Raw genomic sequence first — 113,684 nt, forward strand, 5'->3', positions numbered from 1 at the left:
CGACGAGGAGGTGGCGATCCCAGAACTCAACGCGGCATAATCAACAACAGCTGATCCGCACGGTGTCGAGAAACTCCACCACTCAGCGGGACGTCACCCGGCGGCCTTACCCCGACGCACTGCGCCCGACCCCGACGCCCAGCGACCCGATCCGGCGCACTAGGTGTGATGTCCAGGGACGTTGTTGCGTGAATCGCGGTTGATCTGCTGATTGGCGAAGGCCTCCGGTTGCGAAAGTGGAGCTGTTCAAGGAACCACTTCACGCACACAGGAGGCCTTCGTGTCCCACGCTAACGCTGCTCTGACTCCGCGCGCTCGGTTACGGCTGGCGCGCCTGATCGTCGATGACCGGTGGCCGGTGACCGTCGCGGCGAAGATGTTCATGATCTCGCCGCCCACGGCCCGTAAGTGGGCTGCCCGGTACCGTGCCGAGGGCGAGGCCGGGATGGCGGATAGATCCAGTCGGCCGCAGTCGATGCCGACGAAGACGCCGCCTGCGATGGTGAGACGGATCGTGACAGCCCGGTGGCGGCGCAGACTGGGACCGGTGCAGATCGGCGGCGAGCTCGGCGTGCCCGCATCGACCGTTCACGCAGTCCTCGTGCGCTGTCGTATCAACAGGCTCAGCCATATCGACAGAGTCACCGGGGAGCCTATCCGTCGTTACGAACACGACCATCCCGGGTCGATGATCCATGTCGATGTGACCAAGTTCGGCAATATCCCTGACGGCGGCGGCTGGCGTTACGTCGGCAGACAGCAAGGCGACCGGAACCGGGAGAGCACAGCGAAGCGGACCGGGCAACGCCACCAGGGCTACGAACCGCGCATCGGCACCGCGTTCGTGCACACAGTCATCGACGACCACTCCCGTGTCGCCTACGCCGAGATCTGCGGTGATGAGAAAGCCGTCACCGCCATCGGCGTCCTCGAACGTGCTGTCGCCTGGTTCGCGGACCGCGGTGTCACCATCGAACGCGTGCTCTCCGACAACGGCTCCGCCTACAAGTCCTATGCCTGGCGGGATGCCTGCACGGCGTTGGGCATCCGACACAAGCGGACCCGTCCCTACCGGCCGCAGACGAACGGCAAGATCGAACGCTTCCACCGCACACTCGCCGACGGCTGGGCCTACGCCCGCTTCTACGGATCCGAGACCGAACGCCGCGCCGCGCTACCCGGCTGGCTGCACTTCTACAATCATCACAGGCACCACTCCGCGATCGGAGCCCCGCCCATCAGCAGACTCAACAACCTGCCTGGACATCACAACTAGGGCCCTACCCGACGCCCCGCGGCCGAACCGACGCCCCGCGACCCGATCCGGCGCACAGTGGGCTGCCGCCGACGCACGGACGCACGGCTGAGCGCACGCGCGCCACGCGGCAGCACGATGGTGCACCGCTCACGCCCGCACCATCATGGGCCGGCCGGCGTCAGTGCAAGCGGGCGTTGGTCAGCGCGCGAAGTTGCCGCGGTAGTACTCGTACACCCAGCCGACGATCGCGACGACGAAGATCGCGACGCTGATCGGGATCAGCCACGTGCCCACTGCCATGCCGACGGCGAAGAACGCCGCCGCCAGGGCGAGGGTGATCGGCCACCACGACCACGGCGAGAACTCGCCGGTCTCGGGGTCGCCGTCATCGATGTCGGCGGTGACGATGTCTTCCGGCATTTCGCCGCCCTGCGCAACGTGCACCCGACCCAGGTAGAACGCGATCAGCGCCGACATCAGGGCCACGAAAAGTAGCGCGATGCTACCGACCCATTCGATCGCGTGATACCACGCGAACTGCGGATGGTCGATGATGTTCCACACCGTGTAGAGGGCTGCCATGGCACCGAAGAACCCGCAGATCACCCACCACATCCCGACATTGGCGCGCATCTACTTCACCTCTCCGACCGCACCGGCCGGCACCGGCATCACATAGTCCGGTGCCCCCTCGGGATGGTTCAGATCGAACGCCGGCCGCTCGCTGCGGATGCGCGGGATCGACGTGAAGTTGTGCCGCGGCGGCGGGCAGGAGGTCGCCCACTCCAGCGACGCCCCATAGCCCCACGGGTCGTTCAGCGTCACCTTGGGTGCGTTGCGCGCCGTGATCCACACGTTCAGCAGGAACGGGATCATCGACGAGCCCAGCAGCATCGCGCCGATCGTGGAGACCTGGTTCATCCAGGTCCAGCCGTCGGACGGGGCGTAGTCGGCGTACCGACGCGGCATGCCGTCCACACCAGCCCAGTGCTGCACCAGGAACGTCATGTGGAAGCCGATGAACAGCATCCAGAAGTGCACCATGCCGAGCCGCTCGTTGAGCATCTTGCCGGTCCACTTCGGCCACCAGAAGTAGAAGCCCGCGAACATCGCGAACACCACGGTGCCGAACACCACGTAGTGGAAGTGCGCGACCAGGAAGTACGAGTCGGACAGGAAGAAGTCCAGCGGCGGCGACGCCAGGATGACGCCGGTCAGGCCACCGAAGACGAACGAGGTCAGGAAGCCGATCGCGAACACCAGCGGCGTTTCGAACGTGATCGACCCTCGCCACATCGTGCCTATCCAGTTGAAGATCTTCAACCCGGTCGGCACCGCGATCAGCATCGACAGCAGCGAGAAGAACGGCAGCAGAACCGCGCCCGTGACGTACATGTGGTGCGCCCAGACCGACGTCGACAGCGCCGCGATCGCGATGGTCGCGTAGACCAGCGTCTTGTAGCCGAACACCGGCTTGCGGCTGAACACCGGGAAGATCTCGGTGACGATCCCGAAGAACGGGATCGCGATGATATAGACCTCGGGATGCCCGAAGAACCAGAACAAGTGTTGCCAGAGCAGCACACCGCCGTTGACCGAGTCGTACAGATGCGCACCCAGGATGCGATCGGCGGCGCCGGCGAGGATGGCCGCGGCCAGCACCGGGAAGACCATCAGCACCATGATGCTGGTCACCAGGACGTTCCAGGAGAAGATCGGCATGCGCCACATCGTCATGCCGGGGGCGCGCATCGTGATCACCGTGGTGATGAAGTTGACCGCACCGAGGATCGTGCCGAAGCCGCTGATGCCCAGGCCCATGAACCACAGGTTGCCGCCGGCGCCCGGCGAGAAGGTCGCATTGGCGAGCGGCTGGTAGGCGAACCAGCCGAAGGCGGCCGCGCCCTGCGGGGTGAGGAACCCGGCCGTGGCGATCGTGGAGCCGAACAGGAACAGCCAGAACGCGAATGCGTTCAGCCGCGGGAAGGCGACATCCGGCGCGCCCAGCTGCAGCGGCAGGATCGCGTTGGCGAATCCGGCGAACAGCGGCGTCGCGAACATCAGCAGCATGATCGTGCCGTGCATCGTGAACAGCTGGTTGAACTGGTCCTTAGTCGCCAGGATCTGCATGCCCGGCTCGAACAGCTCAGCGCGGATCAGCAGGGCCATCACGCCGCCGAGCATGAAGAACATCACCGAGGAGATCAGATACATGTAGCCGATCACCTTGTGGTCGGTGGAGGTGATCCACCGCACCACGATGTTGCCCTTCTGCTCCACCCGACTCGCGCTCATCAGCGCGGCCTGTCGTGGCGGAAGAGTGGTGTGGGTGCGCTCTTGTGGCGGGAGTGTTGTCGCCATTTCAGTTATCTCCCTCGTTGCCAGCTGTGTTGGGCACACCAGTGCCCGGCTCATTGCCGAGGCGGCTGTATGCACCGGTGATGTCTCCGGTGTCGCCCTTGTCGCGCAGCTGCGTCAGATACTGCTGATATTCGCCCGCGCTGACCACCTTGACGCGGAACAGCATCGACGAGTGATATTCGCCGCACAGCTCTGCGCACTTGCCCTGATACGTGCCTTCACGCGTCGGGGTGAACGACCACGAGTTGTCGTGGCCGATGTAGAGGTCCTTCTTGTACAGGAAGTCGATGATCCAGAACGAGTGCACCACGTCGCGCGACTCGAGGTCGATGCGGACGGACTCGTTCACCGGCAGGACCAGGGTGGGCAGCGCCTCCTGGTCGACGTTGCCATTCTTGTCGGGCTCGGCCTGCACGCCCATCGTCCAGACCGCGTCCGAGTTGTCGGCGGCCTTGCCGTTGTACTGGAAGTCCCACGACCACTGCTTGCCGATGGCGACCACGGAGACATCCGGGTTGTGGTCGACGGTCTCGATGATCGCCATGTCGCGTGCCGTGAACGAGAACATCCCTGCCACCAGCATGAGCGGGATGACCGTGTAGAAGATCTCGATCGGCATGTTGTAGCGCAGCTGCACCGGCAGGCCGGTCTGGCCCTTGCGCCGGCGATAGGTGACCATCGCCCACAGCATCAGACCCCACGTGACCAGACCGACGATCAGGAGCACGATCCACGAGTTGGTCCACATGCCCGCGACCATGTCGGTGCGGTTGGTGGCCGGCGGTGCGCTCGGGTCCGCGAAGCCTGGCAGGAAGCCATGCAGCTGTGTCGGCGTGCACCCGGCCAGCAGGATGGCGGCGGCACTCCCGATCGGGAGGGCGACCCAGCGGAGGCGTCGTTTCGAGGGCACGGTGCACCTTTCCGGGGTAAGGGAACTCACGGGGCCAGTCTAGAGCAATCTCCCACCGGATTCTGGCCATTCATCCAGGCGGGGCCTACGTTTTCCCCCGTTCCAGCGGCCGCTCGGGGACGCCGATCACCGGCCTCTGTCGGGGGAATCCAGGGCGTGATCAGTGAAAGCTGTCACCGCACGCGCAACCGCCGGCGGCGTTCGGATTGTCGATCGTGAAACCCTGCTCGGAGATCGTGTCTTTGAAGTCGATCGTCGCGCCGTCCAGATACGGGATGCTCATGTCGTCGACGATGACCTCGACGCCGTCGAAGTCGACGGCCTTGTCGCCCTCGAGGTAGCGCTCGTCGAAGTACAGCTGGTAGATCAGCCCGGAACATCCGCCGGGCTGAACGGCCACCCGCAGGCGCAGATCGTCGCGGCCTTCCTGCGCGAGCAGGGATTTGACCTTGTCGGATGCGGCATCGGTCAGCAGCACTCCGTGCTCACGGACGGGCACATCTGCGGTCAGTGCGGTGTCGGTCATGTCATTCCTCCGGGATGTCGGCCTGCGGCAAGGTTTCGGATGGGTCGAGTCTACGCCCGGCGCGCGACACCGGGCCCGGGCCACGCGGGGTGTCCGGGCGGTCAGATCGTGCGCGCGTCCAGCGCCTGCAGCAGCAGCGCCTCGGCGGTCAGGGCGTGGCGGAACGTGTCCAGATGCAACGACTCGTTCGGGCTGTGCGCGCGCGCGTGCGGGTCCTCCACGCCGGTGACCAGGATCTGCGCCTCGGGGAACACGCGCACCAGGTCGGCGATGAACGGGATCGACCCGCCCACGCCCATCTGCACCGGCGCCACCCCGTAGCCGGCCGTCATCGCCTCGCTCGCGGCGCCCACCGCCCACCCGGTGGTGTCGACCAGGAAGCCGTCCCCGAAGTCGGCGCCGGTGAACTCGAGCTGGGCGCCGAACGGTGCGTGCGCGCGCAGGTGCGCGACGATGGCGGCGTAGGCGTCCGCCGCGGCCTGCCCGGGGGCGATCCGCGCGCTGATGACCACGCTGACGGCGGGGGTCAGCGTGTTGGATGCATTGTGCACGGTGGGCGCGTCGATGCCGGTGATCGTGATCGACGGCTTGTTCCAGATCCGGCTGAGGATGCTGCCGCGCCCGATCGGCTGCACTCCGGCGGGCAGCCCCGCCTCGTCACGCAGCGTCGCTTCGGAGTAGTCGGGAGTCGCGGCATCCCGCTCGGCCAGCCCCGGCACGGCGACCGCGCCGTCCTCGTCCCAGAGGGTCGCCAGCAGCGTGACGGCGGCCATCATGGCGTCGGGCACCGCTCCCCCGAACATGCCGGAGTGGGATGCGTGCTCGAGGGTGCGGATGTGCAGCGTGAAGCGCGCGTTGCCGCGCAGCGAGACCGTCACGGCCGGGGTGGCGCCGTCCCAGTTGCCCGAGTCGGCGACCACGATCACGTCGGCGCGCAGCACATCGGCGTGGTCGGCGAGGAACTGGGCGAACGAGCGCGAGCCGGCCTCCTCCTCGCCCTCGATGAACAGTGCGATGCCGAGGTCGAGGTCGTCGCCGAGCACGGCGCGCACGGCGCGCAGCGCGCCGATGTGCACCATGATGCCGGCCTTGTCATCGGCCGCGCCGCGGCCGTACAGCCGGCCGTCGCGCACCGTGGGCTCGAACGGCGGCGACTCCCACAGGCTCTCGTCGCCGACCGGCTGCACGTCGTGGTGGGCGTAGAGCAGGATGGTCGGCCGGCCGTTCCGCGCGGCGCGGGTGGCCAGCACCGCGGGCATGCCGCGCGGCGCCGTGCCGCCCGGCGTGGCGGGGCCGATCGCGGCGTCGGCGATCTGCACCGTGTCGAACAGTCCGGTGCCCTCGGCCAGGGCGCGCACGGCCTCGGCGCTGCGTGCCACCTCGGCGTGATCGAAGCCCTCGAAGGCGACCGACGGAATGCGCACCAGAGCGCCCAGATCGGCCAGGGCTGCGGGGATCGCGTCGGCTGCGGCGGCCGTGACGGCGTCTGCGCGGGACTGTTCGGAAGTCATGCGGGTAATCTTAGAGGCACCCCTGTAGACGAGAACGAGGCCCATCCGTGTCCAAGAAGACCGCCCCTGACGTCGCCGCCGACGCCACCGACGACGCCCAGACGTCCGGCAAGGGCCGCGCCACTCCGACGCGCGCCGAGAAGGAGGCCGCCCGCAGGCGCCCCCTGGTCCCGGACACGAAGGAGGCGCGCGCCCGGCAGAAGGCCGACCTCGCCGCCCAGCGCGAGAAGGCCCGGGTCGGCATGGCCGCCGGCGACGACAAGTATCTGCCCCCGCGCGACAAGGGACCCCAGCGCCGGTTCGTGCGCGACTTCATCGACAGCGGCTACCACATCGGCGAACTGGTGATGCCGCTGATGATCGTGGTGATCCTGGTGACCTTCGTGCAGTCGCTGCCCGTGCTGCAGTTCTATGCGTTCGTGATCCTGTGGGCGTACGTGCTGGCGGTCATCGTCGACATGGTCATCACGTCGACGCGGATCAAGCGCGCCGCGACGCGCAAGTTCGGCAGCCGCCGCGAGAAGGGCCTGGGCTGGTACGGCGCGATGCGCACCATCCAGATGCGGTGGATGCGGCTGCCCAAGCCGCAGGTCAGGCGCGGCCAGCGCCCCGCCTGAGTCCACCGAGCCCGGCGCGGCGGAAGTGGGCTCTGCCGCGTGCGGAGTGGATCCACGCGACCGCGTCCGGTCTGAGCCCGCTCAGCCGCGTGCGGCCAGTCCCCGGTTGATCTGCCGCGCCCACAGTGGGCCGCGGTAGAGGAACGCCGTGTATCCCTGCACCAGGTCGGCACCGGCATCCAGTCGGTCGGCCACGTCGGCGGCCGTCTCGACCCCGCCGACGGCGATCACGGCGAACTCCCGCGGCACGACCTGACGCACCTGGCGCAGCACCGCCAGCGCGCGCTCGCGCAGCGGCGCGCCGGACAGCCCGCCGTCGCCCGCGGCGGCCACGACGGCCGGGTCGGTGACGAGTCCTTCGCGCGAGACCGTGGTGTTGGTCGCGATCAGGCCCGCCAGTCCCAGCTCGACGGCCATCGTGGCGATGGCGACGACCTGGTCATCGGGCAGGTCGGGGGCGATCTTGACCAGCAGCGGCGTCGCACCGGCGGCATCCTGCACCGCCTGCAGCAGCGGGCGCAGCGTTGCCACGGCCTGCAGCCCGCGCAGCCCCGGCGTGTTCGGCGACGAGACGTTGACCGCGAGGTAGTCGGCCAGCGGCGCCAGCAGCGTCGCGCTGCGCACGTAGTCGGCGGTGGCGTCGGCGACGTCCACGACCCGGCTCTTGCCGATGTTCACGCCGATCACGGCCCGGTTGCCGCGGCGGGCGCGGATGGCGCGCAGCCGGGCGGCCGCCGCTTCGGCGCCGTCGTTGTTGAAGCCCATCCGGTTGATCAGGGCACGGTCGGGGATGAGCCGGAACAGTCGCGGCTTGGGGTTGCCGGGCTGCGGGAGGGCCGTGACGGTGCCGACCTCGACGTGCCCGAAGCCGAGTGCGGACAGGCCTGCGAAGCCGACGACGTTCTTGTCGAACCCGGCGGCGACCCCGAACGGCGACGAGAAGATGCGCCCCAGCGCCTGGGTGCGCAGTGTCGGCGCGGGACGGGTCAGCGCCGCGGCCGCCCACGAGAACGGCCGTACGCCCAGGACGCGGATCACGAGCATGCCCGCGTGGTGGGCCAGCTCCGAATCCAGATGCGAGAGGACGGCACGGAACAGGAGCGGATACATCGGTGCCAGCGTACCGGTCAGACGATCCGGTGATCCGCGCGCAGCGCCGCGATGGCGGTCTCGAAGTCCTCGAGCGAATCGAACCCCTGGTAGACGCTGGCGAAGCGGAGATAGGCGACCTCGTCGAGGGCGCGCAGCGGACCGAGGATCGCCAGCCCGATGTCGCCGGCGTCGATCTGCGCGGCGCCGGTGCCGCGCAGCACCTCTTCGACCTGCTGCGCGAGCAGCGCGAGGTCGTCGTCGGTGACCGGCCGGCCCTGGCAGGCCTTGCGCACGCCGGCGGCGACTTTCTCGCGGCTGAACGGCTCGGCCACGCCGGAGCGCTTGAGCACCGACAGGCTCGCGGTCTCGATCGTCGAGAACCGGCCGCCGCATTCCGGGCATTGGCGACGACGACGGATGCTGAGGCCATCCTCGCTGGTGCGCGAATCGATGACCCGGGAATCGGGGTGACGGCAGAAAGGACAGTGCATCAGCGCACAGACTACCCCGTGAACCTGGCCTGGACCGCCTCGCCGTGTGCGGGCAGCGACTCGGCGTCGGCCAGCGTCACGATCTGCGCGGCGACGGTCGACAGCGCGTCGCGGCTGTAGCCGATCACCTGCTGCGGGCGCAGGAAGGTCGCCGCCGACAGGCCGGCAGCGTAGCGGGCCTGCCCTCCCGTGGGCAGCACATGGTTGCTGCCGGCGAGATAGTCACCCAGGCTCACCGGCGAATGCGGGCCGACGAAGATCGCCCCCGCGTTGACGAATTCGCCGGGCCGCGGGTCGGTCAGGTGCAGCTCGAGGTGCTCGGGCGCATAGGCGTTGCTGAACGCGGTGGCGGCGTCCAGATCGTCGACCAGCACGATGGCCGACTGCACGCCGTCCAGCGCCGCGCGCGCCCGGGCGCCGTTGCGGGTGCGACCGACCCGCTCGGCCACCTGCGCGCGCACCGCCCCGGCCAGCCCGGCGTCGGCGGTCACCAGCACGGCGGAGGCCTGCTCGTCGTGCTCGGCCTGGCTGATCAGGTCGACGGCCACGAGCACGGGGTCGGCGCTGTCGTCGGCGACGATGAGGATCTCGGTGGCGCCGGCTTCGGCATCCACCCCGACGATGCCGGCGACGGCGCGCTTGGCGGCGGCCACGAAGTTGTTGCCCGGCCCGGTGACCACATCCACCGGGTCCAGGCCCAGCGTCGGCACCCCGTGGGCGAAGGCGGCGACCGCGCCGGCGCCGCCCATGGCGTAGACCTCGTCGATGCCCAGCAGTGCGGCGGCGGCGAGGATGTCGGGGTGCACGCGCCCGTCGAACGCGGCCTGCGGCGGGGAGGCCAAGGCGACCTGTGCGACGCCGGCGACCTGGGCGGGAACCACGTTCATGATCACGCTGGACGGGTAGACGGCCTTGCCGCCCGGCACGTAGACGCCGGCGCGGCGCACGGGCTGCCAGCGCTGCTCGACCCGGGCGCCGTCACCGAGCTCGGTGACCGCGCCGGCGGGCACCTGGGCGGCCGATGCCTGCCGCACCCGCGCGATCGCCTCTTCCAGCGCCGCGCGCACCCGCCGGTCGCACCCGTTCAGCGCCTCGGCCAGGTGCTCGGCCGGCACGCGGATGGCATGCCCGGACACGTGGTCGAACCGGGTGGCCTGCTCGCGCAGCGCCCGCTCGCCGCGCTCGGCGACGTCCTGCACGATCTCGGCGGCGGCGACCAGCGCATCGGCGCGCGCGGTCTGCGCGCGCGGCACGGCGTTCAGCAGCTCGGGCAGGGTGAGCGTGCGACCGCGAAGGTCGATGGTGCGCAGCATCCCTCCAGAATATCGGGTGGGATGCTGCGCACCGCCTTCGAGTCAGCCCCGGGTGACCTCGGAGGTGTCGTTGAGCACGCCCACGCGGCCGTCCTCGTGGCGGACCACGAACGACGTGCCGCGGTCTTCGATGACCAGCGCCCAAGCGCTCGGGCCGATCCGGAACAGCGGCACGCCGTTCTCGTCGACCACGTCGCGCTCTTCGGGCACCAGCGCCCAGAACGCCTGCTGCGCGGGCGCGGCGGGCTCGGCCTCGGGTACAGCGGCCGGCGGAGCCGCGTCGATGAGCGACGCGAGCCCGCCGTCGCCGTGTCCGCCCTGGTCGGCCGGCGCGGCGTACACCGTGTCGGCCGCTGCCTGCGCGTGCGGTGCGCGGGCCGTGACCGGGCGCGGCGGCCGGGCCGTGACCGGGCGCGCCGCGCGCGCGACGCGGTGGGCGACCGATTCGGGGCGCTGCGCGAAATCCTCCGCCAGGCCCGGGATCAGTCCGGCGAACACCGTGAGCACGACACCGGCCAGCATCAGCACGAATTCGACCCACGGCACCCAGCTGAGCACCCACGGGCCGTTCGAGATGGCGCCGCTGACCTGTGCCCACAGCTGGGTCAGCCACACCACCGCGGCCACCGAGAAGGCGACCGACGCGAACTGGTCCACGCCCAGCGACCCGACCCGGCGGATGCCGCTGGGCGAGAGGCGACGCAGAATGACGAGGAAGACCGCCACGATCGGCACGCCGATCGTGAGGATCCAGGAGATCCCGTTGGTCCACACCGAAGTGAAGGCGAAGGTCGCCGTCGAGAAGAAGGACACCACGAATGCGGCGATCAGCACGCCGCCCATGATCACTTCGCGCAGTGAGAAGGGTCCGACGCCATACTGCGACGCGGCCGCGACCCGGTTCTCGTCGACCGGATCGACCGGCGCGGAGGCGTCCGCAGCACTGTCCTCGGTCGGTCCGCTCAGCTGGTCGTCTGTCACGTGATCTCCTTCCGCTGCGCGCGATCCTGCGCGCGTCGTCCGATCCTACCCGAGCACTATGTCAGACAGTTCGGCCCGAGCAGCCCCTTCAATTCGCCGTACAGATCCGCGCTGACGCGCACCGGCATCGGCACGTCGAACACCTTCGCCGCCCCACCGCGGTGCAGCCGCAGCGTCACTTCGGTCTCGCCCCGGTGGCGCCGGAGCATCTCTGCGAGGTCGGCGACCACCCGCTGGGTGGCGCGGTGCTCGGGGATCGTCAGCGTGAGCGGTCCGGCGGCGTCGACCACGCCGGGGTCGGGGACGTATGCCGACTGGGCGTGCAGGTTCATGCCGTCATCGCGGCGCGAGACCCGGCCGCGCACGACCAGGATCGAGTCGGCCTGCAGCAGCGACTGGAACTCGGTGTAGGTCTTGCCCATGAACATCACCGTGATCTCGCCGTCGAAGTCCTCGACGGTGATCATGCCGTACGGGTTGCCGCTGGATTTGGCGACCCGGTGCTGCACACCGGTGACCAGTCCCGCCACCGTGACCTGGTCGCCGTCGCGGGCGTCCTCACCTGCGAGCAGGTCGTGGATGCTGGTGGATGCCAGTCGTGCCAGCGGGATCTCCAGCCCCGCCAGCGGGTGGTCGGACACGTACAGGCCGAGCATCTCGCGCTCGAAGGCCAGCTTGTCCTTCTTGGTCCACTCCGGCCGCTCGGGCACCTTCGCGGCCTGGGCCGGCTCGTCCTCGCCCCACAGCGCGTCGAAGTCGAAGCCGACCTCGCCGTTGGCCTCGCGGCGCTTGTCGAGCACCGCCGCCTCCGCGGCGTCCTCGTGGATCTCCAGCAGCGCCCGTCGGGTGTCGCCCAACGAGTCGAACGCACCGGCCTTGATCAGCGACTCGACCGTGCGCTTGTTCGCCACGTGCACCGGCACCCGGCGCAGGAAGTCGTGGAACGACGTGTACGGTCCGTCCGCGCGGGCCGCCACGATGCCGTCGACCACGTTCGAGCCGACGTTGCGCACGGCGCCCAGGCCGAACCGGATGTCCTCCCCGACGGCGGCGAAGTACTTGATCGACTCGGACACGTCCGGCGGCAGCACCCGGATGCCCATCCGGCGGCACTCGTTCAGGTAGAGCGCCATCTTGTCCTTGGAGTCGCCGACGCTGGTCAGCAGCGCCGCCATGTACTCGGCCGGGTAGTGCGCCTTCAGATACGCCGTCCAGTACGAGATGACCCCGTATGCCGCCGAGTGCGCCTTGTTGAAGGCGTAGTCCGAGAACGGCAGCAGGATGTCCCAGAGCGTCTTGACGGCGGCATCCGAATAGCCGTTCGCCTTCATGCCGGCCTCGAACCCGGCATACTGCTTGTCGAGCTCGGACTTCTTCTTCTTGCCCATCGCCCGGCGCAGGATGTCGGCCTGACCGAGTGAGAAGCCGGCCACCGCCTGCGCGATCGCCATCACCTGCTCCTGATAGATGATCAGGCCGTAGCTGGTGGACAGGATCTCGGCCAGCGGCTCGGCCAGCTCGGGGTGGATCGGGGTGATCTCCTGCTGACCGTTCTTGCGCAGCGCGTAGTTCGTGTGCGAGTTCGCGCCCATCGGCCCCGGGCGGTACAGCGCGATCAGCGCCGAGATGTCCTCGAACGTATCGGGCTTCATCAGGCGCAGCAAGGCCCGCATCGGGCCGCCGTCGAGCTGGAACACGCCCAGCGTGTCGCCGCGGGAGAGCAGATCGTAGGCCCCGCGGTCATCCAGTGCGAGATCTTCGAGCACCAGGTCGAGGCCGCGGTTGACCTTGATGTTCTCGAGGGCGTCGCCGACGATGGTGAGGTTGCGCAGCCCCAGGAAGTCCATCTTGATCAGGCCGAGCGTCTCGCACGAGGGGTAGTCGAACTGCGTGACCACCTGACCGTCCTGCTCGCGCCGCATGATCGGGATGATGTCGATCAGCGGGTGGCTGGACATGATGACGCCGGCGGCGTGCACGCCCCACTGGCGCTTGAGGTTCTCGAGCCCCAGCGCCGTGTCGAAGACCGTCTTGGCCTCGGGGTCGGTCTGGATCAGGGTGCGGAACTCCCCCGCCTCCTTGTAGCGCGGGTGCGCGGCGTCGAACATGCCGCTCAGCGGCATGTCCTTGCCCATCACCGGCGGCGGCATCGCCTTGGTCAGGCGGTCGCCCATGCTGAACGGGAAGCCGAGCACGCGGCCGGCGTCCTTCAGCGCCTGCTTGGCCTTGATCGTGCCGTACGTGACGATCTGGGCGACCCGGTCGTCGCCGTACTTCTCGGTGACGTAGCCGATCACCTCGGCACGGCGGCGGTCGTCGAAGTCGACGTCGAAGTCGGGCATCGAGACGCGGTCCGGGTTCAGGAACCGCTCGAAGATCAGGCCGTGCTCCAGCGGGTCCAGGTCGGTGATTCGCATCGCGTAGGCGGCCATCGACCCGGCGCCGGAGCCGCGGCCGGGACCGACCCGGATGCCGTTGTCCTTGGCCCAGTTGATGAAGTCGGCGACCACCAGGAAGTAGCCCGGGAAGCCCATCTGCGCGATCACGCCGCACTCGTAGTCGGCGCGCGCGCGGACGGCGTCGGGGATGCCGGCCGGGTAGCGCACGTGCAGGCCGGCCTCGACCTCCTTGATGAACCAGCTCTCCTCGGTCTCACCGGCCGGCACCGGGTAGCGCGGCATGTAGTTGGCGGTGGTGTTGAACTCGACGTTGCAGCGCTCGGCGATCATCAGCGTCGTGTCGCAGGCCTCGGGATGGTCGCGGAAGACCTGGCGCATCTCGGCGGCCGACTTCACGTAGTAGCCATCGCCGTCGAAGCGGAACCGCTTCGGGTCGTCCAGCGTCGAGCCGGACTGCACGCACAGCAGCGCCGAATGGCTGGTGGCATCGTGCTGGTGCGTGTAGTGCAGGTCGTTGGTGGCCACCAGCGGGATCTTCAGATCCTTCGCGATCTTCAGCAGGTCGCCGGTGACCCGCCGCTCGATCTCGAGGCCGTGGTCCATGATCTCGGCGAAATAGTTGTCGCGCCCGAAGATGTCCTGGAACTCGGCCGCCGCCGCCCGCGCGGCGTCGTACTGGCCCAGGCGCAGGCGGGTCTGGATCTCCCCGGACGGGCAGCCGGTGGTGGCGATCAGGCCCTTGCCGTAGCGCTGCAGCACCTCGCGGTCCATCCGCGGCTTGAAGTAGAAGCCCTCCAGGCTCGCCACCGACGACAGCCGGAACAGGTTGTGCATGCCCTCGGTGGTCTCGCTCAGCAGCGTCATGTGCGTGTAGGCGCCCGAGCCCGACACGTCGTCGCTGTTCTGCTCGGGGCCGCCCCAGCGCACCCGCGCCTTGTCGGAGCGGTGCGTGCCCGGCGTCACATACGCTTCGATGCCGATGATCGGCTTGATGCCGGCGGCCTTCGCGGTCTTGTAGAACTCGAACGCGGCGAACGTGTTGCCGTGGTCGGTGACGGCGATCGCCGGCATCTGCAGGCGCACCGCCTCGTCGACCATCGCGCCGATGCGCGCGGCGCCGTCGAGCATCGAGTATTCGCTGTGCACGTGCAGATGAGCGAAGGAGTCGGATGCCACCCCTCGAGTCTACGGTCGGCCGCGGACACGGCAGGTCAGTCCGCGCGCAGCACCTCAAGGGCGTGTGCGAGATCGGCCGGGTAGTCCGCTGTGAAGGCGACCCGGTCGCCGGTGCGCGGATGCGCGAAGGCCAGTCGGTGCGCGTGCAGCCACTGCCGGTGCAGCCCCAGTCGCGCCGCCAGCGTCGGGTCGGCGCCGTAGAGCGGGTCGCCCGCGCAGGGATGCCGGTGCGCGGCCATGTGCACCCGGATCTGGTGGGTGCGGCCGGTCTCCAGGTGGATCTGCAGCAGGGATGCCCCTCGGAACGCCTCGATCGTCTCGTAGTGCGTGACCGAGTCCTTGCCGTCGGGGGTGACGGCGAACTTCCACGGGTGCGAGCGATGCCGGCCGATCGGCGCATCGATCGTGCCTGCCAGCGGGTCGGGGTGGCCCTGCACGACGGCGTGGTAGATCTTCTCCACGGTGCGGTCCTTGAAGGCGCGCTTGAGGGCGACGTAGGCCGGCTCGCTCTTGGCCACGACCATCAGACCGCTGGTGCCGGCATCCAGCCGGTGCACGACTCCGGCGCGCTCGGCCGGGCCCGAGGTCGCGATCCGGAAGCCGGCGGCGGCCAGGGCGCCGACCACGGTGGGGCCGGTCCAGCCGACCGAGGGATGCGCGGCGACGTCGGCAGGCTTGTCTACGACCACGATGTCGTCGTCGTCGAACACGATGCCGAGGTCGGGCACCGCGATCGGCTCGATCCTCGGCTCCGCCCGGGGCGTCCAGGTCACCTCGAGCCACGCACCGGCGCGCAGCCGGTCGGACTTGCCGACGGTGCGGCCGTCCATCTGCACGCCGCCGGCGTCGGCCGCCTCGGCCGCGAAGGTGCGCGAGAAGCCGAGCATCTTGGCCAGCGCGGCATCGACCCGGGTCCCGTCCAGTCCGTCCGGGACCGGCAGCGCGCGCGACTGCATCTCAGTGCTCGGCCGGTGCGTCGTCGGACGCGCGCTTCGCGCGCATGCCGTCCAGGCGCACGCCGAGCACCACCAGGATCGCGACGCCGACCATCATGGTCGTGATGAACATGTCGGCCACGTTGTAGGTGGCCGGCATCATCCACGGCGTGTTGATGAAGTCGACGACGTGCCCGACGCCGAAACCGGGCTCGCGGAACAGCCGGTCACTGAGGTTTCCGAGCACCCCGCCCAGCAGCAGCCCCAGGATGATCGACCACGACCGGGCGCGCACCCGCGTGCCCACCAGGTAGATGATCACCAGCGCGACCACGGCCAGTGCGACGGTGAACACCCCGGTGATGTTGCTGCCGAGCGAGAACGCCGCACCGGAGTTCTTGATCAGGAAGAAGATCAGGAAGTTGCCGACCACGTGCACCGGCTGCTGCATGGGCAGATGCGTCAGCGCCAGATATTTCGCGACCTGGTCGACGATCAGCACCACCGAGGCGAGGAGCACGACGGTGATGCCGACCGTCAGCGTGCGGACCGGTCTGCGCTGGCACAACGGCGTTACAGTCCGACGGCTGCGACCGGGGTCGAGCCCGTGGAGGTCGCCGCCGAATCCAGGTCCTTCAGCTGGCCCTCGATGTAGCTGCGCAGCTGCGCGCGGTAGTCCTTCTCGAAGGCGCGCAGCTCGCCGATCCGGCCCTCCAGAGTGGTGCGCTCGGCCTCGAGCCGCGCCATCTCCTCACGGCCACGGGTCTCGGCCTCGGAGACGATCGAGGTCGCCTGGGCCTGTGCGTCGGCGATCAGCTTGTCGCGCTGCGCCTTGCCCTCGGCGACGTGCTCATCGTGCAGGCGCTGGGCCAGCTCGATGATGCCGGCGCTCTGGCCGGCCCCGTCGATGGGCTCCGGAGCGGGGGTCTCGACCGCTGCCGGTGCGGCCGCGGGAGCCTCAGCCTCGGCGACGGGCGCGGATGCCGCGGCCGGCGTGGCGCCGGACTCATAGGCGGCGAGCTTGGTCTTCAGCTCATCGTTCTCGGCGATGACCTTGCGCCACTCGACGACGATCTCGTCCAGGTAGTCGTCCACCTCATCGGGGTCGAAGCCCTCCTTGAACCGAACGTGCTGGAACTGCTTGGTGACGACGTCATCCGGAGTCAAAGGCATTTCTCTCCTCTTTCGGGCTCGTGCTGCCAGGTGATGCTGGCCGGTATCAGACTATCCGGCAGCGCCGATCGGTTATCTCACACAGCATAGTCGGCGGACTTTGTCGGTGCGAGGGCGCGCTAGGCCGACGCGAACGCGCCGGCGATCGAGATCAGGATGAAGCACGCGATCAGTACGACAGTGAATGCGAAATCGATCGCCACCGGCCCGATCCGCACCGGGCGCAGGAACCGTCGCAGGAATCGCAGCGGCGGATCGGTGACCACGTAGACGGCTTCCGCGGCGACCAGACCGGCGCCGGTGGGCCGCCAGCCGCGGTTGAGCAGCGGCATGAAGTCCAGGATCATCCGGGCGAACAGCACCAGGACGTACAGCCAAAGGAGGATGTTGACGATGTTCGCGACAACGTGGACCGCTCCCACGGTGTCAGGGCTGCGTGAACGGCGTCACTTCGGGGTCGGCCTGCGCCACGGTGCCGTCGCCGGACAGCGCGACGTTCTCCGGCGACAGCAGGAAGACCTTGCTGGTGACCCGCTCGATGCGCCCGTACAGGCCGAGCGAGAGCCCGCTGGCGAAGTCGACCAGCCGACGCGCGTCGGCGTCGCTCATCTGCGACAGGTTGATGATGACCGGGATGCCCTCCCGGAAGTTCTCGGCGATCAGCTGCGCGTCCCGGTACTGCTTCGGGTGCACCGTCAGGATCTCGCTGACCGCGGTGGGCGCGGGCTGGCGCACCACGGCGGGACGGCGGATCGGCGTGACCGGGGCCGCCTTCTCGACGCTCTTCGCGGCGCTGCGGGCGGGCTGGGTTGCCGGCTCCTCCTCGAAGATCTCCTCTTCATCGGCCAGACCCAGGTACACCATGGTCTTCTTCAGCGGGTTCGACATCGCATCCTCCGTTTGCTCGTCTGTAGAAAGGCTAATCGGGCACCGGCCGCGCACCCGTGATTGCCGAGCCGATCCGCAGGTGTGTCGCACCTGCCGCGATCGCCTCGGCGAAATCGGCGGTCATGCCCGCCGAGATCCAGTCGGCATCCGGCACGACCCGGCGCAGCCGCGCCGCGTAACCGGCGAGCCGTGCGAACGCGGCGGCCGGCGGCTCGTCCAGCGGAGCGACGGCCATCACTCCGCGCAGCTGCAGGGTGCGGCATCCGGCGACGTGCTCCGCCAGCGCCTCGATCCCCGCCGGCGCGACGCCGCCCCGATCGGGGTCGGCGGTGAGGTTCACCTGCACCAGCACGTCCAGGACGTCGTCGCCGTCGGCGGCGCGGTCGAGCGCATCGGCCAGCTTGTCGCGGTCGACGGAGTGCACGACGGATGCCGCGGCCCGGATCGCGCGCGCCTTCTTGGTCTGCGCCTGGCCGATGAAGTGCCAGCGCAGGTCCGTCAGCGCTGCGAGCTCCGCCCGCTTGGCCGACAGCTCCTGCTGCCGATTCTCGCCGAGATCGCGCACGCCCAGCCGGTGCAGCCGGGCGACCAGCTGCGCCGGGTGGAACTTCGTCACCACGATGCGGGTGATCGCGGCGGGGTCACGGCCCGCCACCCGCGCCGCGGCGGCGATGCGGGCGTCGACGTCGGCGAGCCGTGCGACCAGGTCGTCCACGTGCTACTTCAGGAAGTCCGGGATGTCGAGGTCGTCGTCGCCGAAGGCCGAGTCGTAGCCGGTCTCGGCGATCACCGAGACCGGAACGGCCGTCTCGTCGTCGGCGGACTCGGAGCCGCGTGCGGCCTCGTCGGCGGGCGTGGAGGGCACCGCCGGGGCGGTGACCGGACGGCTGGCCAGCATCGGCTCGATGCGCTGCTGCGGCTCGCCGCCGTCGAAGCCGGCGGCGATCACCGTCACCCGCACCTCGTCGCCGAGCGTGTCGTCGATGACCGTGCCGAAGATGATGTTGGCCTCGGGGTGCGCCGCCTCCTTGACCAGCTGCGCGGCGTCGTTGATCTCGAAGATGCCCAGATTCGATCCGCCCTGCACCGACAGCAGCACGCCGTGCGCGCCTTCGATGGACGCCTCCAGCAAGGGCGACTCGACGGCCAGCTCGGCGGCCTTGATGGCCCGGTCGGCGCCGCGGGCCGAGCCGATGCCCATCAGTGCGGACCCGGCGCCCTGCATGACCGACTTGACGTCGGCGAAGTCGAGGTTGATCAGACCCGGCGTGGTGATCAGGTCGGTGATGCCCTGAACACCTGCCAGCAGCACCTGGTCGGCGGTGGCGAAGGCCTCGATCATCGAGATGCCGCGGTCGCTGATCTCCAGCAGCCGGTCATTGGGCACCACGATGAGGGTGTCGACCTCCTCCTTCAGCCGGGCGACGCCGGTCTCGGCCTGCGACTGCCGGCGACGGCCCTCGAACGAGAACGGCTTGGTGACCACGCCGATCGTCAGGGCGCCGATCGACTTCGCGATCTTGGCGACCACGGGTGCGCCCCCGGTGCCGGTGCCGCCGCCCTCACCGGCGGTGACGAAGACCATGTCGGCGCCGGCGAGGGCCTCTTCGATCTCTTCGGAGTGGTCCTCCGCCGCACGTCGGCCGACCTCGGGGTCGGCGCCGGCGCCCAGGCCCCGGGTGAGCTCGCGGCCGACGTCGAGCTTGACGTCGGCGTCGCTCATCAGCAGCGCCTGCGCATCCGTGTTGATCGCGATGAATTCGACCCCGCGCAGGCCGAGTTCGATCATGCGGTTGACGGCGTTGACTCCGCCGCCGCCTACGCCGACCACCTTGATCACCGCAAGGTAGTTCTGGTTCTGGCTCATGCCGGCCTCCGTGTCGTCCAAAGCGTGTAAACCTTCAACCTCATCTGGAGGTTTAAAGAATTGCCGAGTATGCAATTCCTTGTGATTGAAGGTAAGCGGCGAACGCGCCGCAATCGGTGACGCGGTGGGCGTGTCGCGCAGATCGCACCCGGATCGACGCGTCAGCGCATCACGATGGCGCCCGGCGACGACACGTCGTACTCGGTGACCTTCGCCGGCGGGCGTGCGGCCATCGCCTTCTGCAGCACCAGTGCCTTCATCGCCGAGTCGTCGGCACTGCCCCAGATGACCTTCGTGCGGGTCTTGCCGAGGGTCAGCGAGACGTCGTCGGGGGTCGAAGCGGACACCGCCGTGACCTGGGATCGGATGCTCGCCGGAAGCGACCGGACCACCTGCCCGGCCGCGGCGAACGCCTCGGAGCCGACGCCGCCGTCGACGCTCAGCACCGGCTGCCCCTTCGGCACGGACGGCGTCGTCGACAGCGCGACTCCGGCGGCGTCGACCAGCGTGTAGCCGGCCGCGCCCTTGACCACGCCCACGGGGGTGCGCTCCACGATCCGCACGACCAGGTCGTGCGGCGGACGCGCCTGCAGCGAGTACGACTGCACCAGTGGGAACCGCACCAGCGCGGCCTTGACCGCCGCCTCGTCCACCAGCGGCAGCGGGGTGCCCAACTGGCCGGCCAGCGCATGCTCGAGGGCGCCGACATCCAACGTCTTCGTGCCCACCACGTCGATCTTCTGCACGGCGAACAGCGGGCTGTAGGCGGCGCCGAGGGTGCCTGCCACCAGCACCGCCAGCGAGATCCCCACGCCGATCCAGACCGCGCGCCGGCGGCGCTGCCGCGCCGTGAACCGGCGCACTTCGGCGCGCAGCGCGCGCCGCCGCGCGCGAGCGGCCCGCCACACATCCCGCACCCGGATCCGCTCGCCCGGCGCGCCGGCGTCATCGCCCGCACCGGCGTCGTCGCGGGCGGCCGGATCGGCCGAGGTGGTCGACAGCGGGATGACCTCGCCGTCCGGCTGCGGCGCCGCATCGGCGCGCGCCGCCGCGCGCGCGGGTGCGTGTGCGGGCGGGGCGGGCAGGGGCGAGGGGCGGCGCATCCGCTATCCCTCCGAGGTGGTCCCGGCCGCCAGGGCCGCCAGCAGCTGCGGGATGATCAGGTTCACGTTGCCGCAGCCGAGCGTGATGATGAAGTCGCCGGCCCGGGCGATGGATGCCGTGTAGTCGGCGGCCTGCTGCCAGTCGGCGACGAAGTGCACCTGCGCGGCATCCGCGAAGTCGTCACTGACCAGTGCCCCGGTCACGCCGGGGATCGGGTCCTCCCGCGCGCCGTACACGTCCAGCACGACGGTCTGGTCGGCGCCGGTCTCGAGCACGTGCGCGAACTCGCGGTGCATCTGCTGCGTGCGCGAATAGGTGTGCGGCTGGTGCAGCGCGATCAGCCGCCCGGAGCCTACGACGGTGCGCGCGGCGGCCAGGGCCGCGGCGACCTCGGTGGGGTGGTGCGCGTAGTCGTCGTAGACGCTGACGCCGCGCACGTCGCCGTGCAGCTGGAACCGGCGCGCCGTGCCGGCGAAGCCCTCCAGCGCCCGCACCGCGGCGGCCAGGCCGTAGCCGAGCGTGAGCAGCACGGCTGCGGCGCCGGCGGCGTTTATCGCGTTGTGCGCGCCGGGTTCGTGCAGCTGCGCGCGCACGTGCGTGCCGCCGTGCGTGAGCGTGAACGCGACCGGTCCGTCGGTGCGGATGTCGGTGACCCGCACGTCGGCGCCGGCGGCCCGGCCGAAGGTGATCACCTGCGCGTGCGTGATGCGTTCGGCCACGCGCAGCGCGCCCGGGTCGTCGGCGCTGATCACGACCGCCTCGCGCGCCTTGTTCGCGAACCGCGCGAACGCGTCGTCGAAGGCTTCGGCGGTGCCGTAGTGGTCGAGGTGGTCCGGGTCGACGTTGGTGATCAGCGCGATCGACGTGTCGTACAGCAGGAAGGTGCCGTCGGACTCGTCCGCCTCGATCACGAACAGATCGTCCGACCCGGTGGCGCTGGAGGTGCCGAGCTGGGTGATCACTCCCCCGCTGACGAAGGTCGGATCGGCATCCAGCGCCTGCAGCGCCGTGACGATCATGCCGGTCGAGGTGGTCTTGCCGTGCGCTCCGGCCACGGAGACCAGGCGGCGCCCGCCGATGAGCCAGTGCAGCGCCTGGGAGCGGTGGATCACGGCCAGTCCGCGCTGCTTCGCCGTGACGAACTCGGGGTTGTCTGGCCAGATCGCGCCGGTGTGGACCACGGTGTCGGCATCGCCCAGATGGGCGGCGTCATGCCCGACGTGCACGTCGGCGCCGAGGGCGGCCAGCGCGCGCAGATTCGCGCTGTCGGCGCGGTCCGATCCCGAGACCCGGATGCCGCGGTCCAGGAACATCCGCGCCAGTCCCGACATCCCCGAGCCGCCGATGCCGATGAAGTGCGCGGCGGTGATGTGCTCGGGGATCGGGAGGGTCAAGTCGGGTCTGATCATGTCGGCTTCCATCCTAAGTTGGCCCCGCCGGGGCGCCGCCGTCCGGCGCGCTGGGAGCTTCCTGCACGCACGTCGGCGATTTGTATTGACACGTCGACACAATGGGTGATACATATGACACATGGATGTCGCCCGCGTCATCATCGACCCGGCTGGCGCCCCGCCCCCGTTCGAGCAGCTGCGCACGCAGCTGCTCGAGGCCGTCGCCTCGGGAGAGCTGGCCGCCGGCGAGCGCCTCCCCACGGTGCGCCGGCTGGCGGAGGACCTCGAGCTGGCACCGGGCACGGTGGCCCGCGCGTACCGCGAGCTCGAGGCATCCGGCGTCATCGAGACGCGCGGCCGGCACGGCAGCTTCGTGAGCCTGGACCGCGACCCGGTGCGCCAGCAGGCGCAGCGCGCCGCGGCCGCGTTCGCCGAGCAGATCCGCACGCTCGGGCTGGGCGCCGACGACGCGCTGTCGATCGCCGCGGCCGCGCTGCGCGCGCAGGCCTAGCCCCGCCCAGGCCTAGCCCCGCCCCCGCCCAGCCCCGCCCGGCCACTGCCGGAGTCGCCCGCGACATCCTGCGGCGGCGTGCAGAACTCCTTCGATCCCGACCCCACACAGATGCGGACCTCCGCGATTCCGCGGCCTTCGGCCGGGCACCCCGGCGGGGCTGCACGGATCGGAGGAGTTCTGCACCGGCGGCGCGCGGTCAGGCCCCGCCAGGCTGCGCCGATCGGAGGAGTTCTGCACCGGCGGCGCGCGGTCAGCGCCCCAGCACCCGGTCGATCTGCGCGATGACGTTGGCGGTTCCGGTGCGCAGGCTGACGGATGCTGCGGACCGGCGCATCGCCTGCAGTGCCGCGTCATCGCCCAGCAGCGGCACCACCTCGGCGCGCACCCGGTCGGCGGTGAAGTCGCCGTCCGGGATGATCCGGGCGGCGCCCGCCGCGACTGCGGAGGCCGCGTTCAGGCTCTGCTCGCCGTTGCCGACGGCGTACGGCACATACACGGCGGGGATGCCGAGGGCGCCGATCTCGCTGACCGTGGCGGCGCCCGAGCGCGCCACGATAAGGTCGGCCAGCGCGAAGGCCAGGTCCATCCGGTCGACGTACCGGCGCAGCGCATACCCGGGCGCGCCGGGGTCGGCCAGGTCGCTGTGCTCCCCCGTCACGTGCAGCAGCTGCCATCCGGCACCGAGCACATCCGACCACGAGCCGCCCAGCGCCTGGTTCAGCCGCAGCGCGCCCTGCGACCCGCCGAACACCAGCAGCGTCGGCAGCGCCGCGTCCAGTCCGAAGTGTGCCGCGGCCTCGGCGCGGGTGGCGTCGCGGTCCAGGTCGACGATCTCGCGGCGCAGCGGCATCCCGACCAGCTCGCCGCCGCGCAGCTTCGTGTTCGCGAACGTGATCCCCACCGCGGCCGCGCGGCGCGCGCCGAGGATGTTGGCCATGCCCGGCTTCGTGTTGGCCTCGTGCACCACGAACGGCACCCGCTCGCGGCGTGCGGCGACGTAGGCGGGCGCCGACGCGTAGCCGCCGAAGCCCACCACGACGCCCACGCCGCGAGTGCGCAGGTGCGCGCGCACCTGCGCGATGGCGCGGCGGAACCGGACCGGGAAGGCCAGCGCAGCGCCGTTCGGGCGGCGCGGGAAGGGCACCTTGTCGACGAACAGCAGCTCGTAGCCGCGGTCGGGCACGAGCCGCGCCTCCAGCCCCTCGCGGGTGCCGAGCACCAGCACCGCGGCGTCGGGCTCGCGCTCGCGCAGTCCGTCGGCCACCGCCAGCAGCGGATTCACGTGGCCCGCGGTGCCCCCGCCGGCCAGCAGATACGTCGTCACCGGACGAGCCTAACCGGCGTGCCGGCGCCGCTGCGGTGCATGCCGCGCCGGCGTCGCCACGGGCGCCGGGGCCGCCGGCAGCGTGCGCGCGAACGACAGCAGCACTCCGCACGCCAGCAGAGTGGACAGCAGCGACGTGCCGCCCTGCGACATGAACGGCAGCGGCACGCCCAGCACCGGGAACAGCCGCAGCACGACGCCGATGTTCAGCAGCGCCTCACCGACGATCCAGATCGTGATGGCACCCGAGACGATGCGCACGAACGAGTCGTTCGTCTTGCGGATCACGTGGAAGGCCCCCACCGCGAACAGGGCGAACAGCACCAGCACGACGCAGCAGCCGATCAGGCCCAGCTCTTCGCCGACGATCGCGAAGATGTAGTCGTTGGCCGCCGCCGGCAGCCAGTCGTACTTCTGCTTGGAGTTGCCCAGGCCCAACCCGAACACGCCGCCGCTGGCCAGCCCCCAGATGCCGTGCAGCGGCTGGTAGCAGGTGTTGTAGTAGTCGGTGCACACCGGGTCGAGGAAGCTCATGATGCGGCGCATCCGGTTCGCACTGGTCAGGGCGAAGGCGGCGAGGCCGAGGATGCCCAGCAGCAGCGGGATGATGAAGATGCGCAGCTTGACGCCGGAGAAGAACAGCGCGGCGATCACGATCAGCACCAGGATCATCACGGTGCCCAGGTCGCCGCCGGCCATCACGGTGGCCATCACCGCCAGCGCGACCGGCACCACCGGGATGAACACGTGCCGCCACAGCCCCAGCAGGGTGCGCTTGCGAAACAGCACGTACCCCAGCCACAGCGCCAGGGTCAGCTTGAGGAACTCGGACGGCTGCGCCTGGAGCCCGGCGATCTGGATCCAGTTGCGGTTGCCGTCGTTCTGGACGCCCAGCGGGGTGAACACCAGCATCTGGAAGACGACCGCGGCGATCAGGCCGGGCCAGGCGATCTTCTTCCAGAACCCCAACGAGAAGCGGCTGACGATGAACATCAGCGGGATGCCGAGGGCGGCGAAGATGCCCTGTTTGAGCACCGCCTCATAGGGCGGCTGCCCGTTGGCCGTGGCCACCGCCGAGGTGGCCGAGAGCACCATCACCAGGCCGAAGCCGGTCAGCATCAGGGTCGTCGAGGCGATCAGCAGGAACTCGCTGGGCACCGGCGCGAACACCCGGCCGAGCATCACCCGGGCGGCGAGTCCCCGTCCGGGCGGGTCTGCGTCAGCGGCCCCCCGCGGGGCTCGGGCCGTCGTGCTCGTCACCGCTCCCCCTCGCGATCAGCCGGTGCACGGCCTCGGCGAAGCGCCGGCCGCGGTCGGCGTAGGACTCGAACTGGTCGAACGAGGCGGCAGCTGGGGCCAGCAGCACCACGTCCCCGGCACGCGCCACTTCGGCCGCGATCTGCGCGACCTGCGCCATGACCTCCCCAGTCTCACCGGGATCGACCTCGAACACCGGCACCGCCGGCGCGTGTCGCGCGAACGCCGCGGTGATCGGGGTGCGGTCGGCGCCGATCACGATGGCCGACTTCACCGAGCCGCCGTGGGTGCGCACGAGTTCGCCGATGTCGACGCCCTTGAGCAGTCCCCCGACGATCCAGATCGCGCCCGGGTAGGTGGTCAGCGAGGAGGCCACGGCGTGCGGGTTGGTCGCCTTCGAGTCGTCCACCCAGGTGATGCCGCCCGCGACGGCGACGACCTCGATGCGGTGCGCGTCCAGGTGGAAGTCGACCAGCGCGGCGCGCACGGCCGCCGGGGGCACGTCCAGGGATCGTGCCAGCGCCGCGGCGGCCAGCGCGTTGGCGACGTTGTGCGGGGCGCCCAGGCCTGCCGCGGCGAGGTCGTCGACCGTGCACAGCTCCTGTGCGCTGTGGTGCCGGTCTGCGACGAACGCGCGGTCGACGAGGATGCCGTCCACGACGCCGACGTCGCTGGGGCCGGGCACGCCCAGGCCGAATCCGATCGCCCGGGCGCCCTCGACGACGTCGGCCTCTTCGACCATCTGCCGGGTGGCGGCATCCCCGCGGTTGTACACGCAGGCGACCCGGGTGTTCGCGTACACGACGGCCTTCGCGTCCCGGTAGGCCTGGAACGAGCCGTGCCACTTCAGGTGGTCGGCGGCGAGGTTCAGGCACACGCTCGCGTGCGGCGAGACGGGGTCCGCGTCGCCGGTCTGGTGCGACAGGTACCAGAGCTGGTGGCTGGAGACCTCTACGACCAGCACGTCGAACCCGGCCGGGTCGCGCACGGCGTCGAGGACCGGGATGCCGATGTTGCCGCAGGGTGCGGCCCGCAGGTTGCCCGCGGCCAGCATCGCGGCGGTCATCTGCGTCGTCGTGGTCTTGCCGTTCGTGCCTGTGATGAGCACCCAGTCGGCGGGGCTGCCGTCGGGGCGGACGACCTTGTCGCGCACCCGCCACGCGAGCTCGAGATCCCCCCACAGCGCGATGCCCGCCTCCTGCGCCCAGCGCACGACCGGGTGCGCCGGTGCGAAGCCGGGCGAGGCGATCACCACGTCGGGGTCGAAGTCGACCAGGACGCCGGGCACGGCATCCAGTCCGCCGGTGTGCAGCCGCGCGCCGATGACCGGCAGCAGCCGCGCGTACTGCGGGTCGGCGTGCTCGGTGACCACCAGCACGTCGGCGCCGAGCTCGGCGAGCGTGTCGGCGACCGAGAAGCCGGTCACCGACAGCCCGAGCACGGCGACGCGCAGCCCGGACCAGTCGGCGCGCCAGCTGGTGAGCGCATCCAGCCGCGGGCTCATGTGCGCGAGAGCCATTCGACGTAGAACAGGCCCACGCCGCTGACGGCGAGCATCCCGGCGATGATCCACATCCGCACCACGATCGTGATCTCGGGCCAGCCGCGCATCTCGAGATGATGATGGACGGGGCTCATCAGGAACAGCCGCTTGCCGCGGGTCAGCTTGAAGTACACGCGCTGCAGGATGACCGAACCGGTGCCGATGATGAAGGCGCCGGCGATCAGCGCGGCCAGCACCTCGGTGTGCGAGAGGATCGAGATCGCCGCGACCACGCCGCCGATGGCCATCGAGCCGACATCGCCCATGAACACCTTCGCCTTGGGCGCGTTCCACCACAGAAACCCGACCAGCGCACTCACGAACGACGCGGCGAAGATCGTCAGATCGAGGGGGTCGCGGGTGGCGTAGCAGGCGGGCTGGTACATATCGACCAGTCCCTGACCCGTGCACGCCTGGTTGAACTGCCAGAACGTGGTCAGGCTCAGCGCGGCGATCGTGAAGATGCCGATCCCGGTGGCCAGCCCGTCCAGTCCGTCGGTGACGTTCGTGCTGTTGGACCAGGCCACGCCGATGAAGCTGACCCACAGCAGGTACACGATCCACCCGATGATCGGGCCGAGCGCGAAGAAGTACAGCACCGGCACGTCGCGGAACACCGAGACGTACCCGGATGCCGGGGTCTGCCGGTACGCGTCCGGGAAGTTCAGCGCGATGATGCCGAACGGCACCGTGACGACGATCTGCCCGACGATCTTGCGCCAGCCGGAAAGACCCAGGCTGCGCTTGCTGCGCACCTTCATCAGGTCGTCGATGAAGCCGACGACGCCGAACCCGACCATCATCCAGACCGCCAGCAGCCCGGACGCCGTGGGCGGATTGTTGCCGACGAAGGCGCCGACCAGGTAGCCGACGATCGCCCCGACGATGAAGATCGTGCCGCCCATCGTGGCGGTGCCGCGCTTGGCGGCGTGGCTCGGGTTGCGGATGTCCTCCGGCGTGCGGATGACCTGCCCCCATCCCCAGGCGCGGAACAGGCGCAGGAAGACCGGCGTGAGGAACAGCGTGAATGCCAGCGAGACCGCCGCGGCCGTCAGGAGTGATCTCACGAGAACGATTCTCCCAGACGATCGCCGAGAAACCGCAGGCCTGCCGCGTTGGACGACTTCACCAGCACCCGGTCGCCGTCGCGCAGCTCGGTCAGCAGATAGTCGTAGGCCTCGTCGGCGGTCGCGAAGTACACCGCCTCGTTGTCCCAGGACCCTTCGGCGACCGCCGAGAGGAACAGCCGGCGCGCTTCGGGGCCGATCACCACGATGCGCTGGATGCGCAGCCGCACCGCCAGCTCGCCGATGCGGTCGTGCGCTTCGCCGGCGTACTCGCCCAGCTCGCTCATCGCCCCGAGCACCGCGACGGTGCGCTCGCCCGGCCCGGTGATCTGCGCGAGAGTGCGCAGCGCGGCGACCATCGAATCGGGGCTCGCGTTGTAGGCGTCGTTGATGATGCGCACCCGTTGTCCGCCCATCGGCTGCATGCGCCACCGTTCGGCCAGTTCGACCGTCTCCAGCCGGGCCACGGCATCGGCCGGCGACACGCCGAGGGCGACGGCGGCGGTCAGTGCGGCCATCGCGTTCATGACGTGGTGGGCGCCCAGCACCTGCAGCCGGAGCGGGAGCTGCTCGTCGTCCACCGTCAGCACGCAGCGGGTGCCGGCGGCGTCGGTCTCGATGTCGCCGGCGCGCACGTCGGCTGCCGCGGTGGTGCCGAACCAGCGCACGGCGATGCCCCGTTCGGCGGCGCCGGCGGCCATCGCGGCGACCCGCGGGTCGTCGGCGTTGAGCACCGCCAGTCCCCCGGGGCGGACGGCTGCGACCAGCTCGGCCTTCGCGCGCGCGGTCTCTTCGATGCCGCCGAATCCGCCGGCGTGGGCCATCCCGACCATCAGCACGACACCGATGTCGGGGGTCACGAGGCCGGCCAGCTTCGCGATCGCGCCGGGGCCGGAAGCACCGAACTCGCAGACCAGGAAGCGCGTGGATGCCTGCACCCGCAGCATGGTCAGGGGCGCGCCGACCTCGTTGTTGTACGACGCGCGCGGCGCCACGGTCTCGCCCTCGTCGGAGAGGATGCGGGCGAGCAGGTTCTTGGTCGTGGTCTTGCCGTTGGAGCCGGTGATCCCGACGATGCGCAGGGTGCCCTCGGCGCGCACGCGGGCCACGACCATGCGGGCCAGGTCCGCCAGCGCCTGCACCGCGTCGGCGACGACGATCTGCGAGATCGGCGCATCGACGACGTGCTCGACGATCGCCAGGGCGGCGCCGGCGCCGGCCGCGGCATCCACGAACAGGTGGCCGTCGGTGACCTCGCCGGGCTTGGCGACGAAGATGTCGCCGGCACCGAGGTTGCGCGAGTCGGTGTCGACGGTGCCGGAGACGACGGTGTCGGCGGTGGCGGTGCCGGCCGGCTGCAGCCGGCCGCTGGTGGCATGGGCGATCTGGGCAAGGGTGAGTGCGATCATGAGTGCGGTGCGGCCTCAGCCGAACTTCGGCAGCATGGTCGGCTTGGTCGTGGACGGCATGACCCGGTAGTTCTTCAGCACCTGGGTCATCGCCTTCTGGAATGTGGGCGCATTGGCCGAGGACGACTTTACCGCAGTCGGCTGATTCAGCGTCACGGCGACCAGGTACTGGGGGTCGTTCGCCGGGGCGAAGCCGATCATGGTGGTGTAGTAGACGCCGTTCAGGTAGCGGCCGTTCTCGGCGATCTGGCCGGTGCCGGTCTTCACGCCGATCCGATAGCCGGGGATCTTGATCATGTTGGCGTAGGTGGCCTGCATTGCGACGTTCTCGAGGATCTCGCGCATGTCGGCCGAGGTCTTCTTGCTGATCACGCGCGTCGGCTTGGGCTCTTTCGGGGTGATCACGGTGCCGTCGGGCTTGGTGCACGACTCGACCAGCTGCAGCGGCATCTTCACGCCGTCGTTGATGATGCCGTCGTACGCGCCGAGCAGTTCGGGCACCGTCGTGGTCAGACCCTGCCCGTACGCGGTGTCATAGCGCATCTGGTTGCTCCAGTCGGCCACCGGGTGCACGACGCCCTTGGTCTCGCCGAGGAAGTGCACGGCGCTGCCGGAGCCGATGCCGAACTTCTTCAGGTAGTCGTAGCGCACCGTGTTGCCGACCCGCTGGCTGAACACCGAGGCGCCGGCGTTGGACGAGTCGATCAGCACGCCCGCCAGCGTGTAGTCGTAGGTCGGGTGCGTGAACGCGTCGCGCACCACGGCGCCGTTGGGGAAGTGCACGACTCCGGGCACTTCGGCGGTGGACAGCGGGGTCTGGCCGCCGGCGTCGATCAGGGTCGAGGCGGTGATGCCCTTGAACGTCGAACCGGGCTCGAACTGCCAGCCGAAGATGTGGCTGTTCAGATACGACCCGGGCGCGGTGATGTCGTTCGGGTCCACGGCCGGGTATTCCGCCGCGGCGCGGATCTTGCCGGTCTTGACCTCGACGACGGTGACCGTGGCGAACTTGGCGTGCATCTGCTGGGTGGCCTGCTTGGCCAGCTGGGTCATGTACCACTGCAGGTCGAGGTCGATCGTCAGCCGCACGGTGCCGCCGTTGACGGCGGGCTTCTCGGTGTCGGTGCCGGGGATGATCACCCCGTCCTTGCCCTTCTGAAAGCTCAGCGAGCCGTCCTTGGGCGCCAGGCAGGAGTTCTCCATGTTCTCGACCCCGGCGAACTTGCCGTCGCCGTACGAGTAGCCGATCAGGTTGCCGCCGACGGCGCCGTTCGGGTAGCTGCGCGAGGGCTGCGGCGTGCAGCTGACGAAGTCGGCGCCCAGGGCCGCGATCTCGCGGTACTGCTCGGTGGTCAGGCCGCTCTTCAGCGGCGCATACTGCGCCGTGGGGTCGGCGGTCAGCGCGTCGGAGACGATCCGGCGCACCACGTCCACGCTCTGCCCGGTGATGTGCGCGACCTCGCTGGACAGCTCCGGCCAGGTGACCTTGACCGTGCCGCCGCCCGCGGTGTGCCGTGAGATGGTGCGCACGTTCACCGGTGAGAACTGGCAGGTGTAGTCGAGCGCGCTGACCGCCAGCGGCTGGCCCTGGTCGTCGACGATCGATCCGCGGGTGCCGGCCAGCACCTTGCTCGCGCCGAGCCCGTAGGCCATCGCGCTGGAGATGTTCTCCTTCGCGTTGACGACCTGGATGTCGACCAGTCGCACGACGAACGCGCACAGCACGATCAGCACGACAGCCAGTGCGATGACGGTGCGTCGCCGGGGGCTGCGAGAGGTGTGCGTCGTCATGTACTCAGTGTGTGCGCACCGTGGGCAGTCCGTCGGTCACCGGCACGGGTGTCACGTTTTTCAGTGCCGAAGTGGTCTTCGCGGCGGACCCCTCGATGGTCGCGGCCGGGTCGGTGACCAGCGGTGTCGTCGCGATGAGCTTGTTGGCCACGGCGCCGCGGTGCAGCGGGTCGACGCTGGAGTAGTAGCCGGAGGCCTTCGACGCCCCCAGGATCTTGCCGTCGCTCAGGCGCAGGTAGCTGGGTGACTGGTTGATCACCATGCCGAGGGCCGATGCGTTGGCGGCCAGGTACTGCGGCGAGCCGAGCCCGGCGACCTCGTCGTGCAGAATCTGCTTCTGCCAGGTGAGCTGGCGCTGCTGGGTGGTCAGCGCGGCCAGCTCGTACGAGCTCTGGGTGGACATCACCGAGATCGCCATCTGGGCCCCGACGATCGACAGCGCGCCGAGCACGGCCACCACACCATAGGCCAGCCGCGGCTTGCGGCGCCGGGCCGGGGCATCCAGCGCCCGCAACCGGCGCGCACGGCGCTGGTCGGGCCGCCCTGCGGGGACCGGCAGTGATCGGGCGGTTGCGACGCTGCTCATGCGGTCTCCTTGCCGGGCTCCGGCCGGACGCGTTCGATGGCGCGCAGGCGGACGGGGGTGGCGCGCGGATTGCGCGCGCGCTCCTGGTCGGATGCCAGTTCGGCGCCCTTGACCAGCGGACGGAAGCGGGGGGCGTGCTCCGGCAGCTCGACGGGCAGGCCGGCCGGAGCGGTGGATGCCGATGCCCGGGCGAACGCCCGTTTGACGAGGCGGTCCTCCAGCGACTGGTAGGCGAGCACCACGATGCGGCCGCCCACCTTCAGGCTCGACAGGGCGGCGGGGATCGCCCGCTCGAGCACGGACAGCTCGGCGTTGACCTCGATGCGCAGCGCCTGGAACACCCGCTTGGCCGGGTGACCGGTGCGGCGGGCGGCGGCGGGCGTGGCGTCGATCAGGATCTGCACCAGCTGGCCGGAGCGTTCGATCGGGGTCAGCGCACGGGCGGCGATGATGGCGCGGGCGTAGCGGCCGGCGAGCTTCTCTTCGCCGTAGCGCTCGAAGATGCGGCGCAGGTCGCCTTCGCCGTAGCCGGCGACGACCTCGGCCGCCGTCATCCCGGTGGTCTGGTCCATCCGCATGTCCAGCGGCGCGTCGTGCGAATACGCGAAGCCGCGGTCTGCTTCATCCAGCTGCAGCGACGAGACGCCGAGGTCGAACAGGATGCCGTCCACGCCGTCGGTGCCGGTGCCGGCGATGGCCGCGGCGATCCCGTCATAGACGGTGTGCACGAGGGTGAGCCGGTCGGCGAAGCGCTCCAGCCGGCGCCCGGCGATGGCCAGGGCATCCCGGTCGCGGTCCAGCCCGATCAGGTGCAGGCCACCGAAGCGCTGCAGCAGGGCTTCGGCGTGCCCGCCCATGCCGAGCGTGGCATCGACCAGCACAGCGCCCTCGTGCGAGACGGCGGGGGCCAGCAGCTCGATGCAGCGTTCCAGGAAGACCGGGGTGTGGATGTCGCGGATGTCCATCGGCGGTGTCGGGGCCCGTTCCCGAATCGTGATCCCCATCCGCTCTGACCTGCCACCGGGGAAGTGCGTCAGGGCGTGAGCGGCTGGGCATCACGATCAGGGATCAGAACAGTCCCGGAATCACCTCCTGCTCCATCTCGGCGTAGCCTTCCTCGTTGCTTTCGGCATAGGCGTTCCAGCTCGCGGCATCCCAGATCTCGGCGTGCGCGCCGACGCCCGTGACGACGAGCTCCCGCTCGAGCCCGGCGTAGGTGCGCAGGGTCGGCGGGATCGTGATCCGGTTCTGGCCGTCGGGCTTCTCGGCGCTCGCGCCGGAGAGGAACATGCGCAGGAAGTCGCGGGCCTGCTTGTTGCTCAGCGGCGCCTCGCGGATGCGCTCGTGCACGCGCTCGAACTCTTCAGTCGAGAACACGTACAGGCAGCGTTCCTGGCCGCGGGTGACGACGATGCCCGCGCCGAGGTCGTCGCGGAACTTCGACGGCAGGATGACCCGGCCCTTGTCGTCGAGCTTCGGAGTATGCGTTCCGAGCAACATCGCCAGTCACCCCCTTCGTCACGGCCCCCCGTGAGGTTGCGCCCCACTTTACTCCACTATCCCCCACTTCACCACCATTTTGACGTCGATCGCCCCACTTCACTTGCGAGGCGTGGCGTTTGGGCGGTGTTCCGGCCCGGGCGCGGGGGGCGGCGCGGGCGCAGCGCGCCGTGGCCCGGCCCGCGCCCGGGCACAAAAAAACACCGACCCGGAGGTCGGTGTGGGTGGTGCCGGGACGAGCCCGGTCGAATCAGTGGTTGTCTTGGCGGCGATCCCAGCGGTTGTTCATCCGGTCCATGAAGGACGCCGCCGGCTTGGCGGCATCCGCCGTGTGCGGTTGCGGAATCGACTTGGCCGCTGATCGCGTCGGCGTCACTGCCAGGACCACGCCACCGAGCATGATGACGAATCCGATGACACCGATCACGGCCAGCGGAACGGCGACTCCGGCGATCAGACCGCCGAGGCCGACAAGCACCAGTACGGTGCCGTACACGATGTTGCGATAGCTGAACGTGCGGCCATCGCGCGGCGCGTGAACGACATCGGCGTCACTGTGCATGAGATGACGTTCCATCTCATCGAGCAGACGCTGCTCTTGTTCGGAGAGTGGCATGCATCCCCCTCGGGTGACTTAGTTCTCTCAAGTCTACTCGTGGCTTGGATCACTAGGCTAGGCCCGTGCCAGCCTTCCCCGACCCTATCGCGGCCGTTTCTCAGCAACTGGATGACTTCTTCACGGCTCAGCGGCAGGCCACGTCCGATTTCGGCTCCGAATCGGACATGTTGATGGATGCCGCGGCGGCCGCCGCCGGCGGCGGCAAGCGCGTGCGCGCCCGCTTCTGCATCGCCGGATTCCAGGCCGTCGCCGATGTCGGCCGCGCCGAGCCCGGCGACATCCCGCGCCAGGTGATCACCGCCGCCGCAGCGCTCGAGCTGTTCCATGCCGCCGCCCTGGTGCACGACGACATCATCGACAACTCCGACATCCGGCGCGGCCGCCCCGCCGCACACCGTCGCCTCGAGGCCGAGCACCGCGACGCCGGCTGGCAGGGCGACGCCGACGCATTCGGGCGCGCGGGCGCGATCCTGCTCGGCGACCTGCTGGTGGCCTTCAGCGACGACCTGCTCGAGCGCGGGCTGCAGGACCTGCCGCCGGGCATCGCGCACAGTGCGCGTCGGCAGTATGCCACGATGCGCCGGGATGTCACGATCGGCCAGTTCCTCGACGTCGCCGAGGAGTCCGCCCACGCCACCGCGCCCGACGGCGACCAGGCCGAGCGCGCGCTGCGGGTGGCCTCGCTGAAGTCCGCGCGGTACAGCGTCGAGCAGCCGCTGCTGATCGGCGCACGCCTGGCCGGCGCCGACGCCGCCGCCCTGGACGCGCTGTCGGCGTACGGGCATCCGATAGGCATGGCGTTCCAGCTGCGCGACGACGTGCTCGGGGTGTTCGGCGATGAGACGGTGACCGGCAAGCCCGCCGGCGGCGACCTGCGCGAGGGCAAGCGCACCGTGCTCATCGCGTACGCGCGCGAGGCGCTCGGCACGGGCGCGCGGCGCCTGCTGGACGAGCTGGTCGGCGATCCCGAACTGGATGCCGGGCAGATCGCCGCACTGCAGTCGACGATCGTCGACACCGGCGCGCTGGAGCGCGTCGAGCAGCTCATCGAGCGCTACGTGCACACCGCCGACCGGGCACTGTCCGGCGCCCGGCTGGGCAACGCCGCCGTCAGCCGGCTGCGCGACCTCGCGCGCGCCGCGGCCGTCCGAGCTGCATGAGCAGGACCAGACTGCCGCAAGGGTCGCCGGGCTGGGTGGCGGGTCAGGCGAGCGTGCGCGCCACGCGGCGCACTTCGCTCTTGCGTCCGGCGCGCAGCGCCTCCAGCGGTGCGATGCCGATGGAGTCCTCGGGCGCGAACAGCCAGTCGATCGCCTCGTCGTCCGTGAACCCGATGTCGTGCAGCACGAACAGCGTCCCGCGCAGCGACCCCAGCGGCGCGCCGTCGACGAGGAACGCCGCCGGAACGCGGAATCCGCCCGCCCGTGTCGAGCCGACCAGCTGTCGGTCATCGAGCATCCGCCGCACGCGACCGGGCGTCTCACCCGTCGCATCGGCCACCTCGGCGAGGGTCAGCCATTCGATCTGCGCGGGCGCTTCGTTCTCACCGGTCATCCCGCCACTATCTCACGCGAGCGGTGCCTCGGCATCCTTCATCCACTCCAGTCACACGGGCCACATCAATATCACGCGTTGACACGAAACAACATCCGTGACACGGTGTGTTAGTCACCGAGGGGGAAACTCGTGCCACATTCGCACATCTTCAATCGACGCGCCGCAGCGGTCGCGCTGCCGGCGGCGATCGCCGGTTCACTCGCGCTGTCGCTGGCCGGCGCACCCGCCCACGCCGCCGAAGCGGCGCAGCCGCGGCACCCGATGGCACCGCATTCGCCGGCCACGGCGGCGGCCGCAACAGGGCTGGCTCAGATGTCGCCGGACGCGCTGGCGGCGGCCGGCGCACTGGCCGCAGCGGCCATCGTGCCGATCTCGGTGACGCCGTTCGCGCGCACCGTCCCGGCGACCTACAAGATCGTCCGCGGCGACACGGTCAGCGCGATCGCGGCGCGGTTCGGGCTGCGCACCACCGATGTGCTCGCGTGGAACAAGCTCGGCTGGTCGTCGGTGATCTATCCCGGCCAGACACTGCGCCTGAAGCCCACCAGCAGCGTCGCGAAGGCGCCGGCGCACAAACCGACCACCAAGCCGGCGGCGCACCGGCCCGCGGCCAAGCCGACCGGCACGGCCGGCTACACCGTGCGCTCGGGCGACACCGTCAGCGCGATCGCGCGCCGGTTCGGGCAGTCCACGCAGGCGGTGCTGACGGCGAACAAGCTGCGGTGGTCATCGATCATCTATCCCGGGCAGAAGCTCGTGATCCCGGGCCAGGCCGCACGGCCTGCCGCCGCCCCACCGGCGCCGAAGCCGGCACCCAGGCCCACGCCGGCTGCCGCCAATCCGGCCCCGGCGAACCAGCCTGCCCCGGCATCGGTCGGCGCCGACTCCTACGTCGTGCGCGCGGGCGACACGATGTCGGCGATCGCGGCGCGCAACGGCGTCAGTGTGACTGCGCTGCTGAGCGCGAACGGGATGGACTGGGCATCCATCATCTATCCCGGCCAGCAGATCCGCATCCCCTCCAGCGGCATCCCGGGCCTGTCCACCGACCAGGCCGCCAACGCGCGCCTGATCGCACGGATCGGCCGGCAGCTGGGCGTCTCGGACCGCGGCATCGCCATCGCCCTGGGCACCTCGATGCAGGAATCCGGGCTGCGCAACCTCGACTACGGCGACCGCGACTCGCTGGGCCTGTTCCAGCAGCGGCCCAGCACCGGCTGGGGCACCGCGGCGCAGGTGCGCGACCCCGACCGCTCGATCCGGGCGTTCTTCGGCGGCGCCGGCAACCCGAACCGCGGCAAGACCCGCGGCCTGCTCGACATTTCGGGCTGGCAGCAGATGGACTTCGCCGACGCGGCCCAGGCCGTGCAGATCTCGGCATATCCGAGCCTGTACGCGCAGTGGGAGAAGCCGGCCTATGCGTGGCTGGCCGCGATCGGCTGAGCGCCGCATCGTCGTGCGGCAGGTGTCAGGGGTGAGCCGCTCCCCGGCTGGGCGGCCTGCTCTTCGTAGACTCGCAGGGTGAGCACGAGTCAGCAGGCCGACCCGCTGATCGGACGTCTGGTCGACGGCCGATACCGGGTGCGCGCGCGCATCGCGCGTGGCGGCATGGCGACCGTGTACGTCGCCACCGACCTGCGCCTGGAGCGCCGGGTCGCACTGAAGGTCATGCACAGCCACCTCAGCGACGACGTCGTCTTCCAGGGCCGGTTCATCCAGGAGGCGCGCGCGGCGGCCCGGCTGGCCGACCCGCACGTGGTGAACGTGTTCGACCAGGGCCAGGACGCCGAGATGGCCTATCTGGTCATGGAGTACCTGCCCGGCATCACACTGCGCGAGCTGCTGCGCGATCAGCGTCGACTCACGGTGGAGCAGACGGTGACGATCATGGATGCCGTCCTGTCCGGCCTCGCTGCCGCCCACCGCGCCGGCATCGTGCACCGCGACGTCAAGCCCGAGAACGTGCTGCTGGCCGAGGACGGCCGCATCAAGATCGGCGACTTCGGCCTGGCCCGGGCCACCACCGCCAACACGGCCAGCGGCCAGATGCTGATGGGCACGATCGCCTACCTTGCCCCCGAACTGGTCACCCGCGGCACCGCCGATGCCCGCAGCGACATCTATTCGCTGGGCATCATGCTCTACGAGATGCTCACCGGCGAGCAGCCCTACCGGGGTGAGCAGCCCATGCAGATCGCCTTCCAGCATGCCACCGATTCGGTGCCGCGGCCGAGCGTGCGAAACCCGGGCGTGCCCGAGCCGCTGGACGAGCTGGTGCTGTGGGCGACCGAGAAGGTGCCCGACGAGCGGCCGGCGGATGCGAGCGAGATGCTCAGCCGGCTGCGCGAGATCGAGCGGCAGCTGGGCATCGCGCCGCAGGTGCAGCGCACCCTCGCGACGTCGGGCCTGGTGCACACCGACCGACTCGACACCGGTGAGATGACCAAGGTGATGCCGGCCGCGGTCCCGCTGGCTCCCGTCGCAGACGGCGATGACAACGCCACCCGGCTGCGCCGGCGCACCCGGGCGCGCCGGGCCAGGGGCGCCTGGCTGTTCACGCTGGTGATCCTGCTGGCGGCTCTGGCGGCCGGCATCGGCTGGTGGTTCGGGTCGGGGCCGGGCTCGCTGATCGCCGTGCCTGCCGTGGCCGGACACACGCTGGCGCAGGCCGAAGACGCGCTGGCCGCGCAGAACCTGGTCGCCACGCACAGCGACGCCTACAGCACGACGGTGCGCGCCGGGACCGTCATCCGCTCCGATCCTGAGGCCGGCACCCGGGTCGACAAGAAGTCGACCGTGCAGCTGATCGTCTCGGATGGCCCGGCGCCGCACCAGCTGCCCGCGCTGGTGGGGATGACCGAGCAGCAGGCGCGCGCCGAGCTGACCCGCGCGAAGGTGACCGTCGGCGACGCGACGTCGTTCTTCACCAAAGCCACCAGCGGCGACGTGATCGCGGCATCCTTCACCGCCACGGGCAGCGACAAGTCCATCGACTGCGCGAAGGGCTGCACCGTGTACGAAGGCGGCAGCGCGAAGCTGTCGGTCTCGCTGGGTCCGATTCCGGATGTCACCGGTCAGCCGATCGCGGCCGCCACCGCGACGCTGGCCGACGTGGACCTGAAGGCGAAGACATCCGAGGCCTTCAGCTCCAGCGTCGCCAGCGGCAGCGTGATCAGCATGGGCGACCGTGCCGGCGGCGGCAACTGGCGGCCCGGCGACACGGTGCCGCTGGTCGTGTCGAAGGGGCCGGCGCTGTTCCCGGTGCCCGATGTCGTGGGCAAGACGCGCGACGGCGCCAAGGCGGCTCTGCAGCAGGCCGGATTCGAGGTCGGCTACAACGCACTGTGGGACTCGGTCGCCGACTCGGCCACCAAGGTCACCGCGCAGGCGCCGGTGGCGAGCAACTCGACCTGCTCGAACGGGTCGCCGACCGCGTGCACGAAGGGTTCCGAGATCTATCTGACGCTGACTCTGACCGTGCCGTTCTAGCGGGGTCTCCGGCCGGGTTCAGGCGGCGTCTGAGCCGGCGCTCTCGCGGTTCACGTCGGAGGGGGCGGGGGCCGCTGACCGGCCCGCATCCCAGCGCCGAGCGTCGCTAAAGCCTCGCCGAGAACGCGCGAACTGCGCGTCCGGCCGGCGTTCTGCGCAGTTTGCGCATTCTCGACCCCGCCTCGGCGACATAGCCCGGCAGCGGCATCCGACCAGCCACCCACGCGCCCTCGACGCCAGACCCCGCCGAAAACGCGCAAACTGCGCACTGAGATCCGCCTTCCGCGCAGTTTGCGCATTCTCGGGGGCACCCGACGCCGTCGTCGCGCGGCGCTCGGCCCGCCCACACGTCCCGACACCGCAGCTGGGGTGCGGCCCTGGCTGCACCCCACCCGCCTTTCACCTCGTCCTGTGCAGCGCCCGGCGCACGCGCTGCGCGAGCGCGGGCATCCCCTCCGGTGCGACATCGTCGGCACCGACGAGCATCACGTGGTACCCGGCATCCTGAAACAGCTGCACGCGCGTCAGATCCCTGCGCCACACCGACTTGTCGACGCGGTGCACGTCGCCGAGGTATTCCAGCAGCACCCGCTCGTCGAGGTAGCCGAGGTCGGGGTGCCGCACACCGGCGGCGGTCAGGATCGCGGGCTGCACGACCGGCTCGGGCAGCCGCGCGGCGACCAGGCCCACCCGCAGCAGCGTCTCGCGCGGAGAGTCGACCGGACTGCGCAGCCGCGGCAGCGCCCAGCGCAGTTTCACGGCACCGCGACGCGACCCGTACCGCTGCGCTGCCGCCTCGAGCTCGGCGAGCGTGGCCAGAGGCTTGTCCCGGCCATGCTTGGTGCGCAGTCCGGAGATCAGGAAGTCCCCGATCGCGACGAGCCACTCGCGGCTGACCTCTCCCCCGCGTTCCGCGGTCATGGCGGCGAGCATCACCCAGGTGTCCGCCGGCGACGTCACCGGCAGGCCGTGTTCGATGCGCCCGAATGCGGCGGGCACGGCGCGCGTCCAGCCGACCACGCCCGGACGCCGCACCGCGGTCGCACCGCTGACGAGCACATGCACGTCGTCGGTCAGCTCCGTCGGCAGCGGGATGCCCCACAATCGCGCCGCGGTCGCGCCGCAGAACTCTGCCGCGCGCGGCAGCACCACGCGCAGATCGGTGCAGCGGTCGATGATGCCGCCGTCGATCCGGCCATCCGTGCCGATCACCCGCAGGCCGTGGAACGGCCGCAACGCCTCAGGCCGCCGCATCCGCGCGTCGGTGAGGCCGGCCGCGCGCCCTTCTGCCACGGTGAAGGCGACCCCGTCCATCCAGTAGGGCAGTGATTCCATCCCTCGATGATGGATGCTGCCGCGCGCTGAAATCCGATATCCACAGGCATTCGCCCAGCCGCCCCTGGTCCAGGCGCCTGTGGAGGAGCCGATGCGGCGGTGCCGGAGCCGCCGAGAACGCGCAAACGGCGCACCATGAGCGGGACCCGCGCAGTTCGCGCATTCTCGACCACGGTCGGGGTGGGACGGCCGGCCCCGGCGCAGAACCACAGCCCCCCTAGCCCCGCCCACGAGCACGCCGACCCAAATCCCGCCGACCCAAACCCCGCCGAGAACGCGCAAACGGCGCACCATGAGCGGGATCCGCGCAGTTCGCGCATTCTGGACGTGATTATGGATGACTTAAGCGGTTCAGACCGCCCACCGATCCACCCGGCTGGTCCAACCCGGCCGGCCCACCCGTCGACCCCCGCCGCCGCCCGACCCAGCCGCCAGGCCGCACCCCAGCCCGCCGCGCCCCGCCCCGCCGGGCCGCGCCCCGCCGGGGCCCTACAGCTTCTCGAGCTCCTGGGCGACCAGGAACGCCAGTTCCAGGCTCTGCATGTGGTTCAGGCGCGGGTCGCACAGCGACTCGTAGCGGGTGGCGAGGGTGTCCTCGTCGATGTGCTCCGACCCGCCCAGGCACTCGGTGACGTCGTCGCCGGTGAGCTCCACGTGGATGCCGCCCGGGTACGTGCCGACCTCGCGATGCGCGTCGAAGAACCCGCGCACCTCGTCGATCACGTCATCGAACCGGCGCGTCTTGTAGCCGGTGGGCGTGGTGATCCCGTTGCCGTGCATGGGGTCGGTGACCCACAGCGGCGTGGCACCGGCATCCTTCACCGCGGCCAGCAGCGGCGGCAGTGCGTCGCGGATGCGGCCCGCACCCATCCGGGTGATGAAGGTCAGCCGGCCGGGCTCGCGGTCCGGATCGAGCTTGTCGATCAGCGCCAGCGCGGCATCGGGCGACGTGGTCGGGCCGAGCTTGACGCCGATGGGATTGCGGATGCGCGAGAAGTAGTCCACGTGCGCGCCGTCCAGATCGCGGGTGCGCTCCCCGATCCACAGGAAGTGCGCCGACGTGTTGTACGGCGTGTCGGTGCGCGAGTCGATGCGCGTCATCGGTCGCTCGTAGTCCATCAGCAGACCCTCGTGCCCGGTGTAGAACTCGACCCGGCGCAGCTCCTCGAAGTCGGCGCCGGCGGCCTGCATGAACTTGATCGCCCGATCGATCTCGGCGGCCAGGTGCTCGTACCGCTGGTTGGCGGGGTTCTTCGCGAAGCCCTGGTTCCAGCTGTGCACCTCGCGCAGGTCGGCGAAGCCACCCTGCGTGAACGCGCGAATCAGGTTCAGGGTCGCGGATGCCGTGTGGTAGCCGCGCAGCAGCCGCTGCGGGTCGGGGCTGCGGGATCCCTCGGTGAAGTCGTAGCCGTTGACGATGTCGCCGCGGTAGGCCGGCAGCGTCACGTCGCCGCGGGTCTCGGTGTCGGACGAGCGCGGCTTGGCGAACTGCCCGGCCATCCGGCCCATCTTGATCACCGGCACGGAGGCGCCGTAGGTGAGCACGACCGCCATCTGCAGCACGGTCTTGATGCGGTTGCGGATCTTGTCGGCCGTGGCGCCCGCGAACGTCTCGGCGCAGTCACCGCCCTGCAGCAGGAAGGCCTTGCCGGCCGCGGCCCGGCCGAGCTTCTCGCGCAGCTGGTCCACCTCGCCGGCGAACACCAGCGGCGGCATCGCGGCGATCTCGGCCGATGCGGCCGTCGCCTCGTCTGCGTCACGCCACTGCGGCTGCTGTTTGATGGGAAGAGTGCGCCAATGATCCAGGGCGTCGAGCTGCTGCAGCATCGACTCAGTCTATCGGGGTCACGGGATGCCCCGACCCGGATGACGGCTTCCCCGACCCGGACGCCCGTCCTTCCGACCCGGATGGCGACCCAGGCGCCGCCCGATCCGCGCGCGCCGCACCGGACGCCGGCCGCGCCGTTGCGGACGCCGGCCGCGCCGAACCGGATGCCGCGCGCGCCGTTGCAGATGCCGCGCGCGCCGCCGAGGACGCCGCGTGCCCCGCCCCCGCATGCTCCGATCCAGACCGCCCGGCACCGCCCGGCATCCGATCCTTCACCGTCGAGGCGTAGACATCCTCGTACTCCTGCTCCCCCAGCCGCTGCAGCGCGATCATGATCTCGTCGACCACCGAGCGCAGGATGTACCGGTCGTTCTCCATACCGGCATACCGTGAGAAGTCCAGCGGCTCGCCGATCACGATGCCCGGGCGCACCAGGCGCGGCAGCCGGCGGCCGATCGGCATCATCGCATCGGTGTCGACCATCACGACCGGCACGACCGGCACGCGCGCCTCCAGCGCCATCCGGGCGATGCCGGTGCGCCCGCGGTAGAGCTTGCCGTCGGGGCTGCGCGTGCCCTCCGGGTAGATGCCCAGCAGCTCGCCGCGGCCGAGCACCTGCAGTCCGGTGTTCAGAGACGCCTCGGATGCCTTGCCCCCGGAGCGGTCGATCGGCAGCTGGCCGGTGGCCTTCATGAACATCCGGGTGGCCCAGCCCTTCAGACCGCGACCGGTAAAGTAGTCGCTCTTTGCCAGGAACGCCATCGGCCGATCGATCAGCAGCGGCAGGAAGATCGAGTCGGCGAACGACAGGTGGTTGCTGGCGAGGATGGCGGCTCCGGTGGCCGGCACGTTGCTGCGGCCCACCACCCACGGGCGGAAGATCCCCTTGAGCACGGGCCCGATCACGACGTACTTCATCAGCCAGTAGAACATCGACGCTTCTCCCTCCCGCGCACCGCTGAAGTCTACCCAGGTGCGCCCGGCGCCCGCGCTGGCGCCACACGGCCCCGACTAGACTCGGAGGCACAGCAACCCGAATCGGTACCGAAGGAGATGCCGGACATGGTCCCCGTCGATAGTGAAGTCCCCGCAATCGTTCCCGCCGACCCCCAGGCCAACATCACCGACCTGCTCGAGAAGCGGGTGCAGGCCACTCCGCAGCTCGCGCTGTTCGCGGTGCCCGACGGCGACGGCTGGCGCGACATCACCGCCGCCGAGTTCCACCGCCAGGTCGTCGAACTGGCCAAGGGGTTCGTCGCCGCCGGCATCGAGCCCGGCGAGAAGGTCGGGTTCATCGCCAGCACCACCTATGAGTGGACGCTCGTCGACTTCGCGCTGTTCTACGCCGGCGCCGTCATGGTGCCGATCTATGAGACCAGCTCGGCCGCGCAGATCCAGTGGAATCTGTCGGATGCCGGTGCCATCGCCTGCATGACCGAGTCGGCCGAGCACTCCGCGCGTCTGGCCGAGGCACAGACCGACCTGCCGCTGATTCGCACCGTCTGGCACATGCACGAAGGCGCGCTGGACGCGCTGCGCACGCAGGGTGCGGACGTGGCCGACGAAGAGATCGAGCGTCGCCGCAACCTCGCCGTCGGCGCCGACATCGCGACCCTGATCTACACGGCCGGCACCACTGGCCGGCCCAAGGGCTGCGTGCTCACGCACAGCAACTTCGTCGAGCTGGCCCGCAACTCCGCGCGTTCGCTGCACGAAGTGGTCGAGATGCCCGGGGCATCCACTCTGCTGTTCATCACCACCGCGCACGTGTTCGCGAGGTTCATCACGATTCTCGACATACACGCGGGCGTGAAAACCGGCCACCAGCCCGACACGAAGCATCTGCTGCCGGCGCTCGGCTCGTTCAAGCCGACGTTCCTGCTGGCCGTGCCGCGCGTGTTCGAGAAGGTCTACAACTCCGCCGAGCAGAAGGCGGAGTCCGGCGGCAAGGGCAGGATCTTCCGCGCGGCTGCGGCGACGGCGGTCGAACGCTCCCGGCTGCGGCAGCAGCGCACGAAGGTGCCGTTCCTGCTCGGGCTGAAGTTCCGACTGTTCGACAAGCTCGTCTACGGCAAGCTGCGCGAGGCGATGGGCGGCCACGTCGTCTATGCGATCTCGGGATCGGCGCCGCTGGGCGACCGGCTCGGGCACTTCTTCGCAAGCCTGGGCATCACGGTGCTGGAGGGCTACGGCCTGACCGAGACCACCGCGCCGGCGACGGTGAATCAGCCGCGCAAAGTCAAGATCGGCACGGTCGGGCCGGTGCTGCCCGGTGTCGGCGTGCGCGTGGCCGATGACGGCGAGGTGCAGGTGCGCGGCATCAACGTCTTCAAGGAGTACTGGCGCAACCCCGAGGCGACCGCGGCCGCGTTCGAGGACGGCTGGTTCCGCACCGGCGACATCGGCGCGTTCGACGATGACGGGTTCCTGACGATCACCGGCCGCAAGAAGGAGATCATCGTCACCGCGGGCGGTAAGAACGTCGCCCCGGCCGCGCTGGAGGATCCGATCCGCGCCAACCCGGTGATCGGCCAGGTCGTCGCGGTCGGCGACCAGCGCCCGTTCATCGCCGCGCTGGTCACGCTCGACTCCGAGATGCTGCCGACGTGGCTGGGCAACAACGGCCTGCCCCAGGACATGTCGCTGGCGGATGCTGCAGCCAACCCGCAGGTGCGCGCCGAGGTGCAGCGCGCCATCGATGCGGCCAACAAGGCGGTCTCGCGGGCCGAGTCGATCCGCAAGTTCACGATCCTGCCGACCGAGTGGACCGAGGCCAGCGGCCACCTGACGCCGAAGATGAGCATCAAGCGCAACGTGATCCTGAAGGACTTCGCCGCCGACATCGACGAGATCTACAACGTGCCGGCCGAGACCACCGGGCTGTCGCTGAAGTAGTCCGCCCCGCCGGCATCCGCCCCGCCGGCATCCGCCCCGCCGGCATCCGCCCCGCCGGCATCCGCCCCGCCGGACACTCCGTCTGCGTGCGGGCGCGGCATCCCGCCCGCGCGCCGCACCCCGCCACGACCTGGCATCCGGCACAGACCGGGTCCGGCGTCGGGCGACGGCCGATATCAGGTCGAGAATGCGCAAACTGCGCGGGGCCGGCCTGTGGCGCGCAGTATGCGCGTTCTCGGCGGCACCCCGGCCATGGCCACGGCAGCCGATCCGCGGGTGGTCGGGTCCCGAACGGGTCCGCCCGGCCCGCGTCCCGACCGGGTCTGCCCGGCCCGGGTCCCGAACGGGTCGCCTGCCGAGCTCAGCCCGACGCGGTCAGAACCACGAGGACTCGCGGATCTCGCGCATCGCGATCCGCCGGGCCGCGGGGTCCAGCCGGTGGATGTACAGCATCCCGTCCAGGTGGTCGGTCTCGTGCTGCAGCGCCTGGGCGATCAGGCCGTCACCCGAGACGACGATCTCGTTGCCGTCGACGTCGATGCCGGTGACGGTGGCGTGCGGGTAGCGCATGACCTCGTGCCACAGACCGGGCACCGACAGGCATCCCTCGCTCACCGGCTCCGGCTCGCCGGAGGTCTCGGTCAGCTCCGGGTTGAGCACGTAGCCGATGTCGCCGTCGATGTTATAGCTGAACGCGCGCAGCGCCACGCCGATCTGCGGGGCGGCGACACCGGCGCGGCCGGGCAGCTCGACAGTGTCGACCAGGTCACGCACGAGCGCGCGCACGCCGTCATCGATCTCAGTGATGGGTGCGCTGACGGCACGGAGTACGGGGTCGCCGAACAGGCGGATCTGCCGAACCGACATCGGGCTAGGCGGCGGCGGCCGTGTCGGGGTGCAGCCCCTCCACCATCGTGACGGCCAGCTCGCGGGCGGCCTGACGGGTGGCCGGCCGCAGGTCGTGGAACGTGATGGCGCTGCCGGTGGCGATCATCGGGTCGTACGGCATCCGCACCACGGCGCGCACGCGCGTCGCAAAGTGCGCGGCGAGCTCGCTCTCGCGCACCAGCGGGGTGCCCGGGCGGGCGCTGTTGAGCACGACGACGGCGCTGCGCACCTGGTCGGCGTAGCCGTTGGTCTCCAGCCACGTCAGCGTCTCGGACGCCAGCCGTGCCTCGTCGATGCTCAGGCCCGAGACGATCACGAGCTGGTCGGCGCGGCCTAGCGTGGCCTCCATCACGGAATGCACGATGCCGGTGCCGGTGTCGGTGAGCACGATCGAGTAGTAGTGCGCGGCGATCTCGGCGACCTGGTCGTAGTCCCGGTCGCTGAAGGCCTCCGACACCCGCGGATCGGAATCGGATGCCAGGACGTCCAGCCGGGTCTCGTCCCGGGCCACGATCGTCGACACGTCGTTGTAGCCGAGCACTTCGTCCTTCATCCGCACCAGGTCGCGCACGGTCTTGCCGCTGGGCCGGGCGATCCGCTCGGCCAGGGTGCCGCGGTCGGGGTTGGCATCGATCGCGATGATGCGGTCGTCGCGGGCATCGGCCAGGGCCATGCCCAGCAGCGCCGTGATCGTGGTCTTGCCCACGCCGCCCTTGCGCGAGAGCACCGGCACGAACCGCGCTCCCCCGGCCAGCGGCGCGCCGATCCGGCGGGTGAGCCGCTTGCGCTCGCGAGCGCGCTTGCCGTCGCCGAGGTTTATGCGCCCGCCCGAGATCGAATAGACGAAGTGCTGCCAGCCGCCCTCGGGCTCGGCCCCGCCGACGCGACCCGGCTCGAGCAGCCGGTCCGCGGTGAGCAGGTCGGAGCTCTCTTCGCCGCCGGTGACCTCCTCCAGACGCTTCGCCGTCAGCGACAGCTCCGGATGCAGAGTGCGCACGTGCTCCAACTGGTGTGCACGGGCGCGGCGCGACGCTTGCTCGCGGTTGTTGTCCATGGCTGCCTCCATCACGGCGGACTCGACGGGTGCGGAACCGACCAGATGCGGCCGGAGGATCGCCGGTGCATGCGGCGCGGAGGCGTCAACGGACGACGCGGTGGCTGCGGAGAACGCCTCGACGTCATCGGCGAACGGGTCGTCGGCGAATGCCTCTTCGGCGAACGCGTCCTCGGCCAGGGCGCTGTCGGTGAACGGGTCGTCGCTGCGCGGCTCGGCGCCGTCGCCGCCGGAGGCGGGGCTGTCGACGGCGGGGCCGTCGATGGATGCCTCCGGCGCGGCACGCTCGGCGTCGAATGGCTCGTCCGCGATCGGCTCGACGTCGAACGTCTCGGGCTCGATGGCAAATGGTTCGGGTACATCCGTCTCGGGCTCGATGAGCTCTGCCTCGAACTCCGGCTCCGCGTCGAAGTCGGGCTCGGCGCCGGCCGCGCCGCCGAACGCGGTCTCCGCCTCGAACCCGGGCTCGACCTCCGCCTCGAACGCGGGCTCGGCGCCGGCATCGGACTCGGACTCGGCCCCCACCTCGATGCCGGAGTCAGGCTCGCCGTCGAACGCGGCCGCCGCCTCGAACGCGGGCTCGGCCTCGGCCTCGAGCTCCGGTGCGGCGTCGGACTCAGGCGCCACGTCCGACGCGGGCGCCGCCCCGAACTCGGGCGCCACGCCCGACTCGGGCGCCGCCCCGAACGCGGGTCCCGCCTCGCCCCGAGCCTCGGCGTCGAACTCCGCCTCGGCGTCGAACTCGCGCTCGGCCTCGAACTCCGGCCCAGCATCCAACTCCGCCCCAGCATCCACCCCAGCGGTCTCGTCCGGCGCGTTCACAGCCCCGAAGTCGACCTCGTCGCCGACGATGTCGTCGTCGGGCAGGTCGTCCTCGTCGGACGCGGGCATCGTCACGCTCAGCTGCGCGGTCACGCCACCGAGAAATCCGAGCGCTGCGGTGTCGGTGCTGGTCGTCGCCGACAGCACGCCGGTTTGTGTGTCCGGCTCCCCGGCATCGTGCGGGCTCAGGTCGGGGTGATCAGACGTCAAGGCGGGACTCTCCAGGGCAGGGCGGACTCGGGTGAGCCCACCGACCCAGGTTACTGCCCCGGGTGGATGACGACCAAAAGGTCTCCCGCTTCGACCTGGGCTGTTTCGGGCAGCACGACCCGTTCGATGACTCCGCCGACGGGGGCGGCGATGCCCGCCTCCATCTTCATCGCCTCGATCGATGCGACCGGCTGGCCGGCCTCGACGACATCGCCCTCGGCGACCTTGACGGTCACTGCGCCCGAGAACGGAGCGGCCACCTGGCCCGGCTTGGACGTGTCGGCCTTCTCGGCCTGCCGCGCCTCGACCGCGATCCTGCGATCGCGCACGAACACCGGTCGCAGCTGGCCGTTCAGGGTCGTCATCACCGACCGCATGCCCTTGTCGTCGGCCTCGCCGATGGCCTCGAGTCCGACGTACAGCTGCACGCCGCGCTCGAGCTGCACGACGTGCTCGACGCCCGGGGTGAGGCCGTACAGGTAGTCGGCGGTGTCGAGCATGCTCAGGTCGCCGAACTGCTCGCGCTGCTCGCGATAGGTGCGGGTCGGAGCCGGGAAGAGCAGCTCGTTGAGCATGTGGCGTCGGTCTCCGGATGTCCCGGCCAGCGCCTGCTGCTGCTCGGCGGTGATCGGCGTGACGCCGCCGCGCACCTCGCGGCCGGCCAGCACCTTCGTGCGGAACGGCTCGGGCCACCCGCCGGGCAGATCGCCCAGCTCGCCGGCCATGAACGCCACGACCGACTCCGGCACGTCGTAGCGCTCGGGGTGCTCTTGGAAGTCGGCCGGATCGGCCTTGACGGCAGCCAGATGCAGCGCCAGATCGCCGACGACCTTCGAGGACGGCGTGACCTTCGGCACCCGGCCGAGGATCGCGTCGGCCGCGGCATACATGTCCTCGATGAGCTCGAAGTCATCGCGCAGGCCCAGTGCGATCGCCTGCTGGCGCAGGTTCGACAGCTGCCCACCGGGGATCTCGTGGTGGTACACGCGGCCGGTGGGACCGGGCAGGCCCGACTCGAACGGGTGGTACAGGCGGCGCACCGCCTCCCAGTACGGCTCCAGATCCGAGACCGCCTCCAGGCTCAGCCCGGTGTCGCGCTCGGTGTGCGCGAGCGCTGCCACGAGCGCCGACAGCGACGGCTGGCTGGTCGTGCCCGACATGGGTGCGGCGGCCGCGTCGACGGCATCCGCCCCCGCCGTGCTGGCGGCGACCAGCGTCGCGAGCTGCCCGCCGGCGGTGTCGTGCGTGTGCACGTGCACCGGCAGGTCGAACCGCTCCCGCAGGGCCGTGACGAGCCGCGCCGCCGCAGCCGGACGCAGCAGCCCGGCCATGTCCTTGATCGCGAGGATGTGCGCGCCGCTGGCGACGATCTGCTCGGCCACGCGCAGGTAGTAGTCCAGCGTGTACAGGTCTTCGGCCGGGTTCATCAGGTCGCCGGTGTAGCACAGCGCGACCTCGGCGATCGTGCTGCCGGTGGCCAGCACCGCGTCGATGGCCGGGCGCATCTGGTCGACGTCGTTGAGGGCGTCGAAGATGCGGAAGATGTCGATGCCGCTCGCGGCGGCCTCGTGCACGAACGCGTCCGTGACCTCGGTCGGGTACGGCGTGTAGCCGACCGTGTTGCGCCCGCGCAGCAGCATCTGGATGGCGATGTTCGGCATCGCCTGGCGCAGCGTGTCCAGCCGCTGCCACGGGTCCTCGCCGAGGAAGCGCAGCGCGACGTCATAGGTCGCCCCGCCCCACGCCTCGACGCTGAGCAGCTGCGGCTCCAGCCGTGCGACATACGGCGCGACCCGCGCCAGGTCGCGGGTGCGCACCCGGGTGGCCAGCAGCGACTGGTGCGCGTCGCGGAAGGTGGTCTCGGTCACCGCCAGGGCGGTGCGCGCCCGCAGGTCGGCGGCGAAGCCGGCCGGACCGAGCTTGAGCAGCCGCTGCCGCGAGCCGTCGGGCGCCGGCACGGTCAGATCGATCGTCGGCAGCTTGGCGGCGGGGGCGACGGTGGCCGGGTTCACACCGTGCGGCTTGTTGACGGTGGTGTCCACGAGCCAGTTCAGGATCTTCGTGCCGCGGTCCTTCGAGACCCGCCCGGTCAGCAGCTGCGGCCGCTCGTCGATGAACGACGTCGACAGGTCGCCGGCGAGGAAGTCGGGGTCGTCGAGCACCGCCTTCAGGAACGGGATGTTGGTGGCCACACCCCGGATGCGGAACTCGGCCAGTGCCCGGCGGGCGCGGATGACGGCGGCCGGGAAGTCGCGGCCGCGGCAGATGAGCTTGGCCAGCATCGAGTCGAAGTGCGGGCTGATCTGGGATCCTGCCGCGGTGGTACCGCCGTCCAGGCGGATGCCGGCGCCGCCGGGCGAGCGGTAGGTCGTGATCTTGCCGGTGTCGGGGCGGAAGTTCTGCGCCGGGTCCTCGGTCGTGATGCGGCACTGCAGCGCCGCGCCGCGCAGCCGGATGTCGTCCTGGTGCAGGCCCAGGTCGTCCAGGGTCGCGCCGGCGGCGATGCGCATCTGCGACTGCACCAGGTCGACGTCGGTGACCTCTTCGGTGACGGTGTGCTCGACCTGGATGCGCGGGTTCATCTCGATGAACACGACCTCGCCGGTGCGCGGTCCGGATGTCTCGAGCAAAAACTCCACGGTGCCGGCGTTCTGGTACTGGATCGACTTCGCGAACGCGACGGCATAGCCGTGCAGCGCATGCCGGATGTCGTCGTCCAGGTTCGGCGCCGGAGCGATCTCGACGACCTTCTGGTGGCGGCGCTGCACCGAGCAGTCGCGCTCGAACAGGTGCACGACCTCGCCGGCGCCGTCGGCGAGCACCTGCACCTCGATGTGGCGCGGGCGCAGCACGGCCTGCTCGAGGAACATCCGCGGGTCACCGAACGCGCTGTCGGCCTCGCGCATCGCCTCGGCGATGGCCGGGGCCAGGTCGCCCTTGGTGTCGACCCGCCGCATGCCGCGGCCGCCGCCGCCGGCGACGGCCTTGGCGAACAGCGGGAAGCCGATGTCGTCGGCCTGCGCCAGCAGCTCGTCCACGTCATCGGATGCCTCGGTGGAGCGCAGCACCGGAACACCGGCCTCGACGGCGTGATGCTTGGCCTCGACCTTGTTGCCGGCCATTTCGAGCGCATGCGCCGACGGGCCGATGAACGCGATGCCGTTGGCGGCCGCCCGCTCGGCCAGCTCGGGGTTCTCGGACAGGAAGCCGTAGCCCGGGTAGATGGCATCCGCCCCCGAGGCCAGGGCGACTCGGATGATCTCGGCGACATCGAGGTAGGCCCGCACCGGGTGGCCCGGTTCGCCGATCTGGTACGCCTCGTCGGCCTTCAGCCGGTGCAGTGAGTGCCGGTCTTCATAGGGGTAGACCGCGACCGTGCGCGCTCCCAGCTCATATGCTGCGCGAAAGGCACGGATGGCAATCTCGCCGCGGTTGGCGACCAGGATCTTTCCGAACATGCAGACCCCCGAATGAGCGACGTCGACCCGTCTTGCGACCGGCGTCTGAGTGGCTGAGTGTGCTATCAGCCTAGGGGACGGTAACGTGGTGCCTTGTGCACGTCCTTTCCGTCAGCTCACTCAAGGGCGGCGTCGGCAAGACGACCGTGACCCTGGGCCTCGCATCCGCTGCGTTCGCCCGAGGCGTCAAAACGCTCGTCGTCGACCTCGACCCGCAGTCCGACGTGTCGACCGGGATGGATATCCAGGTCGCGGGGCGGCTGAACATCGCCGACGTCCTGGCCACCCCGAAGGAGAAGGTCGTCCGTCAGGCGATCACCTCCAGCGGCTGGGCGAAGGTGCACCCGGGCACGATCGACGTGCTGATCGGCAGCCCGTCGGCGATCAATTTCGACGGCCCGCACCCGAGCGTGCGCGACGTGTGGAAGCTCGAAGAGGCCCTCGCCGCCGTCGAGTCCGACTACGACCTGGTGCTGGTGGACTGCGCGCCGTCGCTGAACGCGCTGACCCGCACCGCCTGGGCCGCCAGCGACCGGGTGATCGTGGTCACCGAGCCGGGACTGTTCTCGGTCGCGGCCGCCGACCGCGCGCTGCGCGCGATCGAAGAGATCCGCCGCGGGCTCTCACCGCGCCTGCAGCCGCTGGGCATCGTCGTGAACCGGGTGCGCCCGCAGTCGATCGAGCACCAGTTCCGCATCAAGGAGCTGCGCGACATGTTCGGCCCGCTGGTGCTGTCGCCGCAGCTGCCCGAGCGCACGTCGCTGCAGCAGGCGCAGGGCGCCGCCAAGCCGCTGCACATCTGGCCCGGCGACTCCGCGCAGGAGCTCGCCGCCGACTTCGACGCGCTGCTGGACCGCGTCATGCGCGCCGGCCGCATCCCCACCCCGGGTTCCGTCACCGTCTGAACGGTGGATGCCGGCGTGCGGCCGGTGTGCAGCCGAGGCGCCGCTCCCGTTGTGGTCCGCCGGGACGCCGCATCCATTCGCGCTGCGGGTCCGCCGGGGCGCGGCATCCCCGCGCGACGGCCCGCCGGGCCGCCGCATCCACTCGCGCTATCGAACGTCGCACCCGCGCACGTCTTTTCCATGCGCGCGCGCAAGAAAGATGCGCGCGATCGCGCCGGCGCGCGGCGAAGCAGCCCGCGCTACGCCGTGCGGCGCTCGGAAGCAGCCCGCGCTACGCCGTCCGGCGGGAGCGGCGTGCGGCCAGCTCGTCCACCGGGTCGGGGTGCTGCGCGTCGAAGTCGAGCAGCGTCGACTCGACCTCGGTGAGCACCTTGCCCACGGCGATGCCGAACACGCCCTGGCCGCGGCTGACCAGGTCGATGACCTCGTCGTTCGAGGTGCACAGATACACCGACGCGCCGTCGCTCATGAGCGTCGTGCCGGCGAGGTCCTGGATGCCGGCGGCGCGAAGCTGCTCGACCGCGGTGCGGATCTGCTGCAGCGAGATGCCGGTGTCCAGCAGCCGCTTGACGAGCTTCAGCACCAGGATGTCGCGGAAGCCGTACAGCCGCTGCGAACCGGAGCCGCTGGCCCCGCGCACGGTGGGCTCGACCAGCTCGGTGCGCGCCCAGTAGTCCAGCTGGCGGTAGGTGATGCCGGCGGCACGGGCGGCGACGGCGCCGCGATAGCCGACTTCGTGGTCGAGGTCGGGCAGTCCGTCGGTGAACAGGAGGTCGGCGCCGAACCGCTGATCGCCGGTCGTACCCTCAGCGGTCATCGTGTTCCCCCTTCGTCCCGCCCCGCGGGGCTTCTCCCCACGCTAGAGGAGCATTGCGTCCGCGGCAACGACATCCGTTCGCGCGGTCGGCGTGTCGCGCTACCGCAGCAGCTTTTCCAACGCGCTGCGCACGAAGATCGCGCGCACCTCGCCGATGCGCGCCGCCAATTCCGGTGCCAGCTCGCCTGCCCGCCCCCGCGACGAGGCATCCGTGCGCTGCAGCAGCGGAGCGAGCGCCAGCTCGATCAGCGCGACCTCGCGCTCGGCGGACTGGCGCAGCGTGCGCATGTGCCGCGGCTCGATGCCGTGCCGGTCCAGCGCGACCAGGGCGCGCAGCACCGCCAGGCTGTGCTCGCTGTAGGTCTCGGCGCCCGGGATCACCCCGGTGCTGACGGCGTCGTTGAGCAGCTGCGTGCCGGCGCCGGCGGCGGCCAGCAGCTCGGCGCGGCGATAGCGGCGCGGCGCGGGCGTGATCGAGGGCGGCACCACGACGGGCACGGCGGGCTTGCGGCCGGCATCGACATCCGCCATGAACTCGCGGATGCGCGCGAGCGGCAGATAGTGATCGCGCTGCAGAGTCAGCGCCAGGCGCAGCCGCTCGACGTCGCCGCCGGTGAACTTGCGGTAGCCGGACTCGGTGCGCCGCGGCGTGACGATGCCCTGCACCTCGAGGAAGCGCAGCTTGCTGGCGGTCAGCTGTGGGAACTCCGGCGTCAGCCGGGCCAGCACCTGCCCGATGCTCAGTACAGCCCCGGTCGCAGCGGCGCGGCGGGGTGAGGATGCCGCGGCCATCACTGACCCGTGGGCTGCGCGAGGTCCCCAGGCGAAACGAAGAAGTTCAGGCGGAACTTGCCGATCCGCACTTCGGCGCCGTTGACCAGCGTCGCTCGGTCGACACGTTCCCCATTGACGTAGGTGCCGTTCAGCGACCGTTGGTCGACGATCTCGAACCGGTGCGCCTCGCGGGTGATCTCGGCGTGCCGGCGTGAGACGGTGACGTCGTCGAAGAAGATATCGGCCTCGGGATGCCGGCCCACCGTCATGACGTCGGTGTCGAGCAGATAGCGCGCCCCGGCGGTCGGACCCGACCGCACGATCAGCAGTGCCGACCCGGCCGGCAGCGCGTCGATCGCGCCGAGTTCAGCCTCGCTCAGGTCACTGCCGAACGGCACGAACGACAGGTCGGAATCGTGTCCGAATGTCTGGGTCGTGTCGTGGGACGCGTGCGATGCCGCACCGTCGGCAGAGCCTCGGCGGATGCCCCCCGGCTCCTGTCGGCGATTCTCGTCCACTGTCGTCCTCCCGTTCCCCCCCAGACTAACCGATCCGGCACGCCCCGCGGGAACGAAAGAACCGGTCCTCCGACCCTATTCAGAGTGCCCCCTCCGTGTCCACTTTCAGGGCGCGGCGACACCCGCCGAGTAACGGTGCGCCGCATCCCACCCCGGGCCGCGCATAGAGCCCACCCGGGTAAGCTGGCACCCCGTGAGAGTCAAAGCCGCCGCCGCCGTCCTCGCGCTGGCCGCGATCGCCGTTCTCGGCGTCGCCGGCCCCGCTTCCGCCCACGACCAGCTGCTGTCGACCGATCCCGCCGACGGCGCCACCGTCACCGCCCTGCCCGCCGATGTGTCGCTGACCTTCAGCGACGTCGTGCTGGCGGCGGGCAATGAGGCGAACCAGGTGCAGGTGATGGATGCCTCGTGCAAGGTGCTGAACTCGGGCGCCGTGCAGGTGCAGGACAACGTCGTCAGCCAGGCGATCGCAGGAGACGCGACCGGCACGATCACGGTGCTGTGGCGCGTGGTGTCCCGGGACGGGCATCCGGTCTCGGGCGAGTTCACCTTCACAGTGGGCAATGCGAATGCGGCCGCCACGCCGTCGGCCTGTGACACGGCGGCCGCCGCGGCGCCCGAAGCGCCGAGCCAGCCGGCATCCAGCCCCCTGCCGTGGATCATCGGTGCCGTCGTGGTGGCGATCGTCATCGCGGGCGCGGTGTATCTGCTGGTGTCACGATCGCGGCGAACCGACGACCGGTAGGCTAGGAACCATGCCTCATTACGACGTCGTCATCCTCGGCGCGGGCCCCGGCGGGTACGTCGCGGCCGTGCGCAGCGCCCAACTCGGCCTTTCCGTGGCCATCATCGAAGAGAAGTACTGGGGCGGTGTCTGCCTCAACGTGGGCTGCATCCCCTCCAAGGCGCTGCTGAAGAACGCCGACCTCGCCCACCAGGTGCTGCACAAGGCCGACCTGTTCGGCATCTCGGGCGACGTGCACTTCGACTTCGGCGTCGCGTGGGATCGCAGCCGCACGGTGGCCGAGACGCACGTCAAGGGCATCCACTTCCTGATGAAGAAGAACAAGGTCACCGAGTACGAGGGCCGCGGCGCCTTCACCGGCCCGAACGCGATCACGGTCGCCAAGGCCGATGGGTCCAGCGAAGAGGTCACCTTCGACAACGCGATCATCGCGACCGGGTCGAAAGTGCGGAGCCTGCCGGGCGTGAGCATCGGCGGCAACATCGTCACGTTCGAGGAGCAGATCCTCACCCGCGACCTGCCCGCGTCGATCGCGATCGTGGGCGCCGGTGCGATCGGCATGGAGTTCGGCTTCATCCTGCGCAACTTCGGCGTCGAGGTCACGATCATCGAGTACCTCGACCGCGCGCTGCCCAACGAGGACGCCGAGGTCTCGAAGGAGATCACCAAGCAGTACAAGGGCTACGGCATCCCGATCCTCACCTCGACCAAGGTCGAGAAGGTCGAAGACCACGGCGACAAGGTCACCGTCAGCTACACCGGCAAAGACGGTGCCAGCGGCTCGGTCGAGGCCGAGAAGGTGCTCATGTCGGTCGGCTTCGCGCCGAATGTCGAGGGCTTCGGGCTCGAGAACACCGGCGTCAAGCTCACCGAGCGCGGCGCGATCGACATCGACGACTACATGCGCACGAACGTGCCGCACATCTACGCGATCGGCGACGTCACGATGAAGCTGCAGCTGGCCCATGTGGCCGAGGCGCAGGCGGTCGTGGCGGCCGAGACCATCGGCGGCGCCGAGACGATGACCCTGGGTGATTACCGCATGATGCCGCGCGCCACGTTCTGCACGCCGCAGGTCGCGTCGTTCGGGCTGACCGAGCAGCAGGCGCGGGATGCCGGGTACGACGTCAAGGTCGCGAAGTTCCCGTTCTCGGCCAACGGCAAGGCCAACGGCCTGGGCGAGCCGATCGGGTTCGTGAAGCTGATCGCCGACGGCGAGCACCTGGAGCTGCTGGGCGGCCACCTGATCGGGCCGGACGTCTCTGAGCTGCTGCCCGAGCTGACCCTCGCACAGAAGTGGGACCTGACCGCGTTGGAGGCCGCACGCAACGTGCACACGCACCCGACGCTGTCGGAGGGCCTGCAGGAGGCCTTCCACGGCCTGGCCGGACACATGATCAACCTCTAGACTCGCAGACAGTCCCCCGGACTCCGGGAACTCGTGACGCCGCCCTGGAACGAAGCCGAGGGCGGCGTCGCTGATTTCCGGCGGCACCCGCGGTCGTTCTCGCGGCACCCTCGGGCGCCTCGCGGGTGCAGCCAGTCGACACGCTGCGCCCGCACAGAGGCGGTCAGCGCACCAGCATGAACCCCGTGTCGCTGACCGGGATCTCGGCGCCCGTCGTCGTCGCGTCGAACAGGCAGAACTGCACCCACGCGGACCCCGACGCCAGCTCGCCGAAGCCCTGCTCGGTCTGATCGACGGTGAAGGTGGCGACGTGGTTCATCCCGTCGCAGTCCAGCACGCCGGCGTGCGTCTGGCTCCATGCAGCTGACACCCCGGACGAGCCCGCGGTCGCCAGGATCGGGTCGGCGGTGCGATCCGCGGTCTGCTTGACCGAGATCCACAGGCGGATCTGGTCGGCCGCGCCGGTGCAGGTGTACCGGGCCGTGACCGTCGCGGTGGTGGCGCCGGTCTGATGGACGATGCCGACCAGCTGTGCCGAGGTCGACCGCGCAGGCGGTGCGGCCAGGGCGGGCCCGGCGGTGCCGAGCACAGCGAAACCGGCCAGAGCGAACAGCGTGAAGAACTTTCGAGACGTGCGCATGGAGATCCCCTTCGATCCATAAATGGGGCTCGACCAGCGGAATACCGGCCGAACTCCCCCCAGAATGAGGTTCAGACTAGACCTCAGAGCCGCACCGGCGATAGCCCCAATATCGGAGCCCCCGCATCCCGCCCTCGCACGGCGCCGCAGGGCGAAATAGTGCGGTCCCGCCCGCACTGTCGGCGAGGGGGCCGACAGGCGGGCCGGTCAGGCCGAAAGGGCGCGGGCGAGCTTCGAGGTGGATGCCGCGGGCCGGCCGCCGACGGACGCCACCAGCTCGTCCACGCCCGCGAAGAACGCCGTCACGTCGCCGGGTGGCACGGGGCCCAGTTCGACCTCCCACTCCCGCCAGGCCGACTCGCCGCCGGAGCGCTCGTTGCGCGCGGACACATGGTCGTCGACCACCTCGGCGACCTGCGCGCCCGATGCGTCGAACAGCGCATAGGCGACCCGCGCGTTGCGGATCCGCGCGAGCGGCACGAACGGACCGGTCGCCCACGGCGAGACGGCGGCGGCGATGTCGGCGGGAACGCCTTCATCGGCATCCCGCCCGAGCGGCCAGTGGTACTCGTGCCGGCCGTCGACGCCGGGCGTCTTCACATGCCAGCCGGCATCGGGCCCGCCGGCGCGCCGGCGCAGGGCGATGCCGGCGTGCGCGAGCGCCGCCGCGGGGGTGTCGAGGTAACGGGCATCCAGATCACGCGGCTCGGGCTCGCCGACGCGGGTGATGCCGGGCAGCCGGGTCCAGTCCGGCAGTGCCGTGGCCTCGTCGACGTCGTATTTGCGCTCGATCTCGACCGAATGCGCCACCGCGCTCATTCGTCGCGCTGGTCGGGGTCCGGGTCGATCGACTCGGTCGCCTCGACGTAGGCGAACACGGCCTCGGTGGGTCCGTCATGCGCGCCCGTGTTGGCGTCGGAGGTCGCGCGCCGATAGACCAGCTGACCCTCGCCGAACGGCATGATGAGCGAGTCGGAGACCCCCGGTTCGAGGGGGATGATCTGCCCGTCGAGCGGGCCGCCGGCGAGGCGTGCGATTGCCATGGTCACATGGTAGTGCGCCGGTGCCGCTCAGACCGGGAATGCGCGCGCACGAGGCTGCGCGGGATGCCGCCGCCCCGCCCCCGGGTGACGCGGGCGCGGTCTCACGCCACGATCACGTCGACTCCGAGAGCGCGGAGGCGATCGAGTTCCTCGGGGTCGGCGGATTCATCGGTGATCAGGATGTCGATCTGGGCGCTGTCGACCATGAGCGCGAGAGCTGCACGGCCGATCTTCGAGCCGTCGGCGACCACGATGGTCCGCTGCGCCTTCGAGACCATCGCATGGTTCGTCCGCGCCTCGGTTTCATCGTGCGTCGTCACGCCGGCCACCGCCGACACGCCGTCCGCGCCGAGGATGGCGGTGCCGACGTTGACGGCGGTGAAGGTGCCTTCGGCCAGGACACCCACGAGCTCAAGGGATTGCGGGCGCAGGATCCCACCGGTCATGACGACCTTCAGCCGGGGGTTGGCCGCCACTTGCGTCGCGATGGACAGCGAGTTGGTGACGATCGTGAGATCGGGATGGTGGGCGAGCTCACGTGCCACACCCGCCGTCGTGGTCCCGCCGCTCAAGGCGACCGCGTGGCGCTCTCGCGGGATGAGTGCTGCCGCCGCCCGGGCGATGCGCTGCTTGGCGTCGTGGAACCGGGTATCGCGCAGTGCGACGGGCATCTCCGCCATGGACCCGTTGACCTTCGCTCCCCCGTGCGTGCGGACGATCAGACCGCGATCAGCCAGAACGGAGAGGTCTCGTCGCATCGTCGCAGCGGAGGCGCTGAACAGCTCCGACAGCACCGCCACGGAGGCATCGCCTCGCTCGGCGATGGCATCGAGGATGTCCGCCATCCGACGCGACCGTTTCGCCGATCCAGCGAAATCCGGTAACGGCTTGGTGATTGCACTCGCCACAGAGCGAGCATGCCAGATGATCATTTGCGCGTCAATATGCTCATTCTATTGCACGTAGTGCGCATACTCTTCAAGAATCGAGACATGCCCACCATCGTCTTCCTCGGGGCCGGCAGCGTCGTGTTCACGCGCCAGCTCCTCACGGATCTGCTCCGCTTCGGCGACCTGCCCACCCTCGACATCGCTCTGCACGACATCGACGCGCAGCGCCTGGACATCGCACGTCGCACCGCGTCGAGCGTGGCGCACCAGTTGGGCCGCGAGGTGCGCATCCGCGCGTCGCAGGATCGTCGCGAGTGCCTGGCCGGCGCCGACTTCGTGGTGAACATGATCCAGGTCGGCGGAATCGCCGCGACTCGCGTCGACCTCGAAGTCCCCGCACGATACGGGCTGCGGCAGACCATCGGCGACACGACGGGAGTCGGCGGAGTGTTCCGCGCACTGCGCACCTTCCCCGTGCTGTCGGGCATCGCGCAGGACATCCAGGAGCTCTGCCCCGACGCGTGGTTCCTCAACTACACGAATCCCATGGCGATGAACGTGTGGTGGATGTCGCAGGTCGCTCCGCAGCTGAAGACCGTGGGGCTGTGCCACAGCGTCTATTGGACGGTGCACAACCTGTGCGCCCTCGTCGACGTGCCGTTCGAGGGGACCCACTACCGCGCCGGCGGAGTCAACCACCAGGCCTGGCTCGTCCAGTGGAGTCGGAACGGGGAAGACCTCTACCCCCTGTTGCGCGAGCGGATCGCCGCGGACCCGGAGCTGGAACGCCGCACACGGGTCGAGATCTTCCGCCGCATCGGGTACTACCCCACCGAGACCAGCGAGCACTCATCCGAGTACGTCGGATGGTTCCTGCGATCGGATGACCAGATCGCGCGGTACCGGCTGCGGCCGCTGGAGTACCTCGACATCTCCGAGCGCAACGTGCGCGAATTCGAACACACCCGAAGCCTGCTCGACGCCGGCGAGGACCTCCCGCTGCACGCAGAGGGAGACGGTGCGGAGTACGCGCCCCAGATCATCCACTCGATCTCGACCGGAACGCCGCGAGAGCTCCACGTGAACGTCCCCAACGACGGGCTCATCGACAATCTGCCCCAGGCGGCGGTGGTCGAGGTGCCGGCCACCGTCGACGGCAGCGGCGTGCACCCGCAGCACTTCGGCGCCGTGCCCTCGGCGGGGGCTGCCCTCAATCGCACGTATCTCTCGGTCGCCGAACTCGCCATCGAGGCCGCGCGCACCGGCAACCCGCTGCGGGTCCGGCAGGCGGTGCTGGCCGACGCCAACGCCAGTTCCACCCTGACTCCGCAGCAGATCTGGGACCTCTGCGACGAGCTCACCGCCGCGCACGCGCAATACCTGCCGGTGGCCCTGGGCGGCACCGCACAGGACGCCCGATGACACTGGCCGGGGCGCAGCAGCTCGTCGCAGCAGCGACGGCACGCAGTCGCGCCGTGCCCGCCTTCAACGTGATCATGCTGGAGCAGGCCGAGGCTGTCGTCGCGGCCGCCGAACAGACCGGCATCCCGCTGCTGCTCCAGGTGAGCGAGAATGCGATCGCGTTCCGTCGGGGGTTCGCCGCGCTCCTGGCGGCATGTCGGGAACTCGCCGAAGCGGCCACGGTGCCGATCGGTGTGCACATCGACCATCTCCAGGACGAGGCCCTCGCCGAGGACATCATCGCGCGGGCCTCCGACCTCGGTGTCGGCTCGCTGATGTTCGACGCGGCCACCCTCGACTACGCCGACAACGCCGCGCTGACCGCGCGGGTCGCTGCCGACGGACACGCCCGCGGTCTGTGGGTCGAAGGAGAACTCGGCGCCATCGGCGGGAAGGGCGGCGCGCATGCCCCGGGTGTGCGGACGCATCCGGACGAGGCCGTCGCCTTCGTGCGCGAGACCGGCGTGGATGCGCTCGCGGTCGCGGTGGGCAGCACGCATGCGATGCGCGACCGGAGCGCGCGGCTGGACGTCGACCTGGTCGCACGGCTGGCCGCGGCGGTGTCTGTGCCGCTGGTGCTGCACGGCAGCTCGGGCGTTGCCGACGCAGCGCTGTCGGATGCCGTCGACGCGGGGATCCGGAAGGTGAACGTCGGCACCGCGCTCGGTATCGCCGGCACGGCGGCACTGCGGGGCGAGCTGGCCGCCCATCCGGACGCCGTCGACCCACGGGTGTACCTCCGCGGCATGAGAGATGCCACGCGCGACGCGGTCATCCATCTCGCCGGCGTCGTCGGCTGAGGCACCGCAGCGCGCGGAGCCCGCGATGCCGCCTCAGAGCTTCAGGAGTCGCGCGGCGTTGTCGTGATACAGACCCGTCAGCAGCTCGGAGTCGAGGCCGATCGCGGACACCGCCCAGCGGCCCTGCGGCGGCACCGGCAGCCCGGGCGCATAGTCGAACCCCTCGTCAGTCGACTCCAGGAACCGGAAGTAGAGGCGATACTGCTCGTCGCTGGCGGGATAGACGTCCGTGCCGAACAGGACCCGATCGGGCCACGCGGCGACCAGCCGCGCGAAACGACGTGGTTGCCGCCCGAGCTCCGCCATTCTGCCGGCGATGTCGACGTGGTAATTCGGAGCTGCGGCGAGCAGACGCTCCACGCGGTCGAGATCTTCGGCGACGCACCCCACATGTGCGCCGATGAACGACGTGCCGGGGCACGCGAGCACCAGGCGGGCGTGTGCGTCCAGCAGGGCGTCGAAGGTGGGGTAGCGCGTGTGGTCGCCGAACCACCAGCTGCGTTGGGTCCGCAACTCGTCGAGCCGCTCGTTGTGCGGATCGAGCGGCTCGAAGAACGCGACCGGATCGGCCGTGTGGATCAGCACCGGCACTCCGAGCTCGCCTGCGCGCGTCAGCACGGCGACCACCTGCTCGGCATCGGGCATGACCAGCGCGCCGGTCTGATCGCGGTACTCGAGACCGAGCGATTTCCAGACCTTGACACCGCGTGCACCGCGGCGCACGGCATCCTCCAGCTGCTCCGTCAGCACCTGCGCGCCGTCAGGCTCGGCCAGCCGCGCCCAATCCAGCTGACAGAATGTGTGGAATCGCCCGGGGTGCGCCCGGTCGTATCGATCGAGGTTCGCTTCGAGCTCATCGCCCCACATGCCGTCGAGGTTCACGATGGCCTCGACGTGACGTTCGTCCATCATCCGGATCAGGGTCGTGACGTCCTCGATCATCCAGCCGCCGCCCTCGGTCAGCCAGCGGCCCAGGTGGTTGTGCACGTCGATGCACGGCAGCACCGGGGCCGGCACCTCGGACGCATGCGCGTGCAGCTGACGCCGGGGTGTCCAGTCTCGGAGGCGGATGTCGTCGATGCTCATGTGAGGCCCTCTCCACGCGGGCTGCGGCGAGCCGATACCCACCTCACACTCTCCGCCAGCCCGCTCGATCGCGCAATCATTCCCTCACTTCAAGTGATCGATTGGAGCAAATTTCTCTTCGAATCGCTCATTTCGAGGCAAAATAGCGGACAGAACGACGTCCGGACCGCAGACCGCATCCGCAGGAGTATCGCATATGAACATCACGTCCACCGAGATCGACAGCCAGCCCCAGGTGTGGCGTCACTCACTTGCGCTTCTCGATCGGGCGCGCGACCTGCTGACCCGCCCCGGCGAACGGGTGCTGGTCTTCGGCTGCGGCACGTCGGCGTTCGTCGCGGAGGCGTTCGCGTGGCTGCGCGAGCGGGCCGGGCTCGGTGAGACCGATGCCGCGTACGCCTCAGAGCCGCACCCGTGGCGACCCTACGACGCCGTCATCGGCATCAGCCGCTCCGGCACGACCACCGAGGTGATCGACGCGCTCGCGGCGGTCCCGCGCGGCGTGCGCCGCATCGTGGTCACCGGTGTCGGGGATTCACCCGCCGCCCGGGCGGCGGACGACGTGCTGCTGCTCGACTTCGCCGACGAGCGGTCCGTCATGCAGACCCGCTTTCCCACGACGTTCCTGTTCCTGGCACGTGCCGCGTTCGGCGAAGACGTCTCTGCGCTGCCCGAACAGGCCGAAGCCGCGCTGTCGGCTCCCGGCCCGCAGCCGCCCGACGGGTTCGACCATGTCGTCTACCTCGGCCGCGGGTGGACCTACGGGCTGGCCCAGGAGGCCGCGCTGAAGATCCGTGAAGCGGCGCAGGCGTGGGCCGAGTCGTACCCGCTGCTGGACTATCGGCACGGGCCCCTCGCGGTCGCGCACGCCGGCTCACTGGTGTGGCTGCTCGGCACCCAGGACGCCGATCTCGAACGCGAGATCGCCGGAACCGGGGCGACGGTGGTCTCCCGTGCGGCAGCCGATCCGCTGGTGGAGCTCGCGCTCGCGCAGCGGCTCGCGGTGGACACCGCGGTCGCACACGGACTCGACCCGGACACGCCGCGGGGCCTGACCCGTTCGATCGTGCTCTCGTGACGCTTGCGCTCACGCCGTCCATGCCGGACGATTCTCGAGAGGCCCGCAATGGCGGCCGCGGATGCTCGGGGTGACGAAGGGGTGACCGGATGAAGCGACCGTGCGTGCTCGTCGTCGGCGACGCCAACCTCGACCTCGTCCTGCGCGGCGACGTCGTGCCGCGGTTCGGCCAGGCCGAGCAGATGCTCGACGCCGCTGATCTCGTGCTCGGCTCCAGCGGTGGCATCGTCGCGTCGGGGCTTGCCCGGCTCGGTGTCGCGACAGCTCTGGTCGCGCGCGTCGGCGACGACCTGTTCGGTGCGCGCACGCGGGAGCTCGTGGCCGCGGCCGGCGTCGACGTCTCGTCGGTGCTCTCCTCGCCGGAGCCCACCGGCCTGTCGGTGATCCTTTCGGCGCCGGCCGATCGGGCGATCCTCACGCTCGACGGTGCGATGGCACAGCTGACCGACGACGACGTCCAGGCGGCGATATCCGTTCGACGTCCCACCCACGTGCACGTGTCGGCGTTCTTCCTCATCCCGAAAGCGGCGGCGGCTCTGCCGGAGCGCCTGGCAGCCCTTCATGCCGCCGGGGTGACGACGAGCCTGGACACCAACTGGGACCCGGCCGGCCGATGGAAGGGTGTGCGGGAGTGCCTGCCGCAGCTGGATCTGCTGCTGCCCAACGCCGCCGAGGCGATGGCACTGGCGCGGGCCGCCGGCGCAGACCCGCGTGATCCCGAGGACGCCGCGCTCCGACTGTCGGAGGCGGGCCCGGTCGTCGTCGTCAAGGACGGCTCCCGCGGCGGGTTCGCAGTGGCGCAGGGTTCCGTCGTGCGGGCACCGGCTCGCGCCGTGCAGGTCGTGGACACCACGGGGGCAGGCGACAGCTTCACCGCCGGCCTCCTCGCCGCGTGGGTGGACGGGCTGCCGTTGGCGACCGCAGTGCGCTGGGCGACCGTGGCGGGTTCGCTCTCGACCCGTGGGGTCGGCGGAACTGCGGGCCAGCCGACCCGCGCCGAATTGGTCGCGGCACTCGCCGAAGGCGACCGTCCGTGATCACCTGCCTCGGGCTCGGGCCCGCTCTCGACGTGACATACGGCGTGACGCGACTTCATGTCGGACAGATCCACCGTCCCACCTGGGCCATGTCGCTTCCGGGCGGCAAATCGATCAACGTCGCGCGAGCGCTGCACACCCTCGGCGTTGCCAGCCGTGTGATCGCGCCGCTGGGCGGCGCCATCGGCGATTCCGTGCGCGTGGGGCTCGAAGCGTCGGGCATCGCGTCGATCGTCGTCCCCATCGCCGCCGAGACACGTCTGTGCGTGAGCATCGTCGACGATCACAGCGGCGCATCGACCGAGGTGTACGACCATCCGACGGTCATCGACGACTCCGCGTGGAAGGGCATTCTGACCGCCGTAGAAGGCGTCGCGGGCGGATGGCTGGCGGTGTCGGGCTCGGTCCCCGCCGCCCGGCGACGTGACCTCGGCGATGCGCTCGCCGGCGCAGTCGACCGGGGGGTGCATCTGGCTCTCGACGTGACCGGAGACGTCCTCACAGACGCGCTCGTGCGCGCACACCCTGCGGTCGTCAAGGTCAACCGCGACGAGGCCGCGGAACTGCTCGGCGACGCCGATGCACGAAGCCTCGCGCGCGACCTGCACGCGGCCGGCGCCGCGACCGCCGTGGTCACCGACGGTGCGGCGGGGGCGATCGGCGTCGACCCGACCGGACAGTGGCGCGCACGTCCCCCCGTTCGCGGCCGGTTCGCCATCGGCTCGGGCGATTCGTTCCTGGCCGGACTGCTGAGTTCGCTCTGTGCCGGACCGGGCCTTGCCGACGCCCTGCGCGCCGCCACCGCGGCGGGTGCCGCCAACACGCTCACGCCGGGAGCCGGCTGCTTCTCCGCCGCCGACGCGAGTCGATTCGCGTCGGACGTGACGGTCACCGACGCCTGATCTCTCCGTGCGCGGTGATCGGTGCGCGCAACGAGCCGCCCCGCCTCCACCCCTAGATTGATCGATAACGATCAATAATGGTGATTGATACGTGCACTCTTATTGTCGATCGATCACTTTCTCCGGAAAATAGAGCCAACGTCCGACGCACGCGAGTCGGGCCACTCACGACGGGAGCGCAACGTGGCACCCACCGGTGCTGGCATCCTGGCACCACCCTCGTCAGGTGACGCACCCTTCGTGTCCGATTGAGCACGCCGGTCGAGGTCAGACGCAGAACATGAGAGAAAGAGTCGACGATGATATCTCCATCCACCAAGAAGGTGTTCCGTCTCGCGAGCGTCGCGGCCGCCGCCACTGTCGTAGCGACCGTCCTCGCCGGGTGCAGCAGCGGGTCATCCGGCACGACCAAGCTCGACACCTCGGCGAAGGTCACGATCAAGGTCTGGACGGGACAGGCCGACACCGCCGAGCAGATCATCGAGACGCTGGCCGGGGAGTTCCAGAAGCTCCATCCGAACGTGACGGTCGACGTCTCGCCGGGTGCCTCTTCCACCGACCAGCTCCTGCAGAAGATCTCGGCAGGATTCGCCGGTGATCAGTACCCCGACGTGTCCTACGCATTCGGCTCGTGGGCCGGCGAGCTGGAGGCCTCGGGCCGGACCCTCGACATCTCGAACGAGATAAAGAAGTCCGATGTCAATTGGAACGATTTCACCGCTGCCGCGCGCGGCACCGCCCAGCCGAACGGCAAGAAGGTGATCGGGTTCCCCGCCGTCGTCGACAACGTGGGCCTGCTCTACAACAAGACCCTCTTCGACAAGGCGGGCGTCGCCTATCCGACGGCGAACTGGACGTGGGACGACTTCCGCGCCGCTGCCAAGAAGCTGACCGATCCCGCGAACCACATCTACGGCTACGGCTACTCGGTCTCGGGCAGCGAAGCCACGACGTGGCAGTTCTGGCCGCACCTCTGGCAGCACGGCGGTGCAATCCTCAACGACGACGCGACGAAGTCCATGTTCGCGTCGCAGGCCGGCACCGACGCATTGACCTTCCTGCGCTCGATGGCCGTCGATGACAAGAGCGTCTACCTGGACCAGACCGACACGAAGATCGGCCCGCTGTTCGACAGCAACCGCATCGCGATGATCACGTCCGGCCCCTGGGAGCTGTCGAGCCTGAAGACCGCCGGCACCCAGTACGGTGTCGCCCCGCTGCCGGGTGTCGACGGCGATCATCAAACGGTCTCCGGTCCCGACATCTGGGCGCTGTTCGACCACAAGGACCCGAACCGCGCATACTGGGCGACGCAGTTCGCCGAGTGGTTCACGTCCGCCGAGCAGGACGAGCGGTTCAACGTCACGCTCGGCAACCTGCCGCTGCGAGCATCCGAGGCCGGATCGGAGGCGGTCAAGAAGGAGGCCGCCCAGTTCCCCGGTTACGAGGTCTTCGTCGCCAACTCCGACAACGTGAAGAACACCCGGCCGACCGTGGCGGGCTACGCCGGCCTGTCGACGGCGATCGGCAAGGCGATCTCCCAGGTCCTTCAGGGCGATGGCGAACCGCAGGCGGCCCTCGCGACGGCCGCGCAGGCCGCCGATCAGGCGCTGGCCAAGAAGTAAGGACCCAGCGGCGATGACCGTGAACACCGCACCGATGCTCGCCGGGGTGGGCACGTCTTCGGACGCGCCCCGCCCCGGGCGGGCGCGGTGGCGGAAGGTGCTCGTGTCCTCGCTGACCGGGTGGGGGTTCGTGGCACCCGCGACGGTCATCATCCTCGGCCTGTCGATCTTTCCGGCAGGCTGGGCATTCGTGCTGTCGTTCCAGAACTGGAACGGTTTCAGCGACCCGACCTGGGTCGGCGGCGAGAACTACGCGACCCTGATCACCGACGCCGACTTCGGCAGCGCCGTCGTGAACACCATCGGCTTCACCGTCCTGTTCGTTCCCGCCTCGGTCCTGCTCGGCCTGTTCCTGGCGGTGTCGCTGAACCGGCGCATCCGGTGGATCGGCTTCTACCGCACGGCGATCTTCGTCCCGTTCGTCGCATCGGCGGCATCCACCGGCATCCTGTCCACCTACCTGTTCAGTCCGCAGTTCGGCCTCGTCAACAACGTGCTGCGCGTGCTGCATCTGCCCCAGCAGGGCTGGCTGGACGACCCGCACCAGGCGATGCTCGTGATTGCGATCATGTCGCTGTGGGGGTCGGCGGCATTCACCACGGTGATCTACCTCGCGGCCCTCCAGGATGTCCCCTCCGACCTGATCGAGGCTGCCCGCATCGACGGGGCGAACCGCTGGCAGACCTTCTGGCGGGTGGTGTGGCCGCAGCTGGCGCCGGTGACCGTGTTCATCGGCATCTGGCAGACGATCCAGGCGATCCAGCTGTTCGACCTCGTGTACACGACGACCCGAGGCGGGCCGCTGGGCGCGACCACCACGATCGTCTTCTTCCTCTATACCAAGGCGTTCCACGCCCTGGAGTTCGGGTACGGCTCAGCCGCCGCGTATGCGCTGTTCGCGGTCACCCTGCTCATCACGATCGGCGTCGTCATCCTCCAGCGTCGCCGCGGTTCGGAGGCGCTCTGATGGCCACTGTGCTCACCGACATCTCGCAGGCCGGCTTCGAGGTCGCCCACGAACCGATGCGGCGTGGCCGCAGGCGCCGGCTCAGCGGGTGGCACTTCGTGCTCCTGCCCATCGCGATCCTGTTCCTCGTGCCGTTCCTGCAGATGGCGCTCGCGTCATTCTCTCCGGCGAAGGAGCTGCTTGCCTTCCCGCCGCCGTTCATCCCCTCCCACTTCACGCTCGACGGGTATGTCAAGCTGTTCTCCGAGACAGACATCCTGCGCTGGCTGGTCAACACGGTCATCGTCGCCACGTGCGCGATCGTCTCGAACATCGTGCTCTGCTCGCTGGCCGGGTACGGTTTCGCGCGGCTGCGATTCGCCGGCCGCAGTGTCGGCTTCATCATGATCCTGGCCACGATCATGATCCCCACGCAGCTGCTGATGATCCCGACCTACATCCTGTTCGCCAAGCTCGGACTGCTGAACGGCCTGGGCGCGGCGATCGTGCCGTGGCTCGCGACGGCGTTCGGGATCTTCTTGATGCGGCAGTTCTTCCTGTCGCTGCCGGTCGACCTGGAAGAGGCGGGTGCGATCGACGGCTGCAACCGATGGCAGATCTTCTTCCGGATCGTGCTGCCCCTCGCCCGTCCTGCGCTCGCGACGCTGGCGATCTTCACTCTGTTGGGCGCCTGGAACGACCTGGTGTGGCCGCTGATCGCGATCAACAACCCGGCGGCGTTCACGATGCAGCTCGGCATCGCCAACTTCCAGGGCGCGCATCAGACGGACTGGAGCCTCATCATGGCGGGGAACGTGGTCGCGACCCTGCCGCTGATCCTGTTCTTCCTGTTCGCGCAGCGCCAGTTCATCGCGACGATGACCTTCTCGGGGCTGAAGGGCTGAAGCGACGGCTTCCAGAGCCTCCGGGTGACCGGGCACGGGCAGTTCACCGCGTCGTCGTCGCGGCGCGCTCGCGGGCCGGGCGCGAGCAGACCAGACTAGAGGCATGACGCTTCAGCACGACATCGCCCAGGCGCTCGGGGTGCGGTCCGGGATCGATCCGGCCGCCGAGATCGACCGCCGGGTGCAGTTCCTCGCCGACTATCTGACGACAACCGGCGCGAAGGGGTTCGTGCTCGGCATCTCGGGCGGGCAGGATTCGACGCTCGCCGGGCGCCTGGCACAGCTCGCGGTCGAGCGCGCCCGTTCCGGCGGCGGCACGGCCGGCTTCATCGCCGTGCGCCTGCCCTACAAGGTGCAGCACGACGCGGACGACGCAGCCGCGGCGCTCGAGTTCATCGCCGCCGACCGGGTGGTCGAAGTCAACATCCAGCACGGTGTGGACGGCGTCGAGGAAGACATCGAGCAGGCCGCGGGGGCATCCATCTCGGACTTCAACCGCGGCAACATCAAGGCGCGCGTGCGGATGGTCACGCAGTACGCGCTCGCCGGCGCCGACCGCCACGTCGTCGTCGGCACCGATCACGCCGCCGAGGCGGTGACCGGCTTCTACACGAAGTTCGGCGACGGGGCGGCCGACGTCGTGCCGCTGGCCGGGCTCACCAAGCGCCAGGGCAAGAGCCTGCTGCGCCAGCTGGGGGCACCGGATCGCCTGTGGATGAAGGTGCCCACCGCCGACCTGCTCGACGACCAGCCCGGCCGCGCCGACGAGGACGAGCTCGGCCTCACCTATGAGCAGATCGACGACTACCTCGAGGGCAAGCCGGTGGATGCCGATGCCGCCGCGCGCATCGAGCAGAAGTACCTCGCCACCGCGCACAAGCGTCACCTGCCGGTGGCCCCTGACGACACCTGGTGGCGCTGCGCCGGTTAGCCCGCAGCTCCGTCTCGACTCGGTGCGCTCGCGGGGCGACCGGGTCGAAACGCCCCCGGCGCACGCCTCAGTGCGTCGGGAACCCCAGGCTGATCTGGCTCTCGCTGGGCTCGGGCCAGCGGCTGGTGACGACCTTGCGGCGGGTGTAGAAGTTGAACGCCTCCGACCCGTACATGTGCGTGTCGCCGAACAGCGAGTTCTTCCAGCCGCCGAACGAGAACGACCCGACCGGCACCGGAATCGGCACGTTGATGCCGACCATGCCCACCTCGATGTCGTACTCGAACTGGCGGGCGGTCTTGCCGTCGCGGGTGAACACGGCGGTGCCGTTGCCGTACGGGTTGTCGTTGATCAGCTGCACGGCCTCGTCGTAGCTGGCCACCCGGGTCACCGACAGCACCGGCCCGAACACCTCTTCGTCATAGACCGGCATGCCCGGCTTGGCGCCGTCGACGAGGGATGCCCCGAGGAAGAAGCCGTCCGAGTCGAACTGCTGCTCACGCCCGTCCACGACCAGCGTGGCCCCCGAGGCCGCGACGCCGTCGACGAAGCCGCGCACCCGGTCGCGCGCGGCGGCGGTGATCAGCGGGCCGATCTCGGCGTCGGGGTCGAACCCGTCGCCGATGCGCAGGCCGCCCATCCGCTCGGCGATCTTGGCGACCAGCGCGTCGCCCACGTCGCCGACGGCCACGACCGCCGAGATGGCCATGCAGCGCTCCCCCGCCGAGCCGAAGCCCGCCGAGACGGCGGCGTCGGCCGCGGCATCCAGATCGGCGTCCGGCATCACGACCATGTGATTCTTCGCCCCGCCCAGCGCCTGCACGCGCTTGCCGTGCGCGGCGGCCTCGGTGTAGATGTACTTCGCGATCGGGGTGGATCCGACGAACGAGACGGCCTTGATGATGGGCTCGGCCAGGATCGCGTCGACGGTCTGCTTGTCGCCGTGCACGACGTTGAGCACGCCGTCGGGCAGGCCCGCCTCACGGAACGCGTCGGCCAGCCACACGGCGGCCGAGGGGTCGCGCTCGCTGGGCTTGAGGATCACGGCGTTGCCGGCGGCAATGGCGGTGGGCACCATCCACAGCGGCAGCATCGCGGGGAAGTTGAACGGCGTGATGCAGGCGACCACACCCAGCGGCTGACGCACCTGGTGCACGTCCAGGCCGGTGGCGATCTGCTCGGAGTACTCGCCCTTCAGGTGATGCATCAGCCCGGTGCAGAACTCGACGTTCTCCAGCCCCCGGGTGACCTCGCCGAGCGCGTCGGCGACGGTCTTGCCATGCTGGGCGGTGATGATGCGGGCCAGCTCCTCGCCGCGGGTGGTGATGATCTCGCGCAGTCGGAACATCAGCTGCGTGCGCTTGACCAGGCCGACGCTGCGCCATTCGCGCTGCGCGGCGGCGGCGGTGCGGGCGGCTTCGGCGACCAGTTCGGCCGAGGCGAGCCCGACCTCGCCGGTCTGGGTGCCCAGCGACGGGTTGTACACCGCGCCGCGGCGCTCGCCCGGCTCGACGTGCTTGCCGCCGATGACGTGCGGAATCTGGGTGAGGGTGGTCGTGTCGACGATCGTCATGATGGCTCCTTGTGGGATGGATGGATGCGGGTGTCGGTTCGGCTCGCTTCGGGCGGGCGGGTCAGCCCGCGCTCGGGTCGAACCCGCGCAGGGTGCCGTCGGGCGAGGCGAGCTTGGTGATCAGGGTGCAGTCCTTCTCACCGAATCCCTCGGCGATGAGCTGCTCGAACTGCGACAGGGCGAGGGATGCCGCCGGCAGATGCACCCCGGTGCTCTCGCCGGCCTGCACGGCCAGCGCGCAGTCCTTGCGCGAGAGGGCGACCGAGAAGGTCGCGTCGAAGTTGTGGTTGGCGGCGGCCGTGTCCACCACGCCCGGCACCGGATACCAGGTGCGCTGCGGCCAGGACTGGCCCGACGAGGCGTTCGCGACGGCGTAGAACACGTGGGCGTCCAGGCCCAGCTGCTCGGCCAGCTGCGAGCCCTCGGCCACGCCCAGCGTCGAGACGAACAGCATCAGGTTGTTCACGAGCTTGGCGGCGATGCCGGCGGTCGCGGCGCCGCACGGGATGACGGTGCCGGCCATGCCGCCGACATACTCCTTGGCACGCTCGACGTCGTCGGCGGCTCCCCCGAGCATGAAGGTCAGCGAGTGCGCCTCGGCGCCGGCGGTGCCGCCGGAGACAGGGGTGTCGACGAACGCGAAGCCGCGTGCGGCCGACTCGTCGTGGCACCATCGCGAGGTCTCGACATCCACCGTCGAGGTGTCCATCAGCACCGTGCCGGGGGCGGCGTGGGCCCAGATGCCGTCCGGGCCGTCATAGACGCTGCGCACGTGCGCGGGCATCGGCAGCGACGTGAAGCACGCCTCGGCGCCCTCCAGCGCCTCGGCGACCGAGCCGACCGTGGTCACGCCGCGTGCGGCGGCGGCCTCGATGCACGCCGGCGCGATGTCGAAGCCGCGCACGGTGTGACCCGCGGCGACCAGGTTTGCGCTCATCGGGGTGCCCATGTGCCCCAGGCCGATCCAGGCGATCGTCGACATCCTGCCTCCTCGAAGGTGTCTGTGCGCGGCCGTGCGTCAGCGGATGCCGCGTCATGGCCAGGATAGGCACGAGTGACACTGCATATCAATGCACACACGTGCGGCACTCTTGCACGAGCCGCGTGCACGGATGCACACTGGGCGGGTGCCCTCCGATCCCCAGCCCGATGCCCTGCTGACCCTGCTCGCGGTCGCGCGCCTGGGCCGCTACACGGCGGCCGCCGAGGTGCTCGGCGTGAACCACTCGACCGTCTCGCGCCGCCTCGCCGCGCTCGAGGCCGACATGGGCGGGCGGATGCTGGTGCGCACGAATGCCGGCTGGCAGATCACCGCGCTGGGCCGGCGCGCACTGGCCGCCGCCGAGACGATCGAGGGCACGCTGCGCGAGCTCGGCGCCGACACCGGACGCGACTCGCTGCAGGGCATGGTGCGCATCGCCGCCCCCGAAGGGTTCACGTCGTCGTTCCTGGTGCCGGCGATGGTCGAGCTGCAGTGCCGGCACCCGGAACTGGCGGTGGAACTGCTCGCGGCGACGCAGCGGGTGCGGCAGAATCGATCAGGTGTGGATGTCGAAGTCGTCGTAGGCAGGCCGGCCGTGCATCGCGCGTTCGCGACGCCGGTCTGCGACTACTCGCTGCGCCTCTACGCATCGCCCGCGTACCTCGCCCGCACCGGCATCCCGTCGTCACTGGCCGCGCTCGCGATGCACCCGGTGATCTACTACATCGAGTCCTCGCTGCAGGTCGACGAGCTCGACCGCGCCGTGCAGCCGCTGCCGGCCTCTCCCCCGTCGATCCGCTCGACGAGCGTGTTCGCGCACGTCGAGGCGACCGCGGCCGGCGCCGGGATCGGGGTGCTGCCCGACTTCATGGCCGACCACGATGCGCGTCTGGTGCCCGTGCTGCGCGACGCGTACGCGCATCCACTCTCCTATTGGGCCGTGGTGCGCGACGAAGGACCGCGCAACCCGGCCGTCGCCGCCGCCGTCACCGCCATTCGAGAACACGTGAGACATGCCCATGAATCCCCCGCTGACACGTAGAGTGCCGAGACGGGATGCCATCGGTCCGGAGGCGAGACGGGATGCCGTCAGACCGGACGTGAGACGGGATGCCGTCAGGCCGCCCCATCCGGGTGGCGCGCGCGCAGCGCTGCGGAGGACACGACGGCCGACGCGACGGTCACCAGGGCGAGCGCACCGAGCCCGGTCGCCACGCCCGCCGCGGCGCCGATGGCGCCGACCAGGAGCGGCCCGCCCGCGTCGCCGATCTCACGGCCGAGCTCGGCGGTGCCCATCGTGCGGCCGAGCCGTTCCTCGGGTGTGGTCGCGGCCAGGTGCGCATAGGCCAGCGGCGTCACGGCGCCGACTGCGGCGCCGACGAGCAGGGCCGCGCCATACAGGCCGACCGGGTTCGTCCACACCATCAGCAGCAGCGCGATGGCACCGGCGGCCAGGCCCGCCGTGACGCCGGCGCGCACCGACACACGGTCGTCGTCGCGCATTCGGCCGATGACCGGCTGGGCGACGGCCGAGACGATCGCGATGATCGCGACCGCGGCGACGCTCGCGATCGGGGCGAGGCCGAGGTGGGTCAGCAGCAGCGGCAGATAGCCGACGGCGACCCCGAGCAGCCCGGTGGTGGTCGCCAGGGCCAGCGTCGGGATGAGGAATGCGCGGTCCGTGGTCTGGCGCACGAGATCGGCGAGCGTATAGCGCGGGCGCGGCAGCACCGGCAGCCGGGGCACGGCGACCAGCACCCAGATCGCGGTGAGCATCGCGAGCATGGCCAGGCCGATGTAGAGGGCGCTCAGGCCGGCGAGGGCGACCAGCCCCGCGCCGAGCAGCGGGCCGGCGGCATAGCCGACGCTCTTCCACGCGCCGTACCGGCCGAAGTAGCGGCCGAGCCTGCCCTTGCCGGCCAGCCGGGCGGCGGCGCTGGATGACGCCGGTGAGAACGCGGCAGCGGCGGCGCCCTGGCCGAATCGGGCGGCGGCGACCACGAGCGAGGTCGGGTGCAGGGCTGCCAGGGCGGACGCGATCGCGAAGACGATCAGCCCGCCGACGATGACGGGCCTCACGCCGATCCGGTCGCTGAGCGCGCCGAAGACGGGCTTGAGGATGACCTCGGCGACGTCGTAGAGCGCCAGGATGACGCCGAAGCTCCACAGCGACAGGCCGAGGTCGCCGGCTTCCACTCCGATGACGGCCGCGACGCCGTGCGCACCGAACGCCGTGGTGAACCCGGCGAGATACAACGGCGGCAGCGCGCGGGATCCGGTTGCAGTCAGAGGCACGGGGTGATTCTATCCGGTGAATGTAACGGACGTTACATCGTCGATGACCCCTCGGCCGGTCCTGCCGCGCGCCGCTGCCGGTGGAAGCGGTATTCGCGGATCGTCAGCACGACTATGAAGATGTCGAAGGCCGTCAGCAGCAGCAGCGCCCAGCCGAAGTTGATCACGAGTTCATAGCCCTGAAAGCCGATGAACACGATGAGGAATCCGATCAGCCACGGGTAGGCCCACAGCTTGTCGCGCAGCACCGCGATGACCAGGAACACCTTGACGATGCCGTGCACGAGCAGATAGATCGCGCCGAACACCGTGGTCGCGACGCCGAGGGTGTCCGTGTAGTTGATCAGCAGGTTCGCCACCAGGTCGTGCGGGTCTTCACTGAGTTCGTGCCGGGTGAGGGCGCGCACGACGGCGGCGATCTGCGCCGGCGTGATCAGCAGCAGCGTGATGCCGCCGATGAGTTCGAGCAGGCCGTCGAGACCTTTGAGGATCAGGCTGATCTGAAAGGTGCGATCCAACAGGGTGTGGTCACGGCCCCGGTGCATGTGACGGAGATTACACTCATTGCTGTGACGGATGATGTGAGCTGGGTGCTCGTCTTCGTGCAGCTGCCGTCCGAGCCGTCCCGGCACCGGGTCGCGGTCTGGCGAGAACTGCGCAGGGGCGGCGCCGTGCCGGTCTCGCAGGGCGCCTGGGCGATGCCCGACGCCGCCGCCTTCCAGGCGTCGTTGGCGCGTGCCGAAGAACTCACCCACGCCGGCGGCGGCGTGTTCGCCGTCATCGACGCCGCACCGCGCACCGAGGCCGCACGGGCACTGATCCGCGATGCGTTCGTCTCGGCGCGCCTGGACGAGTGGCGCGAGTTCCAGGCCGACTGCGGCAAGTACGAAGACGAGATCGCCCGCGAGATCGCCAAGCAGAAGTTCACCTTCGGCGAGCTCGAAGAAGAAGAGCAGAGCCTCGATCGCCTGCGCCGCTGGTACCGCGACCTGAAGAAGCGCGACATCCTCGCGCTGCCCGAAGCGGCCGCCGCCGAGACCCGGGTACGGCACTGCGAAGACGTCCTCGCCGGCTACGCCGAGATGGTCTACCAGGCCATGCGCGGCCACGCCCCCGCCAGCACGCTGCACACCGACATCCGCGAATGACGGCCCCCGCGGCGCGGCGCACCCATGTCGGCGAGCGTGCCCGATTCCGCACCGACGGCGACCCTCGACGGGAACACCCTCGGCGCGCGCCAGCGGTGTCGCGAATGAGCGGCTGGCCGAACCCGACCCGCGCTCAGGTGCGCTCCAGCTCGGCGCGCGCCTGACGCAGTTCGTCGGCGGCCAGCTGCACCGCCTCCTCGGCGCGACGCACCCGGCGCTGCGCCATCGTCGGTGCACCGAATCGCGCCCGCACTCGGTCGGCGCGCTCCTGCACCCCGACCACGATGTAGGAGCAGGCGATCAGGATCACCTGTGCCGACAGGTTCATCCACAGCAGCAGGGCGATCAGCGCCGCGAACGACGCCAGCAGCGGATTTGCCGATGCGCCGCGCACGAACAGCGACGACAGCTGCTGCAGCACGGTCAGGCCCACGCCGCCGATGATCGCACCCGGGATGATCGCGCCCGCCGTCGCCGGCAGCCCCGCCAGGGCGACATACAGCAGCGCGACCAGAGCGGCATCCAGCGCGAACATCACCACGATCGCGAGCACCCGGCTTGCGACCTCGGCGAACGAGGCGAACGAGGTCCCCACCGCCGCCCCTAGCGCATCGATCGCCTGGGTGCCGAGGAAGGTGACGGCCGCCGATGCCGCAATGCCCGCGGCGAAGGCTACGGCCAGACCCAGATTGCGCAGGATCGCCCAGAGCCAGAACACGTCGTCGGGGTGGCGGTCGGCGAGCACCCGCAGCGCGGAGCGCGCCGACGAGATCGCCCCGAGCGCGGCACCCACCAGTCCGATCGCCGAGGCGACGCCGGCCAGCGTCAGCCCGGTCGGGGCGGTCAGCGCGGCCGGGTCGATGAGACCGCCGGTGCCGATCAGCCCCGGCACCGCGGCATCCACCGCACGCACCAAGCCGTCGCGCGCCGCAACATCGCCGGAGAGCACGACGGCCACCAGCGTGAAGCCCAGCAGCACGGCCGCGAACACGCTGAACAGGGCCCGATAGGTGATGCTGTCGGCCAGCTGAGGGCCGCGATGCTCGGAATAGTGCAGGAACGCACGCACCGATTTGAGCGTCAGCGCCCATGCCGTGATCTTCTTGACGGTCTCGCGCACCACTTCACGCTACCGGCGCGTCGGTGCCCGCCGCTAGAATGGCGTGGGGATCGGGGAGAAACGTGAAAGACCTTGCAGAGACGCTGGTTGTCACCGGGGCGGTGGATGCCGCGCGGATGTCGGCCCTCGTACGGGATGTCGGCGAGGGGCCGCAGCTGCGCGAGCTGCTTCTGGAGGAGCGGCTGGTCACCGAGCGGCAGATCGCCGAGGCGATCGCGATGCACTCGAACCACCGGTTCGTCGATCTGACCGGCGCGGTGCTCGACCCGGACACCATCGCGATCGTGCCCAGTGCGCTGTGCCGCAAGTATCAGGTCATCCCGCTGCAGCGGCTGCGCAATCGGCTCATCGTGGGCATGGCCGACCCGACCGACCTGATCGCCATCGACGACATCACCAGCGTCGCCGATGCGCAGATCGAACCGGTCGTGGTCGCCGGCGACGCGCTGCAGCAGGCCTTCGAGCGGTATCTGCGCTCGGACGAGGAACTCAGCGACCTGTCGGTGCAGATCGGCGAATCGGCCGCGCCCTCATCCTCGGCCCAGTTCACCGAGTCGCTGGACGCCGACGACGACACTCCGATCATTCGATTCGTGAACCTGCTGATCGCCCAGGCCATCAACGACCGGGCCAGTGACATCCACGTCGAACCCGGCGAGCATCAGCTCACCGTGCGGTACCGGATCGACGGCGTGCTGCACGAGGTGCAGCGGGCCGATCGCGCGATCCAGGACGGCATCATCTCGCGCCTGAAGATCATGTCCTCCATCGACATCGCCGAGCGGCGCAAGCCGCAGGACGGCCGGCTGTCGGTGCGGCACGACAATCGGCAGATCGACCTGCGCGTGGCGACGCTGCCGACGGTGTGGGGCGAGAAGATCGTGCTGCGCATCCTCGACGGCACCGGTCAGGCGATGTCGATGAGCGACCTGCACTTCTCGTCGATCAACGAGCGCCGCTTCATGGCGGCGATCACCCGCCCGCACGGCATGGTGCTGGTGACCGGGCCGACCGGCTCGGGCAAGTCGACGACTCTCTATACGGCGCTGCGCACCGTCGCCAAGCCCGAGGTGAACGTCATCACGGTCGAGGACCCCGTCGAGTTCCGGATGGCCGGCATCAACCAGGTGCAGGTGAACCAGCGCGCCGGCATGACCTTCCAGGCCGCGCTGCGCTCCATCTTGCGCGCCGACCCCGACGTGGTGCTGGTCGGCGAGATCCGTGACAACGAGACCGCCACCATCGCGATCGAGGCGGCGCTGACCGGTCACCTGCTGCTGTCGACGCTGCACACCAACGACGCGCCCAGCGCGATCACCCGGATGACCGAGATCGGCTGTGAGCCGTTCCTCGTGGCCACGGCGCTGCAGGCGGTCGTGGCCCAGCGGTTGGCCCGCCGACTGTGCACGCAGTGCAAGGTGCCCTATCAAGAGAACCCGGAGGTGCTGGCGCAGCTGCACTTCCCGCACGAGAGCGACGACCCGCCGCAGCTGTTCAAGCCGGGTGGATGCCCGTCGTGCTCGGGCACCGGCTACCGGGGGCGCATCTCGCTGCACGAGGTCATGACGATGACCGACGAGCTGCAGCAGCTGATCGTCACACGTGCGACCGGCAGCGAAATCCGCCAGCAGGCGATCGCGCAGGGCATGGTGGCGCTGCGCGACGACGGCTGGAGCAAGGTGACCCAGGGGCTGACCACCATCGAAGAGGTGCTGCGGGTCAGCGTCTGACCCACCGCGCCGTGGGCCGCGATAAAAGCCCCCGGCGACCGCGCGCACATGGGAGGGGGGCGCGCAGTCGCCGGGGAGTCTGGTCAGCCGGTCTGGCTGAGGTCTCCGTACAGCGTGAAGATCGGCAGGTACAGCGAGATCACCATGCCGCCGATGATGACGCCGATGCCCACGATCAGCACCGGTTCGATCGTCGAGGTGAGCTGGGCCGCGGCGGTCTCGACCTCGTTCTCATAGAAGTCGGCGATGCTGGCGAGCATCTCGGACAACGTGCCCGATTCTTCGCCCACCGCCACCATCTGGGACACCATCGGCGGGAAGACCCCGGCGTTGGCCAGCGGCCCGGCGAAGGACTTGCCCTGCCGCACCGAGTCCTGAATGGCCAGCACCGCCTGCTCGATCTTCCAGTTGTCGGCAGCTTGCCCGACGATCGACAGCGCGCTCAGCAGCGGCACGCCCGAGCCGAGCATCATCGACAGGCTGCGGGTGAAGCGCGCGACCGCGATCTTGGTGGTCAACGGGCCGAACACGGGCATCTTCAGTTTGATCGGGTCGACGCGCCGGCGCACCGCCTCGGTGTCCTTCTTGGCCTGCCACCAGATCGATCCGCCGATGAAGAGCACGATCAGCACCGGCAGGATCCACACCATGTTGTGCGAGGTCACGACCAGGATCTGGGTGGGCAGCGGCAGCGACTTGCCGATGCCCGCGAACATGCCCTCGAACACCGGCACGACGAAGGTGACCATCGCGAGCACGCCGAGGATCGCGATGATCAGCACCACCATCGGGTAGGTGGTGGCGGCCTTGATCTTGTTGCGCAGCTCGGCCTCTTTCGCGTACGTCTCGGCGACCGAGGTGAGCGCATCGCCGAGAAAGCCGCCGGTCTCGCCGACCCGCACCAGGCTCACCATGAGCGGCGGGAAGACATCCGGCTGCCGCTCCAGCGCCGCCGAGAACGAGGCGCCGGACTCGACGTCCACCTGCACCGCGATCAGTGCGGACTGCAGCTTCTTGTCTTCGGCCTGCTCGACCAGGATCTCGATCGTGCGCATCAGCGGCAGCCCCGCGTTGATCAGGCCCGCCATCTGCTTGGTGAACACCGCCAGAGTCTCGGCCTTGACCCTCTTGCGAAAACCGGGAATGGAGATCTCGCGGTTCATGCCGGTCTTGGACAGCTCGGTGACGGCCAGCGGTGTCAGCCCCTGCGCACGCAGCTTGCTGGCGACGGCGCTCTCGCTGGCCGCTTCGAGGGTGCCTTTGACGACGCCGCCGCCGCCAGCGTCGACCGCCCGGTAGGCGTACTCCTGGATGAGGGCCATGTCTGCTCCTAATTCCCGTGGCTCAGCTGCCAGGTGTCGGCCTGGGCCGACCATGCCTCGGCGTCGAAGTCGCGCGGCTTGACCCGCACGTCGTCGAGGGTGGAGGGGTCCGCAGCGTAGGACCTGGCGACATGCTGTGAGATGGTGCCCTCTTGCACCAGGCGCTTGAGGTCCTGATCGAGGGTGTGCATGCCGATCGCCGAGCCGGCCTGCAGCGCGGAGTAGAGCTGGGCGACCTGACCTTCGCGGATCATGTTGGCCACCGCCGGGGTGTTCACCAGCACCTCGGTCGCGATGGTGCGTCCCTCGCTCTGGGCCTTGGGCAGCAGCGACTGGCTGATGATGCCCTGCAGGGTGTCGCCGAGCTGCGAGCGCACCTGGTCCTGCTGGTGCGAGGGGAACGCATCCACGATGCGGTTGATGCTCTTGGTCGCCCCCTGGGTGTGCAGCGTGGACAGCACCAGGTGGCCGGTCTCGGCGGCCGACAGCGCCGTCGAGATCGACTCGGGGTCACGCAGCTCGCCGACCAGGATCACGTCCGGGTCCTGGCGCAGCACCCGGCGCAGCGCCTCGGCGAACGATGCCGTGTCCGACCCGATCTCGCGCTGGTGGATCAGCGCCGTGCGGCTGGTGTGCTGGAACTCGATCGGGTCCTCGACCGTGATCACGTGCGCGGGCAGCATCGTGTTGATGATGTCGACCATCGCGGTCAGCGTGGTCGACTTGCCCGAGCCGGTCGGCCCGGTCACCAGCACCAGGCCGCGCGGCTTGAGCGCGAAGTCGCGGACGATCGGCGGTGCGCCCAGTTCGTCGAGCGTGAACACCTTGGTGGGGATGAGCCGCAGCGCGACGGCGACCGCGCCCAGCTGGCGATAGACGTTGACGCGGAAACGGCCGACGCCTTCCACCGAATAGGACAGGTCGACTTCGCCGCTTTCGGCGAACTCGGCGAAGCGCTCTTTCGGCATGATGCGCGACAGCGCCGGCTCGAGCCAGCTCATCGTCAGCGGCTCGGGATGCTCGGGCATCGGCACCAGCGCGCCGTCGACCCGCATCAGCGGCACCTGGTCGGCGGTCAGGTGCACGTCCGATGCGCGCGAGTCCGCGGCTTCGGCCAGCAGACGGTCCAGCGGTGGGATGACCTCGAACATCGGATTCCTCATTCTGCGGCGCGCACGAAGGCGAGAGCGTCGACGGTGAGTTGATAGGTGGGCTGGGCGGTGTCGGTCGACCCGCTCGTTCCGGGCGCCGCGCTGGTGCCGGTCGATCCCGACAGCGCGGAGTGGACGATCGCGATCAGGCGCGGACCCTTGCGCAGCTCGTCGAGGAAGGCCGTGGCCGCCTCGGGCGAGCTGACGTCGACGGTGATTGTGAACGGCGCCTGCATCCGGGGGTCGGCCGCCGGCGGCGCCGCGGGGGCGGCCGGCGTGCCCGACGTCGCCGCATCGGCGGGGGCGGTGCCACCGGCCCCGGGCGTCGCCGACGGCGCGGGCGTGGGCGCGGGCGCGGGTGCGACGGTGCCGTCGGCGGCGACCGTCGTCCGGGCCGCGAAGGGGACGACTTCGCCCGCGGAGACCGTGGCCACGCTCGCCGTCGTGGTCTTGGCCGCACGGTTGACGATCTCGAAGACGTCGTCGAGGTCGGCGGCCACCGGCATCTGCCGGTGCAGGGCCGCGACGGCGCTCTGGGTCTGCGGCAGGTTCTTCTTGGCCGCCTGCAGACCCTGCACCTGGATCTCGTACATCGAGTTGGTCTGGGCCACGCCGGCGGTGTCGGTGTCGGTACTCATCGCCTGCATGTACAGCGGCGCCGCGACGGCGACCCCGCCGATCGCGACGATGGCGAGCACGACGACGATGCCGAGGAGGTTGATGACCTGCTTGGGAAGAGACATCACTTCTCCTGCTTCTGCGCGGCGTAGGCGCCGGTGTAGACGGTCTGGTCGAGGGTGAGGGTGATCGAGTAGGTGTACGTCGCCTTCCCACTATCGGTCGCCGCCGCATCGCGCGTCAGTTCGGTGCCGTCGGTGTGCAGCACCCCGGGGGCGTCGCGCAGGGCGCGCACCGTCGCCACGATGTCGACGGGAGTCGGGCTGGTCAGCGTCATGGTCCCGGTGATGCCGGCCTGCGCCGTGGCTTCCTCTTTGCCCGGCAGCGCGCCGGCCGCGAGGTCCCAGGCGGTGATGTCGGCGCCGGCCGGCAGACGCTGGGCGATCAGGCCATAGACCGGCTGCCACGCGATGTCGGTGCCCATCGCCTCGGTGCGGTAGCCCTCGAGGTCCTTCTGCACCGCGCGGATCTTGCTGACGTCGGACAGGCTCGCCAGTTGCCCGACCAGCTGGGTCGTGTGCGCGTTCTGGGCGGCGAGCCGCTGCGCGGCCATCATCTTCATGACGAAGCCGCCGGCCGAGACGAGCACGACGACCAGAAGCGCGGCGACCAGTGCCAGCATCCATCTGCGGGTCAGCGCGGCGCGATCGCGGCGCTCAGTCTCTCTGCGCGGCAGCAGGTTGACCCGGGGAACGCGGTCTGGCGCGGCCTTGCCGAACACGGGCAGCAGCGTCATCAGTAGCCTCCTTCAAGGACGATCCCGGCGGTGCCGACCAGGTTCAGGGCGAGGTCGGCGGACTCGAGCGGGATCGACCGGCCACCGACGGCATCTTCTGCAGTCACCGGAGCGATCCGCACCTCGAGGGCACGGCCCAGCACATCGAGCAGGCCGGGCACCGCCGCACCCGCGCCGCTGACCCGCACCACCGACACCGGGATGCTGCCGGGGCGATTCGCATAGAACGCGAGCGTGTTGCGCACCCGCGCCGTCAGCTCGTCGATCAGCATCTCGGGGGCGTTCGCGGCGCGCAGCGCGGCACGCCCCTGGAACTGCAGCGGGTCGGGCGGCACGGTCTCGAGCACGGCTTCGGCGTCGACGGCCACGTGCATGCGCGCACGCACCGCCGCGGTGTGGATGTCGGCGGGGATGATCCGGACGAACTGCGGGATGCCGTCGACGACGACCACGACATGCGTGGTGTGGTCGCCGATGTGCACCATCGCGATGACCTCGCCGGGCGCGGCCAGCACCTTCGCCACCCGCGCCAGCCCGAACGGGGTGAAGTCCACCGCATCCACCTGCAGCCGGGCCTTCGCCAGGGTCGAGATGAGGTCTTCGATGGTTTCCGATACCGCCGCTACGAGCAGCCCGTGCACCATGCCGTCGCCCTCGGCGAGCGGATAGAAGTCGAGCACGGCCTGGTCCACCGGCACCGGCAGCAGGTCCTGCACCTGGAAGGGCAGGGCCTGCTTGAGCAGCTGCGGCGGCATCGCCTGCGAGGAGTGCTCGCGGACGAGGATGCGCCGGCTGCCGACACCGAGCGTGACCGAGCGGCCCTTGATGCCGGCGCGGCTCCACAGATGCGTCAGGGCCAGCGCGACCGAATTCTGGTCGATGGCCTCGGAGTCCTTTGCGATGTCAGGCGGCAGCGCCACCTCGCCGGCAGCGATGATGCGCGGCATCCGTCCGCGGGTGATCTCGACCGCACGGACGCTCTCTTCGGTGATCTCGACACCGACCATTGTCTTGGCCATCTCAGATCTCCTTTCCGGCGTCGAAACGCCCCCAGTCACGAGCCAACATGAAGCAGCCCCAGATACCAGTCGCCGAGGGCCGATCCGGCGAGGATGCCCACCCATGCCCCGGCGAGCATCCATGGTCCGAACGGAATCGCGGTGCGCCGTCCGGCGCGACGAGTCAGCATGAGGACGATGCCGAAGACACCGCCCAGCACGAAGGCCGCGAAGGCCCCGACGACGAGCACCGGCCAGCCCAGCCAGCCCAGATAGATGCCGAGCAGGCCGGCAAGCTTCACGTCGCCGCCGCCCATTCCGGCCGGGCGGATGAATCGCAGCAGCGCATAGAAGAGGTACAGGGCGGCCATGCCGATGCCGGCGCGCAGCAGCCCGGCCCAGTCCCCCGCGATGACGCCGGCGGCGCCGATGAGCACGATGGCGACGAGGTAGCTCGGCAGCACGATGCTGTTCGGCAGCCGTCGCACATCGAGGTCGATCAGCGTCAGCGCGATGCTGATCGCGGCGAGGTAGAGGAACGCGACCAGCACCAGCCACACTGCCGGGTCACCCGCGTCCGCCAGCACTCCCCCCGCCCCGAGCACCATCCCCGCGATCGCGACGAACGCGATCCCGGTGGCGAGCTCGACCAGCGGATAGCGCGCCGAGATCGGCGCCGCGCACCGCGCGCACCGGCCGCGCAGCACGAGCCACGACAGCACCGGCACGTTCTGCCAGGCACGCACCGGAGCGTCGCAGTTCGGGCACTGGCTGTCGCGGGTCAGCGGAATGCCGGCGGGCACCCGATAGACGACGACGTTCAGGAACGACCCGACGACCAGGCCGAACAGACCGGCGAAGACGAGGATGAAGGCGAGGAGGGCGGGGGTAGGCGTAAGCATGTTCATCGCTCACTCTGCCAGAGGCGCCCGCCGAGCTGCTGCACGAGAGTCGTCACCAAGATGGGATCGGACCCGCCGCGGATGCGACACCCGAGCTTGGGAAGGGCCGGGGCCCACGCCATCGATTCGCAGGTGTAGCTCGCGCCGTTTCCGAACGTGAGTCCGCCCTGGTTGGTGTAGAGCTGGCCATGGAAATTCAGCTGCACCGTGCCGGTGAGTCCGCACGGGGTGTACAGCAGCACCGAGGGCTCGATCTGGCCCGAAGTGCTGATGTCGAAGGTGTCCTTCTGGTTCCCGTTGCCGCAGTCCGGCTGGGTGCGCCCGTCGACGAGGTCGCGGCTGGCATCGGCGTGGACGAAGAAGAGCTGGTGCGCCCCGGTGAGCGCACCCGCCAGGGTCACGTTCATCCGGCTGGCCTTCGGTGCGAGGAATACCACATCGCGCGTCACCGCCGCAGCGTTGAGCGTGATGTTCGTCTGGTTGGAGGAACACTGCGTGAAGTCGAGCATGAGGCTCGTGGTCGCGGCGCCGAGCAGGGCCGTCATCTGCGCGCCGGTGAGACCGCACGGATTCACTGTCACCTGTGGATTCCACCCCGACGCGGCGTCGAGGTCGATCCAGCCGGTGACGTCGTATATCCAATCAAGCGTCGGATCGAATGGCGGGAATGCCGTGTTGGGCGATCTGGTGCCGGGCGCGGTCCACTGCGACGCGACGGTGATCGATCCTGCGGCGGTGATGCTGCCGGTCACCGTGCCCAGCGTCGACCCGGTATTGCTCAGCGACACACTGCCGCCCGCCGAGATCCCGACGCCGGCCGCCTCGGCGCTGCCGCCGATCGCCACGCCGTTCGACGCGGCCACCACATTGCCGCCGGCTTTGATGCTGCCGGTGACCGTGATCGTCTGGCTGGAGAGGGTCACATTTCCGCTCACGTACAGATTTCCGTCGACTGTGCATCCGCTGCTGAAGGTGGCATTGCCGTTCGTGACGTAGAGATCGCCGTTGATGGTGGCGTTGTTCGGGCAGGTGTAGTCACCGGAGCGCACGACGAGATCGCCGGTGTAGTTCGAGGCCATCGACGACACGCCGTTGGAGAAGTAGGTCAGCACGCCGCCCGCGGTGTTCTGATAGCTCACCTGCCAGGGGTATACCGCGTCGATCGTCGCCGCAGCCTCTCCCGCGGCGGTGCCGGTCGAGGTGATCACGACGAACGTGCTGGAACTCGTAGGGCAGGACGCCGTCAGGCCGGCAGACGTGGTCGGCCGTGTCGGGCTGTCGGTGGCGTAGATCGTTGCGGTGTAGTCGGGGTCCGACCCGGAATTGCTCACGGTGGTGGCCGCTGCCGAGCAGCCGGCCGCAGAGTGCAGGGTTGCCAGAGCGGCGTCGCGCCCCGACTCGGCGGCGGTGAAAGCCTGCAGGTTGTCGCGGTTGGCTCGGTTGAACCCGATCGTGAAGACGAGCGACGAGGCGATCAGCCCCACCACGATGAAGCCGACGAACATCACGATCACGACGGCGACGAGAACGGCGCCCTCGTCGTCGCGGCGTACGCGTTTGTGCGCCTGGCTGATCACCAGCATGGTGCGGTCACCCCCGTGAGATTGCGTCCGGTCGTGGTTCCCGCGAAGTGCACGCGCGCGCCGTCCGTCGTGAGATCGAAGTTGTAGGCCACGCCGTTCAGCGTGCGCGTGATGAACGGAGCGCTGCCGTGCACCGCCACGTCGGACTGCCATACCGGCCATGTGCCGGCGGCGGGGAGTGTGGACGACGTCTGGATGAACTGGGCGCCGGCCGCCGCCGAGATCGCGAATCCCTGGCAGACGAGATTGTCGTTGAGGCTCGTTCGCACGCGCAGCGTGGTCCCGTCGGCAGACACGTCGAAGGCAAGGGCGTTGCGCATCGATCGCTCCAGCGTCGATGCCACCAGTTGACCTCGCGTGGTGGCGAGGCTCTCGCTCACGACATCCTTCTGCGTGCCCCACGTGTTCACGAGGATGAGGACGGTCAGACCTGACACGATGACGCCCACGAGCATGGCGATGATCAACTCGACGAGCGTGATGCCTTCGTCTGACACGTGCGGGCTCACGGGAGGTACACCAGTGCTGTGGCGCGTGCGAGTGACGTGCCGCTGTTGGAGGCTACGAGTGTCAGCGTCACCGTCGTGTTTTCGGAACACGTCGAGATGCCCGGCGAAACGCTCGTGTCGACTGTGAACGACCGACCGCTGCCGTCGGCGTAGCTGCGGGCTCCGAGGATCGAGCCCACCGTCGCGCACGTCGCGTTCGCCCGGACCGTATCGATCGTCGCGCTCAGCTGGCGGGTCGCCGTCGCGACCGCCGACTGCTGCGCCGAGTAGCGGATGCCCTGCAGGAGCATCGGCAGGATCGCCGTCGCGATGATGGCGAGCAGGAACATCGCGATGATGACCTCGACGATGCTGAAGCCGTCGTCGGCAGACATCGGTGGTGTGCGTTTTACGGTACGCATCCGCTCTCACCCCCTCCCAAGTGTGAGTGCTGGAACGCCCCAGAGCCGGCGTTCGAGTCGCCGGCCCTGGGAGGTTTGTTCAGCTGCTAGCAGGCGGGGCCGGCCGTACCCACCTTGCCACCAGTCGCGGCCGAGGCAGTCGCAGTGAGGCAGAAGTTGTCCGTGGTCAAGGTCGCCAGCGTGGGCGCTGTGCTGGGCTTTGTGAATGCGATCGTGTAATCGGCGCCAAAGTTGTCGAAGAAGGTCGCCGTCGTAGGGTCGGTATTCTGCGCAACAGCCGAGGCAACTTGGGTTGCTGCGTTTGCCGCGACGGTGTCAGCGCTGCTCTGCTTCGCCTGGTCTTGGATGTTGAGGAAGATCGGGATCGCGATCGCGGCGAGGATGCCGAGGATCACGACGACGATGATGAGCTCGATCAACGAGAAGCCGGCTTCGCCGTTCTCCTTGCGGGCCTTGTCGGCCTCGAGCATGTTGTGGATAGTGCGCATTGCTTTCTCCCAGTGTGATTAGTGAACGATGTCCGACCAACCCCGGGCGAAGCTAAGCTGGGCCTCGCGTAGGGCTGGACGTGGCGTCGGGCCCTACGCAAGCGCAGTTCCCCTCCCGTCGAGTACATTAGATTGCTCTCATCTCAATAGTCAAATAATTTTTTTATAACGTTCTGGTAACACACTCAAATTACCTGATCAGTAGTCATTTCGAGCGTTTCAATTCGAATCCGGAGCGGGCTGGATCTGTGACACGCCCAGGCCACATGAGCGGATTCTCATCCGACCTACGGTAGTGCGCGGGACGACGAACCGGTCAGCACGTCGGAGTCGGACCTCGCCGCGATGACGGCCGATCGCAGCGACTTCCACATCGCAGACGCCGCATATGCGATCGCGCGCATATGCGCGCTCTGCCCTGCCCGAGTCCTGCCGCACGCCGCAGGTGGCACAGTGAGAGGGTGCACGAACACGAACTCGACGCCGTGGTGGATGCCGCCGTCGCCGCGGGCGCCCCGCTGCTGATCGCCGGGGTGACGACGCCGGATGCCACGACCTTTCTGCACGCCGCGGGGCAGGGTGCGGCATCCGACACCGTCCTGGCCATGTACTCGGCCACCAAGGCGTTCACCGCGACCGCCGCGCTGCAGTGCGTCGAAGAGGGCCTGATCGATCTGGATACCCCCGCCCGCGACTATCTGCCCGAGATCGGGCAGCTGCAGGTGCTCACCGACCTCGGCGACGACGGCCGAGTGCGCACGCGCCCGCCGGTGCGCGAGATCACGCCGCGGATGCTGCTGCTGCACACCTCGGGGCTCGCCTACGACATGTTCGACAGGCGCTATGCGATTCTCGCGCGGGAGCGGATGAAGCATCCCTCCGGCACTCCCCTGCACGACTCGCTGCAGACGCCGCTGCTGCACGACCCCGGCGCGCAGTGGACCTACGGCACCTCGATGGACTGGATGGGCCTGCTCATCGCCGCGGTGCGCGGCGAACGGCTCGAGGATGTCTTCGCCGAGCGGATCTATCGCCCCTGCGGCATGACTTCGACCTCGTTCGACGTCACCCCGGCGATGCGCGCACGGCTGGCCACCGTGCACCGGCGACAGCGCGACGGCCGGATCGTGCCGACGTCCGTGGCGCCGCCGGATGTTCCGGAACTCGACATGGGCGGGCAGGGGCTGTTCTCGACCGTGCCCGACCTGCTCGCGCTGCTGCGGGTATGGCTCGGCGACGGGTCGGCGCCGTTCGGGCGCGTACTGCGCCCCGAGACGGTGGCGTGGGCCGTGCAGGGCGCGCCCGGTGTCGTGCCGACGCCGCTGCCGTCGGCCATTCCCGCGCTGACCCGCGAGGCGGACTTCTTTCCGGGCGCGCGCAAGTCGTGGGCGTACTCGTTCCTGCGCAACGAGGACGACGTGCCGGGCGGGCGGCGTGCCGGGTCGCTCAGCTGGGCGGGGCTGGCGAACGTCTTCTACTGGATCGACCGCGAGTCGGGGCTGGGATGCGTCTGGGCGGCGCAGCTGCTGCCCTTCTTCGATCCGGTGGCCGAGGACGGCGTCGCCGCGTTCGAGCGGGCGGTTTATTCGGGTATGTGAGGTCGCGGGAGTATCAGCTTCGGTGGATCACTCCGCGCCGGCCGCGCGCCCGTCGACGAGGTTGCGCGTGAAGCGCAGGACATCCTTTCGCAGCATCGGGTGCGCTCCCTCAAGCGGGCGTTCGTGGGCGATGAGCTCGTTCAATCGCTCGAGCGTGGCCGCCACGAGTTGGTCTGGCCGCCGGAGACCCCACGTCTGCATCTCTGCGACAAGGTCACGTCGAGTGATTTCCGAGTGGCGATACTTCTTATTGACGGCCAGCGCCAGCTTTCCATCGGCGTCACGGTGGTGTGCCATCGGCACCATGTCGTAGGCGGGTGCGAGGCTCACGTTGCCGGCCGAATCATGCAGCAGCCCGAGGTTCTTCGTGTGCAAGTCCAGGTTGCCGACAGCCACCGCCAGCGTTGTGATCTGTGCCAGCCTCGCGAGGTCGGAACTTGACGCGAAGCGGTACAGCGAGTCCGCAACGCGACGCAGGCTGACGACGCCGCCGATCTCCTGGTACTTCTGGTTTCCCGAGGCTCCCAGTGCCTGGTTGAAGTCTTCCTGATGAATGCGCGCGCCCTCAGCACGATCGAATCGTTCGACCACCAGAGCAGGAAGCCCGTCGAACACGTCGACGCGCGTGTCGAATTCGGCAAGGCCCAGGCCGCGGGCAAGCCGGCCTCCATACTCCTCGTCATAGATGACGGTCGGATTGGTGTCGAGCTGGGGCTTCAGAATGTGCGTTGACGGAAAACCGCCCACGGCTTGATTCCACCTGTCGTTCTCCCATGCGAGCACGACCTTGGGCTGAACGCCCCCCAGCGAGGACTTGCCGTTCAGCGGTGCATTCGCGAGCGGCGACCCGAGCGGGTCCTGCAGCAGTTCACGGACATCCGTCGCATCCACCGGAAGCAGATCCGGCGTGCGCGGTTCCGTAGGATCATCGACATCCCAGATCTGCACAGCACCCGCCACATCACGCCCGTACCGGGCGAGGAACGAGGGCACGTCACCTCGGCGGATGCCGCTGAGAGCCAACATGTAATCCAGCTGATCGCCCTCGGGAAGCAACTCTGCGAACCAGTTCCGTCGACGCCCCGCATGCTGCCGCGGCGCCACCTGGGCCAGCGGCATCAGAACCGACAACACGCGACTGTTGACGCCGAACTCCGCCGCAGCTTCGCCGGTGGCGACGAAGTCAAAGGTGCGGGCGTCGGCGCCGTCCAGGTGTCCGATGACGACGCCGTAGAGTTCGACGGCGAGCTTCATTCGGACCGCCCATCGTCCCAGGTCGCAGTGAGTTCGACGCCGGTCGCACGAAGTAGGTCGAACACCTTGCGCATGTAGATCGTCGGCTTGCCGGATTCGATCTCGCTCACGGAGCGCTGCGAGATCCCCAGCTCATCGGCCAGTGCGGCCTGGGAGAGCCCCCGCGCGCGGCGCGCCTGTTGAATGGACAGGCCGATATCGCCTGGGGAGCGAAGACCCGAGACCTGAGTGCCCATGATGAACCCCATTACCTTTTCCGGATAGAGCCAGGCTACTACGTTTTCCGGATATTGTTCCGCACTGGCAATTTCTGGATGGCGTGCCCATCCTGTCGCTCCAGGCGCGCGAAGCGGCATCCTCAGACCACATTCCGTCAGACGTCGCAATCATGAAACATGATACGTCGTTATGTACTATTTTCCTCGGCTCCTCCCGAACACCCTTCGGAAACCGGTTATCCACAGATCCACGTGTTCACCAGGTATTTCCTCGATCTTTTCTCGAATACGCGTACCATAGAGACATGAACGATGAACTGGTCGACCTGGAGCAGGCAGTAGCCGCGCTGCGGCTCGCCTGGGTTGCCAGAAGTGGTGCCGTCGACCCGATTGCAGGCGACCCGATCGGCGTCGACTCAGCCGACGTGAACGGCGCGATCGCGGTGCCGGCCGAGCAGCTGGACCGCACCCGTCTGGTCGCCGTGGCCGATGCACTATCGGCAGTCGGCCGCCGCGTCGACGCCGAGCGCGCCCACGTGGCCGCCGAGATCGACCGCCAGTCGCGCCCCGAGCTGGGTGCCGACTCCCTCGCGAAGCAGCACGGCTATCGCAACGCGGCGTGCCTGCTCGCCGCCACCGGCGGCATCAGCGTCGGCGACGCGCATCGGCTGGTCGCGGTCGGCAAAGCAATCGCCCCGCGCACCTCACTGATCGGCGAAGCCCTGCCGGCGAAGCATCCGTACGTCGCCGCGGCGATCGACTCAGGCGACCTGGGCGTGGTCGCCGCCGGGCTGATCGTCACCATGCTCGACCGGGTGGCCGTGCGCTGCGATCCGGGTCTGCGCGACGAGGCCGAAGGGCTGCTGAGCGGCAACGCACCCGGGCTCACACTCGACCAGCTGCGCAAGGTCATCGCGCAGGCCGAGGCCTGGCTCGACCCCGATGGCGCAGAACCCGCCGAACGCGACAGCTATGGCGAACGCGCCCTGACCATGTTCGAGCGCGACGGCATGCTGCACCTGGCCGGCAAGATCCCCGTGACCCGTGGGCCGCGCTGAAGTGTGCGATCGAGGGGCTCGTGACCGCCGCCATGCGAGATGCAAAGAGCGACGTCACCGCCGGCGATGACGACCAGATCCGCCCGACCATGCCGCAGCGGCAGGCCGACGCGCTGGTCCAGCTGGCCGAGCACGCCCTGGGCTGCGAGCACAGCGATCTGCCGCTGGAGGGCGCGACCGTCGTCGTCCGCATGAACCTCGACACCCTGCAGGACGGCACGGGGCTCGCCGAGATCGACGGCATCGCCCAGCCGATCTCGGCGGGCGCCGCTCGCCGCTATGCCACCACCGCCGGAATCATCCCCTGCGTGCTCGACAGCACGAGCGACATCCTCGACTGGGGCCGCGAGAAGCGCCTCTTCACCAAGGCTCAGAAGCTCGCGCTGGTCGAACGCGACGGCGGCTGCGCCATGTGCAACCTGCCACCCGGATTCACCAAAGCCCACCACCTGAATTGGTGGCTCAGAGACCATGGAAAAACCAACCTCGACGAAGGCGTCCTGCTCTGCGAATCCTGCCATCACCGCATTCACGACAACGGGTGGGATGTCCGCATCGAAGGCCACGGCACCAAAGCGAAGGTCTGGTTCGTCCCACCGCCGACCGTCGACCCGGGGAGAACTCCGCGCCTGGGCGGCAGAGCCCGCTTCTGCTACGACGCCGCATGAGTACGCCCACCGCGCCGATCACTCACCGCGCGCCGCACACCGGCTGCGCCGCGTCACCACTGATGATGGATCTGCGCCCGCAATCGCCGGTCATAGACCTCGTGCACGGCGGCATCGAACTCATCCAGATCCAGCGCCGACGCCGGCTCGAGCAGGTTCGCCGCATCGGCGTTCGCGGCCGCCTGCGCGGCGCTGCGCGCCCCGGGGATGACCGCGGTGAGACCGGGCCGCGACGCGATCCACGCCAGCGTCGCCGCCGGCAGGCTGACGCCCTCCGGCAGCGTGGCCGCCAGTTCCTGGGCCGCGGCCAGGCCGGTGTCGTAGTCCACGCCCGAGAACGTCTCGCCGCGATCGAACGCCTCACCGTGCCGGTTGAAGCTGCGGTGATCGTCGGGCGCGAACGCCGTGGTCGCGGTGTACTTTCCGCTGAGCAACCCCGACGCCAGCGGCACCCGCGCGAAGATCGACACACCGGCCGCGGCCGCCGCCGGCAGCACCTCGTCCAGCGGCTTGAGCCGGAACGGGTTCACGATGATCTGCACGTTCGTCACCCCCGGCCGGGCGATCACGGCCAGCGCCTGCGCGCACGTCTCCACCGACACGCCATAGGCGGCGATCGCACCATCCGCGACCAGCCCGTCCAGGGCGGCATAGGTGGCGTCGGCGGCGATCACGTCGGTCGGCGGGCAGTGCAGCTGCACCAGATCGAGCCGGTCGACACCCAGGTTGCGGCGGCTGCGATCGGTCCACGCGCGGAAGTTCTCGGCCGAGTAGTTCTCGGCAGTCTGCGGCAGCCGGCGCCCCATCTTGGTCGCGACGGTGATGCCGGCATCCGGCCGGCCGGCCAGAAAACGACCGATCAGCGACTCCGACCGGCCATCGCCGTAGACGTCGGCGGTGTCGAAGAGCGTGACGCCGTGCTCGGCCGATGCCGCCAGCACCGCCAGCGCGTCATCCTCGCTCACGGCGCCCCAGTCGGCGCCGAGCTGCCACGTGCCCAGGCCGATCGTCGAGACTTCGCGGCCGGTGCGGCCCAGGGCGTGCGTGCGCATGCTGACTCCTTCAGACGGGGATGTCTGCAAGCCTGCCACGTGTGGGCGCAGCCGCCGACCGCGCTACCGGTAGTCGCTCTCCAGATGCTGTCCGGCGCCATCCTGCGCCGCCACGCGCTCGGCCTCACGCCCCCGCAGGTCGACGCGGCGGATCTTGCCCGAGATCGTCTTGGGCAGGTCGTCGACGAACTCGATGATGCGGATGCGCTGGTACGCCGACAGCCGCTCGCGCACGTGCACGAAGATCGCCCGCGCCGCCACCGCCGGGTCGGCCGCCGCCGCCGCGGTCAGGCGGATGTACGCCTTCGGCACCGCCAGCCGCACCGGATCGGGGCTCGGCACTATCGCCGCCTCGACGACGACGTCGTGCTCGAGCAGCACCGACTCGAGCTCGAACGGCGAGATCTTGTAGTCGGACGCTTTGAACACGTCGTCGGCGCGACCCACATAGGTCAGGTACCCGTCGGCATCGCGCGCGGCGATGTCGCCGGTGTGGTGATAGCCGCCGGCGCGCGAGGCGGCGGTGGCGGCGGCATCCTCGTAATACCGGGCCATCAGGCCGAGCACCGGCTGGGACAGGTCCAGGCACACTTCGCCCTCGTTCTCGACCTGCTCCCCCGTGATCGGGTCGACCAGCACGACCGGGTAGCCGGGGGTGGGCCGGCCCATCGAGCCGTCCTTGACGGGCTGGCCCGGCGAATTGCCCACGCAGCAGGTCATCTCGGTCTGCCCGTAGCCGTCGCGGATGGTCGCGCCCCACGCCTGGCGCACCCGGTGGATCACCTCGGGGTTCAGCGGCTCGCCGGCGCCCAGCAGCTCGCGGGGCGGATGCGGCAGCCGGGTCAGGTCGGACTGGATCAGCATGCGCCACACCGTCGGCGGGGCGCACAGCGTCGAGACGCGGTGTTCCTCCATCACCTGCATCAGCACGGCGGCGTCGAACCGGTCGTAGTTGAACACGAAGACCGTCGCCTGCGCCAGGAACGGCGAATAGAAGCTGCTCCAGGCGTGCTTGGCCCAGCCCGGCGACGAGATGTTCAGGTGCACGTCGCCGGGGCGCACGCCCAGCCACCACATCGTCGACAGGTGCCCCACCGGGTACGACACCTGCGTGTGCGCGACGAGCTTGGGCCGGCTCGTGGTGCCCGAGGTGAAATACAGCAGCGCCGTGTCGCCGGCCGGGGTCGGCCCCTCGGGGGTGAACACGCGCTCCGCGTCATCCGACCCGTCCCAGCCGATCCAGCCGTCGGGCAGATCGGGGCCGATCCCGATCCGGGCGACGGATGCCGGCACCTGGCTGAGCCGGTCGGCGAGCGCTGTCAGGGTGACGACGGCGTCGACCTCGCCCTTGTGCGCCCGATAGGCGACGTCGTCGGCCGACAGCAGCGTCGAGGTCGGGATCGACACCGCGCCGATCTTGGCGATGGCGAGCATCACCTGCCACAGCTCGATCGCGTTGTTCAGCATCACGATCACATGCGAGCCGCGGCGCAGGCCCAGCGCGCGCAGCCAGTTGGCGACCTGGTCGCTGCGCGCCGACAGCTCGCCGTAGCTGTGCGCCGTGGCCGACAGGTCGGCCTCGACGATCGTCACGGCGGCACGGTCGGGGTGCTCGGCGGCGACGACGTCGAACCACTCCAGCGCGAAGTTGAACTCGGCCAGCTGCGGCCAGGCGAACTCCGATACCGCGCCGTCATAGTCCGTGCCGTGTTCGAACAGAAAGTCACGTGCCTGCCGTACCGCGGCTGTGCCTGCGGTGGCGGGGCGTCCTGGACCGGTCATCTGCGCTCCCTTGCAGCGATGCGGCGACGCGGGCGCGGCCACCTTCCGCGGCGCGTTGCCGCCGCCGTGATCTGCGTCATCGCCGACCCCGGAAGCCTACTCCGCGACCTGACGCGCGGCCTGCGCTCCGGTAGAGTGTTTTCCACAGCATAAGCTGTGGAAAATACGTCAGCCTTGGCGAAGGGATGGATATGAGCATCGCGGTACGCACTGCAAAGACCACGTGGGACGGGGCCCTCGCCTCGGGCACCGGAACCTTCAGCGACACCAGCAGCGGCGCCCTCGACGGGCAGGTCGTCACCTGGGGTTCGCGTACCGAGGCACCCGCCGGCAAGTCCAGCCCCGAAGAGCTGCTGGCCGCCGCGCACTCGTCGTGCTTCTCGATGGCGCTGGCCCTGACGCTCGGCGAGCACAAGACTCCCCCGCAGCAGCTGCAGGTCACCGCCGAGGTGACCCTCGACCCGGTCGACGGCGTGCCGACCATCACGACCTCGAAGCTCACCGTGCGCGCGACGGTGCCGGGGGTGGATGCTGCGACCTTCGCGAGCATCGCCGACGAGGCCGCGAAGCTGTGCCCGGTCTCGCGTCTGTTCGCGGGCGCCGAGATCACGGTCGACGCGCAGCTGGCCTGATGACCGAGGCAACCGCGCTCGCGGACGCGCTCACCCGCGAGCACCACGAGATCGACACCGGCGTCGAGGCCTACATCGCGAGCCTGGACGGCGCGGCCGACCCGGCACCCCTGCAGGCGGCGATGCACGCACTGCGCCGGCACATCTACCTGGAGGAGCGCTTCCTGTTCCCGCCGCTGCGCGCGGGCGGCATGATGATGGCGATCATGGTCATGCTCAAGGAGCACGGCCAGCTGTGGCGCACGATGGACGAGCTCGACGCGGCCCTGGCCGCCGGCGAGGACGTCACGGCGCTGCGCGAGCGGTGCCAGGGCATGCTCGCACTGCTGAGCAACCACAACACGAAGGAAGAGCCGGTCGTCTACCCCCGCGCCGACTCCGACCTGTCGGACGAGCAGCGCGAGCAGCTGGCGCAGTTCCTCGCCGACGGCACGTTCCCAGACGGCTGGGTCTGCGAGAAGGCGGCGGCCTAGTCCAGCTCGCGGGCGCCGTCGGCGACCGGGCCCAGGTGCACGACGCACTCGTCAGGCTGCTCACGGCGCTCCAGGTCGGTCACCGCGGTGTCGGCGCCCCACTGCGTCAGCGCGCCCTGCATCATGCCCAGGTGGATCGAGCAGACTATCTTCGGGGCGCGCTGCGCCAGCTCGAGGAACGGGCAGTGGAAGACCCCCACCCGGTCAGGGTCGTCGCCGCGCCGCGGCTTGAAACCGACCCGGTCCAGCAGATCGACCAGCGCCTCGGCGGGCTTGTCGGTCTGCACCGCCTCGGCCTCCCGACGGCCCCAGCGGCGCCCCGCCTCGAGGGCCGCCTTCGCCGGCTCGGGGGCGACGGCGAGCTCTTCGACGAGCACCTCGGCGAGGATGCGGTAGCGCCGCGACGCCGCGCCGTCCATCTTGCGCACCCGGCGGAACAGCTGGGCCGGCCGGCCCGGCGTGCCGCGCGCGGCCATCGTCCGTTCGACCAGGCCCTCGCCGAGCAGCCGGTCGAGATGGAACCGCACCGTGTTCGGGGGCATGCACAGCTGCTCGGACATCGAGGCGACGGTCTGCGGGTGCTCCGATTCGTCGAGAAGACGCAGCACGTCTTCACGTCGGCTGGCGCCGCTGCCCGTTGCCATACCCGCCATTTTAGCCAGCTGTCTCGGCGTGCAGGCCCGATCGCGGTCGTATAGTCATGCGCATGGAACTGAGCGCGGTCGCCGGCGACATCACGACGCAGGACGTGGACGCGATCGTGAACGCCGCCAACAACGCGATGCGCGGGGGCGGCGGCGTGGACGGCGCGATCCATCGCGCGGGCGGCCCCGCCGTGCTGCGCGACTGCATCGCCCGCTTCCCGAATGGCCTGGCCACCGGCGACGCCGGCTGGACGACAGCGGGCGCGATGGCCGCGAAGTGGGTCATCCACACCGTCGGGCCGAACTACGGCGCCGGGCAGCGCGACCGGTCGCTGCTGGTCTCGTGCTACCGGCGGTGCCTGCAGGTGGCCGACGAGCTGGGCGCGGCATCCATCGCCTTTCCGCTGCTCAGCGCCGGCGTCTACGCCTGGCCGCGCGCCGACGCCATCGCCGCCGCCGTCGACACGCTGCGGGTGACGCCGACGCAGGTGACGCAGGCGCGGCTGGTCGGCTTCGACGACCGCGCGTACCGCGAGATCACCGCGGCGCTGGCTCAGAGGTAGGCGTTGCCGTGCCGCTGCCGCAGGTCACGGTACGCGACGGCGAGGGCGACCAGCACGACGACGATGATGGCGACGAAGCTGAGGATGAACGCGACCGACCAGTCGGCGAGCGCGAGCGCGCCGAAGGCGAGGGCGGGGATGACCGAGATGCCCACCGACGTGCCGATGCGCTGCCCGGTCTGCATGACGCCGCCCGAGCTGCCGGCGTACTGCAGCGGCACCTCGGCGAGGGTCAGCGCCTGGTTGGGGCTGATCACCGCGCCCTGCGCGAAGCCGATGAACGACAGCGTGAACAGCAGCCACCACTCGCTGGCCAGCCCCTCGGCGTGCAGCCACACCACCGCGATGCTCAGCACGAGGCCGACCACGGCGCTGTACAGCCCGCCGACGACGACCTTGCGGCCGTGCTTGGCGACGCTGCGCCCGCCCCACAGCGCCGCGAACACCGACACGATCGAGCTCGGCAGACCCACCAGGCCCGACTGCAGGGCGGTCGCGCCCAGGCCCTCCTGCATGTACAGCGCGACGATGACCCAGACGCTGCTCACGCCGAGGAAGTACAGGCTCGCCAGCAGCGTGCCGTTGGCGAAGCTGGTCACCTGGAAGATGTGCAGGTCGACCATCGGCTCGCGGCCGGAGTCCTTGTAGCGGTTCTCCCACCAGATCCAGATCAGCAGGATCACGACGCCGATCGGCAGCGCCAACCAGACCAGCGGGCTCGCGGTGGACTCCATGAACGGCAGCATCACGGCCAGCACCGCCAGGCCCAGCAGGATCGCCCCGATCGGGTCGAGGTCACGCGTCGCCGACTGCGTCTGCGGGTCGAACGGCCGATTGCGGTTCAGCAGCGGCTTGGGGATCCAGATGGCCGCCGCGGCGATGGCGAGGATGCCGATCGGCAGGTTCACGAAGAAGACCCACCGCCAGCCGAGGTCGGGGCCGCCGGCCTGGATCAGGAACCCGCCCAGCAGCGGACCGATCGACACCGACACGCCCACGACGCCGCCGAAGATGCCGAACGCGCGGCCGCGTTCGGCGCCGCGGAAGTACTGCTGGATCATGCCGACCGCCTGCGGGCTCAGCAGGCCCGAGCCCAGCCCCATCAGGGCCCGGGCGATGTTCAGGTACAGCGGCTCGTGCGCGAAGCCGGCCCAGACGGCGGCCACGGTGAACACCGCCACGCCCGCGATGAACAGCGGCCCGCGGCCGTACAGGTCGCCGGCGCGGCCGGCGATGACCAGCCCGACGCCGAAGGTGAGGGCATAGCCGGAGAGCACCCACTGCAGCTCGGACTGGGTGGCGGCGAGGTCGTGCTGGATCGTCGGCAGCGCCACGTTGATGCTGCTGATGCTCATCAGCGACATGAACAGGGCGACCACCAGAACACCGAGCACCCGCCAGCGCCGGGGGTCGGGCGTGTAGTCGTCCGACCGGTGCGCCTGTGTCATTCGTCGCAGTCTACTGTGCCGGGCACAGCAGGCACTCGGGCCGCGGTGACATGTTCGGCCCGTGACGAGGATCAGCCCGCACGCCCCTGCCGCAGGCACCGGGACCGATGCGGCCCGGCGGGCGCGTCACCTGGTCGTGCTGGATGTCTTCGGCTCCGCCGCCGCTGGTTCGCCGGCGGCCGTGACCCGGCGCCCGGGGCGCAGCCGGCGCACGGCCGCGGTGATCACGAACGGCAGCACCGAGGCCACGACGACCACCAGGGCGATCAGCTCGATGTTGGCGGCGATGAACGGGATCTGCCCGAGCAGGTCGCCGGCCAGGGCCAGCACGCCGGCCCAGATGACGGCGCCGACCGCGTTCCACACCGAGAAGGTGCGGCGCGGCGACGAGGACGCGCCGATCGCCGGCGAGATGTAGGTGCGCACGACCGGCACGAACCGGCCGAGCACGATCGCGGCGGCACCCCAGCGCGCGAAGAAACGGTCGGCCCGGTCGAGATGGTCCGTCTTGAACACGCGGGCCTCGGGTGTGAACAGCCGGCGGCCGTAGCGCCGGCCGATCGTGAAGCCCAGCTCGGCGCCCAGCACGGCGCCGACGGCGGCCGCCAGCGCGATCACCGGCCAGCCCACGCCGAGCCCGGCGGCCAGCAGCGCCGCCGCGAACACGAGGCTGTCGCCGGGCAGGAAGGGGAACAGGAGCCCGTTCTCGATGAACACGATCACGACGGTGAGCACGAGCAGGGTGGGCAGGCCGACGGATGAGAGCAGCGAAGTGATATCCATGACGACTTCAGGTAACCATCGGCATCCCCAGATGCTTCCGAGAACTTCGCCGGCGGCGCCGCGACGGCCCCGGCCGGCACCGGAGTCTGGGAGGAATCTTGCGGCCCCGACCGCAGGATTGCACCCGTGACCGATGCCCCAGCCGCGACCGCCGCCGACCGCACCCTCGTGCTGCTGAGCCGGGTCGCACCGGTCACCGTCGTGTTCTGGGTGATCAAGGTGCTCTCCACCGCGATGGGCGAGGCCACCAGCGACTATCTGGTGCACACGATCGGTCCGTTCCTCGGGGTCGCGCTCGGCTTCGTCCTGTTCGCCGTGACGTTGAGCCTGCAGCTGGCGATCCCCGGCTACAGCACCGTCCGCTACTGGGCGGCGATCGTCGGCGTCAGCGTCTTCGGCACGATGGTCGCCGACGTCGCGCACGTGGGCTTCGGCATCCCGTACTGGATGTCGGCGCTGATCTGCGCGGTCGTGCTGGCGGGCGTGTTCGTGCTGTGGCAGCGCACCGAGCACACTCTGTCGATCCACGACATCACCTGCCGCCGGCGCGAGCTGTTCTACTGGGCCGTGGTGCTGGCGACGTTCGCACTGGGCACGGCGCTGGGCGACCTGACCGCCACGACGTTGCGGTGGGGGTTCCTGGGCTCGGGCATCGTGTTCGCGATCGCGATCGTGCTGCCGGGGCTCGGCTACCGGTATCTGGGCGTGAATGCCGTGCTGGCGTTCTGGGCGTCGTACGTGCTGACCCGGCCGCTGGGCGCGTCGTTCGCCGACTGGTTCGGCGTCTCGGCGGCGCGCGGCGGCCTCGACCTCGGCTCCGGCTGGGTGGCGCTGGTGCTGACGGCCGTCATCATCGTGCTGGTGGCCGGCAGCGCCCTCCGATCGCAGCGCCGGCGGCACGATAGCCTCTGACCATGATCTGGTCGGTCGACCTCACACCGACACTGGTCGGGGTCGGCATCCTGATCGCGCTGACCACGGCGGTGCTGTGGACCTATCGCGCGCCGCACCACTGGGCTCCCGCGCTGGCGGTGCTGCGCGGCGCCGTGCAGCTGGCGCTGATCAGCGTCGTGCTCAGCGGCGTCATCTCGAACCTGGCGTGGGTGGGGCTGGCGCTGCTGGTCATGTTCAGCGTGGCCGCCGGCACTGCGACGCACCGCATCGGCTGGTCGTATGCGCATGCCGGCATGATGGTCAGTGCGATGGCCGCCGACATCATCGTCGCGCTGAGTGTGATCTTCGCGACCGGCGCACTGGAGTTCACGGCGCGCTACGCGCTGGCCATCGGCGGCATCGTGATCGGCAACGCGATGAGCATCGCGACCCTCGCCGGGCGGCGCTTCACCGAGGCCACCGGCGACCGGTGGGAAGAGGTGGAGGGCTGGCTCGCCCTGGGCGCGACGCCCCGGCAGTCCACCTGGGACATCACCCGCGGCGCCGTCTACCACGCGCTGATCCCCTCCACCGACCAGACCAAGACCACCGGACTGGTCACTCTGCCAGGTGCGTTCGTCGGCGCGATCTTCGGCGGCGTGTCGCCGCTGGAGGCCGGCCGGTTCCAGATCGTCGTGCTGGCGGCGATCATGGCGGCCGGGTCGATCACCGCCGTGATCGTGGTGACCTGGCTGGCGCCGGTGCAGCGCAAGCCGCTGCCGCTGCGCTGAGCCGGCGGCACTGACCGCCGGCACTGAACCCGCGGCATCCGGTTCTGGGACACATCTGGGAGAAGGCTGGAAAGACTGAGGGCCCGCCCACCGAGAGGACCCGCAGTGACCCCGACCGCGACCAGTTCCCGCGCGAGCGCCCGAGCGCAGGCCACCGGGCCGCTGCGCCCGCTCGCCCGCCCCGCCCGGATCGCCGGCGCCGGCATCGTCGGCGTGATCTTCACGGTGCTCGTGGGCATCGCCCTCACCCACGCGGACGGGTGGGACGGCTTCGACCTCGCGGCCCTGCAGGCGCTCGGCGCGCACCACACCGCCTTCGGCACGAGCCTGGCGGTGATGATCGCGACGATCTTCGCCCCCTCGGCGGCGCTGATCATCAGCGTGCTCGCCGGTCTGCTGGTGGCGGTGGCCACCCGCAGCGCGGGGCAGACCGTGACGTTCCTGCTGCTGATGGCGGTGTCGTGGGGCGGCAGCGAAGTCGTCAAACTCATCGTGCGGCGGCCGCGGCCCGACCCGACGATGCTGGAGTTCCCGCCCGCCGCGCAGGACTCGTTCAGCTATCCCAGCGGGCACACCGCGTTCGTGGTCGCGCTGGTGATCGCGGTGATCTTCATCGCGTACCGCAATCGCGTGCGCATCGCGTGGATCGTCGTCGCCGGCGTCGTGCTGGTGGTCATCGTCGCGCTCTCGCGGGTGTATCTGGGCGTGCACTACCCCACCGACGTGCTCGCCTCGATGCTCTATGCGGGCTCGTCGGCCGCGGCGTTCCTGGCGATCTGGCTGCGCTACCTGCTGCCGCACATCGGGTTGCTGCGGCCGCGCAGCCGGTGACCGCGTTAGATTGTGCAGACCATGCCTGCATCCGGCGCGCTCGACCTGCTGCTTATCGAAGACGACCCGCAGCTGGGCCCGCTCACCCGTGACGTGCTCGCCGAGAGCTACCGGGTGACACTGGTGGCCGACGGTGCGGCGGGGCTGGATGCCGGCCGCAGCGGCGAGTTCGACGTGATGGTGATCGACCGGCGGCTGCCCTCGCGCGACGGGCGGAGCATCGTCGCGGCGCTGCGCGCACACCGGGTCACGACCCCCATCCTGATGCTGACCGCCCTGGGCACCGTCGGCGACCGGGTGGAGGGACTGGATGCCGGGGCCAACGACTATCTGGTCAAGCCGTTCGACTTCGACGAGCTGCTGGCCCGACTGCGTGCGCTGACCCGGGTGTTCTCCGCCGAGGGCGCCGCGCTGCCGGTCGGCGAGTGGACGTTCTACCCCGACGACGACTGCATCGTCTCGCCGTACATCGGGCGCATCCTGCTGACCCCGCGCGAGAGCGCGCTGCTGCGGCTGTTCGCGCAGCACCCGACGCAGACCTTCAGCCGGCGGCAGATCCTGCGCACCGTGTTCACCGCCGACGAGCAGCCGGGCACGGTCGACAGCTATGTGCACTACCTGCGGCGCAAGACCGACAAGGACGTGATCCTGACGGTGCACGGCCAGGGCTATCGGCTGGGCGCGCTGTGATGAGCCGGGCGGGGGGTCGGGCGCGGCGGGTGCGGCCCGGCGGCGACGACGAGACGATCCTGCGGGCGGCGCGCAGCGTGAGCCGTCAGATCACGATCGGCGCCGCGGTGATCGTGGCGCTGATCGTGCTGGTGTCGGTCGTGTTCGTGATCAACCAGTCCCAGCCCAAGGAGCTGCTGGAGCGGCCCGAACCCGGCCAGACCAAGATCTACGTGGACTCGTACGAGGTGCTGATCGCCCTGGGGGTGGTCGGCATCGGCGCGATCATCGTGGCCGGCGTGCTCAGCTGGGTGGTTGCGCGCCGGGCGGTGGCGCCGCTGGGCGCGGCGCTGCGGATGCAGCGCACGTTCGTGGCCGACGCGAGCCACGAGCTGCGCACGCCCCTGGCCGTGCTCGACGCGCACATCCAGATCCTGCAGCGCCGGCTCGGCCCCGGGCACGAGCTGGCCGCCGAGGCCGCCGCCGTGCGGGCGGATTCGCGCGCCCTGATCGAGGTCGTCGACGACCTGCTGCTGCTGGCCGCGGCCGAGGAGCCGGATCAGGCCGAGGCGACGGATGTCGCGGCGGTGCTGACCGACACGGTGCAGGCCCTGCGGGTGCTGGGCGAGGAGCGCGGCATCGCCCTCGAGCTGGATGCACCCGGCGGGGTGCGCGCCGCCGTGCCGGGCTCGAGCATCCGGCGCTGCGTGGTCGCGCTGATCGACAACGCGCTCGCGCACTCGCCCGACGACGCCACCATCGGCGTGCGGCTGGCCCCGGCCAAGACGACGTTCACGATCACGGTCACCGACCACGGCCCCGGCGTGCAGGGCATCGCACCGGGCCGCATCTTCGACCGGTTCGCGCACGCCGACGCGGCGCCGTCCGACCCGGCGCGACGGCGCAGCTACGGCATCGGGCTGTCGCTGGTGCGCGAGATCGCGGCCCGCGGCGGCGGCAGCGTCGAGCTGCGCGAGACCTCCGCCGCCGGCACGACGATCGCGATCACGCTGCCGCGCGCGTAGCCGGTGCCTCGCACACGAGCGCACCCCAGGCATGGCCGGACCCCCTCTGCACGGATCGCTCAGATTGCCCCAATATGATGGCTTCATCATGTCATCAATCGATGCGCAGCGCCCTCTCTACGAGATCAAGGCGAATCTGTTCAAGGGCCTCGCGCACCCGTTCCGCATCCGCATCCTCGAGCTGCTGTCGGCCTCGCCCGAGGTCAGCGTCGCCGACCTGCAGCAGCAGACCGGGCTGGAGGCATCCCATCTCTCCCAGCATCTGTCGGTGCTGCGCCGCTACCGTCTGGTCACGTCGGAGCGTCGTGCCAGCCATGTCTACTACCGGCTGGCCAACACCCAGGTCGCCGAGATGCTCGCCGTCGCACGGGCGCTGCTGCTCGAGCTGAGCAAGACCGAGGGCGCGTACCTGGCCGCCTCGGACGCGCTCGCGATGCCCGCCGGCGTCGCCTCGTGAGCCTGCGGCAGCTGCTGCCGGCCGCAGCCGACTACCGCGGGCTGCGCCGCACCTGGCGCGGCGACCTGCTCGCCGGCGTGACGGTGGGCATCGTCGCGCTGCCCCTGGCGCTCGGGTTCGGCGTGAGCTCGGGGGTCAGCGCCGAGGCGGGCCTGGTCACGGCGATCGTCGCCGGCATGATCGCGGCGCTGTTCGGCGGGTCGCACGTGCAGGTCTCGGGCCCGACCGGCGCGATGGTCGTGGTGCTGCTGCCGATCGTGGCCGCGCACGGCATCGGCGCCGTGGCGGCGGTCAGCGTGATGGCCGGCATCATCGTGCTGGCCGCGGGCGCGCTCAAGCTGGGGCGGGCCGTCGGGTTCATCCCCTGGCCGGTGATCGAGGGGTTCACCCTGGGCATCGCGATCATCATCTTCATGCAGCAGGTGCCGTCGCTGACCACTCCCCGGCCGCTGGTGGCCGGCGAGCACAGCTCGAATGCGATCGTCGCGGCCGGGCAGTCGCTGGCGGCCGCCGACTGGTCGTACCTGCCGTGGGCGCTGGGGGCGGCGGCCGTCGTGGCGGCGTGCATGCTGCTCGCGCCGCGCCTCCACCGCGGCATCCCCGGGTCGCTGGTGGGCATCGTCGTGGTGACGCTGCTGTGCGTGCTGCTGCCGACGCCGCTCGCGGTGATCGGCATGCTGCCCGACGCGCTGCCAGCACCGCAGGTCCCGCTGCTGCCGGTCGACAGCCTCGCCGGCCTGGTCGGACCGGCGCTGGCGGTGGCGGCCCTCGCCGCGATCGAGTCGCTGCTGTCGGCGCGGGTGGCGGCATCCCTGGCCGACACCGGAGCTTACGACCCCGACCGCGAGCTGTTCGGTCAGGGGCTCGCCTCGATCGGATCCGGGCTGTTCGGCGGCATGCCCGCCACCGGCGCGATCGCCCGCACGGCCGTGAACATCCGCGCCGGCGGGCGCACCCGGCTGGCCTCGCTCACGCACGCGGTCGTGCTGCTGCTGGTGGTGCTCGCGCTGTCGGGGCCGGTCGGCACGATCCCGCTGGCCGCGCTGGCCGGTGTGCTGATGATCACGGCGTGGCGGATGGTGCACCTGGCCACGGCCGCGTCGATCCTGCGCTCGACTCGCTCCGACGCCGCGGCGTTCCTGCTCACGGCACTGGTCACCGTGTCGTTCGACCTGGTCGTCGCCGTCGCGATCGGGGTCGCCTTCGCCGGCTTCTTCGCACTGCGCAACCTGTCGCGCGCCACAGCGGTGAACCGTCAGCCGCTCGCGGGCGACCCGGTGCCCGGCGACGAGCGCATCGCCGTCATCCGCATCGACGGACCGCTCATCTTCGCCTCGGCCGACCGGGTGTTCGCGGAAGCGACGGCGGTGCACGACGTCGGCGTCGTCATCCTGCGGCTGTCGAGTCTCGATCACGTCGACGCGACCGGCGCGCACATCCTGTCGGACATCACGCTGGCGCTGGAGCGCCGCGGCATCACGGTGCTGATCAAGGGCATCCTGCCCGGGCACGAGAAGCTGCTGCGCACGGTCGGCGTGGTCACGGCGCTGCGTCACCATGCGCACCTGTTCCGCGATCTCGACGACGCGATCGAGCACGCCCGCAGCCACATCCGCCGCGAGCAGTCGCCGGCCGTGCGCGAGGGCTAGCCCGGCTGCGTCCGCGCGGCGCCGGTCGCACCGGAGGGCTGGCGCGCTGGGACGGTTCTGGGAATCGCGCGGCTGAACTGGAGGCACACGGCGCGCGCCGCGCGCCCCCGGACCCGGGATCCGCCCATGCTGCTGCAGACCGCCCCCGCCCCGGCGCGCCGGCCGCAGTCGCCCGCGCCCGCGCGGCGCCCGGAATGGCTGCTGCCGCTCGGGTTCGGTCTGGTCGCGACGGTGCTGGCCGCGGCGGGGTCGTGGATCCCCTCGCTGTGGGGCGACGAGGCGGCGAGCCTGCTGTCGGCGACCCGGCCGCTGCCGTCGCTGTTCGCGATGCTCGGGCACGTCGATGCCGTGCACGGCACCTATTACCTGGGCCTGCATGCCTGGGTCGCGGTGTTCGGCACCTCCCCGTTCGCGCTGCGGTTCCCGACCGCGCTCGCCGCGGGTCTGTGCACGGCGGCCGTCGTACTGATCGCCCGCAGGCTCGGCACCCGCACGACCGCCATCTCGGCGGGAGTGGTCTGCGCGCTGTTGCCGCGGATGACGTACGCCGGCGAAGAGGCGCGGTCGTACGCGTTCAGCGCGGCGATCGCCGCGTGGCTGACGCTCGTGCTGATCGAGCTGCTGCTGCGCCGGCGCCCCGGGTGGATGCTGCGCCTGGCGTATCCGGTGCTGCTGGCCCTGGGCGTCTACACATTCCTGTATCTCGGGCTGATGATCCTCGCGCACGGGGTGCTGCTGCTGTGCACGCGTCCGGGCCGGCGATTCGTGCGCCGCTGGGCGATCTCGTGTGCGGCCGCCCTCGCCGTGGCGACGCCGGTCATCTTCTGGGCCATCACCGAGCGGCATCAGGTGGCGTACCTGGCCTGGACGTCACAGGTCGACGTGCAGTCGGTGCTGGTGTCGATGTGGTTCGGCGACGCCGGCTTCGCCACGGTGGCGTGGATGCTGGTGATCGTCGCCCTGGCCGGGGCCATCGTGCAGCGGGGTCGGCGCCGGGCGCAGCCGGGCGGCACCGCACGCGGCAGTGTCCGGCGCGCGCCGGCGCTGGAGCTGGTCGCGGCGTGCTGGCTGATCGTGCCGGCGACGCTGCTGATCGCGCCCAGTGCGCTGCTGGCCGACTTCACGGCCCGCTACCTGACCTTCTGCGCGCCGGCCGCCGGCATCCTGATCACCTGCGGCGTCGTCCGGGTGGCGGCGCTCCTGGCCCGAGCGGGGCGGTCGCGGACGGTGGCGACGATCGCCCTGACCGCGTGCGTGGCGGCGGTGGCCGTGCCCGCCTATGCCGCCGAGCGCACGCCGTACGCCAAGAACAACAGCGACTGGGCCGAGATCTCGGCGACGATGGCCGCGTACGCACGGCCCGGCGACGGGGTCGTCTTCGACGCCTCGGTCGGGCCGTCCAAGCGCCCGCGGCTGGCGATGCACACCTACCCGGCCGGGTTCCGCGGGCTCGACGATGTGCTGCTGCACACGCCGTACACGCGCAGTGCGACCTGGATGGACACGAGCTTCTCGGTGCCGCAGGCCGCAGCGCGGCACCGGCTGATCGGCATCACGCGGGTCTGGCTGATCGAGTACGCGACCGGTGCGCACACCGACCGCTGGGGTCTGTCCGACCTGCAGCATCTCGGCTTCGTGGCCAAGGCGGACTTCCGCACGCACCGCGGCGAGATCATCGAGCTGACCCGCTGAGCCGCTGAGCCGCTGAGCCGCCGCGGTGCGCGATGATCACGGCGTGCACCCGGTCGCGGGCGCCGATCTTGGCCAGCACGCGGCCGACATGCGTCTTGACGGTGGATTCGCTCAGAACAGGCGCTGCGCGATCTCGCCGTGGCACAGTCCCTCCGCGATCGCCAGGAACACCTCGCGCTCGCGGTCGGTCAGGTCCTCCAACAGCACGCCGACCTCGGTCAGCGGCACTTCAGAAGGGTGCCGGTACGGCGCCGAGGGGGCCGTCGGTCTCACAGCGCGGTGCCGTCTCGCTGCGGCGCGGCATCTCGCTGCGCAGGGGCAGGGTGCGGATGCTGGTGAACCGGCGCGGCGCACCGTCGACCGGGTCGGTGAACCACAGCTCGGCCGCCAGCAGCTGCAGCGGCGTGCTGAAATCGTGCAGCGAGACATCCTGCACATCCGGATACAGCGGGTCGCCGACGATCGGGATGCCCAGGTCGCGCATGTGCACGCGCAGCTGATGCGTGCGACCGGTGCGCGGGGTCAGCCGGTAGACGGCCTGCTCGCCCCGGACGGTCTCGAGCTCGATCAGCGATTCCGCGTTGGGCGGGGCATCCGCCACCACCTCGGCCTGCAGCCGGCCGCGCTGCTTGACCAGGTGGTCGCGCACGACCAGCGGCAGCTCCAGGTCGGGCCGGAACGGCGCCAGGGCGCGGTAGGCCTTGCCGACCTCGCGGCGTTCGAACATCGACTGATAGGGCCCGCGCCAGCGCTTCTCGGCAGCGAGCATGACCAGCCCCGACGTCACCCGGTCGAGTCGGTGCGTCGGCGAGAGCTCGGGCAGGCCCAGGTCGGCACGCAGACGCACCACGACGCTCTGCTGCACGTGCTCGCCACGCGGGATCGTGGACAGGAACGGCGGCTTGTCGATCACGACGATGCGCTCGTCACGATAGACGACGTGGATGGGCCCGGGCACGAAGACCTCGTCGGGCAGATCCCGATGGAACCACACGAACGTCTGCGGCCGGTACGGGTCATGGCCGCCGGCGGCGCGGCCGTCCTGGTAGACGAAGCGTCCCTGGGCCAGCAGCGCGGCCACGTCCACCCGAGCGCCGAACCGGCTGTGCAGCCACGCGCCGATGGTCGGCCAGGGCGGCGGCTGCCCGCGGTCCGGATCCGGGGTGCGCGCCCACGCGGCATCCAGCCCCAGCCGCTGCGGCAACGGGGAACGAGGGGGCATGCTCCGATCGTACGGGTCCGCGCCGGACCCGGTCGGACCGCGTCACGCCGGGTTCAGGGTGCGGGCGTCGCGTCGCCGAATTCGCGCATGATCTCGGTCATCGTGCGGGCCACGCACGCCGAGTCGCAGCGGTCGGCGAGATACCCCGCGCCGCAGCCGTAGAGCTCGGAGAGGGTGGCCTGCAGCTGCCCGCTGACCTGGATCTGCGCACCGTGCTCGTCGGCGACGCCCTGACGGGTGCGCTCGGCGCTGACGAACCGCTGCACGGCGCCGACCATGGTGTGCGCCATTTCGTCGGCGTCGCGACGCCCGGCCAGGAAGTCCGGGCCGATCTGGAGCACCGGCGCCATCGCCTCGTGCATCCGTCGCGTCTGCCCATCCAGCTCGGTCACACCGGCCATCTCGCACCACCGTCCCTGCTTTCATTGTGCACCCGCCCGGTGCGCGTCGGGCCGGCGCCCGGGATCCCGCCCCACCGGCGCGCAGAACTGGGACGATGAAGTCGGATCGCACACGCGGCCACAGCACGAGGGAGCGACATGACCGAGCAGCAGCCGCAGGTGAAGATGATCGTCCTGTCCACGGACGACATCGAGGAGTCGATCAAGTTCTATACCGAGACGCTGGGCTTTCCGCTGAAGTTCCGCGACGGCTCGCATTTCGCCGCGCTGGACGGCGGCACCGTGACCCTTGCGCTGGCCACGCCGCTGGATCACCCGATCCCCGGCCAGGTCGTGGTGGGCATCAAGACCGATGACGTCGACGGTGCCGCGAAGGCGATCGACGAGGCCGGCGGCGGCATCGCCAAGGGCCCGTACAACGACGCCCACGAGCGCCGCGCCGTCGTCTACGACAGCCAGGGCAACGGGCTCGTGCTGTACACGTCGCTGCCGCCGCGCTGATCCGGCAGCGGGCCGTGTCTGTCAGCGAAGCGGCCGGGTCAGGTCGCTGAACGGCAGTGCGCGGCCGAGGATGGCCTCGGCCGCACGGTGGCCCGAGCGCAGCGCGGCCGTGACCGTCGCGGGGTCGTCGCCCCAGGTGGCCTCGCCGGCCAGGTGCAGCACGCCGCCGATCGGGGTGGCGATCAGGTCGTGCCCGGCGGCGTCGGCGCCCGGCTTCAGGTAGGCGTAGGAGCCGTGCGAGAACGGGTCGTCCTGCCAATCGGTGATCAGCACCTGGGTCGGCTCCTCGACGCGGTCGCCGTACAGGCCGCGCAGCCCGTCGAGCACCGAGGCGACGACACGGTCGGCGGGCCACTCGCGGGTCGCGATGGCGCTCGGCCCGGCGGCGAAGGTCAGCAGCGTGGGCACGCCGTCCAGCGGAGTCAGGTCGTACCAGGAGTGCCACCACAGCCCGGCCTCGCCCTGCCGCCGGATCGCGTAGACCCCGGCATCCCAGAACCTGGTCGGGAACCGCAGGAACACCTTCTCGAAGTCGTTCATCTGCAGGCCCGCGACGGCGCCGGCGACCGGTTCGGGCAGCGCCGGCTCGAACGCGAGGTCGCCGGACTGCAGCACGCCGATCGGCACCGTGACGACGGCGCGGGCGGCGGTGAACTGGCCCAGGCCGCAGCACACCGTGACGCCGTCGGCGGTCCACTGCACGCGCTGCACGACGTGGTTCAGCCGGATGTCGAGACCCTGCGCGAGATGCGTCGCGAGCTGGTCGTACCCGTCGGGGAAGACGACCTCGTCGCCGGCCACGGTGTCGTCGTCGAGGCCGTGCGCGGCCAGGCCTTCGGCCGACACGCCGTACTGCTCTTCGGAGCGGTGCCGCAAGAACTCCCGCACGCGCTCGGCGCGATCGGCGTCCCAGCCGAGGGCGGCCAGGGCCGTCTCGATCATCTGCTGGTAGGTGTCACCGGGTGCGGATGCCGCGACCGCGGTGGCCAGGCGCCCCTCCGCTGCGCGGACGTCGTCGGCGAATCGGCGCACCGCGTCGTCGCCCAGTCGCTCACCGGTCGGGCCGTAATAGGCGATCGGGCGCCCGTCGGGCTGGTAGCTGCCGACCGTGTGCTCGATCGTGCGCATGCCGAAGCCGCGCACCACCTCGGTCAGCGGATTGCCGTCGACGCCATGGATCCACGACGCGCCCCGGTCGGCCGTGAAGCCGCCGGTGCGCTGCGTCCAGGTGCGCCCGCCGAGGCGATCGCGCGCCTCCAGCACGACCACGCGCTGCCCGCCCGCAGCCAGCAGCCGCGCCGCGGTCAGCCCGGAGACGCCGGCGCCGACGACGACGGCATCGAAATCGCTCATCCGGTCAGCGTACCGAGCCCGCGAGACGACTACCGTGGGGAACTACTCCTGTGCTCACCGAGGTGGACGCCATGACACGCACCGTCGCACCACTGCAGGCCTTCGGCGCGGCCGACATCGCACAGGTCGGCGGCAAGGCCGCCAATCTCGGCGAACTGCTCCGCGCCGGCCTGCCGGTGCCGCCCGGGTTCGTCGTCACGACCGGCGCCTACGCCCACGTCGCCCGCCGGGCCGGACTCGACGACCTGCTGGGCGCTGCCGACGGCGAGGCCGACGGCGACGCCGACCCGGCCGCACTGCGTGCCGCGATCGATCACGCCGGCATCGACGCCGACGCGCGCGCGGCGATCGTCGCCGCCTACGAACGGCTCGGGGCCGACACCCCCGTCGCGGTGCGCTCCAGCGCCACCGCCGAAGACCTGCCCGGGGCGGCGTTCGCGGGGCAGCAGGACACCTACCTGAACGTCGTCGGCGCCACCGCCGTGGTGGATGCGGTGCGCCGATGCTGGGCGTCGCTGTGGACCGACCGCGCCGTCGCCTACCGGGCGGCGCATGCGATCGACCAGGCACAGGTGCGGATCGCCGTCGTGGTGCAGGCGATGGTGGATGCCGAGGTCGCCGGCGTCATGTTCACCGCCGACCCGGTCAGCGGTGCGCGCGACCAGATCGTCATCGACGCCGCGGCGGGCCTCGGCGAGGCGGTCGTGTCGGGCCGGGTCACCCCCGACCACTACGTGCTCGACGCCCGGGGGCGGACCCGGTCGTTCACGCCCGGGCGCGACGAAGTCGTGATCCGCCCTGCGGCCGGCGGCGGCGTGGCCGAGCACTCCGGCGACCGCCGGTCCGCTCCCCTGCTGGGCGGCGACCGGCTGGCCGAGCTCGCCGCCCACGCCGGCACGATCGCCGCGCACTTCGGCCGGCCGCAGGACATCGAGTGGGCGATCACCGACGACTCGAACCGGGCGCTGGCGGAGCTGGCCGCGCAGGTGCGCGCCGATCCCGCGCTGCGCGCGTGCGTGCTCGGACGCACGCCGGCCGAGGTGTGGGATGACGTGCGCACCGATGACCGATACCGCGGCTTCCGCACGGATCTCACCTCCTACCTGACCGAGTTCGGACGCCGCGAGACGACCTCGCCGCTGCTGATCTCGGCACCGACCCTGGCGGAGTCGCCGGACGTCGTGATCGGCATGGTGCAGGCTGCCGCCGAGCGGCCGCTCGCCCCCGCGGCATCCGCGCCCTCGGCGGCGGCGCTCGAGCAGCTGCTCGCACATCCGTGGCTGCGCGGCGCGCGCCGGCAGCACCGCATCCGCGCCTGGGTGCGCGCCGCGCAGGACGGCGTCGCGTTCCGCGAAGACACCCACTTCTACTTCACCGCGGCGCTGCCGACGCTGCGCCGATCGATCCTCGAGATCGGCCGCCGTCTGCATGCGGTCGGGCTGCTCGATGCGGCGGAGGACGTGCTCCACCTGCGGCTCGAAGAGATCGCGACGATCGCCGACCCGGCCACCGTCCTGCCGCAGCAGGCAGCGCTGCTGCGGCAGCTCGTCGCCCAGCGCGCGGCGAAGCGCGCGCAGCTGGCCGGCATCCCGCTGATCGATGCGGCGCGGGTGTTCCCGGCATCCGGCGGCGCCGACGACGCCCTGGTCACGGGCACACCGGCCGGTGCCGGCATCGCCACGGGCCCGGCCCGCATCATCCGCGACGCTGCCGACTTCGACCGGCTGCAACCGGGCGACGTGCTGGTGTGTCCGGCCACGAACCCGGCCTGGACGCCGCTGTTCCAGCGCGCGGTCGCCGTCGTGGTCGACAGCGGGGCCGCGGTGTCGCATGCCGCGATCGTCGCCCGCGAATACGGTCTGCCGGCGGTGATGGGCACCGGAACGGGAACGGCCGTGCTCACCGACGGCGAGCTGATCACGGTGGACGGCGCTCGCGGCCGCGTCACCCGTGCCGCGTGACAGCACTGCAGCCGTCGCCACCGCCGACGGCGACCGATCGGGCGCGCACACAGACCCTTGACACGTGACCTTCTAGTCACTTATCATTCTCGCGTGAACGACGACGACCGGATCTTCAAGGCGCTCGCGGACCCCACCCGGCGGGGCATCCTCGACGCGCTCTTCGCACGGGACGGCCAGTCGCTCACCGAGCTCGAGGCGGTCGCGCCCGACATGACGCGGTTCGGCGTGATGAAGCACGTCAAGCTGCTGGTCGACGCGGGCCTTGTCGTGACACGCCGGGACGGGCGGCGCACGCTGCATCATCTGAACCCGGTGCCGATCCGACTGATCCACGACCGGTGGATCAGCCGTTATGTGGAAAGACAGGCCGCCGCTCTGGCCGACCTGACGCAGCGATTGGAGTCATCATGACCGATGAACTCGTCTTCGAGACGTACATCAAGGCGACGCCGGAACGGGTGTGGGAGGCGATCACGACCACCGAGTTCCGACGGCAGTACTTCTTCGGCAGCACGATCGAGGGCGACCTGCGGGTCGGCGGCCATGTGCTGTCGCACTCCCCCACCGGGCAGCTGTGGGGCGACTACGAGATCTTCGTGTGCGACCCGCCGCACACCCTCTCACACGGGTGGCGCAGCCTCTACGACGACGAGCTCGCCGCCGAGCCCGAGAGCCGCGTGACCTGGACGATCGAGCCGCAAGACGGCGACTATGTGAAGCTCACCGTCGTGCACGACCGGCTCGGCGGCTCGCCCAAGACCGCCGAGAAGATCCGCGGCTGGACGTTCGTCCTCAGCGGGCTGAAGTCGGTGCTCGA

General features: G+C 70.2%; 109 protein-coding genes and 1 pseudogene (1 of these 110 running past the window's edge). 40 read left to right on the forward strand and 70 right to left on the reverse strand.

Features of this window, described 5'->3' with window-relative positions; translation table 11 throughout:
- Positions 1 to 280: 280 nt before the first annotated feature.
- Entirely contained in the window at positions 281 to 1,276 is a 996-nt protein-coding gene (locus ABD705_RS14240) for an IS481 family transposase (RefSeq protein WP_344784735.1), read from the forward strand.
- Positions 1,277 to 1,456: 180 nt separating this feature from the next.
- On the opposite strand, the gene ctaF is transcribed toward ABD705_RS14240, so the two are convergent.
- The 5 genes from ctaF to ABD705_RS14265 form a co-directional block, all read right to left on the reverse strand.
- Positions 1,457 to 1,891: an aa3-type cytochrome oxidase subunit IV gene (ctaF, locus tag ABD705_RS14245; protein WP_344784736.1), complete on the reverse strand. Its 435-nt coding sequence runs from the start codon at positions 1,889 to 1,891 to the stop codon at positions 1,457 to 1,459.
- Positions 1,892 to 3,619: an aa3-type cytochrome oxidase subunit I gene (ctaD, locus tag ABD705_RS14250; RefSeq protein WP_344784737.1), complete on the reverse strand. Its 1,728-nt coding sequence runs from the start codon at positions 3,617 to 3,619 to the stop codon at positions 1,892 to 1,894.
- Between the two features lies 1 nt (position 3,620).
- Positions 3,621 to 4,529: an aa3-type cytochrome oxidase subunit II gene (ctaC, locus tag ABD705_RS14255; protein WP_344784738.1), complete on the reverse strand. Its 909-nt coding sequence runs from the start codon at positions 4,527 to 4,529 to the stop codon at positions 3,621 to 3,623.
- A gap of 160 nt (positions 4,530 to 4,689) precedes the next feature.
- Positions 4,690 to 5,055 carry a HesB/IscA family protein gene (locus ABD705_RS14260; protein ID WP_344784740.1) on the reverse strand — a complete coding sequence of 122 codons (366 nt, stop codon included), beginning with the start codon at positions 5,053 to 5,055 and terminating at the stop codon, positions 4,690 to 4,692.
- 101 nt (positions 5,056 to 5,156) lie between these two features.
- Entirely contained in the window at positions 5,157 to 6,566 is a 1,410-nt protein-coding gene (locus ABD705_RS14265) for a dipeptidase (protein ID WP_344784742.1), read from the reverse strand.
- 47 nt (positions 6,567 to 6,613) lie between these two features.
- Between ABD705_RS14265 and ABD705_RS14270 the strand changes: the two genes are divergently transcribed.
- Positions 6,614 to 7,183 (forward strand): DUF3043 domain-containing protein, encoded by a 570-nt coding sequence (locus tag ABD705_RS14270; RefSeq protein WP_344784744.1) that lies wholly within the window; start codon positions 6,614 to 6,616, stop codon positions 7,181 to 7,183.
- 81 nt (positions 7,184 to 7,264) lie between these two features.
- Here ABD705_RS14270 and ABD705_RS14275 read toward each other — a convergent pair whose 3' ends face one another.
- The 14 genes from ABD705_RS14275 to murC all read right to left on the reverse strand — a co-directional run bounded on the left by ABD705_RS14275 (position 7,265) and on the right by murC (position 22,011).
- Positions 7,265 to 8,293, reverse strand: a complete 1,029-nt coding sequence (locus ABD705_RS14275) for a quinone-dependent dihydroorotate dehydrogenase (RefSeq protein ID WP_344784746.1) — start codon at positions 8,291 to 8,293, stop codon at positions 7,265 to 7,267.
- 17 nt (positions 8,294 to 8,310) lie between these two features.
- Positions 8,311 to 8,766, reverse strand: a complete 456-nt coding sequence (gene nrdR / locus ABD705_RS14280; RefSeq protein ID WP_344784749.1) for a transcriptional regulator NrdR — start codon at positions 8,764 to 8,766, stop codon at positions 8,311 to 8,313.
- A gap of 11 nt (positions 8,767 to 8,777) precedes the next feature.
- Complete coding sequence (gene hisD / locus ABD705_RS14285) at positions 8,778 to 10,079, reverse strand: histidinol dehydrogenase (RefSeq protein ID WP_344784751.1); 1,302 nt, start codon at positions 10,077 to 10,079, stop codon at positions 8,778 to 8,780.
- 42 nt (positions 10,080 to 10,121) lie between these two features.
- The gene (locus ABD705_RS14290) at positions 10,122 to 11,060 is read right to left on the reverse strand and encodes a hypothetical protein (protein WP_344784753.1); all 939 of its coding nucleotides are present in this window, start codon (positions 11,058 to 11,060) and stop codon (positions 10,122 to 10,124) included.
- A gap of 56 nt (positions 11,061 to 11,116) precedes the next feature.
- The gene (gene dnaE / locus ABD705_RS14295) at positions 11,117 to 14,635 is read right to left on the reverse strand and encodes a DNA polymerase III subunit alpha (RefSeq protein WP_344784755.1); all 3,519 of its coding nucleotides are present in this window, start codon (positions 14,633 to 14,635) and stop codon (positions 11,117 to 11,119) included.
- 35 nt (positions 14,636 to 14,670) lie between these two features.
- A complete protein-coding gene (locus ABD705_RS14300; protein WP_344784757.1) occupies positions 14,671 to 15,591 on the reverse strand; it encodes an RluA family pseudouridine synthase in 921 nt (306 codons plus the stop codon).
- Position 15,592: 1 nt separating this feature from the next.
- A complete protein-coding gene (locus ABD705_RS14305; protein ID WP_344784759.1) occupies positions 15,593 to 16,138 on the reverse strand; it encodes a signal peptidase II in 546 nt (181 codons plus the stop codon).
- 5 nt (positions 16,139 to 16,143) lie between these two features.
- Positions 16,144 to 16,743: a DivIVA domain-containing protein gene (locus tag ABD705_RS14310; RefSeq protein ID WP_344784761.1), complete on the reverse strand. Its 600-nt coding sequence runs from the start codon at positions 16,741 to 16,743 to the stop codon at positions 16,144 to 16,146.
- Between the two features lie 119 nt (positions 16,744 to 16,862).
- Positions 16,863 to 17,165, reverse strand: coding sequence for a YggT family protein (locus tag ABD705_RS14315; protein ID WP_344784763.1), 303 nt, complete (start codon positions 17,163 to 17,165; stop codon positions 16,863 to 16,865).
- Positions 17,166 to 17,169: 4 nt separating this feature from the next.
- A complete protein-coding gene (locus ABD705_RS14320) occupies positions 17,170 to 17,631 on the reverse strand; it encodes a cell division protein SepF (protein ID WP_344784765.1) in 462 nt (153 codons plus the stop codon).
- A gap of 31 nt (positions 17,632 to 17,662) precedes the next feature.
- Complete coding sequence (locus ABD705_RS14325; RefSeq protein ID WP_344784767.1) at positions 17,663 to 18,346, reverse strand: YggS family pyridoxal phosphate-dependent enzyme; 684 nt, start codon at positions 18,344 to 18,346, stop codon at positions 17,663 to 17,665.
- Positions 18,347 to 18,349: 3 nt separating this feature from the next.
- Entirely contained in the window at positions 18,350 to 19,498 is a 1,149-nt protein-coding gene (ftsZ, locus tag ABD705_RS14330; RefSeq protein WP_344784769.1) for a cell division protein FtsZ, read from the reverse strand.
- A gap of 161 nt (positions 19,499 to 19,659) precedes the next feature.
- Entirely contained in the window at positions 19,660 to 20,601 is a 942-nt protein-coding gene (locus ABD705_RS14335; protein WP_344784771.1) for an FtsQ-type POTRA domain-containing protein, read from the reverse strand.
- A gap of 3 nt (positions 20,602 to 20,604) precedes the next feature.
- On the reverse strand, positions 20,605 to 22,011 hold the full coding sequence (gene murC, locus ABD705_RS14340; protein WP_344784773.1) for a UDP-N-acetylmuramate--L-alanine ligase: 1,407 nt from the start codon (positions 22,009 to 22,011) through the stop codon (positions 20,605 to 20,607).
- 121 nt (positions 22,012 to 22,132) lie between these two features.
- Between murC and ABD705_RS14345 the strand changes: the two genes are divergently transcribed.
- Entirely contained in the window at positions 22,133 to 22,504 is a 372-nt protein-coding gene (locus ABD705_RS14345; protein ID WP_344784775.1) for a GntR family transcriptional regulator, read from the forward strand.
- Between the two features lie 253 nt (positions 22,505 to 22,757).
- Here ABD705_RS14345 and ABD705_RS14350 read toward each other — a convergent pair whose 3' ends face one another.
- The 10 genes from ABD705_RS14350 to ABD705_RS14395 all read right to left on the reverse strand — a co-directional run bounded on the left by ABD705_RS14350 (position 22,758) and on the right by ABD705_RS14395 (position 33,600).
- A complete protein-coding gene (locus ABD705_RS14350; RefSeq protein WP_344784777.1) occupies positions 22,758 to 23,831 on the reverse strand; it encodes a UDP-N-acetylglucosamine--N-acetylmuramyl-(pentapeptide) pyrophosphoryl-undecaprenol N-acetylglucosamine transferase in 1,074 nt (357 codons plus the stop codon).
- Positions 23,832 to 23,840: 9 nt separating this feature from the next.
- The gene (gene ftsW / locus ABD705_RS14355; RefSeq protein WP_425562091.1) at positions 23,841 to 25,091 is read right to left on the reverse strand and encodes a putative lipid II flippase FtsW; all 1,251 of its coding nucleotides are present in this window, start codon (positions 25,089 to 25,091) and stop codon (positions 23,841 to 23,843) included.
- Positions 25,051 to 26,607, reverse strand: coding sequence for a UDP-N-acetylmuramoyl-L-alanine--D-glutamate ligase (gene murD / locus ABD705_RS14360; protein WP_344784779.1), 1,557 nt, complete (start codon positions 26,605 to 26,607; stop codon positions 25,051 to 25,053). The genes ftsW and murD overlap by 41 nt, the downstream gene beginning before the upstream one ends.
- The gene (mraY, locus tag ABD705_RS14365) at positions 26,589 to 27,698 is read right to left on the reverse strand and encodes a phospho-N-acetylmuramoyl-pentapeptide-transferase (protein ID WP_344784781.1); all 1,110 of its coding nucleotides are present in this window, start codon (positions 27,696 to 27,698) and stop codon (positions 26,589 to 26,591) included. The genes murD and mraY overlap by 19 nt, the downstream gene beginning before the upstream one ends.
- Positions 27,695 to 29,107: a UDP-N-acetylmuramoyl-tripeptide--D-alanyl-D-alanine ligase gene (locus ABD705_RS14370; protein WP_344784783.1), complete on the reverse strand. Its 1,413-nt coding sequence runs from the start codon at positions 29,105 to 29,107 to the stop codon at positions 27,695 to 27,697. Before ABD705_RS14370 ends, mraY begins: the two co-directional genes overlap by 4 nt.
- A 15-nt stretch (positions 29,108 to 29,122) precedes the next feature.
- Complete coding sequence (locus tag ABD705_RS14375; protein ID WP_344784785.1) at positions 29,123 to 30,898, reverse strand: peptidoglycan D,D-transpeptidase FtsI family protein; 1,776 nt, start codon at positions 30,896 to 30,898, stop codon at positions 29,123 to 29,125.
- A 4-nt stretch (positions 30,899 to 30,902) separates the two neighbouring features.
- A complete protein-coding gene (gene ftsL, locus ABD705_RS14380; protein ID WP_344784787.1) occupies positions 30,903 to 31,484 on the reverse strand; it encodes a cell division protein FtsL in 582 nt (193 codons plus the stop codon).
- Complete coding sequence (gene rsmH / locus ABD705_RS14385; RefSeq protein ID WP_344784789.1) at positions 31,481 to 32,449, reverse strand: 16S rRNA (cytosine(1402)-N(4))-methyltransferase RsmH; 969 nt, start codon at positions 32,447 to 32,449, stop codon at positions 31,481 to 31,483. The genes ftsL and rsmH overlap by 4 nt, the downstream gene beginning before the upstream one ends.
- A 103-nt stretch (positions 32,450 to 32,552) precedes the next feature.
- Entirely contained in the window at positions 32,553 to 32,984 is a 432-nt protein-coding gene (gene mraZ / locus ABD705_RS14390; protein ID WP_344784791.1) for a division/cell wall cluster transcriptional repressor MraZ, read from the reverse strand.
- A gap of 250 nt (positions 32,985 to 33,234) precedes the next feature.
- A complete protein-coding gene (locus ABD705_RS14395) occupies positions 33,235 to 33,600 on the reverse strand; it encodes a DUF3040 domain-containing protein (protein WP_344784793.1) in 366 nt (121 codons plus the stop codon).
- A gap of 65 nt (positions 33,601 to 33,665) precedes the next feature.
- Here ABD705_RS14395 and ABD705_RS14400 point away from each other — a divergent pair, with 65 nt between their 5' ends.
- Complete coding sequence (locus tag ABD705_RS14400) at positions 33,666 to 34,763, forward strand: polyprenyl synthetase family protein (protein WP_344784795.1); 1,098 nt, start codon at positions 33,666 to 33,668, stop codon at positions 34,761 to 34,763.
- Between the two features lie 43 nt (positions 34,764 to 34,806).
- Here the strand turns inward: ABD705_RS14400 and ABD705_RS14405 are convergent, their stop codons facing one another.
- Positions 34,807 to 35,157, reverse strand: coding sequence for an Rv2175c family DNA-binding protein (locus ABD705_RS14405; RefSeq protein ID WP_344784797.1), 351 nt, complete (start codon positions 35,155 to 35,157; stop codon positions 34,807 to 34,809).
- A 177-nt stretch (positions 35,158 to 35,334) separates the two neighbouring features.
- On the opposite strand from ABD705_RS14405, the gene ABD705_RS14410 reads away from it, so the two are divergent.
- Positions 35,335 to 36,603: a LysM peptidoglycan-binding domain-containing protein gene (locus ABD705_RS14410; protein ID WP_425562093.1), complete on the forward strand. Its 1,269-nt coding sequence runs from the start codon at positions 35,335 to 35,337 to the stop codon at positions 36,601 to 36,603.
- Between the two features lie 78 nt (positions 36,604 to 36,681).
- The gene (gene pknB / locus ABD705_RS14415) at positions 36,682 to 38,649 is read left to right on the forward strand and encodes a Stk1 family PASTA domain-containing Ser/Thr kinase (protein ID WP_344784801.1); all 1,968 of its coding nucleotides are present in this window, start codon (positions 36,682 to 36,684) and stop codon (positions 38,647 to 38,649) included.
- 399 nt (positions 38,650 to 39,048) lie between these two features.
- Here the strand turns inward: pknB and ABD705_RS14420 are convergent, their stop codons facing one another.
- From ABD705_RS14420 to ABD705_RS14430, 3 genes and pseudogenes are all read right to left on the reverse strand, one after another.
- On the reverse strand, positions 39,049 to 39,984 hold the full coding sequence (locus ABD705_RS14420; protein ID WP_344784803.1) for a hypothetical protein: 936 nt from the start codon (positions 39,982 to 39,984) through the stop codon (positions 39,049 to 39,051).
- 489 nt (positions 39,985 to 40,473) lie between these two features.
- Positions 40,474 to 41,811, reverse strand: coding sequence for a class II 3-deoxy-7-phosphoheptulonate synthase (locus tag ABD705_RS14425; protein WP_344784805.1), 1,338 nt, complete (start codon positions 41,809 to 41,811; stop codon positions 40,474 to 40,476).
- 262 nt (positions 41,812 to 42,073) lie between these two features.
- Positions 42,074 to 42,745 (reverse strand): annotated as a pseudogene (locus tag ABD705_RS14430) (lysophospholipid acyltransferase family protein); the annotation flags it as partial.
- A 129-nt stretch (positions 42,746 to 42,874) separates the two neighbouring features.
- Here ABD705_RS14430 and ABD705_RS14435 point away from each other — a divergent pair.
- Positions 42,875 to 44,707: an AMP-dependent synthetase/ligase gene (locus ABD705_RS14435; protein WP_344784807.1), complete on the forward strand. Its 1,833-nt coding sequence runs from the start codon at positions 42,875 to 42,877 to the stop codon at positions 44,705 to 44,707.
- Positions 44,708 to 45,082: 375 nt separating this feature from the next.
- Here ABD705_RS14435 and def read toward each other — a convergent pair whose 3' ends face one another.
- Genes def through ABD705_RS14450 form a run of 3 tightly spaced genes read right to left on the reverse strand, consistent with a single transcriptional unit; the run spans position 45,083 to position 51,139 of the window.
- Positions 45,083 to 45,574 carry a peptide deformylase gene (gene def / locus ABD705_RS14440; RefSeq protein ID WP_344784809.1) on the reverse strand — a complete coding sequence of 164 codons (492 nt, stop codon included), beginning with the start codon at positions 45,572 to 45,574 and terminating at the stop codon, positions 45,083 to 45,085.
- Between the two features lie 4 nt (positions 45,575 to 45,578).
- Positions 45,579 to 47,681 (reverse strand): nucleotide-binding protein, encoded by a 2,103-nt coding sequence (locus tag ABD705_RS14445; RefSeq protein ID WP_344784811.1) that lies wholly within the window; start codon positions 47,679 to 47,681, stop codon positions 45,579 to 45,581.
- A gap of 50 nt (positions 47,682 to 47,731) precedes the next feature.
- On the reverse strand, positions 47,732 to 51,139 hold the full coding sequence (locus ABD705_RS14450) for a pyruvate carboxylase (RefSeq protein ID WP_344784813.1): 3,408 nt from the start codon (positions 51,137 to 51,139) through the stop codon (positions 47,732 to 47,734).
- A 95-nt stretch (positions 51,140 to 51,234) separates the two neighbouring features.
- On the opposite strand from ABD705_RS14450, the gene ABD705_RS14455 reads away from it, so the two are divergent.
- Positions 51,235 to 52,044: a ParA family protein gene (locus tag ABD705_RS14455; protein WP_344784815.1), complete on the forward strand. Its 810-nt coding sequence runs from the start codon at positions 51,235 to 51,237 to the stop codon at positions 52,042 to 52,044.
- Positions 52,045 to 52,315: 271 nt separating this feature from the next.
- Here the strand turns inward: ABD705_RS14455 and ABD705_RS14460 are convergent, their stop codons facing one another.
- From ABD705_RS14460 to ABD705_RS14470, 3 genes are all read right to left on the reverse strand, one after another.
- Positions 52,316 to 52,861: a MerR family transcriptional regulator gene (locus ABD705_RS14460; protein WP_344784817.1), complete on the reverse strand. Its 546-nt coding sequence runs from the start codon at positions 52,859 to 52,861 to the stop codon at positions 52,316 to 52,318.
- A 99-nt stretch (positions 52,862 to 52,960) separates the two neighbouring features.
- Entirely contained in the window at positions 52,961 to 53,653 is a 693-nt protein-coding gene (gene ftsR / locus ABD705_RS14465) for a transcriptional regulator FtsR (RefSeq protein WP_344784819.1), read from the reverse strand.
- Entirely contained in the window at positions 53,653 to 54,153 is a 501-nt protein-coding gene (locus tag ABD705_RS14470) for an FHA domain-containing protein (protein WP_344784821.1), read from the reverse strand. The genes ftsR and ABD705_RS14470 overlap by 1 nt, the downstream gene beginning before the upstream one ends.
- A gap of 193 nt (positions 54,154 to 54,346) precedes the next feature.
- Here ABD705_RS14470 and ABD705_RS14475 point away from each other — a divergent pair, with 193 nt between their 5' ends.
- Together ABD705_RS14475 and lpdA are read left to right on the forward strand one after the other, a co-directional pair.
- Positions 54,347 to 54,898 carry a copper resistance CopC family protein gene (locus tag ABD705_RS14475; RefSeq protein ID WP_344784823.1) on the forward strand — a complete coding sequence of 184 codons (552 nt, stop codon included), beginning with the start codon at positions 54,347 to 54,349 and terminating at the stop codon, positions 54,896 to 54,898.
- A 10-nt stretch (positions 54,899 to 54,908) separates the two neighbouring features.
- Entirely contained in the window at positions 54,909 to 56,306 is a 1,398-nt protein-coding gene (lpdA, locus tag ABD705_RS14480) for a dihydrolipoyl dehydrogenase (protein ID WP_344784825.1), read from the forward strand.
- 163 nt (positions 56,307 to 56,469) lie between these two features.
- On the opposite strand, the gene ABD705_RS14485 is transcribed toward lpdA, so the two are convergent.
- From ABD705_RS14485 to ABD705_RS14500, 4 genes are all read right to left on the reverse strand, one after another.
- A complete protein-coding gene (locus ABD705_RS14485) occupies positions 56,470 to 56,946 on the reverse strand; it encodes a hypothetical protein (protein WP_344784827.1) in 477 nt (158 codons plus the stop codon).
- Positions 56,947 to 57,153: 207 nt separating this feature from the next.
- On the reverse strand, positions 57,154 to 57,765 hold the full coding sequence (locus ABD705_RS14490; RefSeq protein ID WP_344784829.1) for a CYTH domain-containing protein: 612 nt from the start codon (positions 57,763 to 57,765) through the stop codon (positions 57,154 to 57,156).
- Positions 57,762 to 57,989, reverse strand: coding sequence for a response regulator (locus ABD705_RS14495; protein WP_344784831.1), 228 nt, complete (start codon positions 57,987 to 57,989; stop codon positions 57,762 to 57,764). The genes ABD705_RS14490 and ABD705_RS14495 overlap by 4 nt, the downstream gene beginning before the upstream one ends.
- Positions 57,990 to 58,090: 101 nt before the next feature.
- Entirely contained in the window at positions 58,091 to 58,834 is a 744-nt protein-coding gene (locus ABD705_RS14500; protein ID WP_344784833.1) for a DeoR/GlpR family DNA-binding transcription regulator, read from the reverse strand.
- 147 nt (positions 58,835 to 58,981) lie between these two features.
- Here ABD705_RS14500 and melA point away from each other — a divergent pair, with 147 nt between their 5' ends.
- Entirely contained in the window at positions 58,982 to 60,301 is a 1,320-nt protein-coding gene (melA, locus tag ABD705_RS14505) for an alpha-galactosidase (RefSeq protein ID WP_344784835.1), read from the forward strand.
- The gene (locus ABD705_RS14510) at positions 60,298 to 61,140 is read left to right on the forward strand and encodes a class II fructose-bisphosphate aldolase (RefSeq protein ID WP_344784837.1); all 843 of its coding nucleotides are present in this window, start codon (positions 60,298 to 60,300) and stop codon (positions 61,138 to 61,140) included. The genes melA and ABD705_RS14510 overlap by 4 nt, the downstream gene beginning before the upstream one ends.
- Before the next feature lie 33 nt (positions 61,141 to 61,173).
- On the opposite strand, the gene ABD705_RS14515 is transcribed toward ABD705_RS14510, so the two are convergent.
- Entirely contained in the window at positions 61,174 to 62,226 is a 1,053-nt protein-coding gene (locus tag ABD705_RS14515; RefSeq protein ID WP_344784839.1) for an amidohydrolase family protein, read from the reverse strand.
- Between the two features lie 196 nt (positions 62,227 to 62,422).
- On the opposite strand from ABD705_RS14515, the gene ABD705_RS14520 reads away from it, so the two are divergent.
- From ABD705_RS14520 to nadE, 7 genes are all read left to right on the forward strand, one after another.
- Complete coding sequence (locus ABD705_RS14520; protein WP_344784841.1) at positions 62,423 to 63,304, forward strand: SIS domain-containing protein; 882 nt, start codon at positions 62,423 to 62,425, stop codon at positions 63,302 to 63,304.
- Positions 63,305 to 63,393: 89 nt separating this feature from the next.
- Positions 63,394 to 64,341 carry a carbohydrate kinase family protein gene (locus ABD705_RS14525; RefSeq protein ID WP_344784843.1) on the forward strand — a complete coding sequence of 316 codons (948 nt, stop codon included), beginning with the start codon at positions 63,394 to 63,396 and terminating at the stop codon, positions 64,339 to 64,341.
- 89 nt (positions 64,342 to 64,430) lie between these two features.
- Positions 64,431 to 65,243, forward strand: a complete 813-nt coding sequence (locus ABD705_RS14530) for a 1-phosphofructokinase family hexose kinase (RefSeq protein WP_344784845.1) — start codon at positions 64,431 to 64,433, stop codon at positions 65,241 to 65,243.
- 299 nt (positions 65,244 to 65,542) lie between these two features.
- Positions 65,543 to 66,868, forward strand: coding sequence for an ABC transporter substrate-binding protein (locus tag ABD705_RS14535; protein ID WP_344784847.1), 1,326 nt, complete (start codon positions 65,543 to 65,545; stop codon positions 66,866 to 66,868).
- A gap of 13 nt (positions 66,869 to 66,881) precedes the next feature.
- Positions 66,882 to 67,835, forward strand: coding sequence for a carbohydrate ABC transporter permease (locus ABD705_RS14540; protein WP_344784849.1), 954 nt, complete (start codon positions 66,882 to 66,884; stop codon positions 67,833 to 67,835).
- Entirely contained in the window at positions 67,835 to 68,719 is an 885-nt protein-coding gene (locus tag ABD705_RS14545) for a carbohydrate ABC transporter permease (protein ID WP_344784851.1), read from the forward strand. Before ABD705_RS14540 ends, ABD705_RS14545 begins: the two co-directional genes overlap by 1 nt.
- 103 nt (positions 68,720 to 68,822) lie before the next feature.
- Entirely contained in the window at positions 68,823 to 69,650 is an 828-nt protein-coding gene (gene nadE / locus ABD705_RS14550) for an ammonia-dependent NAD(+) synthetase (RefSeq protein ID WP_344784853.1), read from the forward strand.
- 67 nt (positions 69,651 to 69,717) lie between these two features.
- Here nadE and ABD705_RS14555 read toward each other — a convergent pair whose 3' ends face one another.
- The gene (locus ABD705_RS14555; protein WP_344784855.1) at positions 69,718 to 71,223 is read right to left on the reverse strand and encodes a CoA-acylating methylmalonate-semialdehyde dehydrogenase; all 1,506 of its coding nucleotides are present in this window, start codon (positions 71,221 to 71,223) and stop codon (positions 69,718 to 69,720) included.
- Between the two features lie 61 nt (positions 71,224 to 71,284).
- Entirely contained in the window at positions 71,285 to 72,205 is a 921-nt protein-coding gene (locus tag ABD705_RS14560; RefSeq protein ID WP_344784857.1) for an NAD(P)-dependent oxidoreductase, read from the reverse strand.
- Positions 72,206 to 72,350: 145 nt separating this feature from the next.
- Here ABD705_RS14560 and ABD705_RS14565 point away from each other — a divergent pair, with 145 nt between their 5' ends.
- Positions 72,351 to 73,247, forward strand: coding sequence for a LysR family transcriptional regulator (locus ABD705_RS14565; RefSeq protein WP_344784859.1), 897 nt, complete (start codon positions 72,351 to 72,353; stop codon positions 73,245 to 73,247).
- A gap of 74 nt (positions 73,248 to 73,321) precedes the next feature.
- On the opposite strand, the gene ABD705_RS14570 is transcribed toward ABD705_RS14565, so the two are convergent.
- Positions 73,322 to 74,500: an MFS transporter gene (locus ABD705_RS14570; RefSeq protein WP_344784861.1), complete on the reverse strand. Its 1,179-nt coding sequence runs from the start codon at positions 74,498 to 74,500 to the stop codon at positions 73,322 to 73,324.
- A gap of 32 nt (positions 74,501 to 74,532) precedes the next feature.
- Positions 74,533 to 75,045, reverse strand: coding sequence for a DUF2127 domain-containing protein (locus ABD705_RS14575; protein ID WP_344784863.1), 513 nt, complete (start codon positions 75,043 to 75,045; stop codon positions 74,533 to 74,535).
- A 24-nt stretch (positions 75,046 to 75,069) separates the two neighbouring features.
- Between ABD705_RS14575 and ABD705_RS14580 the strand changes: the two genes are divergently transcribed.
- Positions 75,070 to 75,648 carry a Chromate resistance protein ChrB gene (locus ABD705_RS14580; protein ID WP_344784865.1) on the forward strand — a complete coding sequence of 193 codons (579 nt, stop codon included), beginning with the start codon at positions 75,070 to 75,072 and terminating at the stop codon, positions 75,646 to 75,648.
- A 133-nt stretch (positions 75,649 to 75,781) separates the two neighbouring features.
- Here the strand turns inward: ABD705_RS14580 and ABD705_RS14585 are convergent, their stop codons facing one another.
- Positions 75,782 to 76,768, reverse strand: a complete 987-nt coding sequence (locus ABD705_RS14585) for a YihY/virulence factor BrkB family protein (RefSeq protein WP_344784867.1) — start codon at positions 76,766 to 76,768, stop codon at positions 75,782 to 75,784.
- 62 nt (positions 76,769 to 76,830) lie between these two features.
- Between ABD705_RS14585 and ABD705_RS14590 the strand changes: the two genes are divergently transcribed.
- Positions 76,831 to 78,498, forward strand: a complete 1,668-nt coding sequence (locus ABD705_RS14590) for a GspE/PulE family protein (protein WP_344784869.1) — start codon at positions 76,831 to 76,833, stop codon at positions 78,496 to 78,498.
- Between the two features lie 83 nt (positions 78,499 to 78,581).
- On the opposite strand, the gene ABD705_RS14595 is transcribed toward ABD705_RS14590, so the two are convergent.
- The 10 genes from ABD705_RS14595 to ABD705_RS14640 all read right to left on the reverse strand — a co-directional run bounded on the left by ABD705_RS14595 (position 78,582) and on the right by ABD705_RS14640 (position 87,266).
- Complete coding sequence (locus tag ABD705_RS14595) at positions 78,582 to 79,820, reverse strand: type II secretion system F family protein (RefSeq protein WP_344784871.1); 1,239 nt, start codon at positions 79,818 to 79,820, stop codon at positions 78,582 to 78,584.
- A gap of 8 nt (positions 79,821 to 79,828) precedes the next feature.
- The gene (locus ABD705_RS14600; RefSeq protein WP_344784873.1) at positions 79,829 to 80,971 is read right to left on the reverse strand and encodes a type IV pilus twitching motility protein PilT; all 1,143 of its coding nucleotides are present in this window, start codon (positions 80,969 to 80,971) and stop codon (positions 79,829 to 79,831) included.
- A gap of 8 nt (positions 80,972 to 80,979) precedes the next feature.
- Positions 80,980 to 81,714, reverse strand: a complete 735-nt coding sequence (locus tag ABD705_RS14605; RefSeq protein WP_344784875.1) for a hypothetical protein — start codon at positions 81,712 to 81,714, stop codon at positions 80,980 to 80,982.
- Positions 81,714 to 82,385, reverse strand: a complete 672-nt coding sequence (locus ABD705_RS14610) for a hypothetical protein (RefSeq protein WP_344784877.1) — start codon at positions 82,383 to 82,385, stop codon at positions 81,714 to 81,716. Before ABD705_RS14610 ends, ABD705_RS14605 begins: the two co-directional genes overlap by 1 nt.
- Positions 82,385 to 83,404, reverse strand: coding sequence for a pilus assembly protein PilM (gene pilM, locus ABD705_RS14615; protein WP_344784879.1), 1,020 nt, complete (start codon positions 83,402 to 83,404; stop codon positions 82,385 to 82,387). The genes ABD705_RS14610 and pilM overlap by 1 nt, the downstream gene beginning before the upstream one ends.
- Before the next feature lie 35 nt (positions 83,405 to 83,439).
- A complete protein-coding gene (locus ABD705_RS14620; RefSeq protein ID WP_344784881.1) occupies positions 83,440 to 84,291 on the reverse strand; it encodes a prepilin peptidase in 852 nt (283 codons plus the stop codon).
- Positions 84,288 to 85,868: a hypothetical protein gene (locus ABD705_RS14625; RefSeq protein ID WP_344784883.1), complete on the reverse strand. Its 1,581-nt coding sequence runs from the start codon at positions 85,866 to 85,868 to the stop codon at positions 84,288 to 84,290. Before ABD705_RS14625 ends, ABD705_RS14620 begins: the two co-directional genes overlap by 4 nt.
- Positions 85,859 to 86,365: a PilW family protein gene (locus ABD705_RS14630; protein ID WP_344784885.1), complete on the reverse strand. Its 507-nt coding sequence runs from the start codon at positions 86,363 to 86,365 to the stop codon at positions 85,859 to 85,861. The genes ABD705_RS14625 and ABD705_RS14630 overlap by 10 nt, the downstream gene beginning before the upstream one ends.
- An 8-nt stretch (positions 86,366 to 86,373) precedes the next feature.
- On the reverse strand, positions 86,374 to 86,751 hold the full coding sequence (locus ABD705_RS14635; protein ID WP_344784887.1) for a type IV pilus modification PilV family protein: 378 nt from the start codon (positions 86,749 to 86,751) through the stop codon (positions 86,374 to 86,376).
- A 113-nt stretch (positions 86,752 to 86,864) separates the two neighbouring features.
- Positions 86,865 to 87,266 carry a type IV pilin protein gene (locus tag ABD705_RS14640; protein ID WP_344784889.1) on the reverse strand — a complete coding sequence of 134 codons (402 nt, stop codon included), beginning with the start codon at positions 87,264 to 87,266 and terminating at the stop codon, positions 86,865 to 86,867.
- 461 nt (positions 87,267 to 87,727) lie between these two features.
- Here ABD705_RS14640 and ABD705_RS14645 point away from each other — a divergent pair, with 461 nt between their 5' ends.
- A complete protein-coding gene (locus ABD705_RS14645; RefSeq protein ID WP_344784891.1) occupies positions 87,728 to 88,864 on the forward strand; it encodes a serine hydrolase domain-containing protein in 1,137 nt (378 codons plus the stop codon).
- Positions 88,865 to 88,891: 27 nt separating this feature from the next.
- On the opposite strand, the gene ABD705_RS14650 is transcribed toward ABD705_RS14645, so the two are convergent.
- Positions 88,892 to 90,118, reverse strand: coding sequence for a type II toxin-antitoxin system HipA family toxin (locus tag ABD705_RS14650; RefSeq protein WP_344784893.1), 1,227 nt, complete (start codon positions 90,116 to 90,118; stop codon positions 88,892 to 88,894).
- Positions 90,115 to 90,474, reverse strand: a complete 360-nt coding sequence (locus tag ABD705_RS14655; RefSeq protein WP_344784895.1) for a helix-turn-helix domain-containing protein — start codon at positions 90,472 to 90,474, stop codon at positions 90,115 to 90,117. Before ABD705_RS14655 ends, ABD705_RS14650 begins: the two co-directional genes overlap by 4 nt.
- Before the next feature lie 167 nt (positions 90,475 to 90,641).
- Here ABD705_RS14655 and ABD705_RS14660 point away from each other — a divergent pair, with 167 nt between their 5' ends.
- Both ABD705_RS14660 and ABD705_RS14665 read left to right on the forward strand, forming a co-directional pair.
- Positions 90,642 to 91,394: a DUF222 domain-containing protein gene (locus ABD705_RS14660; RefSeq protein ID WP_344784897.1), complete on the forward strand. Its 753-nt coding sequence runs from the start codon at positions 90,642 to 90,644 to the stop codon at positions 91,392 to 91,394.
- Between the two features lie 20 nt (positions 91,395 to 91,414).
- Positions 91,415 to 92,062, forward strand: coding sequence for an HNH endonuclease (locus ABD705_RS14665; RefSeq protein WP_344784899.1), 648 nt, complete (start codon positions 91,415 to 91,417; stop codon positions 92,060 to 92,062).
- 53 nt (positions 92,063 to 92,115) lie between these two features.
- Here ABD705_RS14665 and ABD705_RS14670 read toward each other — a convergent pair whose 3' ends face one another.
- Positions 92,116 to 93,114 (reverse strand): aldo/keto reductase, encoded by a 999-nt coding sequence (locus tag ABD705_RS14670; RefSeq protein WP_344784901.1) that lies wholly within the window; start codon positions 93,112 to 93,114, stop codon positions 92,116 to 92,118.
- A gap of 63 nt (positions 93,115 to 93,177) precedes the next feature.
- On the reverse strand, positions 93,178 to 94,896 hold the full coding sequence (locus tag ABD705_RS14675) for an AMP-binding protein (RefSeq protein WP_344784903.1): 1,719 nt from the start codon (positions 94,894 to 94,896) through the stop codon (positions 93,178 to 93,180).
- Positions 94,897 to 95,087: 191 nt separating this feature from the next.
- Between ABD705_RS14675 and ABD705_RS14680 the strand changes: the two genes are divergently transcribed.
- Both ABD705_RS14680 and ABD705_RS14685 read left to right on the forward strand, forming a co-directional pair.
- Entirely contained in the window at positions 95,088 to 95,528 is a 441-nt protein-coding gene (locus ABD705_RS14680) for an OsmC family peroxiredoxin (RefSeq protein WP_344784905.1), read from the forward strand.
- Positions 95,528 to 96,001, forward strand: a complete 474-nt coding sequence (locus tag ABD705_RS14685; protein WP_344784907.1) for a hemerythrin domain-containing protein — start codon at positions 95,528 to 95,530, stop codon at positions 95,999 to 96,001. Before ABD705_RS14680 ends, ABD705_RS14685 begins: the two co-directional genes overlap by 1 nt.
- Here the strand turns inward: ABD705_RS14685 and ABD705_RS14690 are convergent.
- The gene (locus ABD705_RS14690) at positions 95,998 to 96,645 is read right to left on the reverse strand and encodes a helix-turn-helix transcriptional regulator (RefSeq protein ID WP_344784909.1); all 648 of its coding nucleotides are present in this window, start codon (positions 96,643 to 96,645) and stop codon (positions 95,998 to 96,000) included. The genes ABD705_RS14685 and ABD705_RS14690 overlap by 4 nt on opposite strands.
- Positions 96,646 to 96,707: 62 nt before the next feature.
- Here ABD705_RS14690 and ABD705_RS14695 point away from each other — a divergent pair, with 62 nt between their 5' ends.
- On the forward strand, positions 96,708 to 97,208 hold the full coding sequence (locus ABD705_RS14695) for an O-acetyl-ADP-ribose deacetylase (RefSeq protein ID WP_344784911.1): 501 nt from the start codon (positions 96,708 to 96,710) through the stop codon (positions 97,206 to 97,208).
- Here the strand turns inward: ABD705_RS14695 and ABD705_RS14700 are convergent.
- Both ABD705_RS14700 and ABD705_RS14705 read right to left on the reverse strand, forming a co-directional pair.
- The gene (locus tag ABD705_RS14700) at positions 97,199 to 98,656 is read right to left on the reverse strand and encodes an MFS transporter (RefSeq protein ID WP_344784913.1); all 1,458 of its coding nucleotides are present in this window, start codon (positions 98,654 to 98,656) and stop codon (positions 97,199 to 97,201) included. The genes ABD705_RS14695 and ABD705_RS14700 overlap by 10 nt on opposite strands.
- Before the next feature lie 126 nt (positions 98,657 to 98,782).
- Complete coding sequence (locus tag ABD705_RS14705) at positions 98,783 to 99,439, reverse strand: DedA family protein (protein WP_344784915.1); 657 nt, start codon at positions 99,437 to 99,439, stop codon at positions 98,783 to 98,785.
- Between the two features lie 126 nt (positions 99,440 to 99,565).
- On the opposite strand from ABD705_RS14705, the gene ABD705_RS14710 reads away from it, so the two are divergent.
- The 8 genes from ABD705_RS14710 to ABD705_RS14745 all read left to right on the forward strand — a co-directional run bounded on the left by ABD705_RS14710 (position 99,566) and on the right by ABD705_RS14745 (position 107,426).
- Entirely contained in the window at positions 99,566 to 100,351 is a 786-nt protein-coding gene (locus ABD705_RS14710; protein ID WP_344784916.1) for a COG4705 family protein, read from the forward strand.
- 2 nt (positions 100,352 to 100,353) lie between these two features.
- Positions 100,354 to 101,103: an ABC transporter permease gene (locus ABD705_RS14715; RefSeq protein ID WP_344784918.1), complete on the forward strand. Its 750-nt coding sequence runs from the start codon at positions 100,354 to 100,356 to the stop codon at positions 101,101 to 101,103.
- Positions 101,104 to 101,208: 105 nt separating this feature from the next.
- Positions 101,209 to 101,934: a phosphatase PAP2 family protein gene (locus tag ABD705_RS14720; protein WP_344784920.1), complete on the forward strand. Its 726-nt coding sequence runs from the start codon at positions 101,209 to 101,211 to the stop codon at positions 101,932 to 101,934.
- Positions 101,935 to 101,955: 21 nt separating this feature from the next.
- Positions 101,956 to 102,624: a response regulator transcription factor gene (locus tag ABD705_RS14725; protein ID WP_344784922.1), complete on the forward strand. Its 669-nt coding sequence runs from the start codon at positions 101,956 to 101,958 to the stop codon at positions 102,622 to 102,624.
- Positions 102,624 to 103,628 (forward strand): sensor histidine kinase, encoded by a 1,005-nt coding sequence (locus tag ABD705_RS14730; RefSeq protein WP_344784924.1) that lies wholly within the window; start codon positions 102,624 to 102,626, stop codon positions 103,626 to 103,628. The genes ABD705_RS14725 and ABD705_RS14730 overlap by 1 nt, the downstream gene beginning before the upstream one ends.
- An 88-nt stretch (positions 103,629 to 103,716) precedes the next feature.
- Complete coding sequence (locus ABD705_RS14735) at positions 103,717 to 104,085, forward strand: ArsR/SmtB family transcription factor (RefSeq protein WP_344784926.1); 369 nt, start codon at positions 103,717 to 103,719, stop codon at positions 104,083 to 104,085.
- Positions 104,082 to 105,734 (forward strand): SulP family inorganic anion transporter, encoded by a 1,653-nt coding sequence (locus ABD705_RS14740; RefSeq protein WP_344784928.1) that lies wholly within the window; start codon positions 104,082 to 104,084, stop codon positions 105,732 to 105,734. The genes ABD705_RS14735 and ABD705_RS14740 overlap by 4 nt, the downstream gene beginning before the upstream one ends.
- Before the next feature lie 126 nt (positions 105,735 to 105,860).
- Complete coding sequence (locus ABD705_RS14745) at positions 105,861 to 107,426, forward strand: glycosyltransferase family 39 protein (RefSeq protein WP_344784930.1); 1,566 nt, start codon at positions 105,861 to 105,863, stop codon at positions 107,424 to 107,426.
- On the opposite strand, the gene ABD705_RS14750 is transcribed toward ABD705_RS14745, so the two are convergent.
- The 3 genes from ABD705_RS14750 to ABD705_RS14760 all read right to left on the reverse strand — a co-directional run bounded on the left by ABD705_RS14750 (position 107,407) and on the right by ABD705_RS14760 (position 109,040).
- A complete protein-coding gene (locus ABD705_RS14750) occupies positions 107,407 to 107,571 on the reverse strand; it encodes a LuxR C-terminal-related transcriptional regulator (protein ID WP_425562092.1) in 165 nt (54 codons plus the stop codon). The genes ABD705_RS14745 and ABD705_RS14750 overlap by 20 nt on opposite strands.
- An 84-nt stretch (positions 107,572 to 107,655) precedes the next feature.
- Positions 107,656 to 108,648, reverse strand: coding sequence for a pseudouridine synthase (locus ABD705_RS14755; protein WP_344784932.1), 993 nt, complete (start codon positions 108,646 to 108,648; stop codon positions 107,656 to 107,658).
- A 53-nt stretch (positions 108,649 to 108,701) separates the two neighbouring features.
- Positions 108,702 to 109,040 carry a hypothetical protein gene (locus ABD705_RS14760; protein ID WP_344784934.1) on the reverse strand — a complete coding sequence of 113 codons (339 nt, stop codon included), beginning with the start codon at positions 109,038 to 109,040 and terminating at the stop codon, positions 108,702 to 108,704.
- Positions 109,041 to 109,187: 147 nt separating this feature from the next.
- Between ABD705_RS14760 and ABD705_RS14765 the strand changes: the two genes are divergently transcribed.
- The gene (locus ABD705_RS14765; protein WP_344784936.1) at positions 109,188 to 109,550 is read left to right on the forward strand and encodes a VOC family protein; all 363 of its coding nucleotides are present in this window, start codon (positions 109,188 to 109,190) and stop codon (positions 109,548 to 109,550) included.
- 21 nt (positions 109,551 to 109,571) lie between these two features.
- Here ABD705_RS14765 and ABD705_RS14770 read toward each other — a convergent pair whose 3' ends face one another.
- The gene (locus ABD705_RS14770; RefSeq protein ID WP_344784938.1) at positions 109,572 to 110,903 is read right to left on the reverse strand and encodes a flavin monoamine oxidase family protein; all 1,332 of its coding nucleotides are present in this window, start codon (positions 110,901 to 110,903) and stop codon (positions 109,572 to 109,574) included.
- A gap of 71 nt (positions 110,904 to 110,974) precedes the next feature.
- Here ABD705_RS14770 and ABD705_RS14775 point away from each other — a divergent pair, with 71 nt between their 5' ends.
- From ABD705_RS14775 to ABD705_RS14785, 3 genes are all read left to right on the forward strand, one after another.
- On the forward strand, positions 110,975 to 112,864 hold the full coding sequence (locus ABD705_RS14775; protein WP_344784940.1) for a PEP/pyruvate-binding domain-containing protein: 1,890 nt from the start codon (positions 110,975 to 110,977) through the stop codon (positions 112,862 to 112,864).
- 93 nt (positions 112,865 to 112,957) lie between these two features.
- Positions 112,958 to 113,278 carry an ArsR/SmtB family transcription factor gene (locus ABD705_RS14780; RefSeq protein ID WP_344784942.1) on the forward strand — a complete coding sequence of 107 codons (321 nt, stop codon included), beginning with the start codon at positions 112,958 to 112,960 and terminating at the stop codon, positions 113,276 to 113,278.
- Positions 113,275 to 113,684: the 5' portion of an SRPBCC family protein gene (locus tag ABD705_RS14785; RefSeq protein WP_344784944.1), read on the forward strand. 22 nt of this gene lie beyond the right edge of the window; only the first 410 of its 432 coding nucleotides appear in the window; its start codon is at positions 113,275 to 113,277; the stop codon falls past the right edge of the window. Before ABD705_RS14780 ends, ABD705_RS14785 begins: the two co-directional genes overlap by 4 nt.

The sequence above is a fragment of the Microbacterium kribbense genome (genome assembly GCF_039537285.1).
Classification (GTDB): Bacteria; Actinomycetota; Actinomycetes; order Actinomycetales; family Microbacteriaceae; genus Microbacterium; species Microbacterium kribbense.

Coding starts and splice junctions, on each gene's coding strand:
- ABD705_RS14620 (WP_344784881.1), bottom strand. CDS start 84,291: ATGAACATGCTTACGCCTACCCCCGCCCTCCTCGCCTTCATCCTCGTC.
- ABD705_RS14525 (WP_344784843.1), top strand. CDS start 63,394: ATGAAGCGACCGTGCGTGCTCGTCGTCGGCGACGCCAACCTCGACCTC.
- murD (WP_344784779.1), bottom strand. CDS start 26,607: ATGGCTCTCGCGCACATGAGCCCGCGGCTGGATGCGCTCACCAGCTGG.
- ABD705_RS14300 (WP_344784757.1), bottom strand. CDS start 15,591: ATGCAGTCGCGCGCGCTGCCGGTCCCGGACGGACTGGACGGGACCCGG.
- ctaD (WP_344784737.1), bottom strand. CDS start 3,619: ATGGCGACAACACTCCCGCCACAAGAGCGCACCCACACCACTCTTCCG.
- ABD705_RS14545 (WP_344784851.1), top strand. CDS start 67,835: ATGGCCACTGTGCTCACCGACATCTCGCAGGCCGGCTTCGAGGTCGCC.
- ABD705_RS14485 (WP_344784827.1), bottom strand. CDS start 56,946: ATGCGCACGTCTCGAAAGTTCTTCACGCTGTTCGCTCTGGCCGGTTTC.
- ABD705_RS14540 (WP_344784849.1), top strand. CDS start 66,882: ATGACCGTGAACACCGCACCGATGCTCGCCGGGGTGGGCACGTCTTCG.
- ABD705_RS14510 (WP_344784837.1), top strand. CDS start 60,298: ATGACACTGGCCGGGGCGCAGCAGCTCGTCGCAGCAGCGACGGCACGC.
- ABD705_RS14500 (WP_344784833.1), bottom strand. CDS start 58,834: ATGGCGGACATCCTCGATGCCATCGCCGAGCGAGGCGATGCCTCCGTG.
- ABD705_RS14650 (WP_344784893.1), bottom strand. CDS start 90,118: ATGAAGCTCGCCGTCGAACTCTACGGCGTCGTCATCGGACACCTGGAC.
- ABD705_RS14675 (WP_344784903.1), bottom strand. CDS start 94,896: ATGACCGGTCCAGGACGCCCCGCCACCGCAGGCACAGCCGCGGTACGG.
- murC (WP_344784773.1), bottom strand. CDS start 22,011: ATGATCAGACCCGACTTGACCCTCCCGATCCCCGAGCACATCACCGCC.
- mraZ (WP_344784791.1), bottom strand. CDS start 32,984: ATGTTGCTCGGAACGCATACTCCGAAGCTCGACGACAAGGGCCGGGTC.
- ftsL (WP_344784787.1), bottom strand. CDS start 31,484: ATGAGCAGCGTCGCAACCGCCCGATCACTGCCGGTCCCCGCAGGGCGG.
- ABD705_RS14530 (WP_344784845.1), top strand. CDS start 64,431: ATGTCGCTTCCGGGCGGCAAATCGATCAACGTCGCGCGAGCGCTGCAC.
- ABD705_RS14655 (WP_344784895.1), bottom strand. CDS start 90,474: ATGCCGCTTCGCGCGCCTGGAGCGACAGGATGGGCACGCCATCCAGAA.
- lpdA (WP_344784825.1), top strand. CDS start 54,909: ATGCCTCATTACGACGTCGTCATCCTCGGCGCGGGCCCCGGCGGGTAC.
- ABD705_RS14310 (WP_344784761.1), bottom strand. CDS start 16,743: ATGCCTTTGACTCCGGATGACGTCGTCACCAAGCAGTTCCAGCACGTT.
- ABD705_RS14260 (WP_344784740.1), bottom strand. CDS start 5,055: ATGACCGACACCGCACTGACCGCAGATGTGCCCGTCCGTGAGCACGGA.
- ABD705_RS14495 (WP_344784831.1), bottom strand. CDS start 57,989: ATGGCAATCGCACGCCTCGCCGGCGGCCCGCTCGACGGGCAGATCATC.
- ABD705_RS14490 (WP_344784829.1), bottom strand. CDS start 57,765: ATGAGCGCGGTGGCGCATTCGGTCGAGATCGAGCGCAAATACGACGTC.
- ABD705_RS14775 (WP_344784940.1), top strand. CDS start 110,975: ATGACACGCACCGTCGCACCACTGCAGGCCTTCGGCGCGGCCGACATC.
- ABD705_RS14375 (WP_344784785.1), bottom strand. CDS start 30,898: ATGACGACGCACACCTCTCGCAGCCCCCGGCGACGCACCGTCATCGCA.
- ABD705_RS14730 (WP_344784924.1), top strand. CDS start 102,624: ATGAGCCGGGCGGGGGGTCGGGCGCGGCGGGTGCGGCCCGGCGGCGAC.
- melA (WP_344784835.1), top strand. CDS start 58,982: ATGCCCACCATCGTCTTCCTCGGGGCCGGCAGCGTCGTGTTCACGCGC.
- ABD705_RS14370 (WP_344784783.1), bottom strand. CDS start 29,107: ATGATCGCACTCACCCTTGCCCAGATCGCCCATGCCACCAGCGGCCGG.
- ABD705_RS14735 (WP_344784926.1), top strand. CDS start 103,717: ATGTCATCAATCGATGCGCAGCGCCCTCTCTACGAGATCAAGGCGAAT.
- nadE (WP_344784853.1), top strand. CDS start 68,823: ATGACGCTTCAGCACGACATCGCCCAGGCGCTCGGGGTGCGGTCCGGG.
- ABD705_RS14395 (WP_344784793.1), bottom strand. CDS start 33,600: ATGCCACTCTCCGAACAAGAGCAGCGTCTGCTCGATGAGATGGAACGT.
- ABD705_RS14560 (WP_344784857.1), bottom strand. CDS start 72,205: ATGTCGACGATCGCCTGGATCGGCCTGGGGCACATGGGCACCCCGATG.
- ABD705_RS14700 (WP_344784913.1), bottom strand. CDS start 98,656: ATGACACAGGCGCACCGGTCGGACGACTACACGCCCGACCCCCGGCGC.
- ABD705_RS14695 (WP_344784911.1), top strand. CDS start 96,708: ATGGAACTGAGCGCGGTCGCCGGCGACATCACGACGCAGGACGTGGAC.
- ABD705_RS14745 (WP_344784930.1), top strand. CDS start 105,861: ATGCTGCTGCAGACCGCCCCCGCCCCGGCGCGCCGGCCGCAGTCGCCC.
- ABD705_RS14515 (WP_344784839.1), bottom strand. CDS start 62,226: ATGAGCATCGACGACATCCGCCTCCGAGACTGGACACCCCGGCGTCAG.
- rsmH (WP_344784789.1), bottom strand. CDS start 32,449: ATGGACATCCGCGACATCCACACCCCGGTCTTCCTGGAACGCTGCATC.
- ABD705_RS14625 (WP_344784883.1), bottom strand. CDS start 85,868: ATGCTGGTGATCAGCCAGGCGCACAAACGCGTACGCCGCGACGACGAG.
- ABD705_RS14635 (WP_344784887.1), bottom strand. CDS start 86,751: ATGTCTGCCGACGACGGCTTCAGCATCGTCGAGGTCATCATCGCGATG.
- ABD705_RS14605 (WP_344784875.1), bottom strand. CDS start 81,714: ATGTCTCTTCCCAAGCAGGTCATCAACCTCCTCGGCATCGTCGTCGTG.
- nrdR (WP_344784749.1), bottom strand. CDS start 8,766: ATGCACTGTCCTTTCTGCCGTCACCCCGATTCCCGGGTCATCGATTCG.
- ABD705_RS14420 (WP_344784803.1), bottom strand. CDS start 39,984: ATGGAATCACTGCCCTACTGGATGGACGGGGTCGCCTTCACCGTGGCA.
- ABD705_RS14535 (WP_344784847.1), top strand. CDS start 65,543: ATGATATCTCCATCCACCAAGAAGGTGTTCCGTCTCGCGAGCGTCGCG.
- ftsR (WP_344784819.1), bottom strand. CDS start 53,653: ATGGCCGCGGCATCCTCACCCCGCCGCGCCGCTGCGACCGGGGCTGTA.
- ctaF (WP_344784736.1), bottom strand. CDS start 1,891: ATGCGCGCCAATGTCGGGATGTGGTGGGTGATCTGCGGGTTCTTCGGT.
- ABD705_RS14670 (WP_344784901.1), bottom strand. CDS start 93,114: ATGCGCACGCACGCCCTGGGCCGCACCGGCCGCGAAGTCTCGACGATC.
- ABD705_RS14555 (WP_344784855.1), bottom strand. CDS start 71,223: ATGACGATCGTCGACACGACCACCCTCACCCAGATTCCGCACGTCATC.
- ABD705_RS14595 (WP_344784871.1), bottom strand. CDS start 79,820: ATGGCCCTCATCCAGGAGTACGCCTACCGGGCGGTCGACGCTGGCGGC.
- ABD705_RS14335 (WP_344784771.1), bottom strand. CDS start 20,601: ATGCGCCGCCCCTCGCCCCTGCCCGCCCCGCCCGCACACGCACCCGCG.
- ABD705_RS14660 (WP_344784897.1), top strand. CDS start 90,642: ATGAACGATGAACTGGTCGACCTGGAGCAGGCAGTAGCCGCGCTGCGG.
- ABD705_RS14600 (WP_344784873.1), bottom strand. CDS start 80,971: ATGTTCGAGGTCATCCCACCGCTGGACCGTCTGCTGGCCGAAGCCGCG.
- ABD705_RS14405 (WP_344784797.1), bottom strand. CDS start 35,157: ATGACCGGTGAGAACGAAGCGCCCGCGCAGATCGAATGGCTGACCCTC.
- ABD705_RS14575 (WP_344784863.1), bottom strand. CDS start 75,045: ATGCACCGGGGCCGTGACCACACCCTGTTGGATCGCACCTTTCAGATC.
- ABD705_RS14435 (WP_344784807.1), top strand. CDS start 42,875: ATGGTCCCCGTCGATAGTGAAGTCCCCGCAATCGTTCCCGCCGACCCC.
- ABD705_RS14705 (WP_344784915.1), bottom strand. CDS start 99,439: ATGGATATCACTTCGCTGCTCTCATCCGTCGGCCTGCCCACCCTGCTC.
- ABD705_RS14680 (WP_344784905.1), top strand. CDS start 95,088: ATGAGCATCGCGGTACGCACTGCAAAGACCACGTGGGACGGGGCCCTC.
- ftsZ (WP_344784769.1), bottom strand. CDS start 19,498: ATGAGCCAGAACCAGAACTACCTTGCGGTGATCAAGGTGGTCGGCGTA.
- ABD705_RS14520 (WP_344784841.1), top strand. CDS start 62,423: ATGAACATCACGTCCACCGAGATCGACAGCCAGCCCCAGGTGTGGCGT.
- ABD705_RS14770 (WP_344784938.1), bottom strand. CDS start 110,903: ATGAGCGATTTCGATGCCGTCGTCGTCGGCGCCGGCGTCTCCGGGCTG.
- ABD705_RS14345 (WP_344784775.1), top strand. CDS start 22,133: ATGGATGTCGCCCGCGTCATCATCGACCCGGCTGGCGCCCCGCCCCCG.
- ABD705_RS14755 (WP_344784932.1), bottom strand. CDS start 108,648: ATGCCCCCTCGTTCCCCGTTGCCGCAGCGGCTGGGGCTGGATGCCGCG.
- ABD705_RS14425 (WP_344784805.1), bottom strand. CDS start 41,811: ATGCTGCAGCAGCTCGACGCCCTGGATCATTGGCGCACTCTTCCCATC.
- ABD705_RS14765 (WP_344784936.1), top strand. CDS start 109,188: ATGACCGAGCAGCAGCCGCAGGTGAAGATGATCGTCCTGTCCACGGAC.
- ABD705_RS14320 (WP_344784765.1), bottom strand. CDS start 17,631: ATGTCGAACCCGCTGAAGAAGACCATGGTGTACCTGGGTCTGGCCGAT.
- def (WP_344784809.1), bottom strand. CDS start 45,574: ATGTCGGTTCGGCAGATCCGCCTGTTCGGCGACCCCGTACTCCGTGCC.
- ABD705_RS14715 (WP_344784918.1), top strand. CDS start 100,354: ATGATCTGGTCGGTCGACCTCACACCGACACTGGTCGGGGTCGGCATC.
- pilM (WP_344784879.1), bottom strand. CDS start 83,404: ATGGCCAAGACAATGGTCGGTGTCGAGATCACCGAAGAGAGCGTCCGT.
- ABD705_RS14725 (WP_344784922.1), top strand. CDS start 101,956: ATGCCTGCATCCGGCGCGCTCGACCTGCTGCTTATCGAAGACGACCCG.
- ABD705_RS14690 (WP_344784909.1), bottom strand. CDS start 96,645: ATGGCAACGGGCAGCGGCGCCAGCCGACGTGAAGACGTGCTGCGTCTT.
- ABD705_RS14610 (WP_344784877.1), bottom strand. CDS start 82,385: ATGACGCTGCTGCCCGTGTTCGGCAAGGCCGCGCCAGACCGCGTTCCC.
- hisD (WP_344784751.1), bottom strand. CDS start 10,079: ATGCTGCGCACCATCGACCTTCGCGGTCGCACGCTCACCCTGCCCGAG.
- ABD705_RS14460 (WP_344784817.1), bottom strand. CDS start 52,861: ATGACCGCTGAGGGTACGACCGGCGATCAGCGGTTCGGCGCCGACCTC.
- ABD705_RS14265 (WP_344784742.1), bottom strand. CDS start 6,566: ATGACTTCCGAACAGTCCCGCGCAGACGCCGTCACGGCCGCCGCAGCC.
- ABD705_RS14640 (WP_344784889.1), bottom strand. CDS start 87,266: ATGCGCACTATCCACAACATGCTCGAGGCCGACAAGGCCCGCAAGGAG.
- ABD705_RS14685 (WP_344784907.1), top strand. CDS start 95,528: ATGACCGAGGCAACCGCGCTCGCGGACGCGCTCACCCGCGAGCACCAC.
- ABD705_RS14275 (WP_344784746.1), bottom strand. CDS start 8,293: ATGTATCCGCTCCTGTTCCGTGCCGTCCTCTCGCATCTGGATTCGGAG.
- ABD705_RS14450 (WP_344784813.1), bottom strand. CDS start 51,139: ATGTTCGGAAAGATCCTGGTCGCCAACCGCGGCGAGATTGCCATCCGT.